The organism is Amycolatopsis sp. NPDC004747 (assembly GCF_053601335.1).
Genome location: NZ_JBSGBQ010000039.1, coordinates 1 through 91,923, shown reverse-complemented (window position 1 = coordinate 91,923; position 91,923 = coordinate 1). Strand labels below are relative to the sequence as shown.

At 72.2% G+C, this 91,923-nt stretch carries 75 protein-coding genes, 2 pseudogenes and 1 riboswitch; of the genes and pseudogenes, 42 read left to right on the top strand and 35 right to left on the bottom strand.

The window, feature by feature from the left end:
• Nucleotides 1-94: 94 nt before the first annotated feature.
• Nucleotides 95-1,306, bottom strand: a complete 1,212-nt coding sequence (locus ACWEGE_RS40440) for a glycosyltransferase (protein ID WP_449665778.1) — start codon at nt 1,304-1,306, stop codon at nt 95-97.
• A 38-nt stretch (nt 1,307-1,344) separates the two neighbouring features.
• On the opposite strand from ACWEGE_RS40440, the gene ACWEGE_RS40435 reads away from it, so the two are divergent.
• On the top strand, nt 1,345-1,965 hold the full coding sequence (locus tag ACWEGE_RS40435; protein WP_449665777.1) for a TetR/AcrR family transcriptional regulator: 621 nt from the start codon (nt 1,345-1,347) through the stop codon (nt 1,963-1,965).
• 26 nt (nt 1,966-1,991) lie between these two features.
• Here ACWEGE_RS40435 and ACWEGE_RS40430 read toward each other — a convergent pair whose 3' ends face one another.
• The gene (locus tag ACWEGE_RS40430) at nt 1,992-3,659 is read right to left on the bottom strand and encodes an EAL domain-containing protein (protein WP_449665776.1); all 1,668 of its coding nucleotides are present in this window, start codon (nt 3,657-3,659) and stop codon (nt 1,992-1,994) included.
• Between the two features lie 128 nt (nt 3,660-3,787).
• On the opposite strand from ACWEGE_RS40430, the gene ACWEGE_RS40425 reads away from it, so the two are divergent.
• Nucleotides 3,788-4,135, top strand: coding sequence for an ArsR/SmtB family transcription factor (locus ACWEGE_RS40425; protein WP_449665775.1), 348 nt, complete (start codon nt 3,788-3,790; stop codon nt 4,133-4,135).
• Nucleotides 4,132-4,767 carry an SRPBCC family protein gene (locus ACWEGE_RS40420; protein WP_449665774.1) on the top strand — a complete coding sequence of 212 codons (636 nt, stop codon included), beginning with the start codon at nt 4,132-4,134 and terminating at the stop codon, nt 4,765-4,767. Before ACWEGE_RS40425 ends, ACWEGE_RS40420 begins: the two co-directional genes overlap by 4 nt.
• A gap of 217 nt (nt 4,768-4,984) precedes the next feature.
• Here the strand turns inward: ACWEGE_RS40420 and ACWEGE_RS40415 are convergent, their stop codons facing one another.
• Nucleotides 4,985-5,362, bottom strand: coding sequence for a PASTA domain-containing protein (locus tag ACWEGE_RS40415; protein ID WP_449665773.1), 378 nt, complete (start codon nt 5,360-5,362; stop codon nt 4,985-4,987).
• A gap of 63 nt (nt 5,363-5,425) precedes the next feature.
• On the opposite strand from ACWEGE_RS40415, the gene ACWEGE_RS40410 reads away from it, so the two are divergent.
• The 5 genes from ACWEGE_RS40410 to ACWEGE_RS40390 all read left to right on the top strand — a co-directional run bounded on the left by ACWEGE_RS40410 (nt 5,426) and on the right by ACWEGE_RS40390 (nt 13,104).
• Nucleotides 5,426-6,997 carry a deoxyguanosinetriphosphate triphosphohydrolase family protein gene (locus ACWEGE_RS40410; protein WP_449665772.1) on the top strand — a complete coding sequence of 524 codons (1,572 nt, stop codon included), beginning with the start codon at nt 5,426-5,428 and terminating at the stop codon, nt 6,995-6,997.
• Between the two features lie 341 nt (nt 6,998-7,338).
• Complete coding sequence (locus ACWEGE_RS40405) at nt 7,339-10,227, top strand: S8 family serine peptidase (RefSeq protein ID WP_449665771.1); 2,889 nt, start codon at nt 7,339-7,341, stop codon at nt 10,225-10,227.
• A 59-nt stretch (nt 10,228-10,286) separates the two neighbouring features.
• The gene (locus tag ACWEGE_RS40400; protein ID WP_449665770.1) at nt 10,287-10,934 is read left to right on the top strand and encodes an acVLRF1 family peptidyl-tRNA hydrolase; all 648 of its coding nucleotides are present in this window, start codon (nt 10,287-10,289) and stop codon (nt 10,932-10,934) included.
• 154 nt (nt 10,935-11,088) lie between these two features.
• Nucleotides 11,089-12,717, top strand: a complete 1,629-nt coding sequence (locus tag ACWEGE_RS40395) for an ABC-F family ATP-binding cassette domain-containing protein (protein WP_449665769.1) — start codon at nt 11,089-11,091, stop codon at nt 12,715-12,717.
• A gap of 177 nt (nt 12,718-12,894) precedes the next feature.
• Nucleotides 12,895-13,104 (top strand): helix-turn-helix domain-containing protein, encoded by a 210-nt coding sequence (locus ACWEGE_RS40390; RefSeq protein ID WP_003071237.1) that lies wholly within the window; start codon nt 12,895-12,897, stop codon nt 13,102-13,104.
• Here ACWEGE_RS40390 and ACWEGE_RS40385 read toward each other — a convergent pair.
• Together ACWEGE_RS40385 and ACWEGE_RS40380 are read right to left on the bottom strand one after the other, a co-directional pair.
• Nucleotides 13,091-14,446 (bottom strand): glycosyltransferase 87 family protein, encoded by a 1,356-nt coding sequence (locus tag ACWEGE_RS40385; protein WP_449665768.1) that lies wholly within the window; start codon nt 14,444-14,446, stop codon nt 13,091-13,093. The genes ACWEGE_RS40390 and ACWEGE_RS40385 overlap by 14 nt on opposite strands.
• A gap of 32 nt (nt 14,447-14,478) precedes the next feature.
• On the bottom strand, nt 14,479-15,333 hold the full coding sequence (locus ACWEGE_RS40380) for an LLM class flavin-dependent oxidoreductase (protein WP_449665767.1): 855 nt from the start codon (nt 15,331-15,333) through the stop codon (nt 14,479-14,481).
• Nucleotides 15,334-15,405: 72 nt separating this feature from the next.
• On the opposite strand from ACWEGE_RS40380, the gene ACWEGE_RS40375 reads away from it, so the two are divergent.
• Nucleotides 15,406-15,837: a MarR family winged helix-turn-helix transcriptional regulator gene (locus tag ACWEGE_RS40375; protein ID WP_449665766.1), complete on the top strand. Its 432-nt coding sequence runs from the start codon at nt 15,406-15,408 to the stop codon at nt 15,835-15,837.
• 98 nt (nt 15,838-15,935) lie between these two features.
• Nucleotides 15,936-17,807 carry an ABC transporter ATP-binding protein gene (locus ACWEGE_RS40370; protein WP_449665765.1) on the top strand — a complete coding sequence of 624 codons (1,872 nt, stop codon included), beginning with the start codon at nt 15,936-15,938 and terminating at the stop codon, nt 17,805-17,807.
• 144 nt (nt 17,808-17,951) lie between these two features.
• On the opposite strand, the gene ACWEGE_RS40365 is transcribed toward ACWEGE_RS40370, so the two are convergent.
• Together ACWEGE_RS40365 and ACWEGE_RS40360 are read right to left on the bottom strand one after the other, a co-directional pair.
• On the bottom strand, nt 17,952-19,112 hold the full coding sequence (locus ACWEGE_RS40365) for a serine hydrolase domain-containing protein (RefSeq protein ID WP_449665764.1): 1,161 nt from the start codon (nt 19,110-19,112) through the stop codon (nt 17,952-17,954).
• 108 nt (nt 19,113-19,220) lie between these two features.
• The gene (locus tag ACWEGE_RS40360; protein WP_449665763.1) at nt 19,221-19,949 is read right to left on the bottom strand and encodes an SIS domain-containing protein; all 729 of its coding nucleotides are present in this window, start codon (nt 19,947-19,949) and stop codon (nt 19,221-19,223) included.
• Nucleotides 19,950-20,066: 117 nt separating this feature from the next.
• On the opposite strand from ACWEGE_RS40360, the gene ACWEGE_RS40355 reads away from it, so the two are divergent.
• The 4 genes from ACWEGE_RS40355 (at nt 20,067) to ACWEGE_RS40340 (ending at nt 23,960) form a co-directional block, all read left to right on the top strand.
• Nucleotides 20,067-20,759, top strand: a complete 693-nt coding sequence (locus ACWEGE_RS40355) for an alpha/beta hydrolase (RefSeq protein WP_449665762.1) — start codon at nt 20,067-20,069, stop codon at nt 20,757-20,759.
• Nucleotides 20,760-20,853: 94 nt separating this feature from the next.
• A complete protein-coding gene (locus tag ACWEGE_RS40350) occupies nt 20,854-22,098 on the top strand; it encodes a class I SAM-dependent methyltransferase (protein ID WP_449665761.1) in 1,245 nt (414 codons plus the stop codon).
• A gap of 90 nt (nt 22,099-22,188) precedes the next feature.
• Nucleotides 22,189-23,391 (top strand): LCP family protein, encoded by a 1,203-nt coding sequence (locus tag ACWEGE_RS40345; protein ID WP_449665760.1) that lies wholly within the window; start codon nt 22,189-22,191, stop codon nt 23,389-23,391.
• 38 nt (nt 23,392-23,429) lie between these two features.
• The gene (locus ACWEGE_RS40340) at nt 23,430-23,960 is read left to right on the top strand and encodes a GNAT family N-acetyltransferase (RefSeq protein WP_449665759.1); all 531 of its coding nucleotides are present in this window, start codon (nt 23,430-23,432) and stop codon (nt 23,958-23,960) included.
• On the opposite strand, the gene ACWEGE_RS40335 is transcribed toward ACWEGE_RS40340, so the two are convergent.
• From ACWEGE_RS40335 to ACWEGE_RS40320, 4 genes are all read right to left on the bottom strand, one after another.
• Nucleotides 23,957-24,418 (bottom strand): peroxiredoxin, encoded by a 462-nt coding sequence (locus ACWEGE_RS40335; RefSeq protein ID WP_449665758.1) that lies wholly within the window; start codon nt 24,416-24,418, stop codon nt 23,957-23,959. The two genes, ACWEGE_RS40340 and ACWEGE_RS40335, sit on opposite strands and share 4 nt — an antisense overlap.
• A 188-nt stretch (nt 24,419-24,606) precedes the next feature.
• Entirely contained in the window at nt 24,607-26,424 is a 1,818-nt protein-coding gene (locus ACWEGE_RS40330) for a putative bifunctional diguanylate cyclase/phosphodiesterase (protein ID WP_449665782.1), read from the bottom strand.
• Between the two features lie 237 nt (nt 26,425-26,661).
• On the bottom strand, nt 26,662-28,128 hold the full coding sequence (locus ACWEGE_RS40325) for a cytochrome P450 (protein ID WP_449665781.1): 1,467 nt from the start codon (nt 28,126-28,128) through the stop codon (nt 26,662-26,664).
• A gap of 17 nt (nt 28,129-28,145) precedes the next feature.
• Nucleotides 28,146-29,114, bottom strand: a complete 969-nt coding sequence (locus tag ACWEGE_RS40320) for an AraC family transcriptional regulator (RefSeq protein ID WP_449665757.1) — start codon at nt 29,112-29,114, stop codon at nt 28,146-28,148.
• Between the two features lie 82 nt (nt 29,115-29,196).
• On the opposite strand from ACWEGE_RS40320, the gene ACWEGE_RS40315 reads away from it, so the two are divergent.
• Nucleotides 29,197-29,601, top strand: a complete 405-nt coding sequence (locus tag ACWEGE_RS40315; RefSeq protein WP_449665756.1) for a pyridoxamine 5'-phosphate oxidase family protein — start codon at nt 29,197-29,199, stop codon at nt 29,599-29,601.
• Between the two features lie 15 nt (nt 29,602-29,616).
• Here the strand turns inward: ACWEGE_RS40315 and ACWEGE_RS40310 are convergent, their stop codons facing one another.
• The 6 genes from ACWEGE_RS40310 to ACWEGE_RS40285 form a co-directional block, all read right to left on the bottom strand.
• Nucleotides 29,617-30,111 carry a hypothetical protein gene (locus ACWEGE_RS40310; protein ID WP_449665755.1) on the bottom strand — a complete coding sequence of 165 codons (495 nt, stop codon included), beginning with the start codon at nt 30,109-30,111 and terminating at the stop codon, nt 29,617-29,619.
• 8 nt (nt 30,112-30,119) lie between these two features.
• Nucleotides 30,120-33,650 (bottom strand): hypothetical protein, encoded by a 3,531-nt coding sequence (locus tag ACWEGE_RS40305; protein ID WP_449665754.1) that lies wholly within the window; start codon nt 33,648-33,650, stop codon nt 30,120-30,122.
• Nucleotides 33,651-33,860: 210 nt separating this feature from the next.
• Nucleotides 33,861-34,934, bottom strand: coding sequence for a ribonucleotide-diphosphate reductase subunit beta (locus ACWEGE_RS40300; protein ID WP_191316514.1), 1,074 nt, complete (start codon nt 34,932-34,934; stop codon nt 33,861-33,863).
• 16 nt (nt 34,935-34,950) lie between these two features.
• Nucleotides 34,951-37,854: a ribonucleoside-diphosphate reductase subunit alpha gene (locus ACWEGE_RS40295; RefSeq protein WP_449665753.1), complete on the bottom strand. Its 2,904-nt coding sequence runs from the start codon at nt 37,852-37,854 to the stop codon at nt 34,951-34,953.
• A gap of 226 nt (nt 37,855-38,080) precedes the next feature.
• Entirely contained in the window at nt 38,081-38,665 is a 585-nt protein-coding gene (locus ACWEGE_RS40290; protein WP_449665752.1) for an acetoacetate decarboxylase family protein, read from the bottom strand.
• Nucleotides 38,662-39,501 (bottom strand): enoyl-CoA hydratase-related protein, encoded by an 840-nt coding sequence (locus tag ACWEGE_RS40285; RefSeq protein WP_449665751.1) that lies wholly within the window; start codon nt 39,499-39,501, stop codon nt 38,662-38,664. The genes ACWEGE_RS40290 and ACWEGE_RS40285 overlap by 4 nt, the downstream gene beginning before the upstream one ends.
• A 138-nt stretch (nt 39,502-39,639) precedes the next feature.
• Here ACWEGE_RS40285 and ACWEGE_RS40280 point away from each other — a divergent pair, with 138 nt between their 5' ends.
• The 11 genes from ACWEGE_RS40280 (at nt 39,640) to ACWEGE_RS40230 (ending at nt 52,699) form a co-directional block, all read left to right on the top strand.
• Nucleotides 39,640-40,464 carry a TIGR03084 family metal-binding protein gene (locus ACWEGE_RS40280; RefSeq protein WP_449665750.1) on the top strand — a complete coding sequence of 275 codons (825 nt, stop codon included), beginning with the start codon at nt 39,640-39,642 and terminating at the stop codon, nt 40,462-40,464.
• Nucleotides 40,461-42,155, top strand: coding sequence for an acyclic terpene utilization AtuA family protein (locus tag ACWEGE_RS40275; protein WP_449665749.1), 1,695 nt, complete (start codon nt 40,461-40,463; stop codon nt 42,153-42,155). Before ACWEGE_RS40280 ends, ACWEGE_RS40275 begins: the two co-directional genes overlap by 4 nt.
• Entirely contained in the window at nt 42,152-43,300 is a 1,149-nt protein-coding gene (locus ACWEGE_RS40270) for an acyl-CoA dehydrogenase family protein (RefSeq protein ID WP_449665748.1), read from the top strand. Before ACWEGE_RS40275 ends, ACWEGE_RS40270 begins: the two co-directional genes overlap by 4 nt.
• Nucleotides 43,297-44,895, top strand: a complete 1,599-nt coding sequence (locus ACWEGE_RS40265) for an acyl-CoA carboxylase subunit beta (RefSeq protein ID WP_449665747.1) — start codon at nt 43,297-43,299, stop codon at nt 44,893-44,895. The genes ACWEGE_RS40270 and ACWEGE_RS40265 overlap by 4 nt, the downstream gene beginning before the upstream one ends.
• 7 nt (nt 44,896-44,902) lie before the next feature.
• On the top strand, nt 44,903-46,879 hold the full coding sequence (locus ACWEGE_RS40260) for an acetyl/propionyl/methylcrotonyl-CoA carboxylase subunit alpha (RefSeq protein WP_449665746.1): 1,977 nt from the start codon (nt 44,903-44,905) through the stop codon (nt 46,877-46,879).
• Nucleotides 46,876-48,042, top strand: coding sequence for an acyl-CoA dehydrogenase family protein (locus ACWEGE_RS40255; RefSeq protein ID WP_449665745.1), 1,167 nt, complete (start codon nt 46,876-46,878; stop codon nt 48,040-48,042). The genes ACWEGE_RS40260 and ACWEGE_RS40255 overlap by 4 nt, the downstream gene beginning before the upstream one ends.
• 10 nt (nt 48,043-48,052) lie before the next feature.
• Nucleotides 48,053-48,886 carry an SDR family oxidoreductase gene (locus ACWEGE_RS40250; RefSeq protein ID WP_449665744.1) on the top strand — a complete coding sequence of 278 codons (834 nt, stop codon included), beginning with the start codon at nt 48,053-48,055 and terminating at the stop codon, nt 48,884-48,886.
• Entirely contained in the window at nt 48,883-49,479 is a 597-nt protein-coding gene (locus ACWEGE_RS40245) for a TetR/AcrR family transcriptional regulator (RefSeq protein WP_449665743.1), read from the top strand. Before ACWEGE_RS40250 ends, ACWEGE_RS40245 begins: the two co-directional genes overlap by 4 nt.
• 451 nt (nt 49,480-49,930) lie before the next feature.
• Nucleotides 49,931-50,188 carry a hypothetical protein gene (locus ACWEGE_RS40240; RefSeq protein WP_449665742.1) on the top strand — a complete coding sequence of 86 codons (258 nt, stop codon included), beginning with the start codon at nt 49,931-49,933 and terminating at the stop codon, nt 50,186-50,188.
• 75 nt (nt 50,189-50,263) lie between these two features.
• Entirely contained in the window at nt 50,264-52,045 is a 1,782-nt protein-coding gene (gene murJ / locus ACWEGE_RS40235; protein WP_449665741.1) for a murein biosynthesis integral membrane protein MurJ, read from the top strand.
• Between the two features lie 156 nt (nt 52,046-52,201).
• Complete coding sequence (locus tag ACWEGE_RS40230; RefSeq protein WP_449665740.1) at nt 52,202-52,699, top strand: hypothetical protein; 498 nt, start codon at nt 52,202-52,204, stop codon at nt 52,697-52,699.
• Nucleotides 52,700-52,772: 73 nt separating this feature from the next.
• On the opposite strand, the gene ACWEGE_RS40225 is transcribed toward ACWEGE_RS40230, so the two are convergent.
• Nucleotides 52,773-53,732 carry a chitinase gene (locus ACWEGE_RS40225; protein ID WP_449665739.1) on the bottom strand — a complete coding sequence of 320 codons (960 nt, stop codon included), beginning with the start codon at nt 53,730-53,732 and terminating at the stop codon, nt 52,773-52,775.
• 206 nt (nt 53,733-53,938) lie between these two features.
• Between ACWEGE_RS40225 and ACWEGE_RS40220 the strand changes: the two genes are divergently transcribed.
• A complete protein-coding gene (locus tag ACWEGE_RS40220) occupies nt 53,939-55,225 on the top strand; it encodes a diguanylate cyclase (protein ID WP_449665738.1) in 1,287 nt (428 codons plus the stop codon).
• 12 nt (nt 55,226-55,237) lie between these two features.
• Here ACWEGE_RS40220 and ACWEGE_RS40215 read toward each other — a convergent pair whose 3' ends face one another.
• Together ACWEGE_RS40215 and ACWEGE_RS40210 are read right to left on the bottom strand one after the other, a co-directional pair.
• Nucleotides 55,238-56,200 carry an isopenicillin N synthase family dioxygenase gene (locus ACWEGE_RS40215; protein WP_449665737.1) on the bottom strand — a complete coding sequence of 321 codons (963 nt, stop codon included), beginning with the start codon at nt 56,198-56,200 and terminating at the stop codon, nt 55,238-55,240.
• A 46-nt stretch (nt 56,201-56,246) separates the two neighbouring features.
• Nucleotides 56,247-56,705, bottom strand: coding sequence for a nucleoside deaminase (locus ACWEGE_RS40210; protein ID WP_086851771.1), 459 nt, complete (start codon nt 56,703-56,705; stop codon nt 56,247-56,249).
• 111 nt (nt 56,706-56,816) lie between these two features.
• Here ACWEGE_RS40210 and ACWEGE_RS40205 point away from each other — a divergent pair, with 111 nt between their 5' ends.
• Nucleotides 56,817-57,773, top strand: coding sequence for a helix-turn-helix transcriptional regulator (locus ACWEGE_RS40205; RefSeq protein ID WP_449665736.1), 957 nt, complete (start codon nt 56,817-56,819; stop codon nt 57,771-57,773).
• Here the strand turns inward: ACWEGE_RS40205 and ACWEGE_RS40200 are convergent.
• From ACWEGE_RS40200 to ACWEGE_RS40185, 4 genes are all read right to left on the bottom strand, one after another.
• On the bottom strand, nt 57,770-58,867 hold the full coding sequence (locus tag ACWEGE_RS40200; RefSeq protein ID WP_449665780.1) for a winged helix DNA-binding domain-containing protein: 1,098 nt from the start codon (nt 58,865-58,867) through the stop codon (nt 57,770-57,772). The genes ACWEGE_RS40205 and ACWEGE_RS40200 overlap by 4 nt on opposite strands.
• A 40-nt stretch (nt 58,868-58,907) precedes the next feature.
• Nucleotides 58,908-59,522 (bottom strand): TetR/AcrR family transcriptional regulator, encoded by a 615-nt coding sequence (locus ACWEGE_RS40195; protein WP_449665735.1) that lies wholly within the window; start codon nt 59,520-59,522, stop codon nt 58,908-58,910.
• 109 nt (nt 59,523-59,631) lie between these two features.
• A complete protein-coding gene (locus tag ACWEGE_RS40190; protein ID WP_449665734.1) occupies nt 59,632-63,348 on the bottom strand; it encodes an NACHT domain-containing protein in 3,717 nt (1,238 codons plus the stop codon).
• Nucleotides 63,349-63,463: 115 nt separating this feature from the next.
• Nucleotides 63,464-64,945: a non-reducing end alpha-L-arabinofuranosidase family hydrolase gene (locus ACWEGE_RS40185; RefSeq protein ID WP_449665733.1), complete on the bottom strand. Its 1,482-nt coding sequence runs from the start codon at nt 64,943-64,945 to the stop codon at nt 63,464-63,466.
• Nucleotides 64,946-65,346: 401 nt separating this feature from the next.
• Between ACWEGE_RS40185 and ACWEGE_RS40180 the strand changes: the two genes are divergently transcribed.
• Together ACWEGE_RS40180 and ACWEGE_RS40175 are read left to right on the top strand one after the other, a co-directional pair.
• Nucleotides 65,347-66,822 carry an RICIN domain-containing protein gene (locus ACWEGE_RS40180; RefSeq protein ID WP_449665732.1) on the top strand — a complete coding sequence of 492 codons (1,476 nt, stop codon included), beginning with the start codon at nt 65,347-65,349 and terminating at the stop codon, nt 66,820-66,822.
• A 238-nt stretch (nt 66,823-67,060) separates the two neighbouring features.
• A complete protein-coding gene (locus ACWEGE_RS40175; protein WP_449665731.1) occupies nt 67,061-67,630 on the top strand; it encodes a dihydrofolate reductase family protein in 570 nt (189 codons plus the stop codon).
• Between the two features lie 200 nt (nt 67,631-67,830).
• On the opposite strand, the gene ACWEGE_RS40170 is transcribed toward ACWEGE_RS40175, so the two are convergent.
• Complete coding sequence (locus ACWEGE_RS40170) at nt 67,831-68,181, bottom strand: VOC family protein (RefSeq protein ID WP_449665730.1); 351 nt, start codon at nt 68,179-68,181, stop codon at nt 67,831-67,833.
• A 29-nt stretch (nt 68,182-68,210) separates the two neighbouring features.
• On the opposite strand from ACWEGE_RS40170, the pseudogene ACWEGE_RS40165 reads away from it, so the two are divergent.
• Nucleotides 68,211-68,487 (top strand): annotated as a pseudogene (locus tag ACWEGE_RS40165) (hypothetical protein); the annotation flags it as partial.
• Between the two features lie 71 nt (nt 68,488-68,558).
• Here ACWEGE_RS40165 and ACWEGE_RS40160 read toward each other — a convergent pair.
• The gene (locus ACWEGE_RS40160; RefSeq protein ID WP_449665729.1) at nt 68,559-71,618 is read right to left on the bottom strand and encodes an NACHT domain-containing protein; all 3,060 of its coding nucleotides are present in this window, start codon (nt 71,616-71,618) and stop codon (nt 68,559-68,561) included.
• Nucleotides 71,619-71,874: 256 nt separating this feature from the next.
• On the opposite strand from ACWEGE_RS40160, the gene ACWEGE_RS40155 reads away from it, so the two are divergent.
• Entirely contained in the window at nt 71,875-73,095 is a 1,221-nt protein-coding gene (locus ACWEGE_RS40155; RefSeq protein ID WP_449665779.1) for an Ig-like domain-containing protein, read from the top strand.
• A gap of 54 nt (nt 73,096-73,149) precedes the next feature.
• On the opposite strand, the gene ACWEGE_RS40150 is transcribed toward ACWEGE_RS40155, so the two are convergent.
• Nucleotides 73,150-73,653: a hypothetical protein gene (locus ACWEGE_RS40150; RefSeq protein WP_449665728.1), complete on the bottom strand. Its 504-nt coding sequence runs from the start codon at nt 73,651-73,653 to the stop codon at nt 73,150-73,152.
• Between the two features lie 50 nt (nt 73,654-73,703).
• Here ACWEGE_RS40150 and ACWEGE_RS40145 point away from each other — a divergent pair, with 50 nt between their 5' ends.
• The gene (locus ACWEGE_RS40145; RefSeq protein WP_449665727.1) at nt 73,704-74,519 is read left to right on the top strand and encodes a hypothetical protein; all 816 of its coding nucleotides are present in this window, start codon (nt 73,704-73,706) and stop codon (nt 74,517-74,519) included.
• Here the strand turns inward: ACWEGE_RS40145 and ACWEGE_RS40140 are convergent.
• Nucleotides 74,516-74,935 (bottom strand): DUF6069 family protein, encoded by a 420-nt coding sequence (locus tag ACWEGE_RS40140; protein ID WP_449665726.1) that lies wholly within the window; start codon nt 74,933-74,935, stop codon nt 74,516-74,518. The genes ACWEGE_RS40145 and ACWEGE_RS40140 overlap by 4 nt on opposite strands.
• Nucleotides 74,936-74,998: 63 nt before the next feature.
• On the opposite strand from ACWEGE_RS40140, the gene ACWEGE_RS40135 reads away from it, so the two are divergent.
• Complete coding sequence (locus ACWEGE_RS40135; RefSeq protein ID WP_449665725.1) at nt 74,999-75,487, top strand: MarR family winged helix-turn-helix transcriptional regulator; 489 nt, start codon at nt 74,999-75,001, stop codon at nt 75,485-75,487.
• Between the two features lie 89 nt (nt 75,488-75,576).
• A complete protein-coding gene (locus tag ACWEGE_RS40130) occupies nt 75,577-75,813 on the top strand; it encodes a hypothetical protein (protein ID WP_449665724.1) in 237 nt (78 codons plus the stop codon).
• 3 nt (nt 75,814-75,816) lie between these two features.
• Here ACWEGE_RS40130 and ACWEGE_RS40125 read toward each other — a convergent pair whose 3' ends face one another.
• The 5 genes from ACWEGE_RS40125 to ACWEGE_RS40105 all read right to left on the bottom strand — a co-directional run bounded on the left by ACWEGE_RS40125 (nt 75,817) and on the right by ACWEGE_RS40105 (nt 81,643).
• Nucleotides 75,817-77,904 carry an iron ABC transporter permease gene (locus tag ACWEGE_RS40125; protein WP_449665723.1) on the bottom strand — a complete coding sequence of 696 codons (2,088 nt, stop codon included), beginning with the start codon at nt 77,902-77,904 and terminating at the stop codon, nt 75,817-75,819.
• 1 nt (nt 77,905) lies between these two features.
• Nucleotides 77,906-78,886, bottom strand: coding sequence for an ABC transporter substrate-binding protein (locus ACWEGE_RS40120; protein ID WP_449665722.1), 981 nt, complete (start codon nt 78,884-78,886; stop codon nt 77,906-77,908).
• A 21-nt stretch (nt 78,887-78,907) separates the two neighbouring features.
• On the bottom strand, nt 78,908-79,726 hold the full coding sequence (locus ACWEGE_RS40115) for an ABC transporter ATP-binding protein (protein WP_449665721.1): 819 nt from the start codon (nt 79,724-79,726) through the stop codon (nt 78,908-78,910).
• An 86-nt stretch (nt 79,727-79,812) separates the two neighbouring features.
• Nucleotides 79,813-81,006, bottom strand: a complete 1,194-nt coding sequence (locus ACWEGE_RS40110) for a hypothetical protein (RefSeq protein ID WP_449665720.1) — start codon at nt 81,004-81,006, stop codon at nt 79,813-79,815.
• 118 nt (nt 81,007-81,124) lie between these two features.
• Nucleotides 81,125-81,643: a MauE/DoxX family redox-associated membrane protein gene (locus ACWEGE_RS40105; RefSeq protein WP_449665719.1), complete on the bottom strand. Its 519-nt coding sequence runs from the start codon at nt 81,641-81,643 to the stop codon at nt 81,125-81,127.
• A 148-nt stretch (nt 81,644-81,791) separates the two neighbouring features.
• Between ACWEGE_RS40105 and ACWEGE_RS40100 the strand changes: the two genes are divergently transcribed.
• Genes ACWEGE_RS40100 through ACWEGE_RS40080 form a run of 5 tightly spaced genes read left to right on the top strand, consistent with a single transcriptional unit; the run spans nt 81,792 to nt 84,271 of the window.
• Nucleotides 81,792-82,475 carry a hypothetical protein gene (locus ACWEGE_RS40100; RefSeq protein ID WP_449665718.1) on the top strand — a complete coding sequence of 228 codons (684 nt, stop codon included), beginning with the start codon at nt 81,792-81,794 and terminating at the stop codon, nt 82,473-82,475.
• Nucleotides 82,472-82,987, top strand: coding sequence for a hypothetical protein (locus tag ACWEGE_RS40095; protein WP_449665717.1), 516 nt, complete (start codon nt 82,472-82,474; stop codon nt 82,985-82,987). Before ACWEGE_RS40100 ends, ACWEGE_RS40095 begins: the two co-directional genes overlap by 4 nt.
• The gene (locus ACWEGE_RS40090) at nt 82,953-83,519 is read left to right on the top strand and encodes a hypothetical protein (RefSeq protein ID WP_449665716.1); all 567 of its coding nucleotides are present in this window, start codon (nt 82,953-82,955) and stop codon (nt 83,517-83,519) included. Before ACWEGE_RS40095 ends, ACWEGE_RS40090 begins: the two co-directional genes overlap by 35 nt.
• On the top strand, nt 83,516-83,689 hold the full coding sequence (locus ACWEGE_RS40085; RefSeq protein WP_449665715.1) for a hypothetical protein: 174 nt from the start codon (nt 83,516-83,518) through the stop codon (nt 83,687-83,689). Before ACWEGE_RS40090 ends, ACWEGE_RS40085 begins: the two co-directional genes overlap by 4 nt.
• Nucleotides 83,690-83,707: 18 nt before the next feature.
• Nucleotides 83,708-84,271, top strand: coding sequence for a hypothetical protein (locus ACWEGE_RS40080; RefSeq protein ID WP_449665714.1), 564 nt, complete (start codon nt 83,708-83,710; stop codon nt 84,269-84,271).
• Here ACWEGE_RS40080 and ACWEGE_RS40075 read toward each other — a convergent pair.
• Both ACWEGE_RS40075 and ACWEGE_RS40070 read right to left on the bottom strand, forming a co-directional pair.
• Nucleotides 84,246-87,566: a S8 family serine peptidase gene (locus ACWEGE_RS40075; protein ID WP_449665713.1), complete on the bottom strand. Its 3,321-nt coding sequence runs from the start codon at nt 87,564-87,566 to the stop codon at nt 84,246-84,248. The two genes, ACWEGE_RS40080 and ACWEGE_RS40075, sit on opposite strands and share 26 nt — an antisense overlap.
• Before the next feature lie 193 nt (nt 87,567-87,759).
• Complete coding sequence (locus ACWEGE_RS40070; protein ID WP_449665712.1) at nt 87,760-88,653, bottom strand: LacI family DNA-binding transcriptional regulator; 894 nt, start codon at nt 88,651-88,653, stop codon at nt 87,760-87,762.
• 121 nt (nt 88,654-88,774) lie between these two features.
• A riboswitch (cobalamin riboswitch) is annotated at nt 88,775-88,996 on the top strand.
• A gap of 97 nt (nt 88,997-89,093) precedes the next feature.
• Between ACWEGE_RS40070 and metE the strand changes: the two genes are divergently transcribed.
• Nucleotides 89,094-91,343 carry a 5-methyltetrahydropteroyltriglutamate--homocysteine S-methyltransferase gene (metE, locus tag ACWEGE_RS40065; protein ID WP_449665711.1) on the top strand — a complete coding sequence of 750 codons (2,250 nt, stop codon included), beginning with the start codon at nt 89,094-89,096 and terminating at the stop codon, nt 91,341-91,343.
• Between the two features lie 44 nt (nt 91,344-91,387).
• Nucleotides 91,388-91,564 (top strand): annotated as a pseudogene (locus ACWEGE_RS40060) (hotdog domain-containing protein); the annotation flags it as partial.
• Nucleotides 91,565-91,923: the final 359 nt, after the last annotated feature.

Sequence of the window (91,923 nt, the reverse complement as noted above, 5' to 3'; positions counted from 1 at the left end):
CCCTTCCTTCGCCTCCCGCCCCCTCTGCCTTCGTGGGGCCCTTGGGGGCCCGGGGGTCGTGAGTGGTAAGGCGGGTTAGAACCCGCCTTACCACTCACGACAAGCCGCGGGAGGGCTCGGTGATGAGCTTGACCACCTCGTCCATCGTCGGCCCCGCGGCCATTTCCGCGGCCAGTTCGCGCGCGCGTTCGCGGTAACGCGGGTCGTCCAGTACCGCGCGGACGGACCGCCGCAGTGTCCGCGGTGAGGCCGACGCGCGGGCGCGGCCGATGCCGGCGCCCGACCAGGTGACCCGGGCCGCGACCTCGCGCTTGTCCTCGCTGGCCCCGACCACGACCAGCGGTACGCCGTGGCGGAGGGCGTGGTTGACCCCGCCGTACCCGCCGTTGCTCACCATGGCGGCGCAGCGGGGGAGCAGCTCGTCGTAGGGGAGGAAGTCGGCGACCCGCACGTTGTCCGGCAGCGGACCCGGCCGCAGCGGCGTGCCGCACGTCGTCGCGACGAGCAGGACGTCCTCGTCCGCGAGCGCGTCGATGGTGGGCTCGACGAGCCGGCCGAGGTCGTCGTTCGCCACCGTCCCCTGGGTCACGTGCACCACCGGCCGGGAGCCGTTCAGGTCGGCCCACCACGGCGGCAGCGGGTGTTCGCTCGCCGCGCTGACCGTCGTCGGCCCGATGAAGTGCAGGGGCACGCCCGGCCGCGGGTACTCGAAGCCGGGGCAGGTCATCTGGAGCACGCCGTCGCCGTGCAGGGGCCAGTCGGTGAAGAGCATGCCGGGGTCGCCGCCCAGCAGGTCGCGCGCCGTTCGCTGCGCCGGCCCGGTCACCCAGGGCACGAGCGCTTCGAACAGCGCGCCGCGGACCGGGTGGCCGGGTGCGGCGGTCGGGACCGGCGGCAGGAACGGCAGGAACCCCAGCGTCAGCAGGCGTGGGCGGGCCGCCCGCCGGACCAGCGCCAGCCCGGCCATCATCAGCGGATCGCACAGCACGACGTCGGCTTCCTGCGCGTCGATGACGCTCAGCTGGTGGGGCATCGCGCGGACGAAGTGGGTGAGCTCGAACCGGGCGAGCTTGAGCCCGCCCAGCCCGGCGCGGCCGGGGATCGAGCCGTTCAGGTCCGTCTCGTCGAAGTCGGCCTCCGGGGGCAGGACGGCGACGCCGGCTCCCAGCTCCTCGAACGCCTCCCGGTACCGCGCCCCGGTGACGACGGCGACTTCGTGCCCGGCGGCGACCAGTGCCTCCACGACCGGCTTGGTCGGCCCGACGTGACCGCGCGCGGGCTGCACGCAGACGAGTACCCGGGTCATGGCTCCCCCTTTGAGCGATACGCTGTACCATCCAATTGATGACGATACCCGAAGGCGCGCGGCGCCGGTACGAGTCGCCGGTGCGCGAGGCCCGCGCCCGGCGCACCCGGGCCCACGTGGTGGCGACGGCCGGAAAGCTCTTCGCCGAACGGGGTTACGCGGGCACGAGCATGCGGCAGATCGCGGCGGAGGCGGGGGTGAGCCTGGAGACGGTGACGCAGACGGGCCGCAAGCCGCAGCTGCTGCTGGCCGCGTTCCGCGCCGGCTTCGCGGGCGACCCGGACGCGGTGGACCTGGACGCGCTGGCGGGCCCGGCCGGCCCGGCGGACCTGCCCGCGGTGGTGGCCAGGGTGGCCGCGGGGGTGCGCGGGTCGCTGCCGATCTGGCGCGCGTTCACCACGGCGGCCGCGGCGGACGCGGAGGTGGCGGCGGTCCGCGCGGAACTGGCGGTGGTGCGCCGGGCGGAGATCGCGGAACGCCTGGTGGCGGCGGAGCTTGCGCCGGGCGGTTCGGTGGGTCGCCTGGCCGACGCGATCGGCCTGATCACCTCGCACGAGGCGTACGACCACTTGACGACGGTGTGCGGCTGGCCGCACGAGGACTACGTGGCCTGGGCGGCCGCGGCGATCCAGGCTCAGCTCACGCTCGACTGGCAGTGAGAGCGGTGCCCGGGCTTGTGACCGACCTAGCCCGCGGCCGCCTGTAAACCGCGGGTGCCGATGCCCCGCAACACTTCCACCCGGTCCGAACCCGGGCGGCTCAGCACCCAGCTCGATCCCGGCACCGCCTTCGCCCGCTTCTTCAACGGCGCCAGCAACCGCGAAACCTCCTGGTACGAACCGATCGCCCCGCTCGCGCAGACCAGCGTCGCCAGCGAGACCGTCACCGGCAGGCCCTCCGCCGTCCACGCCCGGTCCAGCAGCGCTCCCGCCACCGTGGCGATTTCGTCGACGTCGCACACCACCAGGAAGTCGTCGCCGCCCACGTGGCTCACCCGCATCCGCCGCAGGCCGCCGGCCAGCTCCGTCAGCGCCGCGCCCAGCTCGCGGATCAGGTTGTCGCCCGCCGCGAAGCCGGCCGTGTCGTTGATCGCCTTGAAGGCATCGATGTCCAGCCAGGCCGCCACGAACGGCTCGCCGATCGTGATCCGGCGGGTGACGTCGCGGGCGATCGTGTCGCTGCCCGGCAACCGCGTCAGCGGGTTCAGCGCCGCGGCCGCCTCGACCTTCGCCTCGGCCACCCCGCGGACCACCTCGGTCACCAGCACCACGCCGAGGCAGCGGCCGAGCTCGTCGACCACGACCACGTCGTCGCCCGTGCGGCCCCAGTCGGCGTCGGTGACCAGCTCGAGGAACTCCATCGCGCCCGCGCGGGCCTCGATCGTGTGCGGGGTGTCCGCGAGCCGGGCCGCCGGGCGCTTCGCGTGCAGCGCGTGCCCGTACGGGCCGGTGACCGCCACCAGGAACCGGGTCCGGTCGACCGACCAGCGCGGCCGGTTCAGCTCATCCACCCCGACCACGCCGCCCGGCGCGTCCGCGGCCGCGAGCACTTCGCGGACCTCGTCGCAGGTCGCCGTCTCCGGCAAGGTCGTCGCCGGGCGGAGGAAGTCGCCGACGCACGGTGCCGGCGCCCCGCCCGACGGACGGCCGCGGGTCAGCAGGGCCGGCGCGGGACCGGCGGCGGTCGGCGGCGCGAGGAGGTGGCCCTGCGCGATCCGGACGCCCAGGCCGCGGACGGCGTCCAGCTGCGCGCCGGTCTCCACGCCGGTCGCGACGAGCCGGGTGCCGGTGCGGTTCGTGTAGTGCAGCAGCGCCTCGACCACGGCGGCCGCGGCCGGGTCGTCCGGCAGCCCGCGCAGCACGGTCCGGTCGAGCTTCACCAGGTCGATCGGCGCCTCGACGAGCAGGCCCAGCGGCAGGTCGCCGCGGCCGAGGCCGTCGAGGGCGATCCGGAAGCCGAGCTCGGTCAGCTCCCGCATCCCGGCGAGCGCCCGGCCGGCGGGCAGCGGGGCGAACGGCGGGCCGATCTCGAGGACGACGTCGCGGGTGCGCCGGCCCGCGTCGCCGAGCTCTTCGAGGAGGTCGTCGTACATTGCCTGGGGTGCGGCCAGGGTGCGGGCGGAGAGGTTGAGGTGGAGGGGGAGCGACGTCGGGTGTTCGGCGTCCTGCCGGACGGCGGCGACCGCGAGCCCGAGGTCGGCCTCGGCGAGCCTGCCGTCCCGGCGGGCCTGCGCGAGCAGCTCGGGGACGGTTCCGCGGCCGGGCTTGGCCAGCGCCTCGTGCGCCACGACACCCCCCGTGTGGAGGCTGTACAGCGGCTGGAAGGCGAAGCGGACCGCGCGTGGCGACTTCACGGCCCCGATCGTCGCGGGTCGCGCGGCCAAGCGGAACCGATGTCGACTGATGTTCACCGTCGGTTACCCCCATCGGCGCAACTGTTTCAGTGTTGACTTATATAAGTTGGTGCTTGTAGCTTGGCCGGGTGCACGCGTTCGACGTCCTCGGCGACCCGGTCCGCCGCCGGATCCTCGAGCTGCTGGCCGACGGCGAACGGGCCGCCGGTGCGGTGACCGAGGTGATCCGGGCCGAGTTCGGCATCTCGCAGCCGGCCGTTTCCCAGCACCTGAAGGTGTTGCGCGAAAACGGCTTCGCCGTCGTCCGCCAGGACGGCACGAGGCGGCTGTACGCGGTCGGGCCCGCCCCGCTGCGTGACATCGACGACTGGCTCGACCGGTTCCGCCGGTACTGGACGCCGCCGCTGGACGCGCTGGCCACCGAAATCGCCCGCGGCAAGCGCGAGCGCCGCCTCGACCAAGGAGAAGGTTCGTGATCGACGTCAGCCACCAGATCAGCGCCGTCCGCCGGACGCTCGGCGACCGGGTGATCGAGGGGAAGGAGGCCCGTGTCCTGACGATCAGCCAGGTCTACGACACCGACGTCGACGACCTGTGGGACGCGGTCACGAACCCCGAGCGCATCCCGCGCTGGTTCCTGCCGGTCAGCGGCGAGCTGGAGGTCGGCGGGAAGTACCAGCTGGAGGGCAACGCGGGCGGCACGGTCGAGCGCTGCGAGCCGCCGAAGAGCTTCGCCGCGACGTGGGAGTTCGGCGGCAACGTCAGCTGGATCGAAGTGCGGCTGACGCCCGAGGGCGAGGGCACCCGGTTCGAGCTGGAGCACGTCGCCCACGTCGACGACCGCTGGGACGAGTTCGGCCCGGGCGCGGTGGGCATCGGCTGGGACGGGGCGCTGGTCGGCCTGGTCCTGCACCTGGCCGCACCGGGCACGGCCGTCGACCCGGAGGCGGCGATGGCCTGGATGATGTCACCGGAGGGGATCCGGTTCATGACGGCGTCGAACGAGGCGTGGTACGAGGCCGACGTGGCGGCGGGCGCGGACCCGGCCAAGGCCCGCGCGGCCGCCGACCGCACGCTGAAGGCGTACACGACCCCGCCGGAGGCCTGACCCCCGCCGTGTCGTCCCCCCAATCACGCGTGATGCCCCTTCAATCACGCGAGATGCCCCCTCAATCACGCGAGATGCCTCGCTGATCACCGGCGTGGCCCCTCGCCGCACGGTCTGCGGCGGAAGAAGCGGCGTGCGCCGCGGGGCATCATCCGTGATTGAAGGGGCATCACGCGTGATCAGAGAGGCATCACTCGTGATTGGAGGGGCGACACGGTCAGCGGTCGGTGTACTTGACCGCGGTCAGGGTGATCACCGTGTCCGGAGCGACTTCCGTGCCGGCCGGCGGGTCCTGGGCCGTCTGGCGCCAGTTGCGGTCGATCACCAGGGCGCGGCCCTGGCCGGTGCCGTCGACCTCGCGCAGGTTGTAGAGCCCGGCGCGCTGCATCGCGTTCTGGGCGTCCTGGTGGTTCATGCCGGAGACGTCCGGGACCTTGATGAGCTTCACCGGGGCCGAAGTCCTGGTCGAGGTCCCGGGCGAAGTCGAGGTCGAAGTCGAGGTCGTGGTCGTGCTGCCGGGTGTGGCGGGCGGGGCGCCGCACCCGGCCAGTGCGAGGGCGAGCGCCGCCAGGGTGGTGACCATCCGTCGGGGCATACCTCCGGTATACCCACGCGCCTGCCCGCCGTTCAGGTGAACCTGGCGGATAAGGTCGGGCGCATGGATCAGGGCAGCGAGCACACCGACCCGCGGGCCGCGCGGCGCGATCCCGTGGCGAACGTCGGCGGGTTCACCGACCTGGCGACCAGCCCGTTCCGGATCGACCGCGACCGGATCGCCGCCTCGCCGTTCTTCGCGCGGCTCGGCGGCGTGACGCAGGTCGTCAGCGCCGGCGGGGCCGGGCTGCTGCACAACCGGCTGACCCACAGCCTCAAGGTCGCGCAGGTGGCCCGCGCGATCGCCGAGCGGATCACCGGCGGCCCGGACGCCGGCCTGGCCGAGAAGCTCGGCGGCTGCGACCCCGACGTCGCCGAGGCCGCCGCGCTCGCCCACGACCTCGGGCACCCGCCGTTCGGGCACCTCGGGGAGCAGACGCTCGACCGGATCGCCCGCCACCGCTTCGGCCTCGCCGACGGCTTCGAGGGCAACGCGCAGACGTTCCGGATCATCACCACCACCGACGTCCGCGGGCCGTCGGCGATCGGGCTGGACCTGACCGCCGCCGTGCGGGCCGCCGTCCTGAAGTACCCGTGGCTGCGGCTGCACCACCCCTCGCCGCACCCGTCGGAACTGGCCGTGCCGCCGCGTGGGGCGGCCGAGCCGGGCGACCTGCCGGGCACCGGCGCGGCGAAGTTCTCCGCCTACGCCACCGAACTCGACGACTTCGAGCAGGCGCGCGCGGCCTTCGCCGGCCGCGTCGAAGGCTGGCAGCAGACGGTCGAAGCGTCCGTGATGGACACCGCCGACGACATCGCCTACGCCATCCACGACCTGCAGGACTTCCACCGCATCGGGGTCCTGCAGCACGCGCCGGTCGCCGCCGAGCTGGGGCAGTGGCTGGACCACGCGGGGGAGCTGGCGTCGCTGGACGACGAGACGCTGAACGCGGACCTGCGCCGCCCGGGCCGGTCGCTGGAACGCCTCCGCCGCCGCATGCACGCCAAGGACGCGTGGATCGTCGACGACGACGCCTTCGCCGCGGCGGTCGCGCGGGTGCGCGCGGAGCTGGTCGACGGCCTGCTGGCCGGCGAGTTCGACGGCTCGATCGAGGCGGAGCAGGCCACGGCGGCGTTCTCCGCGAACTGGACGGCCCGCCTCGTGGACGGCGTGTTCCTGCTGGCCTCGCCGTCCACGCGCACCGGGCACGTCTCGCTGCGGGCCGCCCAGTGGCACGAGGTCCAGGTGCTCAAGTTCGTGCACCGCCGGTTCGTCCTGCTGCGGCCGGACCTCGCGCTGCACCAGCGCGGCCAGGCGGGGGTGGTGTCGAGCCTGGTCGACGCGCTCGACGCGTGGCTGCTCGACCGCGACGAGGTGTCCCGCCTGCCCCGCCGGCTGCACGACCTGGTCGAGCTGGCCCGCGCGGAGTACGCCGGGCTGGCCCGCACGGCACCGGAACTGCTGGTGGGAGCGACGGGCGAGCCGGTGACGGGGCCGGACGCGGTGCGCGGCCTCGCGCGCGGCCGGGCGGTGGTCGACTTCGTGGCGTCCCTGACGGACAAGCAGGCGGTGACCTTGTTGGACGCGCTGTCCGGGCGGGCGGCGCAGCCGTGGTCGGACTCGTTCGTGCTTTGAGCACCCCGTAACGAACTTTCCCGCTGGGGCCGCCGGTTGCACGCCCGGCGGCGAGTTGCTTGTGGACATCCCACTCCGTGGCCGGGGTGGCGGGCGGGCAATTGTCCGGTGGGTGTCCGGTGACCGGTTCGCCGCTGCGCTGAACGGCCTACATCATCCGGCCTGTTCGGGAAATTATCCGTCCTTTGTCACTCGAACGGCTGATGTTTACGGAGAACTCGCGGTACTTAGCTGGATCCAGCCGGTGATCACCGGCGTCGGTCAGCGTGAGTCGGGGCACGCGCCTGGAGAATCGGAGGGCGCGCATGCGTCGTACCCGTTCCACGAGATCGAGATCCACCGTGTTCACCGCCGGAGCCGCAGCGCTGCTCGCCGCGCTCGGCCTGGTTTCCCCGCCCGTTGCGGGGGCCGCACCCGCGTCCGCACCGGACGCGTTCAGTGAAACCGCTCAGCAGCAGATCGCCGCCCTGCAGGCGGTCAAGGCGGGCCGCACCGCCGCCGAGTCCAAAGTAGACAGCAAGCTGCTCGTCGCCGCGAAGGGCGTGGGGAAGCAGCTGAACGCACTGCAGTCTGGGGCCACCGTCTCCGCGGCCGGGACCGTCCTGGTCGACATCCGCGCGAGCAAGGTCTCGCCGGACCTCCTCGCCGGGCTCACCAAGGCCGGGGCCGGCATCCGCGCGGTGTCCGACCGCTACGGCAGCGTGCGCGCCGAAGTGCCGCTCGGCAAGGTCGCCGAGATCGCCGGGCGCGACGACGTCAAGCGCGTCGAACAGGCCGACGAGGCGATGACCGCCCGGGAACTGGCCACGCCGGCGACGACGCCGGGCAAGTCCGAGACCAAGACCGAAACCAAGCAGCAGAAGGCCGATCGCATCGCCGGTGAGCTGCAGAAGGCCATGGCCGCCAAGACCCAGCGAAGCGCCGTCGATGCCGCGCCGCTGGTCAGCGAAGGCGACCGGGCGCACAACGCCGACCTCGCCCGCCAGCAGTTCGGCGTCACCGGCGTCGGCGTCAAGGCGTGCGCGCTGTCCGACGGCGTCGACTCCCTGGCCGCTTCGCAGGCCAAGGGCGAACTCCCGCCGGACGTCGACGTCATCGCCGGCCAGGAGGGCGACGGCGACGAGGGCACCGCGATGCTCGAGATCATCCACGACCTCGCGCCCCGCGCCGCGCTCGGCTTCGCCTCGGCGTTCAACTCCGACGCCAGCTTCGCGGACAACATCCGCAAGCTGCGCTTCGAGAAGCACTGCGACGTCATCGTCGACGACGTCATCTACTTCAAGGAATCGCCGTTCCAGGACTGGATCATCGCCCAGGCCGTGAACGACGTGACCGCCGACGGCGCGCTGTACTTCTCCTCCGCGGGCAACGAAGGCAACGTCGCCAGCGGGACCGCCGGGCACTGGGAAGGCGACTTCGTCGACTCCGGCAAGTCGGTCGGCAAGTTCGCCGGCACCGCGCACAACTTCGCCGGCGCGGCGGGCAACCAGATCTACGAGCCGATCTCGAACGCGTCCTCGGCCGGCGTGCCGGTGACGCTGCACTGGTCGGACCCGCTCGGCGCGTCCGCGAACGACTACGACCTCTACCTGCTCAACTCCGCGGGCGCGGTCGTCAGCTTCAGCCAGGACGTCCAGACCGGCACCCAGGACCCGTACGAGCGCGTCACGACGCCGGCCTTCGGCGGGACCGGGCTGCGCCTGGCCATCGTGAAGTTCTCGGGCCAGAACCGCTACCTGTCGCTTTCGGCGCTGCGCGGCCGGTTCTCCGACTCGGCCGACGGGCTCAAGGCCTACAACACCCCGGGCGTGACGGTCGGCCACTCGGCCGCGCGGAACGCCTTCAGCGTCGCGGCCGCCCCGGCGGCCAAGGCGTTCGGCCGGGCCCTCGAACCGGGCGACCCGGCCAACCCGGCGGGCCCGTACCCGGGCGCGTTCAGCGGCGCCACCAAGGCCGAGCGGTTCACCTCCGACGGTCCGCGCCGCGTGTTCTACGAGGCGAACGGCACGCCGATCACCCCGGGCAACGTGTCTTCGACCGGCGGCGAGGTCCGGAACAAGCCGGAGATCACCGCGGCCGACGGCGTGCAGACCAGCGTGTCCGGGTTCAACCCGTTCTTCGGCACCTCGGCCGCCGCCCCGCACGCGGCCGCCATCGCCGCGCTCGTGCTGTCCGGCAACCCCGGCCTGCCGCCCGCGGAGGTGCGCGAAGCGCTGATCAACACCGCGATCGACATCGAAACCCCGGGCCGGGACAACTTCACCGGCGCCGGCGTCATCCTCGCGGACAAGGTGCTGGCCTACACCGGCGCCAGCCCGCAGCCGCTCGCGGTGGCCAAGCAGCCGACGGTCACCCCGGCCGACGGCGGCTCGGCGCTCGACCCGGGCGACACCGCCAAGGTGACGCTGCCGGTGACCAACGACGGTGACGGCACCGCGGTGTCCACCAGCGTCGTGCTCACCAGCCCGACGCCGGGTGTCACGGTGGCGCCGCGGTCGAAGTCCTACGGCACCATCAGCCCGGGACAGACCGGCGTCAACGACTTCACCATCACCGTCCCGGCGAGCCAGCAGCTCGGCGCGCCGGTGGTGCTGAACGCCCGCGTCAGCTTCGCGGGGGCGCACTCGCCGACGACGACGTCGTTCTCGCTGCCGGTCGGCACCCCGTCGCCGGTGGCGCAGGACTTCGCCTACACCGGCGCGCCGGTGGACATCCCGGACAACAGCCCGGTCGGCGCGTCGGTGACCATCCCGGTCACCGGGGTCGGCCGCGCGTCCAAGGTGTCCTTCTCCGTGGACGGCACCACGTGCAGCACCGACCCGACCTCGACGGCGGTGGGGCTCAACCACTCCTACGTCGGTGACCTGGTCGGCACGCTGACCGCGCCCTCGGGCGCGAAGGCCACGGTGTTCCAGCGCAACGGCGGTTCGGGCAAGAACCTGTGCAAGGTCGTCTTCGCCGACAACGCGGCCACCGCGTTCAGCACGGTGACTTCGGCCAACGCGCCGTTCACCGGCAGCTGGCGGCCGACGCAGGCCCTGACCGGCAACCTCGCCGGCGCGGTCGTCGACGGCACGTGGACGTTCGCGGTGGTCGACGCGGCCGGCGGCGACGCCGGGTCGATCCGCTCGGTCGCCCTGCACATCAACGGGTTCGTGCAGCCCACGGCGGCCGGAGCGCCGTCGAACGTCCGGGGCGTGACCAACAACGGCCCGGTGCACCCGCTGTAACCGGACACGATCGATACGGGGCCGTCGCGGCGATCGCGGCGGCCCCGTACCGTTTCCCCGTGAAGCCGAAGGAAGCCGCGGGCGGCGGCCGCACCGTCGAGGTGCCGCCCGAGCGGCTGGCGGGGTTCTTCGCCCGGTTCGCCGAGCGGCACGGCGGCATCACCGCCACCGGCGCGGCACCGGACCGGGTGAGCGTGACCGCGGCCGACGGCACCACCGCGACCGCCGCCGTCCCGTTCGGGCCGCTCACCGAGCCGTCCGTCGACGCGCTCGTCGCCCACGCGCTCCGGCCGCGGCGCATCGCCCTGGTGGTCGTGCGGCGCGGCGGGCACAGCGTCGGCATCGCGCGGGGCGGCCGGATCGAAGTCTCGCGCACCGACCGGCACCTCGTGCAGGGCCGCTCGGCGGCCGGTGGCTGGTCGCAGCAGCGCTTCGCCCGGCGTCGCGCGGGGCAGGCCCGGCACGCGCTCCAGGACGCGGCGAAGGACGTCTTCGAAGTGCTGGTCCCGCGGCTGTCCGAAGTGGACGCCGTCGTGCTCGGCGGCGATCGGCGGGCCCTCGACGAGCTGCGCGCCGACCGGCGGCTGGCGCCGCTGTTCGAGCGCGCCGAGCCGCGGGTGCTGGACGTCGGCGAACCGAGCCGGGCCGTGCTCGAGGAGGCCGCCGTCCGCGCGCTGTCCGTGCAGGTCACGCTGCGCGACGGGTGAGACCGCACACGTTGCGGAAAATCCGGTGGACCCCGACCCGTACACTGGGTTCCGTGGATATCCAGCTGGAGTGACGCCGCGGCCCGAGCGGGCCGCCTGCTGCTGTCCTTCGAAGCGCTGTCCTCCGTACGCCCCCTTTCCACGGGAGTTCCCCTTGATCACGGCCACCGGCCTTGAGCTGCGCGCTGGTTCGCGCATCCTGCTCAACGGCGTCACCCTCCGCATCCAGCCCGGCGACCGCATCGGTCTCGTCGGCCGCAACGGCGCGGGCAAGACCACCTCGCTGAAGGTCCTCGCCGGCGAAGGCGAGCCGCACGCGGGCGACGTCCGCCGCACCGGCGAGCTCGGCTACCTGCCGCAGGACCCGCGCGAGGGCGACCTGTCGGTCACGGCGAAGGACCGCGTGCTCTCCGCGCGTGGTCTGGACAAGCTGATGCGCGACATGGAAAAGGCGCAGGCCTCCATGGCCGAGCTCGTCGACGAAGCCGCGCGCGACAAGGCCATCAACCGCTACGCCCGGCTCGAAGAGCGCTTCGCCTCCCTCGGCGGGTACGCCGCGGAGAGCGAAGCCGCGCGGATCTGCTCCAACCTGGGCCTCGCGGACCGCGTCCTGGCGCAGACGTTGCAGACGCTCTCCGGTGGCCAGCGCCGCCGCGTCGAGCTGGCGCGGATCCTGTTCGCCGCGGCCGAAGCCGGCGCCGGCGGCAAGTCCGAGACGATCCTGCTGCTCGACGAGCCGACCAACCACCTCGACGCCGACTCCATCAACTGGCTGCGCGGCTTCCTCAAGCAGCACGACGGCGGCCTGGTCGTGATCAGCCACGACGTCGAGCTGCTGGCCGACGTGGTCAACAAGGTCTGGTTCCTCGACGCCACCCGCGGCGAGCTGGACCTCTACAACATGGGCTGGCAGCGCTACCTCGACGCGCGCGCCACCGACGAGAAGCGCCGCCGCCGTGAGCGCGCCAACGCCGAGAAGAAGGCGTCGGCACTGCAGCAGCAGGCCGCGAAGCTCGGCGCGAAGGCCACGAAGGCCGTGGCGGCCAAGAACATGGCCCGCCGCGCCGAGCAGATGCTGTCTTCGCTCGAAGACACCCGCCAGGCCGACAAGGTCGCCCGGATCAAGTTCCCCGAGCCCGCGCCCTGCGGCCGCACCCCGCTCACCGCGGAGGGCCTCTCGAAGTCGTACGGCTCACTGGAAATCTTCACCGGCGTCGATCTCGCCATCGACCGCGGTTCGAAGGTTGTCGTACTCGGGCTGAACGGTGCGGGAAAGACGACTTTGCTCCGGCTGCTCGGCGGAATGGAAACCCAGGACACCGGATCCGTCGTTCCGGGTCACGGATTGCGTTTGGGCTATTACGCACAGGAACACGAAACTCTTGATCATGACGCGTCGGTGTGGGAAAACATCCGACATCTCGCTCCGGACACCGGCGCGCAGGAGTTGCGGAACCTGCTCGGCTCGTTCCTCTTCACCGGCGAACAACTCGACCAGCCGGCCGGCACGCTTTCCGGCGGCGAGAAGACCCGGCTCGCGCTGGCGGGCCTGGTCTCCAGTGCTGCCAACGTGTTGCTGCTCGACGAGCCGACGAACAACCTCGATCCGGCCAGCCGGGCCCAGGTCCTGGACGCCTTGCGCAGCTTCGCCGGTGCCGTCGTCCTGGTGACGCACGACCCGGGCGCGGTCGAGGCGCTCGAGCCCGAGCGGGTCATCCTGCTGCCCGACGGAACCGAGGACCACTGGTCGGCGGACTACCTCGAACTTGTCCAGCTTGCGTGAGGGTGCGTCCATTCGGGTGCAAGATCACTCGCCGTAGAGCACTGGAATGGCCCAATGTGATCGCAATTTCGGCTGTTTCGCGTCTGTCGTCTGGCATTCCGGCGCTCAGTGTTCGATCATTGCCCCGGCAGGGGCCGATATGTGGCCCAGAACACTCTCGGCGGGAAGGCGATCGACGTGGCTGATCTCAAGAAAGGCGCGCGGATCACCGGCAACACGCGCGACAAGCTGGCCGCTGACCTGAAGAAGAAATACGAGAAGGGCTCGAGCATCCGGGCCCTGGCGGAGTCGACGGGGCGGTCCTACGGCTTCGTGCACCGGGTGCTGTCGGAGTCCGGGGTCCAGCTGCGGGGGCGCGGCGGGGCCACCAGGGTCAAGAAGAAGTAGAAGTCGCGGACTGCTGCGCGGGGGGCGCAGCGGGAACTTCGGCCACGCGGAACGCCAGGTGGGCCCCGAGCAGGACCAGCGGGTACACCAGGTAGCCGTACCGGGTGGCCGGGGTGAGCAGGATCAACGCGCCGAGTCCGACGGCGATGCGCAGCAGTGCGCCGGAGCCGTTCGCGGGGGGCCGGCGCACCAGCCACACGACCATCGCCACGGCCGCGGCGCCGACGAGCACGAAGGCCGCCACCTGACCGAACGGGCCGGTCTCGGCGATCAGGTGGCCCGGCAACGGGCTGGCCGCGGGCGAGCGCACGGCGCCCATGCCGAGCGGGAACCGGAAGACGTGCTCGACGAACGCCGCCGGATCCACCAGGTACACCGGCAGGTGCAGGGCGGCCGTCGTCGCCACCAGCGCCGCCGCGAACCGGCCCAGTGCCGCCCAGTCGAGCCCGTTCCCCCGGCGTACCAGCACGAGGACGGCGAGCACCGCGGCGGCGGGCGCGACGATGAGCTTCGCGCTGACGACCAGCGCCAGCACCAGGCCCGACCAGGCGACCCGCCCGGTGGCCGCGAGCGCGCAGCTGAGCACCAGCAGGGCCACGATGGCCAGGTCCGGGCCGGCCACGGCCCAGGTGAGCGCGGTGAGCGGGCAGGCCAGCGCGAGCTGCGCGGCGCCGACCGGCACCCGGGGCCACTTCAGCAGCTTCAGCGTGCCGAGCACGCACGCGCAGGCGGCCAGCGCGAACATCCAGCGGGCGTCGGTGAGCGCGTCGGTCAGCGGCGTGCCGCCGAACAGCGCCCGCGGCAGGCCGAAGACCGCCATCACCGGGCCGTAGGGCGTGTAATCGTTTACCACGGGCGCCCGGCCGAGTGCGGTGACGTTGACGTACGGGGTTCCGTGGTGCAGCAGCAGATCCGCGGACCGCTCGATCACCCAGACCTCGGGCTGGGCGGCCCAGGAGAACGGCGTGATCAGCCAGTCCACGCCGGTCAGGCGGCGGATCACGAGAAGCGCCAACGGGAGGATCATCGCCAACAGCGCGACCGCGGCGACGCCGCACCAGCGTGAGCCGGCTACGCCACGCGGCGTACGGCCGCCGCGTGCGGACCACAGCAGGTATGCGCTGTGCGCCGCAGCGAAGCCGTACGCGACCGTCGCGAAGTTGCCCCAGACGCGGTAACCGTAGAACTCCGACACCAGCGCGGTCGGCAGCGCGAAAGCCAGGCAGGCCAGGTAAAACCCCAGGTCCCAGCGCAGGGGCGCGGTCTCTTCGGGGCGCGACGGTGCCGTGAAGAGCCGGGCCGCGCGACGCCGTGCGGGCGCCTGGCCCACCTCCGTTTCCACGTCGCCAGGCTACCGAGGACCCGCGGCCCGGCTCAGCCGACGTCCCGCAGGCGGGACAGCAGCTTCGCGGCCGCTTCGGACGCCGCGACGGCGTCTTCGCGCCCGGCGGGCATCAGCACCAGCTCGGTGAAGCCGGCGTCGACGTAGCTCTGCGTGAGACGCAGGGCGCTTTCCGCATCGGACGGCAGTCGGAACTGCACGGCCCGTCTCACGGTCGCCGGATCGCGGCCCACTGCCGCGCAATGGGCGTCGAGAATGCGCGAAAGCCGTTGCAGCTCGGGAATTGCGGTGCCTGGCAAGGCCGCGTTCAGCCAGACGTCGGCGTGTTCGGCCACCACCCGCAGACCGCGCTTTTCGCCGCTGCTGCCCAGCCACAGCGGGGGTTTCGGCCGTTGCACCGGCTTCGGGTCGCTGATCGCGCCGGTGAGCGTGTAATGGCGGCCGCGGTAGCCGGTTTCCGGCCGGGTCCACAGCAGACGGAGGATTTCGCAGGTCTCGGCCAGCCGTTCGACGCGTTCGACCGGTGCCGGCGTCGGGGTGCCCATCATCGCGTCGGTCAGCGCGTCGCCGCCGGCACCGAGGCCGACGTCGAGCCGGCCGCCGGAAAGGTGGTCGACGGTGGCGGCGATCTTGGCGAACGTGCCGGGGTGCCGGTTGGTGTTGCCCGAGACCAGGCAGCCGATCCGCGTTCGCTTCGTCGCTTCCGCCATCGCGGCCAGCAGGCTCCAGCCGTCGAAGACGTCGCCGGTGCGGTCGGGGCCCATCGGGGCGAGGTGGTCGAACACCCAGCAGCCGTCGAAGCCGGCGTCGTCGGCGATCGCCCAGATCCGGCGGAGGGTGGCGATGCCGATGTGCTGCTGGGGCGGTTTGAGGCCGATCGTGGTCATGCGGTGCTCCTGATAGTCAGTCAGTCAAATCATCAGTCAAACTGACGATCAGCGTAGGTGTAGAGTCTGCTCATGTCCAGCGCGCCCCTCGCCGTCACCCAGCGGCTCGGCTACCTGCTCAAACACGCCCAGCTGCGGCTCGCCGAGCTGGCCGAGCCGCTGTATGCCCCCCTCGGCATCACCGGGCGGCAGCTCGCGCTGCTCACGCTCTTCGGGGACGGGCCGGCGCAGTCGCAGCAGGACGGCGCCGCCCGGCTCGGCGTCGACCGGACGACGATGGTCGCGCTCGTCGACGAGCTGGAGGGCAAGGGCCTGGTCCGGCGCGAGGTCGCGCCGGGGGACCGGCGCAAGCGCCTCGTGCTGCTGACGCCCGAGGGGGAGCGCGTCCGCGAGGCGGGGACCGAAGTCACGCGGCAGGCCGAGGCGCTGCTGCTGGAGCCGCTCTCCGCCGAGGACGCCGAGCGGCTGCGCGCCGCCCTGCACCGGGTTGTTCGCGTCGAGTGAACGGGCTGGGGAAGCAAACGGACGACGCGGGCGTTGTCCAGGTCATATCCGGCGAAAACCTCAGCTTTGGTAGAGGTTTCTGATCCTGGGGGTTTCCCGTGGACAACATGTGGGGGCTGTGGAGCTCGGCGATGCGCGCCGGCGACGCCCCGAAGGCGCTCACCCGCGGCACGCTGAAACGCGTCGCCCGCTTCGCCCGGCCCCACTGGCGGCGGCTGCTGGCCTTCCTCGTGCTCACCGTGGTCTCGGCGGTGCTGGCCGTGACGACACCCGTGCTGGCCGGCAAGGTGGTCGACGCGATCGTCGGCGGCCGCGACGTCACGCTCGTGGTCTGGCTCGCCGTGGTGATCGCCGCGCTGGCGATCGCGGACGCCGGGTTCGGCCTGATCGAGCGGTGGCAGTCCGCGCGCATCGGCGAGGGCATCATCTTCGACCTGCGGCGCGCGGTCTTCGAGCACGTGCAGCGCATGCCGATCGCGTTCTTCACGCGCACCCGCACCGGCGCGCTGGTTTCGCGGCTCAACAACGACGTCATCGGCGCGCAGCGGACGTTCACCGCGACGCTGTCCGGGCTGGTCACCAACGTCATCCAGCTGGCGCTGTCGCTGGCCGTCATGCTGACGCTGTCGTGGCAGGTCACCCTGATCGCGCTGGTGCTGCTGCCGATCTTCGTCGTCCCCGCGCGCCGGCTCGGCCGCCGGATGGCCGGGCTGCAGCGGGAAGCCGCGAACCTCAACGCCGGGATGACCACGCAGATGACCGAGCGGTTCTCCGCGCCGGGCGCGACGCTGGTGAAGCTGTTCGGCCGTCCGGTGCAGGAGGCGGACGACTTCGCGCTGCGGGCCGGGCGCGTGCGCGACATCGGCGTCCGGACCGCGATGCTGACCCGCTGGTTCATGACCAGCCTGACCCTCGTTTCGGCGCTGGCGCAGGCGCTCGTCTATGGCCTCGGCGGGTACCTGGCGCTGACCGGGAAGCTCGCGCCGGGCACGGTCGTCGCGCTGGCACTGCTGCTGACCCGGCTCTACGCGCCGCTGACCGCGCTGGCGAACGTCCGCGTCGACGTCATGACGGCGCTGGTGTCCTTCGAGCGGGTCTTCGAGGTGCTGGACCTCAAGCCGATGATCGAGGAGAAGCCGTCCGCGCGAGCGCTGTCTTCGTCAGGCGGGGTTTCGGTCGAGTTCTCGGACGTCCGCTTCGGGTACCCGGCGGCCGACCGGTACTCGCTGGCTTCGCTGGAGGACGTCACGACCTTGGACCACCGCGGCGGCGAAGAGGTGCTGCACGGGATCTCGTTCCGCGCCGAGCCGGGGCAGATGGTCGCGCTGGTCGGGTCGTCCGGGGCGGGGAAGTCGACGATCGCGTCGCTGCTGCCGCGGCTCTACGACGTCGACTCCGGTGCGGTGCGGCTGTCCGATGTGGACGTCCGGGAGCTGACTTTCGCTTCGCTGCGCGAAACTGTCGGGGTCGTGACGCAGGACGGGCACCTCTTCCACGACACCATCCGCGCCAACCTGGCGTACGCGCGCCCCGGCGTCACCGACGAGGAGATCTGGGAGGCCCTCGAGCGGGCGCGGCTGGGTGAGCTGGTGCATTCGCTGCCGGACGGCCTCGACACGACGGTGGGCGAGCGCGGCTACCGCCTCTCCGGCGGCGAGCGCCAGCGGCTGACGATCGCGCGTCTCCTGCTGGCCCAGCCCAAGGTCGTCATCCTCGACGAGGCGACCGCCCACCTGGACTCGGAGTCCGAGGCGGCGGTCGGCGAGGCCCTGACCCACGCCCTGGCGGGCCGCACCGCCCTGGTCATCGCCCACCGCCTCTCGACGGTCCGCGCGGCCGACCAGATCCTCGTCCTCGAACACGGCGAGATCGTCGAGCGCGGCACCCACGAGCAGCTCCTCGCCGCCGGCGGCCGCTACGCGACCCTCCACGCCACCCAGTTCGCCGACGAGGAACCCGCCATCGCCTGACCCAGCCGGACGACACGCGTACCTGGCCGGACGACACGCGTACCTGGATGGACGACACGACCGCGGCGCCGCCTCGCGCCGTGTCGTCCGCCTGGGTACGCGTGTCGTCCGTCGGTGTACGCGTGTCGTCCGGCTGGGTACGGGTCAGAGGTTGGGGAGGGATGCGTAGAGGGCGGTGACCAGGGCCATTTTGCGGGGGTCGTCGCGGATCAACGGGCCGAGCTGGTTGAGGGTGTAGCCGAAGGCGATGCCGTTTTCCGGGTCGGCTCCGCCGGTGGAGCCGCCGAGGCCGTCGTGGCCGAAGGCCGCGGGGTTGGGGCCGAAGCCGCGGGCGTCGCTGCCGAGGTAGAAGCCAAGGCCCCACTCGTTGGGGAGGCCGAGCACCGCGTCGATCTCCTTGCCCTGGCTCTCGCGCGCCCGGGCCAGGCCCGCGGGGGACAGGAGCGTGCCGTCGGCGATCGCCGCGTAGATCGTCGCGATCGCGCGGGCCGTGCCGTGGCCGTTCAGCGCCGGCATGACCGCGTGCCGCCAGGCCGGTTCGTTGGCGTCGTGGCCCTGCAGCCGCGGGTTCATCAGCGCGGCCTGGGCGACCGGGCCGGCCGCCGCGAAGGCCGTGGCCAGCGCGTTCGCCATCTCCTCGGTCATCACCGGGTCCACCAGGGTCGCGCAGCGGCCGAGGTCGGCGGAAGAGGCGAGGCCGATCGAGAAGTCCGCGCCCAGCGGCCCGGCGACCTGCTCGGCGAAGAACTCGCGGATGCCCTGCCCGGCGACCCGCCGCACGACCTCGCCGACGAGCCAGCCGTAGGCCAGCGCGTGGTAGCCGCCCGCGGACCCGGGCTCGGTCAGCGGTTCCTGCGCCGCGTAGAGCGACGTCATCAGGTCCCAGTCGTACAGCTCCTCGACCGCCACCGGCCGGTCCAGGGCGATCCCCGGCACGCCGGAGCGGTGCGAAAGCAGCCACCGCACCGGGATCCCGGACTTCCCGGCCGCGGCGAACTCCGGCCAGTACTTCGCGACCGGCGCGTCGACGTCGAGCTCGCCCGCGTCGGCCAGCCGGTGCGCGCACAGCGCGGTCATGCCCTTGGTCGTCGACCAGACGTTGGCCAGGGTGTCCGCCTGCCACGGCCGCGCGCGGTCGGGGCCGGCCCAGCCGCCCCACAGGTCCACCACCACTTCGCCGTGGCGGACGGCGGTGAACGCGGCCCCCAGTTCACCGCGGGAGCGGAAGTTCTCTTCGAAGGCCTCGCGCACCGGTTCGAAGCCGGGAGCGCATTCGCCGTGCACCGTCACCGTGGCACTGTCCATCGGACCTCCTCCGGGTGCGACCGATCCACACCGACCAGTCGGTATGTCGACGCTAGAACCGCCGGGCACGCGGCGTCAAGACGTGCCCGGCCGGTGCTATTTCACCAACTAGCGCAGGCGGGGGACGATTTCCCCGTACTTCGCCAGCAACCCGGCGTTCGCCTCGTCGCCACCCTCCACATTGGAGCTCCGCCACAGCGGGACGTCGAGGCCCTCGGCCGTTCCGCGGTCGTAGACCTCGGCCAGCACCAGGTTCCACAGGAAGGCGTTGACCACAGTGGACAGTGGTGCGGTGCGCGGCGCGTCCGGCGGGTAGCTCGCGTCACCCGGGATGACCAGCGTGTCCAGCACGACCGTGCCCTGCTCGACCAGCGTGCTCGACGACCGCCGCGGCGCCGCCGCCACGCACGCCCGCGACGTCACCGCGATCACCGCCGCCCCCCGCTTGCGCGCCTCGATGCACAGCTCGACGGGGTAGGGGTTGACGCCGGACGTCGAGAACACCACCAGCACGTCGTCCGGGCCCGGCGCGCGCTCGGCCAGCACCTCCGCGGCCAGCCCGCTGCGCCGCTCGGTCTGCGTGCTCGACACCGCGCCGTGCAGCGGGAGCAGGTCCGGGTGGTAGAGCGGGTGGACGCACGCGAGCCCGCCGGCCCGGTAGAACGTCTCGGCGACCGCGGCCAGCGAGTGCCCGGCGCCCGCGGTATAGACCAGTGCGTCCGCCCGGATCACCCCCAGCACCAGGTCCGCCGCGGCGCGCACCGCTTCGGCGTTGGCCCGCTCGACGTCCGCCAGCTGCTCGGCGACGCTGCCTGCGATGTCCGTGGCGCTCACCACACCCACCCTTCCGTCGGGGATCGGGCGCCGAATCTACCGTGCGGACCACTTCGCGCGGTGGAATAGCCGGGTGGGGGACCGAGGTTGACCCGGATGCGGGGGAACAGGAGGACGCGGGTGGTCGAGGTGGATCCGGCGGTGTCCGTGTGGCGGGCACGCGGGACGACCCGGGCGGTCGTACTGGTGCTGCACGGCGGCGCGGAGCGGGGCACGGGCCGCGTGCCGCCCTGGAAGCTGGCCTACGTCAGGATGGTCCCGATCGCGCGCGCCGTGCACCGGGCCGGTCGCAAGAGCGGCGTCGAGGTAAGGCTGGTGCGCAACCGCCGCTACGGCTGGAACGCGCCCGCCGAAGACCCGGTCGAGGACGCCCGCTGGGCCCTCGCGCGCATCCACGCCGACCACCCCGGCCTGCCGGTCGTGCTGGTCGGTCACTCGATGGGGGCACGGGTCGCGCTGCGCGTGGCCGACGACCCGGCCGTGCGCGGGGTCTGCGCGCTGGCGCCGTGGACGCCGCGGGGCGAGCCGGTCGGGGCCGTCGCGGGGCGGTCGGTGCTGATCGCGCACGGCACCCGCGACCGGATGACGAGCCCGGCGGAGTCCCACGCCTTCGCCGAACGGGCCACGGGCGTCGCCGCGCGCGTCGCCCGCTTCGAACTGGCCAACGAGGGCCACGCGATGCTGCGCCGCGCCCGGGTCTGGACCCGGCTGACCGTGGCCTTCACCCTGGACCTGCTCGCCGGCGACGACGGCGGGACGCTGCGCGGTGCCTGGGCGGCGCCGGGGCCGCAGCGGCTGCGGATACCGGCGTGAAAACGCCCCGAACAGGGCATTCGGCGAAGCGCGCCGCGGGGGTGCGGCGATTAGGATCGATCACCGGCGAACCTGGCCGGCCGGAGGGAGCACCGTGACCACTTCGAGCGCTGACCGGGCGTCGGCCCGGGACGAGACCCGGTGGCCGGGCCTGGCCACCCCACCGCACTCCGCGTTGCGCGCGCGGATCGCCGCCGCGTTGTTCCGCCGCGCCGTCCGCCCGCTCGACGTCCGGGTGACCTTCCCCGACGGCACCGTGCTCGGCGCCGGCGGCCCGGAAGCACCCGAGATGCGGATCCTGCGGCCCGAGGCGTTCTTCCACCGCCTCGGCGTCGACGCCAAGATCGGCTTCGGCGAGTCCTACATGGCCGGCGACTGGACCGCCTCCGACCTGGCCGAGGTGCTCACGCCGTTCGCCGAGCGGATGGCCACGCTCGTCCCGCCGGCGCTGCAGAAGTTCCGCCGGCTCGCCGAGCGGACGCAGCCGCCGTCCGAGGAGAACACCCTCGAGGGCGCGCGCGCCAACATCCACCGGCACTACGACCTGTCCAACGACCTGTTCGGCGCCTTCCTCGACGAATCGATGACGTACTCGTCGGCGCTGTTCGGGCTCGACGACGACCTCACCGCCGCGCAGCACCGCAAGATCGACAGCGTGCTCGACTACGCCGGGGTCCGCGAAGGCAGCGAAGTCCTCGAAATCGGCACCGGATGGGGTGAACTCGCCATCCGCGCCGCGGCCCGCGGCGCGCACGTGACGTCGCTGACCATTTCCGAGGAGCAGCGCGCGCTGGCCACCGAACGCATCGCGGCGGCCGGGTTCTCCGACCGCGTCGAAGTGAAGCTGTGCGACTACCGGGAGTCGAGCGGCAAGTACGACGCCGTGGTCAGCGTCGAGATGATCGAGGCCGTCGGCGCGTCCTACTGGCCGGAGTTCTACGGGGTGATCGGCGAGCGGCTGCGCCCGGGCGGCCGCTTCGGCCTGCAGGCCATCACCATGGATCACGACCGGATGATGGCGGCGTCGCGGGCCTACGGCTGGATCCACAAGTACATCTTCCCGGGCGGGCTGATCCCGTCGGTGCGCTCGATCGAGGAGGGCGTCAAGGCGAACACCCGGCTCAAGCTGGCCGGGATGCGCGAGTTCGGCCAGGACTACGCGCGCACGCTACGGTGGTGGCGCGAACGGTTCCTGCACCGCTGGGCCGACATCGCCGGGTTCGGGTTCGACGACGTCTTCCGCCGGATGTGGGAGTTCTACCTGGCCTACTCCGAGGCCGGGTTCCGGTCCGGGTACCTCAAGGTCCACCAGTTCGGCTACGAGGCAACCGACCGGTAACCGCAACCCGGCCCCGGTGCCGGGCGTCCTCCTTCCGAGGACGTGCGGTGTACTGGCCGCCGACAGGTTTGTCCGGATCGGGATTGGGTGATGGTGATGACGTACCGTGGCGACGACGGCGGGCGCCGGGTGCCGCCGCCCCGGCCGCCTGCCGGCCGCTCCCGGGACCGCCAGCGCGCGCAGATGATGCCGCTGCCCGGGCGGGGCCGCAGCCCGTACGACGAGCGCACCCGCCCGATGGGCACCCGCGAGCCCGAGTACGCCCCGCCGCCGCGGCAGGACCCGCCCCGCGGCGCCGCCGCGGACGACTACCCGCCGTCCCGGCCGCCGCGACGGCGCCGCTGGAGCATCGGCAAGGTCCTGGGTGCCCTGGTGCTGGTGTTCGTCGTGTTCCTCGCCGGCATCTGGGTGTACCTCGAGTTCTCGATCAAGCGGGTCGACGCGCTCGCCGACTACTCCGGCCGCCCGGTGGCCGCGTCCGGCACCAACTGGCTGATCGTCGGCTCGGACAGCCGCGAAGGCCTGACCGCGGACGACGAAGAGCGGCTCGCCACCGGCGACGTCGCCGCGGCGGGCGGCGGGCAGCGCACCGACACGATCATGATCGCGCACCTGCCGGACAACAGCACCAAGCCGACGTTGCTGTCGCTGCCGCGCGACTCGCAGGTGTCGATCCCCGGCCACGGCAAGAACAAGATCAACGCGGCGTTCTCCCTCGGCGGCCCGAAGCTGCTCGCGCAGACCGTCGAAGGCGCGACCGGGCTGCACATCGACCACTACGCGGAGATCGGCTTCGGCGGGTTCGCCAAGATCGTCGACGCGATCGGCGGGGTCGACATGTGCATCGACAAGGACATGGACGACACCATGACCGGGATCAACATCAAGGCGGGCTGCCAGTCGCTGGACGGCCGCTCGGCGCTCGGCTTCGTCCGGATGCGCCACAGTTCGGCCACCCCGCGCTCGGACCTCGACCGGGTGGCCAACCAGCGCAAGTTCATCGGTGCGCTGGTCAGCCAGATCGCCAGCCCCGGCACGCTGCTGAACCCGTTCGACTTCTTCCCGCTGCTGTCTTCGGCGCCGGACGCGCTGACCATGGACTCGGGCGACCACGTGCACAACCTCGCCGGCCTGGCGATCGCGATGCGGGGGATTTCTTCGCAGGGCGTGGTGACCGGGACGGTGCCGGTGACCAGCGGCTCGGCGGAGAACTGGGACAAGGCCAAGTCGAAGCAGCTGTTCGACGCGCTGAGGAACGACACCGAGGTCTCCGACAGCGTCATCGTGAATTAGTTCGCGCCGGGAGGTCCCGGCCGGGCACCATGAGCCGCATGGAAACCCCGGCCGAGACCTACCGCGAGGACGGCTTCACCCTGGCCCGCTGGCAGTTCACCGACGAGCCGGAACTCGTCGAGACGGTCAACGGGTCACTCGAACACCTCGGCTCGTGGATGATCTGGGCGAGCGGCGGCTACACCGCCGAGGACGGCGCGGAATTCCTGCGCACCACGCGGGAGAACTGGGCCGGCGGCGAAACGCACGACTTCGCGATCCGCGTCGACGGCTCGATCGCCGGGGCCGTCGGCGTCATGGCGCGCGAGGGCGGCGTCGAGATCGGCTACTGGCTCGCTCGCGGGTTCGTCGGCCGCGGCCTGATCACCCGGGCGGTCCGGTTGCTGACCGGGGAGGCGTTCCGCCTCGGCGCCGGGTACGTCGAGATCAAGCACGACGAGCGGAACGTCCGAAGTGGAGCGGTGCCCGCGCGCCTTGGCTTCACGCGGGTGCGCACGGAACCGGCGGAGAAGCCGCTGGCGCCGTCGTGCACGGGCACCAACCACGTCTGGCTGCTCACCCGTCCCTAGGACACCTTGTTGCGCTCCCGCAGCACCTTGAGCGCCTCGTCGGCGTGCACGGTGAAGTTCAGCTCGCTCTTGATCTTCGCGATGACCTTCCGGTCTTCGCCGATCACGAAGGTGGCCCGCTTGGTGTGCAGCGGCAACAGTTTCCGCCACACGCCGAACTGCTTCGCGACTTCACCCTCCACATCGGACAGCAGCGGGTAGTCGAAGCCGTTGGCCGCCGAGAAGGCGCGCTGCTTGGTGATGGCGTCCGGGCTGATCCCGACCCGGTGCGCCCCGACGGCGGCGAACTCGGCGGCCAGGTCGCGGAAGTGGCAGCTCTCCGCGGTGCAGCCGCCCGTCATCGCGGCCGGGTAGAAGAAGAGGACCACGGGCCCGGTGGCCAGGAAGTCCGAGAGCGTGCGCTCCTGGCCCTGGTCGTCGGGCAGCGTGAAGTCGGGGGCGAGGTCTCCGGCGTCCATGGACGTCCTTTCTCGTCGGCGGCAGCACCCATCCTGCCGGGTATTCGGAGCCGACGGGGAACCGGCTTGGTCCTCCCGCTGTTGTCCGGTCGCCAGCGCCCCAAGGCGGCCTTCGGTGCGTGAGACGCAACGAAGGCGGCCTTGGGTGCGTGAGAAGCAACCAAGGCCACATTGGGGCGCTTGGGGCCTCAGGTGCGGGGGTGGCGGTTGATCAGCTCGTCGACCTCGTCGCCGGTGGCCGAATCCGCCACGAACGGCCCCCGGGCCGCGACCACCCCGAGCTGGCGCAACCGGGTTGCCTGCTCGTGCGTGCGGACGCCCTCCGCGCCCACCTTCAGGTGCAGCTCACGTGCCCGGGTGATCAGCTGCGTCAGGTGCCGCAGGTCGGACTCCGCCGGCTCGTCGGTGTCCAGCGCGTCGACCACCGGCCCGGACAGGATCACGTGCCGCACCGGGAGGCGGTGCTGCGGGATCAGCTCCAGGTCCGCCGAGCCCGAGATCGTCAGCACCAGCTGCGCGCCCAGGTCGGCCAGCACCGCCAGGGAGTCCAGGACCTCACCGCGCGGGTCGAGCATCGATTCGCGGTCGGTGCACAGGCGCAACGCCCGCGCCGGGAGCTCGTGCTTGTCCAGCTGCTCCTTCACCAGCAGCACCAGGTCCGGGTCGATCGCCAGGCGGGCCGGGAGGCGGACGCAGACGTCCGGGGCCGCGTCGCCCAGGTGCGCGCGCCACCGGGCCGTCGCGGCCAGCGATTCGGCGAGCAGCCAGCGGCCCAGCGGCACCGTCATGCCCGTCGTCTGGGCCAGCGGGTAGAACTCCTCGGAGCCGAGCTCGCCCTTCTCCGGGTGGTTCCAGCGCAGCCCGGCGTTGACGGCGGCCAGCTCGTCCGGCCGCGCGAGCTTCACCGTCGGCTGGTAGACCAGCGAGAACTCGCCGTTCTCCAGCGCGCCGGCGATCACCGCGCCCAGCTGGTAGCGGCCGCGGTCGCGGGCGTCCAGCTCCGGGTCGAACAGCATCCACTGCGCCTTGCCGGCCTCCTTGGCCCGGTGCAGCGCGATTTCCGCCGCCCGCAGCAGTTCCGCCGCGCCGCCCTCGACGGCCGCGCGCACGACGATGCCCGCGCTCGCGCTGACGCCGATGCCGTGCCCGCCCAGGTAGATCGGCTCGTTGAGGTCTTCCAGGGCGCGCTCGACCAGCCCGACGACCTCGGTCGCGGCCAGCTCGCCCCGCAGCAGCACCGCGAAGCCGTCGCCGGAGAGCCGGGCGACGAACCCGTCGTGGTGGCCGGTGAACACCGCCGACAGCTTGTTCGCGACCCCGCGCAGCACCTGGTCGCCGACCCCGGCGCCGAGGCCGTCGTTGATCACCTTGAAGCCGTCGACGTCGAGGTAGATCAGCGCGATGTCGTCGCGGGCGCCGGCACCGAGCGCGGCCTCCAGCTTGGTGGTGAACGACGACGCGTTGGGCAGCCCGGTCAGCGGGTCGTGCACGTTCTGGTGCAGCAGCCGCTCCTGCAGCAGGTGCAGCTCGTTCGCGTCCGACACCATCAGCACCGGGTAGATCGAGCCGGGCCGGTCGCCGGGCAGCCGGGCGAGCGTGACGTCGGTCCAGAGCTGCCCGTCTTCGGTGTGGTCGAGCAGCATCCGCTCCTGGTAGCGGTCGCGCCCCGCGCGCACCTGCGCCAGGCCCGCCTCGAGCCGCGAGACGTCGTGGTCGGTCGAGCCGAGCGCGCTGATGTGCCTGCCCCGCAACCGGTCCGGCGAGCAGCCGAGCAGCTGGCCGAGCGCGAGGTTCGCCTCCACGATGTCGCCGTCGGGGTCGGCCAGCGCGATCCCCATCGGCGAGGCGGCGTACAGCGCGGTGAACCGCAGCAGGGCGCCGTCGTGCTGCGAACCGGCATGGTCGACCGCGTCGTGCGCGACCTCCAGCAGGAGCGCTTCGAGCTCCTCCGGGGGAAGCGTTACTCCTTTGGTGTCGGCCAACGTCGCCGCCCACCGGCGCGCCACGTCCAGTAGCCCTGACGCGGCACCGGGTTCAGGCACACTCCACCTCTTCACGCACAGGTATGGCCAGGTCGGACACGGTGTCGGGGATCATGAAGCCACACCAGGCAGCCTGCGCCCACGATCGATGCCACGCCATCATGTGCGTGACGGGGTGTCTACCGGCTGAACGAGTGAACGAATCTCCACAAACGGTAACTTTTCGTTACCTAGTGTATGCGGTGGTGGACAGGTGCCGGGTCACCGGGGGGTCAGCTGGACCGGCAGGCCGTCCGCGGGCACCGGCAGCGAGACGTAGTCCCAGCGCGCGGTGTAACTCTCCGGAACGGACCAGCGGTACGCCCGCAGCAGTTCGTGCATCAGCAACTTCACCTCGAGCCCGCCGAAGTGCAGCCCGATGCACTTGTGCGCGCCGCCGCCGAACGGCATCCACGCCATCCGGTGCGACTTGTCCTCGCGCCGCGGCTCGGCGAAGCGCTCCGGGTCGAACGCGAAGGGGTTCGTCCAGCACTCCGGCGCGAAGTGGTTGACGGTGGGCGAGACGCCGACCAGGGTCCCCGCCGGGATGTAGTGGCCGAGCACCTCGGTGTCCTTGACGGTCTGGCGGGTCAGCGACGGCACCGGCGCGACCAGCCGCAGCGCCTCCTTCATGACCAGGTCGAGGGTTTCGAGCTTTTCGACGGCGTCGATGTCGAGGAGGCCGTCGCCGAGGGCCAGGGACTCGGCGCGGGCGCGGTCCTGCCACTCCGGGTACTTGGCCAGGTAGTAGGCCATGGCGCTGCTGGTGATGGTCGTCGTGTCGTGCGCGGCCATCATCAGGAAGATCATGTGGTTGACGATGTCGGTGTCGGAGAACCGGTCGCCGTCCTCGGTGGTGGCCTGGCAGAGCGCGGCGAACAGGTCGTCGCCGCCCGAACGCCGTTTGGCGGGCAGGGTTTCGCCGAAGTAGCGCTCGAGGACCTTCCGCCCGTGCAGCCCGGCCGACCAGCGCCCGCCCGGCACCGGGAAGCGCACGAAGGCGGTGCCGGCCCGCACGCAGCTGACGAACGCCCGGTTGATCCGGGCGGCGTCGTCGCCGCTGCGCATGCCCATGAACACGCGGGTCGCGACGTCGAGGGTCAGCTGTTTGAGCGCCCCGTACAACCGCGTCCGCTTGCCCGGGGCCGAGGCCCAGTTCGCGACGCCTTCGCGCAGCGCCGGCCCCATTTCGCCGACGTAGCCGGCCAGCCGCGGGCGGGTGAAGGCCTCCTGCATGATCCGGCGGTGCAGGTGGTGCTCGCCGAAGTCCATCAGCATCAGGCCGCGCTCGAAGAACTTCTCGATGAAGAACTTCCAGCCCTCCTGCGAGAACGCCTTGTCCTTGTTGACCAGTGCGATCTGCGTGGCTTCCGGCCCGGACAGCGCGACGATCCGGCGGCCGAACCCGCCGGTCCACGACACCGGGCCGTAGAGCTCGTGACGGCGGAGGCCGAAGGCCGGGCCGAACCGCATCATCTCGAGCATGTGCCCGACCAACGGTGGCCCTTCGTCGCCCAGCACCGGCTTGAGGCCGCTGCCCGCGGGCGGTGCCGCGAGTTCCTCGACGGGCCAGCGCGAGGCCAGCCAGCGTTCGTCGACCTTGTGCGGGAGGGGGAGCGCGGTCAGCGCCGGAACGCGTTCGCGCAGGGCTTCGGCGGCTCGGCTCACGGTGCCCGGCAAAGAGACCAGCTCCCCATCGAGATCGGCTACCCCTCCACGATGCACCCTTGTTGACGGTCTGACAACACCTCGCCGCCCGTCCTTTCGGGTGGTCTGCGCCGGAACTCGCTGGGCGTGACGCCCCGGATCCGCTTGAACGCCGCGCTGAAGCCGAACGCGTCGGCGTACCCGACGCTGCGGGCGACCTCCGAGACGGTGGCGGTGGCCCGCTCCACCAGCAGGTCGGCGGCGAGCGCCATCCGGCGGCGGGTGAGGTAGGTCAGCGGCGGCTCGCCGACGAGCCCGGCGAACCGCTTGGCCAGTGTCGAGCGGGAAACCCCGGCGCGGCCGGCCAGTGCGCCGACCGTCCACGGCGCCGCGGGGTCGTCGTGCAGCAGCCGTAACGCGCGGCCGACCACCGGGTCCCGCTGGGCGGACCACCACGCCGGCGGCTCGCCGCCGGGCCGGTCGAACCACTCGCGCAGCGTGCAGACGAGCATCCAGTCGAGCAGCCGGTCGAGCACGACCTGCTGCCCGGGCGTGTCGGTGGCGACCTCGGCGGCGAGGTGGTCCAGGACCGCGTCCCCGGTGCCGCCACCGGCGACGCGCAGCACGACGGGCAGGGCGTCCAGCAGCGGACGGCTGACCTCGCCGCCGGCCGGGTAGGCCCCGACGATCAGCGTGGTGGGGCCGTCGCCGTCGTCGCGCCAGCCGCGCCGGTGCCGCGTCCCGCCCAGCTCGGGGGCGGCGCAGTACTCGCCGCACGCGACGGGCTCCGCGGTGGTGCCGATTTCGTCGACGAAGGTGAAGGTCCCGGGCCCGCGCACGACGACGGTGTCGTAGGCCTTCAGCGGCTCGGGTTCGCCCCGCTCCGGGACGATCCAGCCGCCGCCGGAGAGCACGGTGCACAGCGTCAGCGGAGCGCCGTCGACGAAGTGCAGGGAAAACGGCGGCGTCAGTGCCGAGCTGCCGAACAGCGAGCCGTGGGCCCGCACGCCGCGGAAGAGGTCGTCCACCGTCCCGAGGTTAGACGGATGGACAGGGATTCCGGCGTTTCACCCATGGGATCGTCCGCGCTCGGCCGGTTCAATCGAAGACATGACCACCTTGACTCCCGACGACCTCGAGTTCCTCCGCCGTCCCCTGCACGGGTTCCTGACCGTGGCGGGCGGCCGGCCCCGCCCCGTGTGGTTCGAGGCGGCCGCCGACGGCACGATCCAGCTGTTCTCGGAACCGGACGCGCCGAAGGTGCGCCGCGTCCGCCGCGACCCGCGCGCGTCGATCGTGGTCGCGGCCCCGGTGGGGGAGCGCGAGCGCTGGGTGTCGGTCGAGGGCCGGATTTCGGTGGAACCCGGCGGGGCGCACGAGCTGGCGCAGCGGCTGGCGGCCCGCTACTGGGACCTCCGCGACCCGGCCCGGGCGGCCGACGCGAAGGCGATCCTGGACACCGACCAGGTCCGGCTCGTCCTGCACCCGGAAACCGTGCAGCGGTACGCCTTCTGAGGTGCCGCCGTCCGCTCAGCGGGCCAGGGCCGCCGCCGTTTCGGCTTCGAGCGCTTCCAGGGCGCTCAGCGCTTCGGATCCCGCCGGGTCGTCGCCGGTGAGGCCGCGGAAGAACGCCAGCGCGCGGCGGCCGCAGTCGTGCAACGCCGGGAGCAGCTCGGCCGCCGGGGCGACCCATTCCGCCGCGTTCGCACCGTTCGCGCTCAGCACCGCGCTTCCGTGCAGCCGGACGTCTTCACCGGCCGGTTCGAGGTAGTACTCGCCGGGATACCGGTTGATGTAGGCGCCGAACGGCTCGCCCGCGGCGAGCTGCGCCGGGGCCTGGAAGCACAGGCTCGCCACCAGCGGGAGGAGCTCGTCTTCGACGAGGACACCCGGCGAGCCGGTGCCCGCCAGTAGGACGCGCCCGTACCAGTAGTCCTGCCCGCCGGGCAGGTCCGGGCCGGGCCCCGGCTCGGTGTCGAAGACGTCCGGCGCGGTCCGGACGCTGAACTGCGCGGTCACTGGCATGATCAACCCTATCCCACGATCTTCGCGATGGCGTCGAGCAGCGCCTTGGACAGGTGCTCGACGCCGGGGCTGCCCGGCAGCGGGAAGAACTGCCCGATGCCGGGGCTGGTGTTCGGCAGCTGGGTGCCGAACTGGACCCGGATCCCGCTCGGCAGGGTGAACCGGACCGGGCCCTTGATGGTGCCGGGCGTGACCACCGAGTTCGGCTGGCCGCCGTTCAGCACCCGCAGCGGGGTCGCCCGGCCGAGCCCGGTCGGCCCCTGGGTGATCGAGTCGATCACCCCGCCCGGGTTGTCGAGCAGGTTGACCGCGCTCTGCAGTTCGGCCTGGACGTCCGCCGCGGTGTGCCCGCTGGGCCAGAAGCTCTGGCCGCCCGCGCCGGTCTTGGCGAAGTCGTAGTGCGCGATGGTGTGCTCGTCGAGGAAGTGCACCATGTTCGAGCCGGGGTAGGACCCCATCGCCGGCCCGGGCGTGGTGGGCGCCGGCGTGCGGGCGTGGAACAGCTTGGTCAGGGTGCCGAGCCGCTGGAACTCGGTCGCGTTGCCGGCTGCCTGGCCCACCAGGTCCGCGACCTCCGAAGCCGTCCTGCCGCGGGCGACCGCGAGGTCCATCAGCTCCGCGAGCAGCGCGGCGCTCGGCTTCCCGCCGGCGTTGGCCAGCAGGGTGCGGAGCAGGCCGCCGTCGTTGGCCAGCGCGGTGAGCATCTTGTCCAGCTGCGCGATGTCGTCGGTCGCCTTGATCAGCTCGTCCAGCAGCGGCGCGTCGTTGTGCAGGCGGGTGAGCAGCCCGGTCAGCTCGGCCGGGTTCGCGGTGCCGGCCAGCAGCCTGCCGAGCATCGGCGCGTCACCGCCGGCCCCGGTGACGATGCCGAGGAGCCGGTTGACCTCGGCGACCGAGCCCGCCTTGCCGACCATGGCCCGGATCAGCGCGGCGTCGCCACCGGCCGCGGTGACGCCGCGGACCAGCTGCGCGACCTCGGCCCAGCTCGCGGTGCCGAGCAGGTCGTCCAGCAACGCGGCGTCCCGGCCGAGCGCGATCACCACGGCGCGCAGCTCCGCCACGTTCGGCGCGAGCCGCAGCAGGCGGATCAGCCGCGGTGTCTCGCCGACCAGCGTGCGCAGCTCGAGGAATTCGGTGATGTTCGCCGTCCGGCGGACGATCAGCATGATCTCCTCGATCGTGCCGATCTCCGCGACGATCGCGCGCACCGCGACGAGGTCGCCGCGCGCCCAGATCAGCAGCATCACGAACCGGGTGCCGCCGCCCGCCGACTCGACCAGGGCGCGCAGCCACCGGGCCTCGCCGAGGAACTTCAGCACCCGGCCGGGGATGAGGATCGACAGGATGTCGAACACCGAGCGGCCGACCAGCTTCCCCCGCTCGTAGTCGGACAGGTCGTCGCGCACCCACGCCTGGTAGATCCGCCAGGCGGCCATGGCGACCAGGACGATCACGCCGACGACGGCGAGCACGACCAGGATCACCTTGATCACCCCGGCCGCCGCGGCGAGGAACGCGGCCACCGCGGCGATCGCCTCGAGCAGCAGCGCGATCCCGCCGATCGCCAGGATGACCAGGGCCGCCACCACGATCACCGCGACGACGACCAGCGCGATCCACGCGAGGACCTTGACGAAGTCACCCAGTTCCTGCAGGAAGCCGACCAGGACGCCGCCGAGGAAGTGGGCCGCCCGGCTGAGCCAGCTCTCGTCCTGGATCTCGTGGGCCCGCTTGTCGATCTGCGCCCCGAGGCCGGTGACCGCCTTTTCCTGCGCCGCCAAGGTGTCGTCGACCTTCTTCGCGGCCTGGGCGCGGCCTTCGTCGAGCTGCCTGCCCCAGCCCGCGTCGGCGTCGGTGACGGCCTTGCCGAGCTCGCGGTCGGTGTCGGCGACCGCGGCGGCGATCCCGTCCGTCGCGTCCTTGGCGGCCTTGCCGATGGTGTCGTTGGTCTGGCCCATGGTGTCCGCGGCCCGGGTTTCGAAGTCGGCCGCCGCCTGCTCGACGGGCTGGGCGACCTGGGCGGTGCCGGCGGAGATCCGGCCCGCGGTGTCCGTCGCCCCGGTGCCGAACGCCTGCCCGGCCTGGGAAACCTGCGCCTGCTGCGCGCTGTCGAACTCGCCGAGGCCGGCCGCCAGCTGGGTGTCGGCCTCGGCGACGACCTGCGCGGCCGCGCTCGCCGGTGCGCCCCGCAGCGCGCCGGCCACCTGCGTGGAGAAGGTGTCCATCGTGGCGTTCGCCTCGGCGGTCTGCGCGTCGATCTGGCCGGCCGCGTTCTCCCCCTGCGTCCGCATCCCGGTCGCGCCGGCCTCGCCGAGCTGCCGCAGCGCCGGCCCGAGTTCGGCGCGTTGGCGGGTGAGGGCCTCGGTCAGCCGGTCGGCCGACCGGCGCAGGCCGTCGATGGCGTCGTCGGCGGACTTGCCGATCCCGTCGGTCGCGGTGCGCCGCTCCGCCTCGATCTTCTTGTGCCCGGCCCGGCGGGCCTCCTCGAACTTCTCGGCGTTGTCCCGGCCCTCGCGGAGGAACTTCTCGGCGAGGTCGTTGCCGTCCTTGCGGACCGCACCGGCGACCTCACGCCCGGCTTCCTCGATCTTCGCGGCCGTTTCCCCGGCCATCTCGCGGGCTTCGGCCGCGATCCGGGGTCCCCGTTCGGCCGGCTGGTACTGCTGGGCCTTCTGCTCGCCGACGGCGCGGGCCCGGCCCGCGCGCGTCCCGCATTCCCGGATCGCGCGGGCGGCCTCGTCCTCGCCGAACTTCCGGGCCGCCTGCGCGCGGGTGCCCGCGGCCTTGAGCAAGGCCGCCTTGTGCCGGTCGACCGCGGCGTCCAGGGCGGTGTTCTTCTCGCGGGCGGCGTCGCCCACCTCGGCGAGCTTGGTCCGGCGCTGGGCGTTGATCCCGTCCCGGGCACTGGCGAACCCGGTGCGGACGCGATCCAGCGCGGCGTCCAGGGTGCCCAGCACCGAGTCCTGCTCCGTCCGGGCCGCGGCCCGGATCACCTGGCCTGCCGCCGCCGCGGCCGTGCGGACCTGCGCCTGCCGGGCGGCCGCCGCGTCGCCGACGGCGATCCGCCGGGCGGCGACCCGGCCGTCGAGCTCGCCGTTCCCGGTGGCGGCCTGCGGTGCCGCACCCGTCTCCGGTGCCGGGACCGGCCCCGGCGGCTCGGTCGTGGTGACGGCGGCCTGCGGGGCGGTTGGCGCGGCGGGACCCGGGGGAGGGGCGGCCGGTGGCGGAGGGGCGGCCGGGGCCGCGGTGGCCACCCCGCCCTGGCCGGGTGCCGGTGCCGGCGCCGGTTCTTCCTGCCGCTGCACGCTGACGTGCTCCCCGCCGCCGGGCGCGACGGGCCGGAGCAGCTTGGCCACGGCGCTCTGGCCGGCCGCGCTCTGCAGGGCGAGGATCGCGCGAGGACTGCTGGGCACGCGGGGACGTCCGGACCGGTCGGGACCGGTCACCGGCACCGGACCCGCCGGATCGGCGGTCCGGGCCCGGGCGGGCCCGGAGCCGGCCGGTTCGCCGGTCTCCGCTTCGGCTTGGTCCCGGCGCACCGGTCCATCGTGCCCCGCCGCCGGCCGGGTAGAAGGGACCGAACGGGCAGCCATCCGGGCAAAGGTGCCGGGCCGGACGGAGGAAGCGAGGCCCTGGCGCCGGGTCGCCGTCGTCCCGGTGCGCCGGACGGCGGCAGCGGGCTCAGGGGCGACACGGGTTCGGCCACGCCCCGGGCGAACCCAGGGCGTGGCCGAACCGGTGGGCGGGACTCAGTCCCAGTCGAGCGCGCCGCCCGACTGGTACTCGATCACGCGGGTCTCGAAGAAGTTCTTCTCCTTCTTCAGGTCCATCGCCTCGGACATCCACGGGAACGGGTTCTCGGTCTCGCCGAAGATCGGCTGGAGGCCGATCTGCTGCGCGCGGCGGTCGGTGATGAAGTGCATGTACTGCTCGCACAGCTGCGCCGACAGCCCGAGCATGCCGCGCGGCATCGTGTCACGCGCGTACGCGACCTCGAGCTCGCACGCCTCCTGCAGCATCCCGCGCACCTCGGCCTGGAACTCTTCGGTCCACAGGTGCGGGTTTTCGATCTTGATCTGGTTGATGCAGTCGATGCCGAAGTTCAGGTGGATCGACTCGTCGCGCAGGATGTACTGGTACTGCTCGGCGATGCCGACCATCTTGTTCCGGCGGCCCAGCGACAGGATCTGCGCGAAGCCGGTGTAGAACCACATGCCCTCGAAGATCACGTAGAACGCGACGAGGTCACGCAGGAACGCCTGGTCGGCCTCCGGCGTGCCGGTCTCGAAGTCCGGGTTCTCCAGGTTCTGCGTGTACTTCAGCGCCCACGCGTCCTTGTCCGAAATGGACGGGACCTCGCGGTACATGTTGAACAGCTCGCCCTCGACCAGGCCGAGGCTTTCGCAGATGTACTGGAAGGTGTGCGTGTGCACGGCCTCCTCGAACGCCTGGCGCAGCAGGTACTGGCGGCACTCGGGGTTGGTGATCTGCCGGTACACCGCGAGCACGATGTTGTTGGCCACCAGCGACTCCGCGGTCGCGAAGAAGCCGAGGTTGCGCTTGAGCATCTGCCGCTCGTCCTCGGTGAGGCCGTCCGGGGACTTCCACAGCGCGATGTCGGCCTGCATGGCGACCTCGGTCGGCATCCAGTGGTTGTTGCAGCCGGCCAGGTACTTCTCCCACGCCCACTTGTACTTCATGGGCAGCAGCTGGTTGACGTCGGCGCGCGCGTTGATCATGCGCTTGTCGTCGACGTTGATCCGGGCGGCGCCGACCTCGATCTCCCCGAGGCCGGTCGCGTCCGTCGTCTCCACGTTGGTCATTTCTGCAGGGATTCCTTTACTGGCAGGCTTCGCAGTCGGGGTCGTCGATGCGGCAGGCGGCGCCTTCGGTGGCCACGAAGTCGACGTCCGGCTCGGGCTTGGGCGACGGCGCGGGAACAGGCGTCGGCACGGGCGCCGGAGCCGGGGCGGCCGCGGCCGGGGCCGGGGCCGGGGTGGCCGAGACGGCGTTCAGCTTGCCGTCGGTGCCGCGCAGGGTGCTCTTCTCCACGTGCGTCGCGGACTGCGCGCGCAGGTAGTACGTGGTCTTGAGGCCCTTGTGCCACGCGTAGCGGTACAGCTGGTCGAGCTTGCGGCCGCTCGGCGCCGCGATGTACAGGTTCAGCGACTGCGCCTGGTCGATCCACTTCTGGCGCCGCGAACCCGCGTCCACCAGCCACTTCGACTCGATCTCGAACGCCGTCGCGTACAGCGCCTTCAGGTCGTCCGGCACGCGGTCGATCTGGCCGAGGCTGCCGTCGAAGTACTTGAGGTCGCTGACCATGACCTCGTCCCACAGCCCGCGCGCCTTGAGCGAGCGGACCAGGTGCGGGTTCACCACGGTGAAGTCGCCGGACATGTTCGACTTGACGTACAGGTTCTGGAACAGCGGCTCGATCGACTGGCCGACGCCGCAGATGTTGGAGATCGTCGCGGTCGGCGCGATCGCCATGACGTTGGAGTTGCGCATGCCGACGGTCTTGACGCGCTCGCGCAGCGGCGCCCAGTCCAAGGTGGTCGAAAGGTCGACGTCGAGGTTGTCACCCTGGCGGGCGTCGATGAGCAGCTGCATCGAGTCGATCGGCAGGATGCCCTTGCTCCACAGCGAGCCCTCGAACGACTGGTACTGGCCGCGCTCCTCGGCGAGGTCGGTCGACGCCGAGATCGCGTAGTAGGAGATGTGCTCCATGCTCGTGTCGGCGAACTGCACGGCGGCTTCCGACGACAGCGGCAGGCCCAGCTCGAACAGCGCGTCCTGGAAGCCCATCAGCCCCAGCCCGACCGGGCGGTGGCGCAGGTTGGAGCGGCGCGCCTCCGGGATCGTGTAGAAGTTGATGTCGATCACGTTGTCCAGCATGCGGACGGCGGTGCGCACGGTCTTCTCGAGGCGCTTCGTGTCCAGGCCCTCGGGCGTGACGTGCTTGAGCAGGTTCACCGAGCCGAGGTTGCAGACCGCGACCTCTTCGCTGTTGGTGTTCAGCGTGATCTCGGTGCACAGGTTGGACGAGTGCACGACGCCGACGTGCTGCTGCGGCGAGCGCAGGTTGCACGGGTCCTTGAAGGTGATCCACGGGTGGCCGGTCTCGAACAGCATGGTCAGCATCCGGCGCCACAGGTCGACCGCGCGGACGCGCCGGAACACCTTGATCTCGCCGCGGTCGGCGGCGGCCTCGTACTCGCGGTAGCGCTGCGAGAACTCGTTGCCGTAGAGGTCGTGCAGGTCCGGCGTCTCGTTCGGCGAGAACAGCGTCCACTGCGCGTCGGCCTCGACCCGGCGGAGGAATTCGTCCGGCACCCAGTTCGCGGTGTTCATGTCGTGGGTGCGGCGGCGGTCGTCACCGGTGTTCTTGCGCAGGTCGAGGAACTCCTCGATGTCCACGTGCCACGTCTCGAGGTACGCGCACGCCGCGCCCTTGCGCTTGCCGCCCTGGTTGACCGCGACGGCGGTGTCGTTGGCGATCTTGAGGAACGGCACGACACCCTGCGACTGGCCGTTGGTGCCCTTGATGTGCGCGCCGAGGCCGCGGACCGGGGTCCAGTCGTTGCCGAGGCCGCCGGAGTACTTCGCCAGCAGCGCGTTGTTCTTGTACGCCTGGAAGATGGAGTCCAGGTCGTCGTCCACCGTGGTCAGGAAGCAGGACGACAGCTGCGGGCGCGTGGTGCCCGAGTTGAACAGCGTCGGCGTGGACGCCATGAAGTGGAAGCTCGACAGCAGTTCGTAGAACTCGATGGCGCGGGCTTCGCGGTCGTCCTCGCGGATGGCCAGACCCATGGCGACGCGCATGAAGAACGCCTGCGGCAGCTCGAAGCGGGTGCCGTCGTGGTGCTGGAAGTACCGGTCGTACAGCGTCTGCAGGCCGAGGAACCCGAAGTCGAGGTCGCGCTCGGGGCGGATCGCGGCGGTGATCTTGTCCAGGTCGAAGCGCTGCAGCTCGCCGTCGACCAGCTCCAGCTCGATCGCGCGGCGCAGGTAGGCGCGGAAGTACGCGGGGTACTCGGTCGCCATCTCGTCCTGGCTGGCCTGACGCGGCTTCTGCGCGAGGTAGCTCAGCGCCTCGCCGCGCAGCTTGTCCAGCAGCAGCCGGGCGGAGACGTAGGAGTAGTTCGGCTCCTGCTCGACCAGCACGCGGGCGGCCATGATCTGGGCCAGGGCGAGCTCGTCGGCGCTGATGCCGTCGTAGAGGTTGCGCTTGGTCTCGGCCAGCACCGGTTCGGCGGTGACGTCGTCCAGGCCGCTGACGGCCTCGCCCACGACGTGGGAAACGCGGGCCCAGTCGAGCGGGCGCAGGACGCCGTCGGTGCCCTTGACGTTCAGCGCGACCTCGGTCGCGGCCGGCTTGGCGGCCTCGCGGGCCTTCGCGCGCTCCTCGCGGTAGAGGACGTAGGCGCGGGCGACCTTGTGGTGCTCGCCGCGCATCAGGGCGAGCTCGACGATGTCCTGGATCTGCTCGATGTGCAGGGCGGTCTCGGGACCGGTGTGGCGCAGCAGGGTGGTCTCGACCTGCTGGGTCAGCTCGGCCACGACGTGGTGCACGCGGGAGGACGCGGCGGCGTCGCCGCCCTCGACCGCGAGGAACGCCTTGGTCAGCGCGACCGAGATCTTGCCGGCGTCGAACGGCGACACGCTGCCGTCCCGCCGGATGACCCGGATCGCGGTGGGTGTGTCGGCGGCCGAGGGCCGCTGACCGGTATCGACTGACATGCGTGTCTCCAAGTTTTCGGGCGCGTTCGATCGCCACACGACCTCACGAGGCCGTGCGCTGCGGTTTCTTGAAAGCTGCCCGGCGACCCTCCGCAGCGGTCTCCCCGTCGCTGGGGGCTGCCGGTGTTGAGAGACTACATGTAGGGGTCAGGTCCCGCGCGGGACCCAAGGGATGGCGTGTCGGGGGCTCACCCTGCCGGGTTACGTGATCACCCAGAGGTGCTGCTCAAGCCCCGAACCGCAGCTCGCCTGCGGGCAGGGCGAGGCTCAGGAACGGCCGCCGGCCGGCCAGGTAGCCGAGCGGGCCGCGGGCGTTGACCGTCCAGTCGGCCGCCGCGAGCCCGGGCCGGATCTTCGCCCGGACCGGGGTGCGCACGGGGGTGCCGTCGCGGTCCTGGAGGACGTCGAACCGGCTGGGGAGGGCGAGCGGCGAGCCCGGCCTCGGCGTGAAGGCCGCGGTGGCGATCCAGTCGTCGCCGGTGGCCGCGGTGTAGGTGCGGTCGGTGAACTGGAGGGCGGCGAGGTCCTTCGGGATGGCCCAGAGTTCGCGGCCGCCCTTCAGCGACACTTCGGAGTCGACCCAGATCTGCGTGATCGTGCAGGTGGTCCGCCGCCCGCGCACCGGGACGGCGGCGAGCAGCTCGTGGTAGCTGAGCTGCCCGGGCTCGCGGTAGGCGATCCAGGCGGTGAAGACGCAGGTGTACCCGGCGACGGACAGCGCGCCCGGGTGCACGTCGCGCGCGGGGACCCGCCAGATCGACAGGTGGGCGTCGGCGACCAGGTTCCAGGGCTGCGGCGGGTACGAGGTCATTTCTCCAGCCAGGGCAGGTAGTCGGGCAGGTCCTTCTCGACGCGCATGCCGAACGACGGCGGCCGTTTCTGCAGGAACGACAGGACGCCCTCGACGGCGTCCGGGTTCGCGCCGAGGCCGCCGATCAGCTTCGAATCGAGTTCGTGCACCGGGAACGGCGAGTCCGCGCTCGCCATCCGGTAGAGCAGCTGGCGGGTGACGGCGACCGACACCGGGGCGGTCTTCTCGACGATCTCCCGCGCGAGTTCCTGCGCTTCGTCTACCACGGTCCCGGTGGGGAAAACCCGGTGCACCAAGCCCTTCTCGAGGGCCTCGGCCGCGTCGAACACGCGGCCGCTGATCATCCAGTCGAGCGCGGTACCCATGCCGACGAGCCGGGGGAGGAACCACGCCGACGCGCCTTCGGGGTAGATGCCGCGGCGGGTGAACACGAAGCCGAACCGGGAGTCCTCCGACGCGAGCCGGTAGTCGCACGAGAGCGTGATGGTGAGCCCGCCGCCGACAGCGGCCCCGTGCAGGGCGGCGATCACGGGCTTGTTCATGGTGAAGATCCGCTTCGAGCACCGGCCGGCGGGCTCCTGCCACGCGGCGTCCGGGCCGGTCGACGGGTCGAAGTCGAACCCGCCCTGTGACAGGTCCGCCCCGACGCAGAAGTCCTTGCCCGCGCCGGTCAGCACGACCACCCGGACGTCCTCGTCGCGATCGGCGCGGTCCATGGCGGCCTGGAGCTCGTCGGCCATCCGGATCGTGTAGCCGTTGCGCGCCTCGGGCCGGTCGAGGGTCACCGTGGCAACCCGGTCCGCGACGGCGTAGGTGATCTCGGCGTAGTCGGCCATGCGTCGAAGCTAGGGCAGGCGAGCACTACTGGCAAGATGTCAATAGTGGGACCCCAGCGTCGCCGGCGAAACAATCAGGCGTGCTTGATTTTTCCCGGCCCCGGTGCCACGCTGGCCCAGGACGCAAGGAGGCGGGCGATGGCGGACCTCGGCGTGATCCTCGGGGATCTCGACGCGGAGACACGGACGATCGACGACGCGGTGGCGGGACTGCCCGCGGCCGACTGGGCGCGCGCGACCCCCGCCGAAGGGTGGACCATCGCGCACCAGATCGCGCACCTGGCCTGGACCGACCGGAAGGCCCTGATCGCCGCGGCGCACCCGGAGAACTGGCAGGCCGAGGTCGAAGAGCTCCTCAAGACCGGCGAGACGTACGTCGACGACGGCGCGGAGGCGGGCGCGCAGCGGCCACCGCGGGAAATCCTCGAAGACTGGCGCGAAGGCCGCGCACTGCTGGCCGAAGCCCTCGCCGCCGTCCCGGACGGGCAGAAGCTGCCCTGGTACGGGCCGCCGATGAGCGCCGCCTCGATGGCGACCGCGCGGATGATGGAAACCTGGGCCCACGGGCAGGACGTCTTCGACGCGCTCGGCCTGACCCGCGAGCCGACCGCGCGGCTGTGGCACATCGCCCGCTTCGGCACCCGGACCCGCGACTTCGCCTACAAGCTCCACTCGCTCGCGCCGCCGGTCGAGGAGTTCCGCGTCGAGCTCACCGCGCCGGACGGCTCGACCTGGGTGTTCGGGCCCGAGGACGCCGAGCAGAAGCTGACCGGCAGCGCGCTGGACTTCTGCCTCGCCGTCACCCAGCGGCGGCACCTCGCGGACACCGATCTGGTCGCCAACGGCGCCGACGTCGAGGAATGGCTCGGCATCGCGCAGGCCTTCGCCGGCCCGCCGGGGAGCGGCCGGAAGCCGGGGCAGTTCGGCCCGGCGACGCACACGTCCCCGCGGAGCCGGCCGTGACCCAGCCGTACCGGATCGGCAACGCCTCGGGCTTCTACGGCGACCGCTTCTCCGCCGTCCGCGAGATGCTCACCGGCGGCCCCCTCGACGTCCTCACCGGCGACTACCTCGCCGAGCTGACCATGCTCATCCTCGGCCGCGACCGGATGAAGGACGCCACCCGCGGCTACGCCAAGACCTTCCTCCGCCAGCTGGAGGAGAACCTCGGGCTGGCGCGGGAAAAGGGTGTCAAGATCGTCGCCAACGCCGGTGGGCTCAACCCCGCCGGGCTCGCGGACGCGCTGCGGGAGCTGGCGGACCGGCTGGGTCTCGACGTCAAGATCGCGCACGTCGAAGGCGACGACCTGGTGGCCCGCGCCGACGAGCTGGACCTCGGGAAACCGCTGACCGCCAACGCCTACCTCGGTGCCTGGGGCATCGCCGAATGCCTGAACGCGGGCGCCGACGTCGTCGTCACCGGCCGGGTCACCGACGCCTCCGTCGTCGTCGGCCCGGCCGCCGCGCACCACGGCTGGGCCCGCGACGACTTCGACGCCCTGGCCGGCGCGGTCGCCGCCGGGCACGTCATCGAGTGCGGTGCCCAGGCCACCGGCGGCAACTACGCCTTCTTCACCGAGCACAGCCTCGGGATGCCCGGCTTCCCGATCGCCGAGATCGAGGCCGACGGCTCCAGCGTCATCACCAAGCACCCGGGCACCGGCGGCGTGGTGAACGTCGGCACCGTCACGGCCCAGCTGCTCTACGAGATCACCGGCCCCCGCTATGCCGGCCCGGACGTCACCACCCGGTTCGACACGCTGTCCCTGAGCCAGGACGGGCCCGACCGCGTCCGCATCGCCGGTGTGCGCGGGGAAGCGCCGCCGCCGACGCTGAAGGTCGCGCTGAACACCCTCGGCGGGTTCCGCAACGAGACCACGTTCGTCCTCACCGGACTCGACATCGAGGCGAAAGCCGCGCTGGTCCGGGAACAGCTCGAAGCGTCCATGAAGGACCGGCCACCCGCCGACGTCCGGTGGACCCTCGCCCGCACCGACCACGCCGACGCCGACACCGAGCAGACCGCGAGCGCGCTGCTGCACGTCGCCGTCAAGGACGCCGACCCGAAGGTCGCCGGGCGGGCGTTCACCGGTGCGGCCGTCGAACTCGCGCTGGCCAGCTACCCCGGGTTCCACGTCACCGCACCGCCGTCGGACGCCTCGCCGTACGGCGTCTACACCGCGGCCTACGTGGACGCGAAGAAGGTGCCGCACGTCGCCGTGCTGCCGGACGGCATGCGTGTCGACATAGCGCCTTCAGCGTCCACCCTGGACTTGTCCGATGTGGATGAACCGGCGCTGCCCGAGCCGCTCGACCACGGGCCGGTGCGGCGGGTGCCGCTGGGCACGATCGCCGGGGCCCGCAGCGGCGACAAGGGCGGCAACGCCAACGTCGGCGTGTGGGTGCGCTCCGAAGGAGCCTGGCGGTGGCTGGTGCACCGGCTGACCGTCGCCGAGTTCCGGCGCCTGCTGCCCGAGACCGCGGACCTGCCGGTGACCCGCTACCTGCTGCCCAACCTGCGGGCGATGAACTTCGTCGTCGAAGGCATCCTCGGCGAGGGAGTCGCGTCGCAAGTGCGGTTCGACCCGCAGGCCAAGGCCCTCGGCGAGTGGCTGCGGTCGCGCGAGATCGACGTCCCGGAGGCCCTGCGGTGACCGACCCCTTCCGGACGCCCGAACGCGCCGAGCTGCGCAAGACCGTCCGCCGGTTCGTCGAGCAGGAGGTCCTGCCGCACCTCGACGACTGGGAGCGGGCCGGCGAGCTGCCGCGCGAGCTGCACCGGAAGGCCGGGGACCTCGGCCTGCTCGGGGTGGCCTTCCCCGAGGAGATCGGCGGCGGCGACGGCAACTACCTCGACGCGCTGGTCGTCGCCGAGGAACTGCACTACGCGGGCGGCTCCGGCGGCCTGTTCGCGTCGCTGTTCACCTGCGGCATCGCCGTCCCGCACATCGCCGAAGCGGGCGACCCGGTGCAGATCGAACGCTGGGTGCGGCCCACCCTAGAAGGCGCCAAGATCGGTTCGCTGGCGGTCACCGAGCCGGACGGCGGGTCCGACGTCGCCGGGATCCGGACCACCGCGGTCCGCGAGGGCGACGAGTACGTCGTCAACGGCGCGAAGACGTTCATCACCTCCGGCTGCCGCGCCGACTTCGTGACGACGGTGGTGCGCACCGGCGGCGACGGCGCCCACGGGCTCTCCCTGATCGTCGTCGAACGCGGCACGCCGGGCTTCACGGTGAGCCGCAAGCTCGAGAAGATGGGCTGGCTCTGCTCCGACACCGCCGAGCTGTCCTACGTGGACGTCCGGGTGCCGGTGGAGAACCTGGTCGGTGCCGAGAACAGCGGGTTCGCGCAGGTGGCCACCCAGTTCGTCACCGAACGGCTGTCGCTGGCCGTGCAGGCGTACGCGCACGCCCAGCGGGCCCTGGACCTGACGCTGGACTGGTGCCGGCTGCGCGAGACGTTCGGCCGTCCGCTCATCTCGCGGCAGGTCGTCCAGCACAAGCTCACCGAAATGGCGCGGAAGGTCGACGTCGCCCGCACCTACACCCGGCAGGCCGCGATCCGGCACGTCTCGGGCGAGGAGGTCATCGCCGAAGCCTGTTTCGCCAAGAACACCGCCGTCGAGGCCGCCGAGTGGGTGGTCAACGAGGCCGTCCAGCTGCACGGCGGGCTCGGCTACATGCGCGAGTCCGAAGTGGAGCGGCACTACCGCGACGTCCGGATCCTCGGCATCGGCGGCGGCACCACCGAGATCCTCACCGGCCTGGCCGCGAAGCGATTGGGATACACCTCGTGACTGCTTTGAGGTCCACAGTGGACACGCGGGCCGCCGAGTTCGGCGCGAACCGCGAGGCGATGCTGGAGAAGCTCGCCGAGATCGACGCCGAGCACGCCAAGGCGGTGGCCGGCGGCGGCGAGAAGTACGTCGAGCGGCACCGCAAGCGCGGCAAGCTCCTGGCGCGCGAACGGATCGAGCTGCTGCTCGACGAGGACTCGCCGTTCCTGGAGCTGTCGCCGCTGGCCGCGTGGGGCACCGACTACCGCGTCGGGGCCAGCCTGGTGACCGGGATCGGCGTGGTCGAAGGCGTCGAATGCCTGATCTCGGCCAGCGACCCGACGGTCAAGGGCGGCGCGAGCAACCCCTGGACGACCAAGAAGAGCTTCCGGGCCGCGGACATCGCCGCGCAGAACCGGCTGCCGTCGATCAACCTCGTCGAGTCCGGTGGCGCGGACCTGCCGACGCAGAAGGAGATCTTCATCCCCGGCGGCCGGATCTTCCGGGACCTCACGCGGGCCTCGGCCGCGGGCTGCCCGACGATCGCGCTGGTCTTCGGCAACTCCACCGCCGGTGGCGCGTACCTGCCGGGCATGTCGGACTACGTCGTGATGGTCAAGGAACGCGCCAAGGTGTTCCTCGGGGGGCCGCCACTGGTCAAGATGGCCACCGGCGAGGAGTCCGACGACGAGTCGCTCGGCGGCGCCGAGATGCACGCCCGTACCTCGGGTCTGGCCGACTACCTGGCCGTCGACGAGGCCGACGCGATCCGCCTCGGCCGGAACATCGTCAAGCGGCTGAACTGGACCAAGCAGGGGCCGTCGCCGAAGCCGGACTACGCCGAGCCGTTGTACGACGCCGAGGACCTGCTCGGGATCGTGCCGACCGACCTCAAGGTCCCCTTCGACCCGCGCGAGGTGATCGCCCGCGTCGTCGACGGCTCCGACTTCGACGAGTTCAAGCCGCTGTACGGGTCTTCGCTGGTCACGGGCTGGGCGAGCATCCACGGCTACCCGGTCGGCGTGCTCGCCAACGCCCAGGGCGTGCTGTTCGGCGAGGAGTCGCAGAAGGCCGCGCAGTTCATCCAGCTGGCCAACCAGATCCACACCCCGCTGGTGTTCCTGCACAACACGACCGGCTACATGGTCGGCAAGGAGTACGAGCAGAGCGGGATTATCAAGCACGGCGCGATGATGATCAACGCGGTGTCGAACTCGAAGGTGCCGCACCTGTCCGTCCTCATGGGAGCGTCCTACGGCGCCGGCCACTACGGCATGTGCGGCCGCGCCTACGACCCCCGGTTCCTGTTCGCGTGGCCGAGCGCGAAGTCCGCGGTGATGGGCCCGGCCCAGCTGGCCGGCGTGCTGTCCATCGTGGCCCGCGCGGCCGCCGAAAGCCGCGGCCAGGAGTACAACGAGGAGCACGACAAGGCCATGCGCGCGATGGTGGAAGGCCAGATCGAGGCCGAGTCGATGCCGATGTTCCTCTCCGGCATGCTCTACGACGACGGCATCATCGACCCGCGCGACACCCGCACCGTGCTCGGCCTGAGCCTGTCCGCGATCCACAATGGACCAGTGAAGGGCGCCGAGGGCTTCGGCGTCTTCCGGATGTGAGCGAGCGATGATCCAGAACCTGCTGGTCGCCAACCGCGGCGAGATCACCCGCCGCGTCTTCCGCACCTGCCGCGACGCCGGGATCGGCACGGTCGCGGTGTTCTCCGACGCCGATGCCGCCGCGCCGCACGCCCTCGAAGCCGACGCGGCCGTCCGGCTGCCCGGCAACGCACCGGCCGAGACGTACCTGCGGGCCGAACTGCTGGTCAAGGCGGCGGCCGAGACCGGCGCCGACGCCGTCCACCCGGGGTACGGTTTCCTGTCCGAAAACGCCGCCTTCGCGCGAGCCGTCCTCGACGCGGGGCTCACCTGGGTCGGCCCGCCGCCGGAGGCCATCGAGACCATGGGCTCCAAAGTGGAGTCCAAACGGCTGATGGCCGCCGCGGGCGTCCCGGTGCTGTCCGAACTGGACCCGGCCTCGGTGACCGAAGCCGACCTGCCGTTGCTGGTCAAGGCCTCCGCCGGTGGTGGTGGCCGCGGCATGCGCGTGGTCCGCTCGCTCGACGAGCTGGCCGAGGCGGTCGAAGGCGCGAGTGCCGAGGCCGGGTCGGCGTTCGGCGACCCGACCGTGTTCTGCGAGCGGTACCTGGAGACCGGGCGCCACATCGAGGTTCAGGTCCTGGCCGACACCCACGGCACGGTGTGGGCGGTGGGGGAGCGGGAGTGCTCCATCCAGCGCCGCCACCAGAAGGTCGTCGAGGAGGCGCCGTCGCCGTTCGTCGACGCGGGCATGCGCGAGGAGCTGTTCGAAGCCGCGCGCAAGGCGGCCAAGGCGATCGACTACGTCGGCGCGGGTACGGTCGAGTTCCTCGCCGGGCCGGACGGCCGGTTCTACTTCCTGGAGATGAACACCCGGCTGCAGGTCGAGCACCCGGTCACCGAGAACGTCACCGGCTTGGACCTGGTCGCGCTGCAGCTGCGGATCGCCGAGGGCGAGCGCCTGCCCGCCGATCCGCCCCCGACCGTCGGCCACTCCATCGAGGTCCGGCTCTACGCCGAAGACCCGGCGGCCGGGTGGCAGCCGCAGAGCGGCACGCTCCACGCGTTCGAGGTGCCCGAGGTGGACCGGTCGTTCACGCACGGGCCCGGGCTGCGGCTCGACTCCGGCTTCGAGAGCGGCTCGGTGGTGGGCGTCCACTACGACCCGATGCTCGCCAAGGTGATCACCTGGGCGCCGACCCGCGCCGAAGCGGCCCGGCGGCTCGCGAAGGCCCTGGCCGCGACGAAGATCCACGGCGTCGTCACCAACCGCGACCTGCTGGTGAACATCCTGCGCCACGACGCCTTCCTGGCGGGGGAGACCGACACGGCGTTCTTCGACCGCCACGGCCTCGACACCCTCGCCGCGCCGCTGGCCACGCCCGGCACCGAGCGGCTGTCCGCGCTCGCCGCCGCGTTGGCGGACGCGGCGGGCAACCGGGCGCGAGCCACCACGCAGGGCAGGCTGCCCAGCGGCTGGCGCAACGTCCGCTCGGCCGGGCAGCGCAAGGTCTTCACGGTGGCCGGCCGCGAGTACGAGGTGGTCTACTCGCTGACCCGCGACGGCTTGGAAGCCGAAGGCTTCGAAGCCGACCTCGTCACGGCCGAGCCGGGGCGGGTCGTGCTCGAGGTGAACGGGGTGCGGCGCGCCTTCGACGTCGCCCGCCACGACGACGTGTCCTATGTGGACTCCACGCTCGGTTCGGTGGCGCTCAAGGCCGAGCCGCGGTTCGCCGACCCGGACGCCGCCCTCGCGGCGGGATCGCTGGTCGCGCCGATGCCGGGCACGGTCGTCCGGCTCGCCGTGCGGGCCGGCGACCCGGTCAAGGCGGGCGACCCGTTGCTGTGGCTCGAGGCGATGAAGATGGAACACCGGATCGCCGCGCCCGCCGACGGCGTGGTCGCGGAGCTGCCGGTGACGGTCGGACAGCAGGTCGAAGTGGGCACGATCCTCGCCGTCGTCGGAGACGCGCAATCGGACACCGTGGTGGGAGACAACGCATGAACGCCATGAACTTCATCGAGCCGGAGGAGCGGATCGCGCTTCGCAAGGCCGTCGCCGACCTCGGCGCCAAGTACGGGCACGAGTACTACGCCCGCAAGGCCCGTGCCGACGAGAAGACGCACGAACTGTGGGACGAGGCCGGGCGCCTCGGCTACCTGGGCGTCAACATCCCCGAGGAGTACGGCGGCGGGGGCGCGGGCATCGCCGACCTCGCCGCGGTGCTCGAAGAGCTCGCCGCCGCGGGCTCGCCGTTGCTGCTCATGGTCGTCTCACCGGCGATCTGCGGCACGGTGATCTCCCGCTTCGGCACCGAAGAGCAGAAGAAGCAGTGGCTGCCCGGCATCGCCGACGGCACCAAGCGGATGGTCTTCGCGATCACCGAGCCGGACGCCGGGTCGAACTCGCACCGGATCACCACGACCGCGCGGCGGGACGCCGGCGGCTGGGTCCTCAGTGGACGCAAGGTCTACATCTCCGGGGTCGACGAGGCCGACGCGGTGCTCGTCGTCGGCCGCACCGAGGATGCGAAGACCGGCAAGCTCAAGCCCGCGCTGTTCATCCTGCCGACCGGCACCCCCGGCTTCGAGTACACGAAGATCCCGATGGACATCGTCGCGCCGGAGAACCAGTTCTCGCTGTTCCTCGACGACGTCCACCTGCCCGCCGAAGCGCTGGTCGGCGAGGAGGACGCGGCGATCGCGCAGCTGTTCGCGGGCCTCAACCCGGAACGCATCATGGGCGCGTCGTTCTCCCTGGGCATCGCCCGGTACGCACTGGCCAAGGCCGTCGGCTACGCCAACGAGCGGCAGGTCTGGGGTGCCCCGATCGGCACCCACCAGGGCCTCGCGCACCCGCTGGCCGAGATCAAGATCGAGCTGGAGCTCGCGAAGCTGATGACGCAGAAGGCGGCGTCGCTCTACGACTCCGGCGACGACTTCGGCGCGGGGGAGTCGGCGAACATGGCGAAGTACGCGGCCGCGGAGGTCGCCATCCGCGCGACCGACCAGGCCGTCCAGACCCACGGCGGCAACGGCCTGGCCACCGAATACGGCCTCGGCACGCTGGTCACGGCGGTGCGGCTCGGCCGGATCGCGCCGGTGAGCCGCGAGATGGTGCTCAACTTCGTCGGCCAGCACAGCCTCGGCCTCCCGAAGTCCTACTAGGAGGGTCGCTTTGTCCACATTGGCGGGAAAGACGATCCTGATGTCCGGCGGCAGCCGTGGCATCGGCGAGGCGATCGCCTTGCGTGCGGCGGCCGACGGCGCGAACATCGCCCTCCTGGCCAAGACGGCCGAGCCGCACCCGAAGCTGCCGGGCACGATCCACACGGCGGCGGAGGCGATCGAGCAGGCGGGCGGTCACGCACTGCCGATCGTCGGCGACGTCCGCGACGACGACGGCGTGGCGGCCGCGGTGGCGAAGACCGTCGAGCGGTTCGGCGGCATCGACATCGTGGTGAACAACGCGAGCGCGATCGACCTGACGCCGACCGAGCAGGTCAGCATGAAGCGCTACGACCTGATGCAGGACATCAACGCGCGCGGCACGTTCCTGCTGTCCAAACTGGCCATCCCGCACCTGCGCCGGTCGATGAACCCGCACATCCTGACGCTGTCACCGCCGATCAGCCTCGACGAGAAGTGGTTCACCGCAGGCCACCTCGCCTACAGCATCGCCAAGTACTCGATGAGCCTGGTGACCGTGGGTCTGGCGGCCGAGCTCAAGAAGGACGGCATCGCGGCCAACTCCCTGTGGCCGCGCACGACGATCGACACCGCGGCGATCCGCAACGTCGTCGGCGCGGAGCTGGCTTCCCGCAGCCGGACACCGGAGATCATGGCCGACGCCGCCCACGCGATCCTCACCAAGCCGAGCCGCGAGGTGACCGGGAACTTCTTCCTGGACGACGAGGTGCTGCGTGCCGCCGGCGTGACGGACTTCGCCAAGTACCGCGTCGGCGGCGCCGAGGAGGACCTCCAGCTCGACTTCTGGGTGGAGCCGGCTTGACCGGCATCCGCGAACCCCAGCAGGAACGCAGCCGCACGACGCGGCGGCGCCTGGTCGAGGCCGCCCTCGACAGTTTCGGCGAGCGCGGCTGGCACGGCGTGACGGTGGCCGGGATCGCCGAACGCGCGGGCGTCTCCCGCGGCGCGGCCCAGCACCACTTCCCGGCCCGGGAGGACCTCGTGGTGGCGGCGGTCGACCTGCTCGGCGAGGCCCAGATCGACGAGCTCCGGGCCCAGGCGGCCGGCCTGCCGACCGGGGCATCCCGCATCGAGCGCGTCGTGGAGATGGTGCTGAACCTGTACACGGGCCCCCTGTTCCGCGCGGCACTGCAACTGTGGTCGGTGGCGGCGACCGACGAGGCACTGCGGGACGTGTTGGTGCCCTTGGAGGCCCGGGTAGGCCGCGAGGCCCACCGGGTAACGGTGGAACTCCTGGGAGTGGACGAGTCGAAGCCGGGGGTACGAGAGCTGGTCCAGGCCACGCTGGACCTGGCCCGCGGCCTGGGCTTGGCCAACCTCCTGACGGACGACACCCGCCGAAGGCGCCAGATCGTCCGAGAGTGGGCCCACACACTCGAGCTGCGCCTGAGCTGACCAACCAGACAAAGGAGCGGCGAGGTCATCCCGTCGCCTGAGGCCACGAAATCACTTTGAGCCAGGCCCGCAACCCACCACCCAGGGCGAGCCAACAGCCCAAGCTTGCGGGCCTGGCTCAAAGTGATAGGCCTCAATCAGGCGACGGGATGACCTCACCGCGGCCCACCCGCAAACCGCGAGCCGGCAACGCACCCGAGGTCATCCCAGAGCCTGCCCGTCCGGCGAGGACAACCTTGTGAACCCCGGCAGACCAGCCAGTCTCCTTCCACCAACTCCGGCAGACTCGCCAGTCTCCTTCCGGGCAGGCGACCACCTCCCGCCAGGCGACCACCGCGGAAGAAACCCAACGGAACCCGACCCGCACCCCAAACGTCATAGTGCCGTAAGTAACACAATCGGCCCAACGGGCGAATAACCCGTTGTAGCGACGAACGAGGAAGGCAGACCGGTGTCCGGTTCAGGAGTCGAGCTCACCCACCGCGCCATGGCGATGCTGAAGGCGGTGGCCGCGGGTCGTGCGCAGATGTCGTGCAGCTGCGAGCCCGACCTCTTCATCGACGGATTCGCCTGCTGCGATCAGATCACCGCGCACGCCCTCGCCCACGGTGGCTACCTGCGGCCCGCGGTCGACGGCGGCACCGGGCGCGTGCCCGCCGAGCTGACCGAGGCCGGGCGGGCCGCGCTGGCGATCACCGTCGCCGCCTGAGTGTCACGGAGCGTCCTGCTCTCGAACAGGTGTTCGGTCTCCCGTCCGTGCGCCTGACCTGGCAGGCTTGTCCCCATGGCGGAGCACCCACCACCGGTGGACGACGAGGCGACGGTCTTCCTCCCGAGCGAGCTGCGGGGCCCGCACTGGCCGACCCGTGACCCGGACGTCTCCCGGCGCGCCTACGACGAGTTCGCCGGCCAGATCGTCGCGCGGCCGCCCGCGTCGCCGGTCAGCGCCGGCCGCGGGGAGGGTGCCGGCTCGTCGCTGGCCCGTTCCAGCGGGCGGATGGCGGTCGCCTCGGCGGTCAGCCGGGTCACCGGGTTCGTCGCGAAGCTGCTGCTCGCCGCCGTGGTCGGGGCCGGGGTCGTCAACGACTCCTTCACCGTCGCCAACACGCTGCCCAACATCGTCTTCGAGCTGCTCTTCGGCGGTGTCCTGGCCAGCGTCGTGGTGCCGCTGCTGGTCCGCTCGCACGACGATCCCGACGGCGGCCGCGCCTACACGCAGCGGCTGATCACGATGGCGCTCGTGCTGCTCGTCGTCGGCACGGCCGTCGCGGTGGCGATCGCCCCGCTGTTCACCGCGCTCTACGTCGACAAATCGTCCCCGACCGCGAACCCGGGATTGACCACCGCGCTGGCGTACCTGCTGCTCCCGCAGATCCTCTTCTACGGCCTGTTCGCCCTGCTCTCGGCCATCCTCAACGCGCAGAACGTGTTCGGCCCGCCGGCCTGGGCGCCGGTGCTGAACAACGTCGTCGTCACCGGCACGCTCGTCGTGTTCGCCGTCGTGCCGGGGGAGCTGACCCTCGACCCGGTGCGGATGAGCGACCCCAAGCTGCTCGTGCTCGGCCTCGGCACCACGCTCGGCATCGTCGCGCAGGCGGTGGTGCTCATCCCGGCGTTGCTGCGCACCGGGTTCCGGTTCCGCTGGCGCTGGGGCTTCGACCCGCGGATCAAGGAGTTCGGCGGGCTCGCCGCGTGGATCCTCGGCTACGTCGTGGTCAGCCACGTCGGGTTCGTCATCACCACCCGGGTGCTGACCGGCGGCAACAGCGGCGGCGTCACCGCCTACAGCTACGCGTCCCTGCTCTTCCAGCTGCCGTACGGCATCCTCGGTGTTTCCCTGCTGACCGCGCTGATGCCGCGGATGAGCCGCGCCGCCGCGGACGGCGACACGGTTTCGCTCGTCGGCGACCTTTCGCTCGCCTCCCGCATGTCCACCGTGCTGTTCGTGCCCATCTCGGCGGTGCTGGCGGTGGTCGGCACGCCGATCGGCATCGCGATCTTCACCTGGGGCCGCGGGACCCTCGACGACGCCGAGCGGCTCGGCCAGACCCTGGCCGTTTCCGCGGTCGGGCTGCTGCCCTTCGCGCTGGTCATGCTGCAGCTGCGGGTGTTCTACGCGATGAAGGACGCCCGCACGCCGACGCTGATCATGCTCGTGATGACCGCGGTGAAGATCCCGCTCCTGCTGCTGTGCCGCGGGCTGCTCGACGGCGAGCACGTCGTCTACGGCGTCATGCTCGTCAACGGCGCCGGGTTCGTGGTCGGGGCCGTCCTGGGCCAGGTGTGGCTGTGGGTGCGGCTCGGCCACCTGCGCAGCAAGCGGTCGCTGCGGGTCGGCCTGATCACCCTCTCGGTGAGCGCGCTGGGCGTGGCGGCGGCGGTGCTCGCCGGGCACGCGGTGCCGGCGTCGCTCGGGGTGATCCCCGGGGCGTGGGTGAAGCTGCCGGTCCAGGGGCTGCTCGGGATGGCCGTGCCGTTCGGGTTGCTGGCGGTGCTGAAGCTCCCGGAGTTCACCCCGGTGACCCGTCGCGTGGCCGGTCTGCGGCGGCGGTTGGCGGCTCGTTGACGGCTACGGCCGGGAGCGCGATCCGGATGTCTCGAAACGGTAACGACACCGCTGCGATCAGCGCGTTTACAACTGCCGCAACGGTTTTCTACTATCCACCCGGATCAGGCCGCCGCGGGTGAGCGCGGCGGCGGGGGTTTCGGGTGGAGGTCGTGCATGACGCGCAGCGCGCGCAGGCGACGGGACCGGGTCACGGTCGACGAACTGCTCAGGCAGACCGGGGCGCGCCCGCGCAAGCCGGGGTCGCGGGCCGCCGAACTGGCGGCGCGCCGGGGCGTCGAGCCCGAACCCGGACCCCGCGGGGTGGCGCGGATGGCGCTGGCGTCGGCGGTCATCGTGGTGCTGGGCGGCTTGGTGGTCGTGCTGGGGACGAGGCCGGACTCCGTTCCCGGCGACCGGCAGTTCCCGCAGCTGCAGCCGGCCACCGCCGTCCCGTTGCCGACCGCGCCGGCCGTCCCGACCGAGACGACCACGCCGTCCCCGGTGGTGATGCACGCGCGCCGGACGCCGACGCCGACCCCGACGGTGACTATCGACCTGCCGCCGCCGCCGTCGTCCACGACGACGAGCGCGCCGCCGCCGAGCTGGAACCCCGGGTGGAACCAGTGCTACCCGTACTACTGCGGGCCCTACACCGGCGGGCCGCAGCGCTGACCCGCGAAGGCCCCCTCACCGACCCCGATGCCGGTGAGAGGGCCCCCGACAGCCCCACTACGGGTTCGAGGGGTCAGCCGGTGTAGCCGGCGACGATCTTGGTGAAGGCGTACTTGTCCTGCGAGATCCCGCTGCACTCGCCGCCGCCGCTGCAGTCGCGGTTGGTGGCCCAGAACGTGAAGCGGGCCAGGTGGTGGCTCGTCGCGTAGCTGCGGATGGAATTGAAGTTCGCGACCGTGACCGTCTCGCCCGCGTTGTCGGTCTTGCCGTTCATCGAGGAGAGCCCGCTGTGCCGGTAGGCGGTGTCGTCGGTCCAGCCGAACGTGGTCTTGAGCTGGTTCTTCAGCCCGTCGACCGCGGACTTCGTCATGGCGGCCATGTCACCGCCGCTGGAGAAGTCGAACGGCATGACCGACCAGACGTCGACCGGGGCGCCGATCGCCTTGGCCTGGTTGATCAGGCGCTTGCCCCACGAGTCGGGGCCGGTCGTGGTGGTGCCGATGGTGATGACGACCTTCAGGCTGGGGTTCTTCTGCTTGGTCAGCTTGACCGCGTTGAGGATGCGGTCCTGCACCGTGTTGTTCTGGAACTCGTCGGTGTTTTCGATGTCAAGGTCGATCGCCTTGAGGCCGTAGGCGTCGATCACCTTCTGGTAGGCACCCGCCAGCGCGGAGGCCGACGTGCACTTGGAGCCCAGTTTCGTGCCGGACCAGCCGCCGAAGGACGGGATCACGTCCCCGCCCGCGTTGCGGATGTTCTGGATCATGGTCTTGTCGGAGCCGGTCAGCGACCGGCTGCCGTCCCACTTGGGGTTGCAGGTCCCGTCGGACAGGACGAAGGCGAGGGTAAACGCTTTCACGCCGGTCGCGGACATCGCCGCGCTCGGGCTGGTCTGGCCGCCCCACTGGTACAGGTACGGGGAGGCGAGCACCGGGTCGACCGCGGCCATGGCCTGCGGGGCGAGCCCGACCGTCGTCGCCAGCGCGGCCGAAGCCGCGGCCGCGAGCGTGAGGAGACGGCGCACTGATTTCATGGGGGTCCTCCGAGCGAGCAGGGTGGAGCACCTCCGGTTTGAGGCGGCGGGATCAACCCGGGAGGAGTGCTGTGTGCCACCACACAGTGGACTAGACCAATGTTGCGTGTCAACCCTCCGTCGGTCGGAAAATGACCCACGCCGCCGGTGTCGAATTCCCCTGAAGGCGGATCGACACCGGCCCGTATTCCGGCTACTTTGCCGAAATGGTGGGGGATTCCACGGTCGCCGCCGGCGGGGAACGCCGCCCGGGCCGGGTGCTGCCCGCCCTCCTCCTGCGGCGCTGGTCCCTGCGGCAGTGGGCGCTGTGGCGGCTGCCGCGCCGCGGGCAGGTCTGGTACCTCGTCGGGGTCGACGCCCTCGCCCTCGCCGCGGTCGTGCTCGCCGCGCTCCGCTTCCCGCCGCTCGCCGCGATGCTGACGCCGTTCGCGCTGCTCGCGGCCGGGATGCTCGCGTCGGCGGAGCTCGCGCGGCCCGTCGAGCGCCACCGCGAGGACACCCTCCTCGGCCCCGGTGTCGACACGCCGTGGGTCTTCGCCGGGGTGCTCGTGCTCCGGCCCGCTCTCGCCGTCGCACTGGTCGTGCTCTCCGCGCTGCACCAGTGGTTCCGGGTCCGCAGAAGACCCGTTCACCGGCAGGTGTTCGGCGCCGCGGCGACGGCGCTGGCCGGCCTCGTCGCGGGCGCCTTCCTCACCGCGACCGGCGTCCGGCCGCTCGGCGAGGTCCTCGGCACCCGGACCGTCCTCCTGCTCACCGCCGCCGGGCTGGTGTTCCTCGCGGTGAACGCCGCGCTCGTGACCGGCGCCGACGGGCCGCGCCGCCCCCGTGAGGCCGCGCCGGCGTATGCCTTCGACGCCGCGATGACCGCCTTCGGCCTCCCCCTCGCGTGGGCCGCGGTCGCCGCGCCGCTGCTCGTCCCGGTGCTGGCCGGCGCCACGGTCGTGCTGCACCGCGGCGGTCTGGCCGCCGGCCGCCGCGACCACGTCACCCTCGATCCCGGCACCGGCGTGCTGACCGCCGCGTCCTGGCGCGCCGCGGCCGAGGCCCGGCTCGACCGCCTCGCCGGCCACGGTCACGGCGCCGCCGTCCTGCTGCTCGACCTCGACCACTTCCGCCTGCTCAACGACCGCTACGGCGTCCGCATCGGCGACGCCGTCCTGCGCGCGGTCGCCGGCACCCTGCGCGACGAGGTCCGCGCCGCCGATCTCGTGGGCCGCTCGGGCGGCGAGGAGTTCGCGGTGCTGCTGCCCGGCACCGGCCCCTTCGACGCGATGGCGATCGCCGAGCGCATCCGCCTGCGGATCGCCTCGACGCTGGTGGCGCTCAAGGCCTCGGGCGACGGTCCCCAGTTCGTCGGGGTGACGGTGTCGATCGGCGTGGCGGGCTGTGCGGACGGCCTGCTGGGCAAGGCGCTGCCGGCCGCGGAACAGGCGCTGCTGCGGGCGAAGGCGGCGGGCCGCAACCGGACGGTCTGCGCCGAACCGGAGCCGTGACCGGGACGGGTGTCAGCTCATCGTGATCGCGTCCAGCTTCTCCTTCAGGTACTGCGACGCGATCACCTCGGGGTAGGTCCGGGTGCCCAGCGGCGGCGCCAGCGACGTGATCCGGGCGTCGTGGTCGGTCTCGTAGAAGAAGATCAACGACACGAGGTCCTCGTCCGGCGCCGTCGCGGCCGGCGGGAGGACGCGGTGGCGCGTCGAGCGCCAGCGGTCACCCGTCCAGCGGGCCATCAGGTCGCCGATGTTCACCGTGAACGCCTCCGGGTGGAACGGCGCGTCCTCCCACTCGCCGTCGGCCGTGCAGACCTGCAGGCCGCCGACGCCGGCCTGGCGGTCGAGCACCGTGACCGTGCCGAAGTCGGTGTGCGGGCCGATCCGGTACTGGTCCGGCGCCGGGGTGCCGACGCGGGTCATCGGCGGGTACCAGTTGATGTTGAACGTGTACGTGGGGTGCCCGGTGTGGCGGGTGAAGTGGCTCTGGGCGAGGCCGAGCGCCGCGGCGAAGATCTCCAGCAGGTGGTCGGCCAGCGCCCGCATCCGGCGCATGTACTCGGTGGCGACCTCGCCCAGCCCGGGCACCTCGTGCGGCCAGACGTTCGGCTGGAACCAGAACCCGTCCACCTCGGCGACGCCGGTCCGGGTGTCCGCGCCCGCCGAGTAGGACTCCTTGAGGTCCGGCGGGGTCTCGGTGCCCTCGGCGTAGCCGTTGGCCTCGACCCCCGGCGGCAGCCAGCCGCGGCCACCGACCGTGACGGCGTAGCGCTGCTTGACGTCCTCGGGCAGCGCGAAGAACTCCCGCGCCAGCTCGCGCGTCCGGTGCCGCAGGTCGTCCGGGACACCGTGCCCGGTCACCAGCAGGAACCCGGACTCCCGCAGCGCCTGGTCGATCCGGCCCGCCACTTCGGCCCGGCCCTCGGACGTGCCCGCGAACCACGGCGAAAGGTCCACGAGCGGAACGGATGACGGCATCCCGGCTCCTGTAAGCGCTGGCTTGCTGGTCTTCGTGCACACTGTCCTATTCGGACTTTTCGACCCCGATGTCCTCGAACCACAGGTCCGGACGCGCGGCGATGAACTCCGTCATCAGCGCGGTGCAGCCGGGATCGTCGAGCAGGGTGATCTCCACCCCGAGCCCGGCGAGCCAGTCGTGACCGCCGTGGAACGTCTCGGCCTCACCGATGACGACGTGCCCGATACCGAACTGACGGACGAGCCCGGAGCAGTACCAGCACGGCGAGAGCGTGGTCACCATGATCGTGTCGCGGTAGTGCGGGCGGCGGCCGGCGTTGCGGAACGCCGCGGTCTCGGCGTGCATCGACGGGTCGCCGTCCTGCACGCGCCGGTTGTGCCCGCGGCCCAGTAGCGTGCCCGCGGAGTCGAACAGCGCCGCCCCGATCGGCACGCCCCCTTCGGCCTTGCCCAGCTCGGCTTCTTCGCGGGCGACGGCGAGCAGGGTGTGCGGATCGATCGGCATGCGTCACTCTTTCCGCCCGGGGCGGTGCCTGGCAAGTGTTTGGCGGCGGGAGTGCACCTTCCGGCGGATCACGGACAGGAACTGTCCGCGATGTCTGGCACACTTCGGGCCATGTACGGCACTTCGGAACGGCTGCTCAAGCTGCTCTCGCTGCTGCAGGCGCGCCGGGACTGGCCGGGTGCCGACCTCGCGGCCCGCCTGGAGGTCGACGTCCGCACGATCCGCCGCGACGTCGAACGGCTGCGGTCCCTCGGCTACCCGGTGCACGCGACGCCGGGGGTGGCGGGCGGCTACCGGCTGGGCGCGGGCGCGGCGCTGCCCCCGCTGCTGCTGGACGACGACGAAGCCGTCGCGGTCGCGGTCGGCCTCCGCACGGCGGCGAGCGGCACGGTCAGCGGCATCGAGGAGACGTCGGTGCGGGCGCTGGCGAAGCTGGAACAGGTGCTGCCCGCCCGGCTGCGGCCGCGGGTCGGTGCGCTGCAGGCGGCGACGGTGTCGCTGCCCGGAGCCGGCCCGACGGTGGACGCCGCGGTGCTGACCGTGATCGCGGCGGCCTGCCGCGACCACGAGCGCCTGCGCTTCGGCTACGGCGACCGGTCCGGTGCCGTGACGCAGCGGTCGGTGGAGCCGCTGCGGCTGGTCCACACGGGACGGCGCTGGTACCTGGTCGCCTTCGACCTCGACCGCGCGGACTGGCGCACCTTCCGGGTGGACCGGGTCGCTCGCGTGCCGTCGCCCGGCTTCCGCTTCCCGCCGCGCGAGCCCCCGGCGCCGGACCTGGCGGAATACGTCTCCCGCCAGATTTCGACGGAGGTGTACCCGCACCGGCTGGTCGTGCGGGTGGCCGCGCCCGCGGCGGCGCTGACCCGGCGCATCCCGCCGACGACGGCGGTGGTGGAGGAGATCGACGAGCGGAGCTGCCGGCTGCGGACCGGGGCGGCCAACCTGGACGCGGTGCCCTACCACCTGGCGCAGCTCGGGTACGACTTCGTGGTCGAGGAGGCGCCGCCGGGGCTGGTGGACCGGCTGCGCGAGGTGGCGGAACGGTTCGCCAGGGCGGTGGGTTAGCTCGGGTTCGGTTCCAGCCGCACCCGGTCGCTTTCGCCGTCGCTCAAGAACCCGGCCAGGCGGCCCGCCTCGGCCGCGACCTCCTCGCGTTCCGCGCTCGTCAACGGCCGCAGCGGCCGGACGACGACGGCGCCGGCCTCCGTCGTCCACGTTGCCGAGACGCGGCCGTCGGCCAGCACCACCCGCTCACCCGCCACCGACAGCCCGCGGTGGGCGTCGTCGATGATGCGGGTGCGATCGTCGTAGCCGAGGATGGCGTTGTCGAACGCCGGCAGGAACCGGACCGGGGCCGGGGTGTCCGGGTCGGGACGCGGGGCGCCGGGCAGGTCGAGCAGCTCGCGGCCCCGCTCGTCGCGGAAGGCCACCAGCTCCTCGCGCACCGCCTTCACCGCGGCCGGCAGCCCGGCCAGCCCGGACCACGCGCGCAGGTCCGCCGTCGCCGCCGGGCCGAACGCCGCCAGGTAGCGCCGGACCAGGGTCCGCCCGACGCCGTCGCCGGGGTCGAGCGGATCGGCGTCGCGGCCGAGCCACCCGGCCAGCGGGAGGTTCCGCACGCCCGCCTTGGTGCGCCACAGCCCGCGCGGCGGCAGCTGCACCGACGGGATCAGCGCGGCGATCAGCAGCTCCCCGAGCGGCCGCGGGCCCGGCGCGGGCCACCGGTCGGCGACCGCCCGCGCGAGCTCGCCCATCGAGCGGGGCTCGCCGTCGGCCAGCACGGCCCGGCCCGCCGCGGCCAGTTCGGCGAAGTCGACGCCCGCCAGTTCGCGGCGGTAGACGCCGACCACCCGCTGCCGCAGCATGGTGTCGAACCGGCTCCGCCAGGCGAGGACGTCGTCTGAAGCGAGCAGGTGGACCGTGCGGCGCATGAGGTGGGTCCGGACCACCTGCCGTCCGGTCAGCAGGGCGTCCAGTGCGGCCGGCTCGAACCCGCGCAACCGCGACCACAGCCCGGTGAACGGTTCCTGCGGCTCCTGCGCCTGCAGGCCGCCGAGGTGGGTGACGGCGTCGAGCACGGGCAGGCCGGCGCGCTCGAGCAGCAGCTGCCGGGCGAGGGTGGCGCGGTTGAGGGCCCGCGCGTCGAGGACGGTGTGCACGAGGGTCACCGTGGCAGAGAAAGCGGTCGGTAAGTGGCCGCTACCCGGCGGACACGCCGAGCATGCGGAGCACGAGCCCGCCGTACTCCTTGCCGAGCGCGGCCGGCGTCTGGCGGGCGCGCTCGCTGTACCAGCGGGCGACGTCGACCCCGAGCGAAAGCACGGCCCGGGCGGCGACGTGCGGATCGGACACCGTGAACACGCCGGCTTCGGCGCCCGCGGCGATGACCTCGCGGACGATCCGCTCGATCCGGCGCCGCAGCGCGGCGACCACCTCGAACTCCTGCTCGGGCAGCGCCTGCAGTTCGTACTGGACGACCCGCGCGACGGTGTGGCGCCGCGCGTGCCAGGCCACGAAGTCCTCGACGATCAACCGGATCCGTTCGACCGGGTCCGACTCCTTGGCGACGACGTTCTCGACCAGCGCGAGCGTCTGTTCGTGGCCGTACCGGCTGATGGCGAACAGCAGCGCGGCCTTCGAGGGGAAGTGCACGTAGAGCGCGGCGGGCGACATCCCCGCGGCGCCGGCGATGTCCCGCGTGGTGGTGGCGTGGTAGCCGCGCTGGGCGAAGGCCTCGACGCCGGCCAGCATGAGCCGCCGGGCGGTCTCCGGTTGCACGTCCGGCCAGAGTTCGGCCGACAGCGACACCGTCATCCGGTGCTCCTCCCCGCTCGCCCACGCGGCCACGACGGCCGGCCCGGTCGTGCCCATTGTAAGCGGTCGCTTATCCGGCCGCCGTATCCTGCCGCGGTCTCCACGTCCGTCACCGCAGGCCGCTTGCCTGCTCAACCGGCCGCCGGACGGACCGGCGCACCAGGACCGCGGCGGTCGCGGCGGTGGCCGCGCCCAGGACACCGGTGAGCACGACGGTCCAGGTGTGGATCAGGCGGGTCGCGGTGGTGTCGAGCATGCGCAGCCCGATCGTCACGCACACCACGACGGCCAGGCCGGTGACGACGGCGACCGGAGGGCAGTCGCGGCGTCCCACCGAGCCCGCGAGCGCCAGGGCCATGACGAGCACCGCCGCGGCCAGCAGCGCCCACCCCGGGGCCCACCCGCCCAGGAACGGCAGGACTTCCGGGACGATGCTCGGGTCCAGCACCCGCATGAGCGTCGTGGAAACCCGCCACCCTTCGCCGAGATCCACGGCGACGACGGCGACGAGACCGGCGAAGACGACGACACCGCCCGCGGCCTGACCGGCGGCGATCGCCCGCCCGCGGCCCAGCAGCGCCACCGCGACGGCCGGAACGCCGACGACGAGCAGCGGCACCGCGAGGACGACCAGGTGGCGGCCCGGAGCGGCGTCCGCGTCGAGGGCGCCCAGCCGGCCCGCCCAGCGGGCGACGAGATCCGTGCTCACGGCAAGCGCCAGGTAGGCCGCGGCCGCGACGACGACCGGGTGCCGGTGCCGGGTCACCAGGGCGACGGCTCCGGCGAGCGCGCCGAGGGCGCCGAGCACGGCCGTTCCGGTGCCGGTCCCGGCCGGCGGTGGCGGCGGGACGAGCAGCGCGCTGCCGAGCAAGCAGGTCACGGCGAGCAGCCGTCCGTGGGGTCCCGGCAGCAGGACGCCGCCGACGCCGGTCAGCCCGACGCCGGTGCCGATCAGCGCAACGGCCTGCGGCCAGGGCAGGTCCAGGACGAACACCGTCCCGGTGGCCGCCGCCATGGTGCCGATCCCGGCCACCGTCAGCAGCGTCGCCGCGCGGACCCGGCGGATCCACCGGCCGGCGGGCAGGACGAGCAGCGCCAGGACGGCGACCGCGGCGGGGACGAACGGGGACCACCGGGCCGGTCCGGGCCAGGGGAAGTCGCCGCCGCTCAGCAGCAGCGAAAGCATCGACGGCCCGGCGAACAACGTCACGCCGGCCACGGCGGCGACGGTGTCGTGCCGGGCCAGCGCCAGGAAGACGAACGCCACGGCCAGGACCGGCGTCGCGATGGCGACCGGGCCCAGCCACGCGTCCGGAACCTCGGCGAGGCCGTCGCCGGCCGCGAGCGCGGAGCTCGTGCCCAGCACCCGGGCGGCCAGCTGGACGACGACGGCCGGCAGTCCACTGTGGAACGTGGCCAGCGCCGTGCTGCCGAGCAGCCGCGCCGTGCCCGACCACCAGCCGGCGACGAGGCCGGCCACGGTGCAGCAGCCGAGGGCGATCGCCGGGATGACGGGGTCGACCTCGTACTGCGCGCCGAGCAGGACGATCAGCAGCGGCACGGACACCCCGCGCGCCGCCCGCCACCGCCACGTCATCAGCACCGGCAGCCCGACCAGGACGACGAGCTCCACCACGGTCGCCGCGTGGATCCGAGGGCGCTCGAAGGTGATGTCCTGCCTGGTGAAGATGTTGAGCAGGAGCGGGGGCAGCAGCAGGGCCGTCGGCAGCAGCAGGGCTTCGGCCATGGCGGCGGGCACCAGGTCGCCGACCACGTGCAGGTGGTCCTGCGCCTTGGCCCGCCACGCGGTGAACGCGGGACGGCCGAAGGCCCAGACCAGGACCGCGACCACGAACAGCTCGGTCAGCAGGACCAGGGACCGTTCCGGCTCGAGCAGGAAGCAGACGCCCGCGGTCGCGGTGGTCACGACCAGCAACGCGCGGCCGAGCGGCACGTCCACGAACGCCGTCGCGCGGTCCAGCGCCGCCCACCGCGCCGTCCGGCGCAGCGTGCGCCGGTGCCGGTCCGCGCGGTGCCGCGCGACGAGGAACTCCTGGATCTGGGCGTGCCGGAACTCGTAGACGGCGCCGGTCTGGCGCAGCACGCCGCGGCGGTAGGCGTCGTCGAGGAAAGCGACCACCGCCCAGGGCAGCCTGCCGGTCAGCGGCAGCCATAGCCGGGCGAGCACCAGCCAGCGCCCCCACGGGGTGAGCGCGAGCCCGAGTGCGACCGGCAGCACGGCGCCGGCGAGCGCGCCCGGCAGGAAGGGATCGTCCGAAATCAGCACATCCAGCGCGCCCGCCAGCGGCGCGTACACCAGCACGGCCACCGCGACGCCGGCGAGCGTCGCCCGCCGGTGGTTCGCCAGCGCGGTGCGCGGGGTGGCCCTGGTGTCCATCGGCAGCTGCCGCACCAGGTCGAACCGGCTCATGAGCAGCCCGATCAGCGAGGTGAAGACGAAGACCGTCACGTCGCGGCTGAGGAGACCGAACACCGCGCCGAACGCGATCGCCAGCAGAGCGCGGCTGGTGCCGTCCGCCACCGTCGCCCCGAGGTGCCACCAGCCGAGGTACCGCCGCCCGGAGGCGTCGAGGGAGGCGGCCAGGTGGCCCAGGTAGCGCTGCGCGCGCCGGTGGCGCCAGCGCGGCTTGCCGGACGGCTTCGTGGCTCCCCGGCCGTACAGCTGCCGGGTGTAGACGGCGGGCAGGAACGCGGCGAAGAGGTGACGGCGGACGTCGTCGACGCGGGGGAAGGCCGCCGGGTCGAGCAGTTCCGCCGGATCACGGTCGCGGTCGTCGCTGTAGACGATCCGCGCGAGCGCCACCATGAGCGGCGACCTCAGTGCTTCGGCCACCGGGGCCGCGGCGGGATCGGCGCGCAGCCCGGCCAGCACCGGGGCCCAGCCGGTGCGGGAGCCGGCCGCGACGGCGGTGGTCCGGGGCAGGTAGCCCTCGAGGTCGGTCACGGTCAGCTCGTCGAGCACGATCCCGGCGGCCCAGCTGACCGGCCGCGGCGCGGCCGCCACGGCTTCGAAGTACTCGTCGGGCCGAGTGGTGAGCACCATCGGCGTGGTGGTGTCGTTGAGTTCGCGCAGTGCGGTGGCACGCAGCGCCGCGTCGATCTCGTCGAAGCCGTCGAGGACCGGCAGGATCCGGTCCGCCCGCACGAGTTCCGCCGCCTGCCGGGCGAGCCGGGGGTGGTTCTGCGCGAGCTGCTCGGCCAGCCACGTCCGCAACGGCCGCGTGCGGGGGTCCCACTGGCCGAGCGCGAACATCACCGGCACCCGGTCTTCTTCGCGGTGCCGTCGTTCGAGCAGGTCGAGCACCAGGCGCATCGCGAGGATCGTCTTGCCCGAGCCGGCAGGGCCGAAGACCACGAGCCGGCCCGAGGGGATCCCGGCGTGGAAGGCGGCCACCTGGTCGATGCGTCCGGTCAGCGTCAGCGCGGGTGCCGGGTCGCCGGGCAGCGTGCGGGTGACGTTGTCCGGGTGGTCCACCATCGCCGCCGGGGCCGGCCGCCAGGTGACGAGCAACGGGAACGGGTCGTGCACCCGGCGCTGGACCTCTTCGGCCCGCCACTGCTCGCGGACCGCCTCCGCGAGCACCGCGGCGGCGGTCGCGGAGCCGCCGCCGTCGCCCCGGTCGGCCCGGCGGCGGTCCCGGGTCTCGACCACCAGGACCAGGACGGCGAGCACGGCGACGCCGCCCCAGATCCAGCCGCGCAGCCACGGCGGGACCGGGAGCAGTCCCGCCGCGACGTTGCCCAGGAGACCGAGCAGGATGCCGGGAACGGCGAACAGGGTCGTGCTGGTCGGTTGTCGTCGCACCCACTCCTCCTGGACGCCGGTTCACCCCGGAGGTCGCCGTGCCGCGGGCGTTGTTACACCGGAACCGACGGCTGGCGGGACGGGCTCGGCCGGATGCCGAGCCCGTCCCGTGGCGCTACCGCTGCAGCGTCAGCACACCCGGCTTGTAGGGCAGGAGGCCGTAGTCGGTGCCGTCGGAGGCGGGATCGCGGCCCTGGTAGAGGAACTGCAGGTTGCAGGGGTCGATGGTCTTGGTCTGGTCGGGGTTGGTGCGGACGAGGTCGCCGTGGCTGATGTCGTTGGTCCAGGTGGCGCCGCTGTTGGCCTTGCCGGCGAAGGGGTTGCTTTCGGTGGCGGCCTGCGGGGTCCACGTGCCGCTCAGGCTGGTGGCGGTGAACGAGCGGAAGAAGCGGCGCTCGTTCGTCCCCCGCGCCTCGACGATCATCAGGTACTGGTTCTGGTCCTTGACCTTGTAGACCTCGGGCGCTTCGAACAGGTTGACCGCGGTGTCGCTCATGATCTTCGTGTAGCTCGCGCCGAAGCTGCCCGGGAAGTTCCCGATGGGCATGGTGGCGCGGTAGATGCCGCCGTTGTCGTCGGCGAAGAACAGGTACATGTTCGTGCCGTCGCCGATCAGGGTCTGGTCGATCGGGGCCCCGCTGGGGAGGGTGCCGGTGAACAGCGTCTGCTGCGCGGACCAGCTGCCGGGGTTGGTGGGGTCGCTCGAGGTGCGGTAGGAGAACGTGTCGGGCCAGCCCCACTGGTAGGCGAGCACCCAGATGTTCTTCGGTGCGAAGTAGAACAGCGTCGGCGCGACGGCGCCGAAGGACATCGTGCTCTGGCTCGCGGAAGCCATTTCGGACCAGTTCGTGAAGGGGCTGAAGCTCGTGGACTTCCAGGCCGACCCGGTGTCGTGCGTCGTGGCGTAGACGACGTGCTTGCCGTTGGAGACGACGTTCGTGAAGTCCTTGAGCGACACCCAGCCGGCCTTCGGGTTGGCCAGCGGGCCGGTCGAGCTCCAGCGGTAGGTCGAGGGCAGCGTGCAGGCGCTGGTGGCACCGCCGTCGACCTGGACGAGCTGCCACTGCTGGTCGTTGCCGCCCGCGGTGCTCTGCTGGACGATGCCGGCGCCGTCGGCGGTCGAGGCGCCTTGGACGTCGAGGGATTTGCCGCTGTTGCGGTTGACCAGCCGGACGTAGCCGCCGCCGGTGTCGGTGAGGCTGAACTGCTGGTTGGCGCCGCCGTTGTCGGTCCACTGCACCACGGCGGCGCCGTCGGCGGTGGAGGCGCCCTGGACGTCGGCGAGCTTGCCGGAGTGCCGCGCGCGCAGCTTGTAGTAGCCGCCGCCGGCGTCGGCGAACTGGAACTGCTGGTTGGTGGCGTTGCTGCGGCTCCACTGGATGAGCCCGGCGCCGTCGGTGGTGGCGGCGCCGCTGACGTCGAGAGCCTTGCCGCTGTTGCGGTTGACCAGGACGTACCAGGCGGTGGTGTCCACCGTGGCGGCCGAGGCCGAAGTGGGGGCCGCGGTGAGCAACCCGGCCGCGACCGCCACCACTGCCGCGGCGGCCGGGACGGGCCGAGACCGCCACCTCGCCGAACGCGCGAATCCAACCGGCATGGGATCGTTCCCTTCTTCGTTGAGGGGGACCATCGAGAGATCGTTGTTAGCGCTAACACTTCGGCGCCGGGCGAGCCACGGGGGAGTGGCGGAGCAGGAGGGGGCAGTTGGTCGACCGGCGGTGCGTCCGAACGCACCAGAGGACTGTGAACGATGTCGTCGCCGGCGTCAAGACGTTGACAAGCCGGTCTCGCGGGACTTCTCGTGTTGCCTCCGAATTGGTCGAACCGATTCGATCGGCTGCGTGGGTGGCAATGTAAGTTTCGGTCCCGGCACCACAACATCATTGACCTGTCCTCGACGGGATTCCTACTATTCCGAGGCGCCCTTTTAGCGAACCGGTTCGACGGTCCGGGTGGGCCGCCGGCCGCGGGCGGAACCCACGCGGAAAGGAACCCAGGATGTCCAGCTCACCGCACCCGGTCCCGCGGGAACGGGCGAACCGGCCGCTCGCTCTGCTCGTCGTCGTGCTCGCCGTCGTGGCGGGCATCCTGGTGCCCGCGGCCCGGGCGCACGCGGCGGTGAACACCTTCACCCTCGGCGCCACGCGCTACGACACCGCCGGCCGCGCACTGCAGCTGCACGGCCTGGGCATCGTCCAGGTCGGCACCACGTGGTACGGGTTCGGCGAGGACAAGACCGGCCAGACCACGGCCAACACCGCCTTCCAGGACATCCCCTGCTACACGTCGGCCGATCTGGCGAACTGGACCCACCAGGGGATCGCGCTGGCCAAACAGGCCGGCGGTGACCTCGGGCCGAACCGCATCGTGGAGCGGCCCAAGGTCCTCTACAACGCCACGACGCGGATGTACGTGATGTACCTGCACATCGACAACACGAGCTACTCCGAGCAGCGGGTGGGGGTGGCGACCAGCCCCACGCCCTGCGGTCCGTACAGCTACCGGGGGAGCTTCCAGCCGCTGGGCAACCAGAGCCGGGACATCGGCCTGTACCAGGACACCGACGGGTCGGCGTACCTGATGAGCGAGAACGCCGGCCGCAGCCTGCGCATCTACCGGCTGTCCGCGGACTACCTGTCGGTGGCGAGCGCGGTGGCCACGTTGCCGAACTACGAGTCCCCGGCCGTGATCAAGGTCGGCGGGACGTACTACCTGCTGGCGTCCCACCTGACCGGCTGGGCCACCAACGACAACGTGTACGCGACCGCGTCGTCGCTCGCCGGGCCGTGGTCGGCGTTCCGGAACTTCGCGGCGCCGGGCACCAACACCTACAACAGCCAGACGGCGAACATCATCACGGTCCAGGGCGCCTCGGCGACCACGTACCTCTACGCCGGCGACCGCTGGACGGGCAACGCCATGGGCAACTCGCCGCTGATCTGGCTCCCGCTCACGATCCGCGGCACGACGGTCAACCTTGGCCAGTACCCGAGCTGGAACCTGGACGCCGAGGCGGGGACGTGGTCGGCGAATTCGGGGCTGCCCAGCGCGACCACGCACGTGCTGAAGAACGCCAACAGCTCGATGGTGATGGACGCTTCGGGCGCCTCGACCACCGCCGGCGGCAAGATCATCCAATGGCCCGCGCACGGCGGCGCCAACCAGCAGTGGCGGTTGACGAAGCTCGCCGACAACGTCTTCACGGTGGCCAACGTCAACAGCGGGCTGTGCCTCGACGTCCCGGACCAGTCGGGGGCGAGCGGGGTCCAGCTGCAGCAGTGGACCTGCACCGGCGGCGCCGGCCAGCAGTGGACCGCGGACCTGGTGGGCAGCCTCACCGGCAGCCAGTACTTCCTCCAGAACGTCAACAGCGGCCTCGCGATCGGCGTGGCCGGCTCCTCGACGGCGAGCGGTGCGCAGGTCAGCCAGCTCACCGGGAGCAGCGCCTCGAGCCAGGTGTGGACGATCTCCTGACCCGTTCGAACAGGAGTTCGAAGATGGGGTAGAGTGGGTGCCGGGTGGTGGTGCGGCCGCAGGGGAAGTGCGGTCCGCACCACCACCTCGCAGCGGTCGGCGTTGCCGGCCCCGGCGCGTGCGAGAGCCGATGGCGGCTGAAGACAAAGCCGGGCCGGGCGTCGAATTCGGGGTTCCGCGATCGACGCACGGGTGAAAGCGCTCAGCGCGTCAATCGCCACGGAAAGAGGTACCCCGGATGAGGACCCCGCTGCGGCTCTACATGTCCATCTCGGTCGACGGCTACATCGCCGGCCCGGACGACCGCCCGGGCCAGGAGCTCGGCCGTGACGGAGGGCGGCTGTTCGACTGGCTCGACGACCGGATGTCCGAAGGCGTCAACGGCCAGGTGTACGCCGAGGCCTCGGCGACCGGCGCGGTGATTTCCGGCCGCCGCACGTTCGAGCTGGCCAAGCGCTGGGCCGGCGACCACCACGACGGCGTCCCGATCCACGTGCTCACCCACGACATCGACCCGGCCGACGAACCGCCCGGCAGCGCGAAGTTCTACACGGACGTCGACGCCTGCGCGATCGAGGCGCGGGAGGCGGCGGGGGACCGAGCCGTGCTGGTCCACGGCGCGGGGGCGGCCCAGGCCCTGCTGGCGGCAGGCCAGCTCGACGAACTCGAACTGCACCTGGTCCCGGTGCTGCTGGGCGGTGGCCGGAGGCTGTTCGAGCCGACCGGGCTCGGTCACGTGGAGCTGGAACCCCTCCGGCGGCTCGACGGCCGCGGCGTGACCCACCTGCGGTATCGGGTGGTCCGCTGAGAAGTGCGTCTGGGCGAGTGCGACGGGAGCCGGCGTCCTGACTTTGGCTCAAGATCGCTGATCTTGGGTCGGGTGCTGGCTGTTGAGCTGCGGTTTCGTCGTGTGAACGGCGAAAATCTGCGCACTGAGCGGCCGGTTCCAGGGGTCTGCCTCCGGCAGGTCAAGGAATGGATCTCCGGGTCGGCCGGCGCGCCGGTTCCCTACTCGGTAAGCGGCTGGCTAAAGATCAACAAGTGCCCATCGGGTGTCCGTACGTTGAAGTCGCGCATCCCGTAGGGCCGGTCGGCCAGTGGCTCGACGATGTCGGCGCCGCGGGCGCGCAGCTCGTCGTGGCAGGAATCGACGTCGTCGACGACAACCGTCACCCTGGCCGGGCCGACGCTGCTTTCGGCGTACAGGTGGAACTCGGCGGTGTCGCGGATCACGGCCGCGTAGCTAGGTGGGGTCTCCCAGGTGAAGATGGTGTCGAATCCGAGCACGTCCGTGAAGTACGACCGCGCTGCCTGCACATCTCGGCACGGCAGCACGGGAATCGCCACCCGCATGACCATTCCGTCACCTTACCCGACTTTGGCTCGCGTTCGCGAAAGAGTCCTGGCGGCGGAAGTCGGCCGCGGCGTGCGCCCGCACCGCTGATCTGGGGCCGGCGTCACCGGTTCTCCACGATGTGTCCACCTTGTACTTCGAGACCGATGCCGGGGACGGGTTCCTCGGCGCGCGGATACCCGACGTGCCGTACGTGGTCCAGGCGGTGGCGCCACGAGCACCCGGCTGAGCAGATCCCCGACGGGCACGTCTTCACCCAGCCCTGGCCTGCCTGCCCCAAGGACCAGGTCGCCTTTGAGCCAAGTCAGGTGAGAAGTGCGTCTGGGCGAGTGCGACGGGAGCCGGCGTGTCCGGAAGTGCGGCACGTACGCGACCCTGGAGGTCAGATGTTGCCCAGTGCTGACGCTTCTCTCGCTGCCCACTTCATGAGCCAGGCGTTCCACGCCAGCCCGACGTTGGCCGTGCGTGCGAATTCGAGAACGCACGCCGCGAGGTCGTCGCGGGTCAGTTTCAGCTGGCCGGTGGTTTTGTTGCGTTGGGCATGACCGAGGAAGGCGTCGGCGAACAACGGCAGGCGAGCTCCGATCAGTTGCCATACCGAGGACAACTCGACCGGGCGCCAGATGTCACGTTCGAACGCGGCCAGCAGAATGGCGACGAACAGCAGGTAAAAGCCGTTCGAGGAGGCCGGCGCACCGGGAGGCGGTGGAAAGTGTTCGCGGACGATCGTCGTGTCGAAGGGTGGCTGGAGCTCGGTGAGCACTTCACCGGACTGCCCTTCGTCGAGTTCGTCGGAGGCCAGGAGTTCCGCGAGCACGGTTTTGTCGTCGAACATCGGCTTGCTCGCCGGCGCCGGCGGCGGATCGGCCTCGTGTTCGCCGGCCGGAACGAGCGTCCCGCCGGGCCGGCTGATCTCGGCCAGCCCGGCCACCACCGACCACGACAGGGGTACGACCGCTTCCGGAGCGTCCGCGAGGTGGGCGAGCATCTCGTACAATTCCGGATCGTGCTCGCCCGCGCCGAAGTACCTGCGCAGCCGATGCACCAGCGGGCCGGGTTTTTCGTCGTCGTGTATCGATGCCGCAACCGACACCAGAGCTCGGGGCCCGAGGGTCGCCACGTATCGGTCGACGCCGACAAGCCGGCGGCGGCACAGGCCGGCGAGCACTTCCGGATGGCTGTTCCCCAGCCGGCTCGGTATGCCGGCTATCGATGAGCGAAGGGTTTCCGGGGCTCCTTCTCCTGACTTGAACAGTTCTGCGGGAACCAGTCCGTTGCTGACCTGGAGCAGCAGTTCGTCGACCACCGCTGCGCCGATGGCGGCGTCGGAGGCCGGGTCGTCGCCGAGTATCCGGACGCAGGTTCGCCGTGCGATCGGGATGATCTCGTGCGGGATGTTCAGCAGGAGGAGGAGCAACTGCGGTTCGAGGCTGCGTCCGTAGCCGGCGATCCCGGTGGTGAAGAGCCGTTCGAGCACTCGTGGGGTCGGCCGCATGAACCGCAGGCAGCGCAGCGCGAATTCGAGGTGGACGCGCCTCGAGTTGTCCAGGGCCAGCAGCTCCAGGCAGTCGTCGATGCCGTTCGCGCGACGGGTGTCGAACTGCTGGATGGCGATCTGGGGAACCACTTCGCTGGAGTCGAACTGGATCATCGGCCGGATCATGCCTATCAAGTCCCGGGCACTGTCGCAGTGCCGGACGATGAAGCACGCGGAGAAGTACTCCAGGAATGTTCGGTGCGTGAAGCCGAAGAGCCTTTCCCCTCGTTCCGATACTCCGGTCTGGACCAGGAGCCAGGCCCGGCCCGCGCAGAAGTCGAGGAAGTCCTGCGCTTGTTTGGACGCCGATTCGGCGTCGTCGACCACGTTGCGCTGGAAGTAGTCCTTGATGTTCTGCTTCAGCCGGCCTTCGGTGAGCCCGCTCGCCTTGCCCGCGTTGTTGAGAAAATTGTAGGCCAGCTCTTGGATGAGGTACCGGGTCTGGGTGTTCGCCTTGAACGATATGGGGACGCGCCGGACTCTGTCCCAGCGCTCGAACAGCAGTTCGGCGCACTCCTCGTAAACCTGCGGCCGGTTCTCCGGGATGTACCCCTCGTATTCATAGATCATGCACAGCAGCGAGAGCATCAACGGGTTGGTGCGCAGATCGCCGACGTGGGTGCTGTCTTCGAGGAAGTTGCGGGCTCGCTGCTCCGCGGAGAACGCTCGTGGGTCGGCGATGATCGCGAACCACCGCTCGACGTAGCGTTGCAGTTGCGCATCGGTGAAGTCCGGCAGGAAGTAGACGGGGAACGAAGTCGGGTCCAGGCGGGCGCGCGAATATCCTTCTTCCCTCGCGGTGACCACGACGGTGACCAGTGGGTATCGCCGGCTGAACATCTCGATGGCCGTGACGGTGGAGCGCCGCAGGTTGATGTCGGTGATCTCGTCCAGCCCGTCGAAAACGACGACGGCGAGTCCCAGCCGCAGCACGTCTCGGAGCGCGTCGACGCTCAATTCCGATTGGGTGACGACCCGCAGGCTCTCCGCGAGGATGCCGAGGTAGGAGTCGCTCGGCGACGGGTGGTCCTTGAGCTCCACGATCATGGGCGCGGACAGGGTTTCGCTCTGCTCGCCCGCGATGCGGTAGATCAGGTGACGGATGAAGGTGCTCTTGCCCGCGCCCGGGTGGCCGACGACGACGAACCGCCGGTCGGTCAGCTTGTCTTCGGCGATGGGCGTGTTGTCGATTTTCTGTTCGCCCGTGCGGAGTTCCGGCCACGGCGTCAAGAACCGGGGCACGTAGATCTGCTCGATCGGTACCTGGTGGTCTTCCCGCGAGTGGGGCATCACGAGCTTGGCGTAGCGGGCGCGCATCGCGTGCCGTACCGCCTGGATGGCGGCCCGCGCCGCGGCGAGCCGCCGGCGCTGCGGGGAAAGCGCCCACCGTTCGGTGATCGCCGAGGAGAGCGCCGACGGGGTGGAAGCGTCCTGGCGGAGGCTGGTCGCGTACACCAGGTCGTCGGCGCCGAACGCATTCTCGTCGCGGAGCTGTTGGACGTGGAGCCGGACGCAGTCGCACAGATCTGCCCACAGCGCGGCGGCGATGCGGCCGGACTGCTCATCCGGCAGCTCCAGCTTCTCGGCGAGCTCCGTGGAGAAGATCTGCGCGAGTCGCTCGCGTTCTTCCTCCGTTCCGTCGGTGTCGTCGGTGATCTCGAGATAGGCGAAGATCTCGAGCAGGCCGATGCACAGGCGTCCGGTGAGGTACGCCGAAATCCTGTCTTCCTGTGCTTTGGCGAGTTTCACCTGTTTCCAGTTCGAAGACTTCCGAACCGGCGAAGGCGCCGGGCGCAGCTTTTGGGCCGCGGCCTTCCAGGCAGGAGCCGAAGAACGGACGACGATGCCGCCCACTGCCTTCGCTGCCGACTGCGCGACGAGGGTGGCGAGCGCGAGCGACGACATGGCAAAGATGCTACCGAACGAGCGTTGCGGGCGACTTCGAATCGACCTTGGAGAAGTCTTTTCAAGGTCATCCGGGTGCCCGGGGAAGAAGGGTGTCTTCCCCGGCCTCGGAGTGTGCGCCTGTGACCAGGGCACTACACAGCGTCCACCGTCGAACCGGCCCAGCTCGAGGTGGCGCCGAGTTGCGCCCACTCTCCGTGAGAGACCGGATCGTTACACAACTTCGGGCCGGGTGGGACGTCTGATGATCGTGAGAATGATCCGCATCGCCGGGGTCGGGCTGGTGGCCCTGCTGCTGGCTGCATGTAGTGGACAGTCCGAGACCGTGGGGGCCGCGCAGCCGGCCGGGCTGGCCGGAGCCGGACCGACCGGGACGGCGACCGTACCCGGGGTGCCGGCCGCGAAGGTGGTCTTCGGCCCCGAAGGCGGCGATCAGCTGAGCCCGAAGGATCCGATCGTCATCAAGGCGTCCGGGGGCACGTTGCAGGCGGTCGCGGTGACGAACCCGCAGACCGGCAACGGCGTCAAGGGCGAGCTCTCGCCGGACAAGACGACCTGGACCAGCAGTGACCGCCTCCGGTACGGGGCCACCTACCAGGCCGTCGTCACCGCGGCGAACCCGGCGGGCGCGACGAGCGAGCAGCGCGGGGAGGTGCGCACCCTCAAGCCGGCCGCGGTCGCCAGCCCGGCGCTGTTCCAGGCGGCGTCGGGCGATTTCGGGGTCGGCCTGATCATCGGCCTGAAGTTCGACCACGACATCTCCGACAAGGCCACGGTGGAGAAGTCCCTCAAGGTGACGTCCTCGCCCGCCCAGGAGGGCGGCTGGTACTGGGTCGGCAAGCGCGAGGTGCACTACCGGCCCAAGGACTACTGGAAGGCCGGCTCGACCGTGAAGCTCGAGACCACGACCTTCGGCACGCCGATCGGAGGCGGCGCGTACGGCGGCACGGACGTCTCGGCGACCTACAAGATCCACGACTCCTGGATCGCCAAGGCGGACGGCAAGACCCACCAGATCAAGGCCTACCACAACGGCCAGCTGGTGAAGACCGCGCCGACCAGCATGGGCAAGACCGCCGACACCCCGCCGCGCGGTCCGACGCCGACCTTCAACGGCACGCACACCGTGCTGGGCAAGGAAGCCAGCAAGATCATGGACTCCTGTACCTACGGCGTGTGCGAGGGCGACCCCGGTTACTACAAGGCCCCGGAGAACTGGAACGTCCGGATTTCGAACGACGGCGAGTACCTGCACGAGAACCTGAAGACGGTCGGCGTGCAGGGCAGCGACAACGTCTCCAACGGCTGCCTCAACATGAACACCGAGAACGCCAAGTGGTTCTTCGACAACTTCAACGTCGGTGACGTCGTCGAGGTCACCAACTCGGGCGGCCCGCAGCTGGCGATCAACAACGGCCACGGCGACTGGGCCATCAGCTGGAGCGCCTGGCAGGCCGGCAGCGCGCTGCACGGCTGAGTTCCCCCCTGACGTGACGAAGGAGGCCACCGGTTCCGGAGGCCTCCTTCGCCGTCACAGGGGGTCGAACTCGTCGCCGTCTTCGTTGAGCAGCACGGAGCGGCGTTCGGTCAGGCACGCGCTGAGCGACGCCAGCAACGCCTCGGGGGAGACCGGGCCGAGGTCCAGCTCGGCGATGACCTCCGCGCGGATCCGGTCGATCTCGGGTTCGTCTTCCTTCAGCTCGGCGTAGGACGATTCGAAGGAGGCCCGCATCGCTTCGAGGTCGGGCGCGTCCGCCACGACGTCCTGCCAGGTCGGCACCCCGACCACCAGGCGGACGGCGGACTCGACATCGGCGGCGATGATCCCGGCGGTGCCTTCGGAACCGGCGTAGAGCACGGGCCCGCCGTCGCAGACGAAGAACGTGCCGCCCGAGGCGTCGCCGGCGATCGCCTGCAGATCGCCGCCCGAGGCCGGGCGCACCGGTTCGACGGGATCGAGGCGGGTGATGTCGAAATCGAACACGCCGGCCAGCACCTTGGCGACGTGGGGGTTGTCCCGGATGCGATCGAGCATGCCGGCACGATAGCTGGTGACCGGCCCGCGGGTGCGGTACAACGAAAAGCGTGGCCGAGCGCGTCCGGCGTCCTGACCCGCACGTTTCCGTCGAGCGTGACGTGCTGGTGCGGTACCTCGACGCGTGGACGGCGACCGTGCTGCGGTCGCCGCGGGGTGGCACCTACGTCGAGTGCGGCGACTTCGCCGCCGATGCCTTCCGGGTGTTCGGCGAGTTCGCCGACCGGCTCGGCGAGCACCACCTCGAAGCCGTTCTCGTCGGCCGCGCGGTGCCGGAGGGGGTTCCGGAGGGCCTGGCCGTCCGGACCGCCGGCGACCTGCGGGAGGTCCGGGTGGCCGGGCCGATGCTGGCGCACCTTTCCGGTGACTGGCCGGCCGCGCTGGTGCGGGGCAAGGCGCACGAGGTGCTGCTGTCGGACGTCGCCGGCGCGGACCACCGTGAGCGGCTGGCGGCCGCGGGGCTCGGCTGCGCGGTCGTCGTGGAGCTCGTCGCCGACGACGGAACCGGGCGGACACTCGTGTTCGCGACCGCCGACAGCCGGCACCTCGGCACCTTCAAGACCGAACTCTGGGCGGTGGACGAGTTCGCGGGCATCCGCTTCCGCGACCCGCGTGACGCCGAGGGCGCGCTGGTCGACATCTCGCTCACCCCACAGCTGCTGCCGCTGCGGCGGGCGCTGGTTGCGGAACTGGCCCGGCGGGGCCCCGCCACCCTCGCCGAGCTGCAGTACTTCACGCTGCTGGAAACCATCTACCGCGCCGAGGACGCCGTCGGCGCGCTGACGGCCGCGGTGGCGGCCGGGCAGGTCGCGCGGGAGCCGGCGAAGGGCCGGTTGACCTCTCGGACCGTTCTTTCGGCGAGCTAGTCGGTCGGCACCGGCCGGGCGCCCTCGACCGCCGGGTTCAGGGTCGGGCGGAGTGCGGTGACGACCGCCGTCGCGACAACCAGGTGCATGAGCATCAGGCCGAAGACGTTGGCGGCCGTGGCGCCCGCGGTGAACAGCAGCAGGTCCGGGACCCAGGTCAGGACCAGCACCGCCGGGACGACCACCCGCAGCGCTTGCGGTGCCCTGCGCGCGATCACGAACCAGCCGGCGGTGCCCAGCAGCAGCCCGGCCGCGGTGGCGGGCAGGTAGGACGCCGGGGACAGGCCCATGCCGATCCCGCCGTCGTCGAGGGCCAGCGCGCCGAGGGCGATGGCGGTGTTCGCCGCGGCGGCCGCAAGCAGGGCGAAGCCGAGGCGGAGGACGGTGGTCGCGGTCGGTTTGGCGGTGGTGAGCATCGCTCCTCCTTGGGTTTAACACGCAACTCAAACGTAGATTGGGTTGCGTGTTAAAGTCAAGGCGTGCGTGGCGAGGAACTGTTCCCCTGGCTCGGTGAAGACGAGCAGCGAGCGTGGATCAACCTGGTGAAGGTCCTGCTCACGCTGCCGGGCGCGCTGGAAAGCCAGCTGCTGCGGGACGCGGACCTGACGCTGCTGGGCTACATGATCCTGGCGCGGCTCTCGAGGGTGCCGGGGGAAAGCCTGCGGATGAGCGAGATCGCGGAGATGGCCAACGGGTCGCTCCCGCGGATTTCGCACGCCGTCGCGCGCCTGGAGGACCGGGGCTGGGTGAAGCGCGAGGTGTGCACCGGCCAGGGCCGCCGGTTCACGACCGCGACGTTGACCGCGGCCGGCCGCGCGCACCTGGTGGCCTCGGCACCCGCGCACGTCGCGACGGTCCGCAGGCTGGTGCTGGATCCGCTGGGCGACGACTTCGTGGGGGTCGGCGACGCCGTGCAGCGGATCGTCGAAACCCTCGGGCTGCCCACGGAGGTCCTCAAGCCCCGGTAGGCGTTGGCGGGTATGGAGTTCTCGGGCCGGCCGGGCCACACTGGTCTGCGGTTCCGGAGAAGCTCCGCCCGCCCGAGGAGGGGTCAGGGATGCCCACCGCCATCGAATACGCAGTCGCCGGGCACTGGCACGAGCAGAACGGGTGCGGTGGTGGTCCGCCCGCCCAGAGCTTCCCCGGTGGTGCGGCCGGTCTGGCCGCCCCGGCGCACCCGGACGTCGTGCCGGCGCCCGCCGAGGGGTTGCTGGTCACCGGCCTGCCCGTGGTGCTGCTCGTGGCGGCCGTGGTCCGGCGACGGCGACGCGGTGGGAAGACCACGGCCGAATAGGGCTCAGCGGCCCGCCTTCGTGCGGTGCCGGTACAGGAGCCACCCGAAGTAGGGCGCGCCGACGATCGCGGTCATCAGTCCGGCCGGGAGCTGGCCGGGGGCGATGAGGGTGCGGCCGGCGGTGTCGGCCGCGCCGACCCCGATTGCGCCCAGCAGCGCCGCGGCGGGCAGCAGGCGGGAGTGCCTGCTGCCCACGATCGCGCGCGCCGCGTGCGGGGCGACCAGGCCGACGAACGTCAGCACCCCGATCCCCGCGACCGCCGCGCCGGTCAGCAGGACGGCGCACGACAGCAGCAGCAACCGCGTCCGGGCCACGGGTACGCCCAGCACCCGCGGCGTTTCGTCGTCCAGCGCCAGCAGGTCGAGCTCGCGCCGCAGGCGGACGAGCACCGGCGCCACCAGCAGCAGGGCCAGCGCCATCGGCACGAGGTGGGCGAAGGTCCGGCCGTAGGTCGAGCCACCCAGCCAGGTGAGCGCCTTGGTCTCGTTCCACGGGTCGGACAGCGTGATCAGCAGCGTCACCAGCGCCTGCGCCGCCGCGTGCACGCCGAAGCCGATCAGCACCAGGCGTTCGCCGGCGAACCCGCCCCGGGCGGCCACGGCGAAGACCACGGCCATCGAGCACGCGGCGCCCAGGCCCGCGAAGCCCGTCACCGTCCAGAACCCGACCCCGGACACGGCCGTGATCACCGCGACCGCGCCGAGGCCCGCCCCGCCGACGACCCCGATCATCCCCGGCTCGGCCAGGGGATTGCGGGCCACGGCCTGGGTGAGCGCGCCGCCCAGCGCCAGCGCCGCGCCCGCCAGCAGCGCGGCCACCACGCGCGGGACACGGGTGTCCAGCACGCCGGTGACGATCGGGCCCGCCCGGCCGCTCACCCAGTTGACGACGTCGCCCAGCAGCAGTTTCGCGTCACCGAGCAGGACCGCCCCCACGGCGACGCCGGTCACCGCGAGCACCAGCCCGGCGAGAACCACCCGGTACCGCACCGCGCTCACGCCGCCGCGCGCGCCGGCGGCGGGTGGTTCGGCGGTCCCGGCGGTGGTCCGGGCCGTCCGGGCCAGCACCACGAGGAAGAGCGCGCCGAGGATCGTCGTCACGACTCCGGTCGGCACCTCCAGAGCACGCTGCGGGCCGGCGAGCGCGCGGAGCAGCACGTCGGCGCCCAGCAGGAGAACCGCGCCGAGCGCCGCGGAGCACGGGAGCAGCGCCGCGTGCCGGTGCAGGCCGGGCACCACGGACGCGAGCAGCCGGGCCACGGCCGGCGCGGCGAGGCCGACGAACCCGATCGGGCCGGCCAAGGTCACCGCCGTCGCGGCCAGCAGCACCGCCAGCGCGATCGCTCCACAGCGGACGCGTCCGATGTGGACACCCAGGGTCCTGGCGTGGTCGTCGCCGACGTGGATCAGGTCCAGCCGCCGGGACATGGCCAGCAGCGCGGCCAGCGCCACCCCGGCGACGGGCCCGAGCGTCCGGACGCCGCCGAGCCCGTTCTGCTCCAGCGCTCCCTCGCCCCAGGCGAAGAGACCGCGGGTTTCCTGGGCGTACAACAGCAACAGGACCTGGGTCACCGAGATCAGGGCCAGCGCGATCGCGGTGCCCGCCAGCACCAGCCGCACGATCCCGGTGCCCCCGGTGCCGGCCAGCGCGAGCACGAGCGCGGCCGCCGCCAGCCCGCCCGCGAAGGCGATGCCGGCCGCGCCGAGCAGGGGCAGCGAGACGCCGAACGCGGCGACGGCCACCACCGCCAGCTGCGCGCCGGCGTTGACGGCCAGGGTGTCCGGCGACGCCAAGGTGTTGCGGGACACCGATTGCAGCACCGCACCGGCGACGCCGAGCGCGCTCCCGACGAGCAGCGCCGCGAGCAGGCGCGGCAACCGCGACTCGAGCACCACCGCGGCCGGGTCGCCGGTCGCGCCGCCGACGGCCGGTCGCAGCACGTCGAGCACGTCCAGGTTCGCGGTGCCCTGCGTCAGGTGCACGGCCGAAAACAGCAGGATCACTGCGGCGAGCCCGCTCCCGAGCAGCACGAGCCGCCCGCGTCGCCGGACGGCGACCGCGGGCGGCCGGGGCCCGGTCAGGGTGAGCACGCTACTTCTTCAGCGCGTCGACGGCCGCGTCGACGAACTGCGCCATCGACTTCGGCCCGCCGAACATCCAGAGCGAGTCCGGGAAGCGGTGCACCTTGCCGCTCTTGACGAACGGGAGGTTCGTCCAGATCGCGTTGCCGGCCAGCTCCTGCCGGTACGGGTCACCTTCGGCGTTGTTGGCGATGTACCAGAACCGCACGTCGGGCAGCTGGGTCAGGCCTTCGACGTCGGCCTTGGCCAGGCCGTAGACCGCGTCGCCGTCCATCGGCCACGCGGTCTCGAGGCCGAGGCGGGCGAACACCGCGGACACGAGTGCGCCCCTGGTGTAGGGCCGGATGCCGACCGAGCCGGAGGTGACGTAGGCGTCGGAGAACGCGACCTTCTGCCCCAGCGCGCCCGACTGTTCCACCGCGGCCCGGCCGGCGGCCAGCTTCTGCTCGAACTCGGCTTTCAGCTGCGCTGCCTCGGTCTCGGTGCCGGTGGCCTTGGCGATGGTGTCCAGGTTGGCGTACATCCCGGCGACCGGGTCCTTGGCGTTGCCGCCGTTGAGGACGACGACCGGGACCTTCGCCTCGATCTGCTCCAGCGCTCCTTCGGTCACGCTGTCGGTGACGACCACGAGGTCCGGCCCGAGCGAGCCGAGCGTGTCGAGGCTCGGCTCGCCGCGGGTACCGATGTCCTTCGGGGTGCCGTCGAGCTTCTCGGCACTGACCCACTGGCCGTAGCCCTTGATGTCGGACACGCCGACCGGCATGACGCCGAGCGACACGAGGTGCTCGACGGCGTTCCACTCGGTCGCCGCGACCCGCTTGGCCGGGCCGGGCAGCTTCACCTCCTTGCCGCGCGCGTCGACGACGGTGATCGGGCCGGCGCCGCTTCCGGTGGCGGCGGCGTTGCTCGTGGGCGCCTCGGTGGTACCGCAGCCGGCCACGAAGAACGTGGCGGCCGCGGACAGGCCGAGGAGGGTCCGGGTGAACCGCATGTTTCTCCTGTTTTCGATGGGTCAGGCGGACGCGGCGTCGTTGAAGCGGCCGACCGCCCGGGTGTGGATCCGGCCGTCGGCCGGGTCGGTCACGACGTCCACGCGGATGCCGTAGGCGCGGCTGAGGTTGCCCGGCGTCAGCACTTCGGCGGGGGAGCCCTCGGCGGTGACCCGGCCGGCTTCGAGCAGCAGCACCCGGTCGGCGACCGCGGCGGCCTGGTCGAGGTCGTGCAGCACCACCCCGACGCCGACGCCGTGGGAGTCGGCGAGGTCGCGGACGACGTCGAGGACCTCGACCTGGTAGCGCAGGTCGAGGAAGGTCGTGGGCTCGTCGAGCAGCAGCAGCGCGGTGTCCTGGGCCAGGCAGGCGGCGAGCCACACCCGCTGCGCCTGCCCGCCGGAGAGGGCCTGCACGGGCCGGTCGGCCAGGGCGGACAGGCCGGTCAGCTCCATCGCGCGCGCGACGGCTGCGGCCCCGTCCGGGTCGCGGCCGCCCCAGCGCGACCGGTGCGGGTGCCGTCCGAACTCGACCAGCTCCCGGACGCACACGCCACCCGGCGCGGTCCGGTGCTGCGACAGCAGGGTGATCCGCTTGGCGATGTCCTTTCCGGACAGTGCGCGCAGGTCGGCGCCGTCGGCGAAGGTGACGGCGCCGGCGACCGGCGGGTGCAGCCGGGCGAGCGCCCGCAGCAGCGTCGACTTCCCGCTGCCGTTCGGGCCGATCAGCGCGGTGACAGTCCCCGCGTGCAGGGAGACGGACGCCGCCCGCACGACGACGTCGGTGCCGTAGGCGACGTCGAGCTCGTGGGCGTGGACGCCGGGGTGGGGGACCAGGGACACACGAGGACAATAAGGTCAGGCTTACCTAACCTACAAGGTGGCGGACGGCACAATCCGGACATCGTCCCGGCTCCTCGCCGGGTCGGCTACCGGACCGGCTTCGGCTCGGGCTCGCCGAGGAGGCGGCCGAGGTAGAGGTCCCTGGCCACCAGGCTCACCGCCAGGTGGTCGGCGAGCGGGTCGAAGAAGGCGCTGCGGTACTTGGCGTCGGTCACCGTCGACGCGGCGAAGTACAGGCCCGAGAACGCGGCGATGAACAGGGAGACCTGCAGCAGTTCCTGGGGGATCGGCAGCTGGATGCCGAACAGCGTGCCGCTCGCGGGGTCGCGGCCGATCCACGCCTTGATCACCGCGTGCTGCACCGCGACGATGCCGAAGACGACGAAGAAGACGAACACGAGCGTGGCGAGCACGAAGGTCTGCAGCACCTGGGTCAGCATCAGGACGAGGACCATGTTCGCCCGTTCCAGCTTCGTGAGCGGGAGCCGTTCGGCGGCGACGTCGTCCTCGAGGAAGGTCGCCAGCGGGGTTTCGCGCAGCTTGTCGAGGCCGACCGGGGCGGTGCGCGACTGGGTCAGCCGGGTGACCTCGTCCTTGAGCATGGCGAGCAGGAAGACCACGGCGACCACGGCGAAGAGCCCGACGACCAGCCACATCCGCTGCCGCGGCAGGGCGGCGCCGACCTGCCAGATCTCGGTGGTGAAGAACCCGAAGACGGTGAACAGCAGCAGCAGGGGCAGCGCCCGGCTGGTCAGCTCGCCGAGCAGCCGTGTCTGGCGGTACGCGGCCCGCAGCGCCCAGCCGACGATCGAGCCGACCCCGACGAAGGCGGCCGCGAACAGCCCGGCCAGGATCGCGAGCTGGGTGAGGAAGCCGAGCGGCATCGAGCCGCCTTCGGCCAGCCGGCCGACGACGGGGACGACGATCGCGAAGCCGGCCGCCAGGACCGCCGCGGTCCCGGTCCCGCCGCGGTCGACCAGCTTGCGCCGCACCCAGCGCGCGGTGAGCCAGGAGCCGAGGGCCGGGAAGACGACCAGGCTCAGCAGCAAGCTGGTGTAGCCGAGCGCGAAGAGGTCGCTCTCCATGAGCCGGTCGAAGTCCGCGTCGGTCTCACCGTCCACGGCGGACAGCAGGGCGGTGAGCACCTGCCAGGCGGCGATGAAGACGACGGCCGGGGCGATCCGGACCAGCAGGTGCGCCGGCCGTCCCCGCACGACGGCGGGCAGGCCCCGGCGCCGGAACCACTGTTCGACGGCCTCGACACCGCGTTCGTCCGCCATTTTCGCCTCCCGATCGGCGCGGCCGCCGCCGGGATGCTAGCGCGGCGCCGGGGAGCCGGGGCACGGGGTGGTGGCGCAGTGGGGAAAACAGGGTGGGGGCGGGCCGAACCCGAAACGATCATCGAAAAGCGCGGCCGGGTTTTCGGCCGCCCGCTGCCCACCACGCCGGAATCAGGTGGTTCGCCATCGCGAGGACCACGCCCGCGGCCAGGCACACCCACCGGTCCGACGCCGGCGCGGGTACGCCGGCGACCGCGCACCCGGCACTGCCCGCGGCGAGCGCAACGGCTCGGCACACCACCACCCACGACACCGCCTCCCCGCCGAAACACCCGCACGGCACACCCGGCCGGCGCGTCCGCAGCACCGCCGCATAACCGGCGAAAGCGCAATACAGCACGGCTTGCGCCGCGGCGGGAACAACCGTTGCCGCCGGGGCGGCCGGCAGTGTGGCGAGCATGGCCGCGCCGACGGCGATTTCGGCGCCCGCGACCGGCGCGGCCACGAACGGCGGCAGCAGCCGGTGGACGCGCAGCACCGCGCGGTGCTCCCGGTGGCGTACCGCGTGCGCGGTGCCGGCCGCGGTCAGGAGAACCGCCCCGAACGCCGTTGTTACCGCGGTCCAGAAGGCGAGCATGACAACACCTTATTCGCGGGCCCGGCATTGCCGACAGAAATGCCGTCCCCCGTTCGGAGCAATTCGAGAAACGTTGGAAAACGAATATGGCCAGTGCGGAATCCGTCGGCTACTCTGCATCGGGCGGATTCCGGGAATCGGAGGTCTCATGGGGGCGCAACGGCTGCGATTGGTGGCGCCGAGCGGGGGCCGGGTGACCGTGAGCCTGCCTGCCACGGCTCCGGTTTCGCACGTCGTGGCCGGCGTCCGGTTCGTCGGCGGCTCGTACGGCACCGGGTTCCAGATCGGCTCGCGCGGCTACCACGACTTCGCGTGCACGCACGTCGCTCCGGCGGACACCCGGGAACGGCTGGTCGTGCACGGCCGGGAGGTGGTCGTCGCCGAGGCCCGCGACGGGCAGTCGTCCGTGGCCACGCTGCTCGGCGCCTACCACGAGCTGATGACGGTGTACGCCGGGCCGGCGCCCCGCCGCGACCGCGTGCTGGCCCTGTTCGGCTCGCTGCGCATCGAAGACCACGTCGACGGCATGACCGTCGTCCCGCGCGCCGAGACGCTGCTGGACCCGGCGAACGAACACCTCGTGGTCGTGGTGAAGGACCACGGTTCGCTCTCGATCCCCGCGCCGCGCCAAGCCGCGGCCTTGCTCCCCCGGCACGCGGGCGCGCGCACGAAACACGGCGAAGTCTGGAAGTCCGGGTACGCCAGGAGGTCCTTCGTCCTCGGCTGCCCGGCGGGCGTGGCCGAGGTGCACCTCGCGGACACGGCGGCGAAGACCGAGCGGGACAGGCTCGACTGGCTCGACGGCATCGACGTCGCCTGGGACCGCCGATGACCCCGTCGACCGCGCTCACCCTCCTCACGTGGGCGGCGATCATCCTGCTGTTCTTCGGGCTCGCGGCCGTGCTGCGCGAAGTCCGGTTGCTGCGCGGGATGGTCGCCAAGAGCACGGACGGGTTCGCGGCCGCGCCGCCCGACCTGGTGCTGGGCCCGCGGTTCGCGGGGCGGATCGTGGCGGCGGTCGACTCGGGCTGCCCGCTGTGCCTGACCGTGGTCGAGCGGCTGGCCGGGCTCGGCGCGGAAGCGACCTTGCTGACCCACGAACCACCGGAGACGTGGGCCGGGCTCGCGCACGGCCTGCCGGTGGTCAGCGACGGCGAAGCGTGGCGTTCGGTCTCCCACCTCTCGCCGCCGGTGCTGATGCTGCTCGACGGCTCCGGCCGCGTCCGGCGGGTGCTGCTGCCGGTCCGGGCGTCCGAAGTGGACACGACACTGGCCGGCTGGGCCGGTCCGCAGCCAGGAGGTGGAGCCGGTGACGCTGGAGTTGGCGCGCATTCCCGACCTTGACCGCCCGGGCCCGGGTGCCGCGGGCACCCGCGCGGGCCGGAAGCTGAAGGTCCGCGGCACGCGCCGGACGTTCCTGCGCGCGGTGGCGCTCGGCGCGCTGACGATCGGCGCGACCGCACTGGACTGGTCCGGCCTGTCCCGCGTCCGGAAGGCGGACGCCGAGTCCAGCCCGTACGGCATGCCGGGCTACGACCGCAACGACTGCCGGGACGCCTACCCCTCGGGCTACGCCGAACTGACCGACACCAGCGGCGCCTACGTCAACACCTACGCCGCCTGCTTCGGCGGGTTCTGGCGGGGGAGCACCTACTGCGACGCGGGCTGGCACAAGTACGGCACGTGGACCGAGGACGGCATCCAGGTCGACCACCAGCCGGTGGCCAACACGTGCGGCCAGTTCGCGGGCCGGAACGCCTGGCGGTGGACGACGCCGGACCAGAAAGTTTACCGCTGCTCCGACGGCTTCTCCACGTTCTGGGGCGGCGGGTACACCGGCCAGACGTACCTGACGATCTGCCGCGCCGCCCTGTGATCCACGCGGTTCCCCGGCGCCGGTGGCACCCGCTGACGATCGCCGCCGCGCTGGTGCTCGCCGCGGCTGCGGTGACGGTCGCACTCCGGTTTGCGCCGGGACGGCTGCTGCCCGGTGCGTGGCTCGTCCTGTGCGCGGCGGCCGGGTTCGCCACCAGCGGCTCCAGTTGAAGCCGGAACTCGGCCTTCGTGCTGAGCTCGCCGGTCTGGCGAGGCACTCCGACACTGGCGTTCTGCGCCGGGCTCGTCTGCGGCGGCGCACTGAGCGCGCTCGTCCTGCTCGTGGTGGGTTCCCTGCTGCGCGCGCCCCTGCCGGCGGCCGCGTCCTGGGCCGTGGTGGCCGCGGTGCTGGGCGCGGTGCTGCTGCGGGAAACGGGCGTGTGGTCGTTCCGGCTGCCGGAGAACCGGCGGCTGGTCCCGGACACGGTGTTCCGGCTGGGCCGGCACCTCGGCCCGCTCCAGTTCGGCTTGGAGATGGGCACGGGTGCCCGCACCTACCTGCCCAGCGGCCTGCCGTACGTCGCCGCGGTCGCCGTGGCCCTCACGGCTTCGCTGCCCGCGGCGCTGGGCGCGGGCGCGGGGTTCGGGCTGGGCCGCGCGTTGATGACGACGGCGAACCTGCGCTACGACGGCGAAAGCGGCTGGGACGGCGAATGGCGGGCCCACGGCCGGGCCTTGCGCGCCCTGACCGGGGCCGCCTTCGTCGTCCCGCTCGCCGCCATCGCCGTCACGGTGCTGTCTGGTACGCCCTGAGCACGGTCTGGCTCACCGAGTTGCCTTCGGTGTCCCGTGCGGTGATCCGCAACGACACGAACCCGTTGCCCGCCGGGTTGCGCACCACCGCGAGACCGCCGTTGCCGATGCGGACCGTGGGCGCGGGTGTCCACTTCGCACCGTCGTCGGCCGACGTCTCGACGCGCAGGTCCGCCAGGCGGAACTCGCCCGCGCCGGGCTGCCGCTGCGCGGTCAGCGCGAGCACGAACGGCTTCCCGGCCGGGGCCCGGCTCTGCTCGTCGACCGCGCCCTCGGCCCGGACCACCAGCAGCGGCAACGGTTTCGCCGGAGCCGCGCGGCCGGGTTCGCGGAACGTCCACGCCACGTCCGCCGCGGTCCCCACCACCGACCACGGCACGCTGCGGGTGGCCACCGACCGCAGCGTGTAGGTGCCCGCGTCGTCCGGGATCGGCAGCGCCCCGGTGGCCGGGTTCGGCGCCGTGGCGAGCGCAACGCCGTCGCGCGAGAGCGTTGCGGTGCCGGTGAGGCCCGCGGGTGGCGCGGTGTACTGCTCCGGGTCGCTCCCCGACATCAGCGGAATCGCGTACCCCAGCTGGTTTTCCGCGCGCAGCACTCCCCAGCCGTCCTGGGGCGCGCCGAAAGCGGGTCCGATCGGGGCGCGGTTCCAGCCGGCGCGCTGCGGCCCCGGCCGGTACGTCCGGTACGAGTAGCCGGTTTCCGCGTCGGTCAGCGGGTCCGGGTACACCGCCACCACGTGCTGCCAGCTCACCCCGGTCGAGTAGTACTCGGTGCGCCGGCTCGGCAAGACCGGCGCGGAGAGCTGGTAGGTCGCGCTGTCCGCGCCCGGGAAGCCGAAGGTGGCGTCGTCGGCGCGCAGGCTCTCCGCCGGTTTTCCCTGGGTGTGGTAACGCACGTCGACCACCGCGAGGTCGCGGTCGCGCACCCGGAAGACGGGGTCCGCCGGCACGCGGCCGCGTTCGAGGAGCGCCAGCCGGTAGACGTAGTCGCCGTCCGGCCGGGCGGCCAGGGTCGCCCGGAAGTACAGCGCGTAGGTGTGGTCGGTGATCGCCCGGTCCGAGCCCACCGCGTACAGCTCGGTGCCCGGCTGGGTGATCCAGGCGAGCGTGTTCGTGCGGGTGCCGCCCGGGTTCCCGGACACCAGGCCCAGTTCGCCGTCCTGCAGCCGCGCGTCCGCGCGATCGACCACCGCGCGCAGCGGTTTGCCCGCGCGGGCGTCCAACGTGAACGAAACGTCGCCGGTCACCGCCTGGCCGGGCCGGGACAGCAACGTCACGGCGGCGGGCCGGGTCTGCCCGGAAGGATCACCGGACACGTCGAAGGCGTTGAGGTCGTAGCGCCCCTTGGGCACTCGCACCACGGCCGTGCCGTCGGCGCGGAACGGCCGGACGCCGAACGCGGCTCCGGTCGCGGTGTCCACGAGCGTCGCGACGCCCGCGGTGAACCGCCCGTCGCGGCCGATCAGCCGCACGGACACGTCGTAGCTTTCGGCCTCCAGGAAGGCGCCGAGCGCGGTCTGCACGGCGATCCCGGGTGCGGTCGCCGTCAGCCGGCCGCCGTGCGGCCCGGCGGCGGCCGAGCCGGCCCGGAGGGTGACGCCGACGTCGGCGTCACCGTGCGCGGGCACCACGACGGACGGCGCCGATGGCGTGAACAGCGGCGCCGGGTCCGTGGCCAGCGACAGCGTGACGGGCGCGTCCCCGTCGTTGTGGTAGGTCACGGTCTTCGTGACGGGCCGGGTGCGGGGCCAGGCGACGAAACCGTAGCCGAGGCTGCCGGTCGTGGCGGTGACCCGCTGGGTGACCGCGCGGGCGACGTCGACGCGGCCGGCCCCCTGCTCGACGACGTCGGCGGTGGGTTTCGCGGTGCTCGTCAACGTGGTCTTGAGCCGGCCGGCGAGCCAGTCCGGGTGCTCCTGGAGCAGCAGCGCCGCCGAACCCGCGACGTGCGGGGCCGCCATCGACGTCCCGGAGAGCCGGGCGTAGTTCTCGTCGACCGGCGCGGTGTCGCCGTCGCGCGTGCCCGAGGCGCGGGCCGAAACGATGCCTTCGCCCGGCGCCGCGATGTCGGGCTTGACCGCGTGGTCGCCGCGTCGCAGGCCCCGGTTGGAGAACGCGCTCGTGGTGTCCTGGGCCGACACGCTGCCGACCGCCAGCGCGGCATCCGCCGCGGCGGGCGCGACGACCGGTTCCGGTTCGGGCAGGTCGAGCGAGCGGTCGTTGCCCGCCGACGCCACGAAGAGGGTGCCGTAGCGGGCGGTCAGCGCGTTCACCGCCTGGGACACCGGATCCGTGCCGTCGGTCGCGTCCCCGCCGAGGCTCAGGTTGACCACCCGCACCTTCGGCGCGATCCACTCCATGCCCGCGATCACCGCGGACTCCGGGCAGCCGTACGACACGCAGACCTTGCCGCTGACCAAGCGGGCGTCCGGTGCGACCCCGCGGTAGCGGCCGCCGGAGGCGGCGCCGGTCCCGGCGATGATGCCGGCGACGTGCGTGCCGTGCCCCAGGTCGTCGCTCGCGTCCGGCCGGGTGCCGGTGAAGTCCCGGGCCTCGACGACCTTGCCGGCCAGGTCCGGGTGGTCGGCCCGCACCCCGGAGTCGAGCAGGCCGACCGTGACGCCGCGGCCGGTGTAGCCCGCCCGCCACGCGGCCGGGCCGCCGATCTGGGGCACGCTGACGTCGAGGGCCGGCGTGGCCAGGCCGTCGAGCCAGACCTTGCCCACTCCGGGCCGCAGCGCGGACCCGGCGGTGAGCCAGGTCCAGAACTCCGTTCCGCGGCGCCGGTCCTGGCGCAGGGCCGTGCCGCGCACGCTCGGCAGGTCCCGGACGGCCGTCGTGGCGGGCGGCGTGGCGGACGGTGTGGCTGCCGCGGTACCGGCGGAATAGGTGACGATCAGCGGGGTGCTCCCCGCGGAGTCGGCGAGGTGCTGGCGCAGCAGCTCGGAAACGTCGAACAGCCGGGGATCGAGCCGGCCGTCCGCCACGAGCGCCAGCGCGTCCGACGGCACGACGGTGATGTCGCCGGGCGTTGCGGCGGTGTTCGTTTCGCGGAAGAAGCCGATCCGGTCGCGGCCAGGGCCCGGTTCGACCACGACGGTATTTTTCCCGTGGGAATTCGGCAGCACCCGCACCCGGTCGCCGGTGATCAGCGTGACGGTTTGCCCGGAATCGCGGGGTCCGGAATCGCGGGGTCCGGAATCGACGGGCGGGCCGGCCGGGTGCGCCGCCGCCGGAACGGGCAGGGACAGCCCCGCCACGACCGCGGCCACCATCGCCGTCAGTCTTCGATGCATGCCAGAACCCCTCCGCCTGAGCTCGGTTCCCCCGGATTTCGCCTCGGCAAATGCGCGCGGCAAAATAGCCGCGGCCACGTTAACACCCGCCCCGGTGACCCGGGCAATACGTCATTTCCGTGAACCAACCGCCGATAATTGATCACCGGAATACCGGCGGTGGCAAAATGCCGGGGAAGCCATTCGGCCCGGCTCAGTGCAGGCGCGGCGGCGCGGTGCTGGCGCCGGCGGCCAGCTCCGGGGCGAGGAGCCGGGTGCCGGGCGCGACGCCGTCGCCGAGCTGCCCGATGACCGTCTCGACGGCCAGCGCCCCGAGCTTCCGCGCCGGGATCGCCACGCAGGTCAGCTCCACCAGGCTGTGCGCGATCAGGCTTTCCGGGCAGACCGCGACGAGCGAGACGTCCTCGGGCACCCGCAGGCCGCGCTGCCGCAGGCCGGCCAGCACCGCGGGCAGCGCCGATTCGTTGTGCACGACGAGACCCGTGACGTCCGGATGGCGGGTGAAGAGCGCGTCGAGGCCGCGCAGCGTCCGCCAATGGGTGTCGCCCCAGGCCAGCGTCGTCGCGCGGAGGCCCCGGCGGGTGGCTTCCGCCGTGAAGCCCTGGGCGAGCCGGGTCGCGGCGCTGCTGCCGCGCCGGTACGCCGCGGGCGTCGGGCCGATCAGGGCGACGTGCTCGTGCCCGAGGCCGGCGAGGTGGCCGAAGCAGAGCGCGCCCGCCGCCGCGAAGTCGAGGTCGAGGCAGCCGAGCCCGCGCGGGGAGTCCGGCAGGCCGATCAGCAGCGCCGGCCGGCCCAGCCCGAGCAGCACCGGCACGCGCGCGTCGGCCGCTTCGACGTCCATCACCACGACACCGTCGGCGACGGCGGAAGACACCGCCCGGCGCAGCGCGGCGGGTCCCTCTTCGGCGGTGACCAGCAGCAGGGCGTGGTCCCGGGCGCCGGCCGCGGAGATCGCGGCGGCCACGAACTCCCGCACGACGACGTCGTGGGTGCCGGCACGCAGCGGGACGACCAGGGCCAGGACGTTCGTCCGGTGGCCGGTCGTGAGCCGACCCCCGGCGTGCCGGTGGTGATCGCGCTTGCGCATGGCCTTCTCGACTGCCCCCAGGAGACGGCTGTCCGTCACTCTTAGTCGAACCGCTTCGACAACAGTTGAACGTAGAGTACTCATCGGGGATGTGCAAGCGGCCCGGCGCCGGTCCACCCGCTAGGCTCGGCGTGCCACTGGTTCACCCGGGCGAGCAGACGCGCGCGGGTGAGGCAACAGGGAACCCGGTGCGAATCCGGGACTGCCCCGCAGCGGTGTGTGGGAACGAAAGCCGTCACCACGCGAGTGGTCAAGCACTGGGTACGCACCCGGGAAGCGACGGCCGGTAGACCTGAGCTCGGCGCCCACGAGTCCGAAGACCTGCCCGTGGTGCGCGCGCCGACGGCGTGCGCGAGTCCGGGCCTCGCGGGATGGGCACGACCGAACGCGGCTCTCACGCGTGCTCGGACTCGGGACTGCGAGCTCGCGAGGAGAGAGCTGTGACCGACATCGGCACGACGGTGCTGGGCTACCCCCGGATCGGCCCGGACCGGGAACTCAAACGCGCCCTGGAACGCTACTGGGCGCACGGGATCGACCGGGCCACCCTGCTGGAAACCGGCCGTGAACTGCGCGAACGAACCTGGCGCGAGCTGGCGGCGGCGGGGCTGGACTCCGTCCCGTCCAACACGTTTTCGCACTACGACCACGTGCTCGACACCGCGGAGCTGTTCGGCCCGCTGCCCGGACGGTTCACCGGCCTCGGGTTGCCGCCACTGGAGACCTGCTTCGCCGCCGCGCGCGGGGTCCAGGACGCCCCGGCGCTGGAGATGACGAAGTGGTTCGACACGAACTACCACCACCTCGTCCCGGAACTCGGCCCGGACACGACGTTCACCCTGGCCGGGACCAAGCCGCTCGACGAGTACCTGGAGGCGAAAGCGCTCGGCGTCGAGACCCGGCCGGTGCTGGTCGGGCCGGTGACGTTCCTGCTGCTGGCCAAGTCCCCGGTCGAGGGCTTCCGCCCGCTCGACCTGCTCGACGCGCTGCTGCCGCGGTACGCCGACCTGCTGCGGCGGCTGCACGCGGCGGGTGCCGAGTGGGTGCAGCTCGACGAGCCCGCGTTCGCCGCGGACCGCACCGAAACCGAGCTGAACGCCCTCATCCGCGCCTACCACCGGCTCGGCAAGGAAACCGCGCGGCCGAAGCTCCTGGTCGCCGGCGCCTACGGCCACCTCGGGCGCGGGCTCGGCGTGCTGGCTCGCGCACCGATCGAGGCGCTGGCCGTCGACCTGGTCACGGACGAGTCCTTTGTGGACGCGGTGGCGGCCGAGCCGGCGTTGCGGGACAAGGAGGTGCTGGCCGGGGTCGTCGACGGCCGCAACGTCTGGCGCACCGACCCGAACCGCGCGCTCGGCAAGGCCGCGACCCTGCTCGGGGTGGCGAAAACGGTCAGCGTGTCGACGTCGTGCTCGCTGCTGCACGTGCCCTACGACCTCGAGCGGGAGCGCGGGCTGCCGCCGCGGCTGAAGAGCCGGCTCGCCTTCGCCCGGCAGAAGGCCGACGAGGTCGTGCTGCTCGGCCGGGCGCTGCGCGGCGAGGACGTCGACCTTTCCCCGGCGCGCCGGGCGGTCGCGGACCACGTCGAGCCGGCCGACGAGCACGTCCGCGCCCGGCTGGCGGCGGTGCGCCCCGAGGACACCGTCCGCACGCCGTACGCCCGGCGCGAGCCGGTCCAGCGGGCCGCGCTCGGGCTGCCGCCCCTGCCGGCCACGACGATCGGGTCGTTCCCGCAGACCGCCGACGTCCGCAAGGCGCGCGCCGCGCACCAGGCGGGCACGCTCGACGACGCCGCCTACACGGCGGCGATGCACGCCGAGATCGAGCGGGTGGTGCGGCTGCAGGAGGACCTCGGGCTCGACGTGCTGGTGCACGGCGAACCCGAGCGCAACGACATGGTGCAGTACTTCGCCGAGCAGCTGGCCGGGTTCGCCGCGACCGAACACGGCTGGGTGCAGTCCTACGGCTCGCGCTGCGTGCGCCCGCCGATCCTCCACGGCGACGTCTCGCGCCCGGCCCCGATGACGGTGTCGTGGACCGGCCACGCCCAGAGCCTGACCGCCAAGCCGGTCAAGGGCATGCTGACCGGCCCGGTGACGCTCCTCGCGTGGTCGTTCGTCCGCGACGACCAGCCCCTGGCCGAGACGGCCCGGCAGGTCGCGCTCGCCGTCCGCGACGAGGTGCACGACCTCGAAGCGGCGGGCATCCGGATCATCCAGGTCGACGAGCCGGCGCTGCGCGAGCTGCTGCCGCTGCGCAGGTCCGGCCACGAGGGCTACCTGCGGTGGGCGGTGTCGGCGTTCCGGCTGGCGACCTCGGGCGTCGCCGACGCCACCCAGATCCACACCCACCTCTGCTATTCGGAGTTCGGCGACGTCCTGCCCGCGATCGACGCCATGGACGCCGACGTCACCAGCATCGAAGCGGCCCGGTCGAAGATGGAGGTGCTCACCGGACTGAGCGGGTTCGGCCGGGGCGTCGGACCGGGTGTGTACGACATCCACTCCCCGCGCGTGCCGGACGCCGGGGAGATCGGCGCGCTGGTGCGCAGGGCCCTCGGTGCGGTGCCCGCCGGCCGGCTGTGGGCCAACCCGGACTGCGGGTTGAAGACCCGCGGCTACCGTGAGGCCGAGCCGGCGCTCGAAAACCTGGTCGCGGCCGTGCGCGAGGTCCGGGCGGAGCTCGCGTGAGGGGCAAGCCGCCGTCGGCGTCGCGGCTGACGCTGTCGCAGATCATGGACGACCACGACACGAACCTCATGGGCACCGTGCACGGCGGGGTGCTGATGAAACTGGTCGACTCGCTCGCCGGGGTCGTCTCCGCCCGGCACTCGGAAGGCGCGTCGGTGACCGCGTCGGTCGACGAGATGGTGTTCCGCGAGCCGGTCCGGGTCGGGGACGTGCTGCACCTGCACGCCCAGGTCAACTGGGCGGGGTCGACGTCGATGGAGATCGGCGTGCGCGCCACCGCGGACCGCTGGGACCGGTCCGTGCCGCCGGTCCACGTGGCCTCGGCCTACCTGGTGCTGGTCGCGGTCGACGAACACGGCCGTCCGCGGCCGGTGCCGCCGGTGCTCCCGGAGACCGGCGAGGACCGCCGCCGCCAGGCCGAAGCCGGGATCCGCCGGACCCACCGGCTCGCCCGGCGAGCCGCGATCACCGCCTCCCGCACGGTCCCAGCTTGGCGATGGCTTCGACCTGCGGGTCCGCGTCCAACGCGCGCACGACCCCGGTCCCGATGTTGCCGGTCGCTCCGGTCACCACGATGCGC

Bases quoted from the DNA above. Each gene is read 5' to 3' on its own strand.
- ACWEGE_RS40295 (WP_449665753.1), bottom strand. From the start codon at position 37,854: ATGTCAGTCGATACCGGTCAGCGGCCCTCGGCCGCCGACACACCCACC.
- murJ (WP_449665741.1), top strand. From the start codon at position 50,264: ATGGCGGAGCACCCACCACCGGTGGACGACGAGGCGACGGTCTTCCTC.
- ACWEGE_RS40285 (WP_449665751.1), bottom strand. From the start codon at position 39,501: ATGGCCGACTACGCCGAGATCACCTACGCCGTCGCGGACCGGGTTGCC.
- ACWEGE_RS40185 (WP_449665733.1), bottom strand. From the start codon at position 64,945: ATGCCGGTTGGATTCGCGCGTTCGGCGAGGTGGCGGTCTCGGCCCGTC.
- ACWEGE_RS40415 (WP_449665773.1), bottom strand. From the start codon at position 5,362: ATGCCCCGACGGATGGTCACCACCCTGGCGGCGCTCGCCCTCGCACTG.
- ACWEGE_RS40110 (WP_449665720.1), bottom strand. From the start codon at position 81,006: ATGGCGGACGAACGCGGTGTCGAGGCCGTCGAACAGTGGTTCCGGCGC.
- ACWEGE_RS40345 (WP_449665760.1), top strand. From the start codon at position 22,189: ATGGTGATGACGTACCGTGGCGACGACGGCGGGCGCCGGGTGCCGCCG.
- ACWEGE_RS40280 (WP_449665750.1), top strand. From the start codon at position 39,640: ATGGCGGACCTCGGCGTGATCCTCGGGGATCTCGACGCGGAGACACGG.
- ACWEGE_RS40290 (WP_449665752.1), bottom strand. From the start codon at position 38,665: ATGACCTCGTACCCGCCGCAGCCCTGGAACCTGGTCGCCGACGCCCAC.
- ACWEGE_RS40180 (WP_449665732.1), top strand. From the start codon at position 65,347: ATGTCCAGCTCACCGCACCCGGTCCCGCGGGAACGGGCGAACCGGCCG.
- ACWEGE_RS40260 (WP_449665746.1), top strand. From the start codon at position 44,903: ATGATCCAGAACCTGCTGGTCGCCAACCGCGGCGAGATCACCCGCCGC.
- ACWEGE_RS40160 (WP_449665729.1), bottom strand. From the start codon at position 71,618: ATGTCGTCGCTCGCGCTCGCCACCCTCGTCGCGCAGTCGGCAGCGAAG.
- ACWEGE_RS40440 (WP_449665778.1), bottom strand. From the start codon at position 1,306: ATGACCCGGGTACTCGTCTGCGTGCAGCCCGCGCGCGGTCACGTCGGG.
- ACWEGE_RS40380 (WP_449665767.1), bottom strand. From the start codon at position 15,333: ATGACCACGATCGGCCTCAAACCGCCCCAGCAGCACATCGGCATCGCC.
- ACWEGE_RS40175 (WP_449665731.1), top strand. From the start codon at position 67,061: ATGAGGACCCCGCTGCGGCTCTACATGTCCATCTCGGTCGACGGCTAC.
- ACWEGE_RS40215 (WP_449665737.1), bottom strand. From the start codon at position 56,200: ATGCCGTCATCCGTTCCGCTCGTGGACCTTTCGCCGTGGTTCGCGGGC.
- ACWEGE_RS40410 (WP_449665772.1), top strand. From the start codon at position 5,426: ATGGATCAGGGCAGCGAGCACACCGACCCGCGGGCCGCGCGGCGCGAT.
- ACWEGE_RS40095 (WP_449665717.1), top strand. From the start codon at position 82,472: ATGACCCCGTCGACCGCGCTCACCCTCCTCACGTGGGCGGCGATCATC.
- ACWEGE_RS40210 (WP_086851771.1), bottom strand. From the start codon at position 56,705: ATGCCGATCGATCCGCACACCCTGCTCGCCGTCGCCCGCGAAGAAGCC.
- ACWEGE_RS40340 (WP_449665759.1), top strand. From the start codon at position 23,430: ATGGAAACCCCGGCCGAGACCTACCGCGAGGACGGCTTCACCCTGGCC.
- ACWEGE_RS40105 (WP_449665719.1), bottom strand. From the start codon at position 81,643: ATGCTCGCCTTCTGGACCGCGGTAACAACGGCGTTCGGGGCGGTTCTC.
- ACWEGE_RS40255 (WP_449665745.1), top strand. From the start codon at position 46,876: ATGAACGCCATGAACTTCATCGAGCCGGAGGAGCGGATCGCGCTTCGC.
- ACWEGE_RS40315 (WP_449665756.1), top strand. From the start codon at position 29,197: ATGACCACCTTGACTCCCGACGACCTCGAGTTCCTCCGCCGTCCCCTG.
- ACWEGE_RS40300 (WP_191316514.1), bottom strand. From the start codon at position 34,934: ATGACCAACGTGGAGACGACGGACGCGACCGGCCTCGGGGAGATCGAG.
- ACWEGE_RS40150 (WP_449665728.1), bottom strand. From the start codon at position 73,653: ATGCTCGATCGCATCCGGGACAACCCCCACGTCGCCAAGGTGCTGGCC.
- ACWEGE_RS40070 (WP_449665712.1), bottom strand. From the start codon at position 88,653: ATGCGCAAGCGCGATCACCACCGGCACGCCGGGGGTCGGCTCACGACC.
- ACWEGE_RS40195 (WP_449665735.1), bottom strand. From the start codon at position 59,522: ATGACGGTGTCGCTGTCGGCCGAACTCTGGCCGGACGTGCAACCGGAG.
- ACWEGE_RS40335 (WP_449665758.1), bottom strand. From the start codon at position 24,418: ATGGACGCCGGAGACCTCGCCCCCGACTTCACGCTGCCCGACGACCAG.
- ACWEGE_RS40155 (WP_449665779.1), top strand. From the start codon at position 71,875: ATGATCCGCATCGCCGGGGTCGGGCTGGTGGCCCTGCTGCTGGCTGCA.
- ACWEGE_RS40375 (WP_449665766.1), top strand. From the start codon at position 15,406: ATGTCCAGCGCGCCCCTCGCCGTCACCCAGCGGCTCGGCTACCTGCTC.
- ACWEGE_RS40170 (WP_449665730.1), bottom strand. From the start codon at position 68,181: ATGGTCATGCGGGTGGCGATTCCCGTGCTGCCGTGCCGAGATGTGCAG.
- ACWEGE_RS40130 (WP_449665724.1), top strand. From the start codon at position 75,577: ATGCCCACCGCCATCGAATACGCAGTCGCCGGGCACTGGCACGAGCAG.
- ACWEGE_RS40435 (WP_449665777.1), top strand. From the start codon at position 1,345: ATGACGATACCCGAAGGCGCGCGGCGCCGGTACGAGTCGCCGGTGCGC.
- ACWEGE_RS40100 (WP_449665718.1), top strand. From the start codon at position 81,792: ATGGGGGCGCAACGGCTGCGATTGGTGGCGCCGAGCGGGGGCCGGGTG.
- ACWEGE_RS40365 (WP_449665764.1), bottom strand. From the start codon at position 19,112: ATGGACAGTGCCACGGTGACGGTGCACGGCGAATGCGCTCCCGGCTTC.
- ACWEGE_RS40140 (WP_449665726.1), bottom strand. From the start codon at position 74,935: ATGCTCACCACCGCCAAACCGACCGCGACCACCGTCCTCCGCCTCGGC.
- ACWEGE_RS40310 (WP_449665755.1), bottom strand. From the start codon at position 30,111: ATGCCAGTGACCGCGCAGTTCAGCGTCCGGACCGCGCCGGACGTCTTC.
- ACWEGE_RS40120 (WP_449665722.1), bottom strand. From the start codon at position 78,886: ATGCGGTTCACCCGGACCCTCCTCGGCCTGTCCGCGGCCGCCACGTTC.
- ACWEGE_RS40075 (WP_449665713.1), bottom strand. From the start codon at position 87,566: ATGCATCGAAGACTGACGGCGATGGTGGCCGCGGTCGTGGCGGGGCTG.
- ACWEGE_RS40230 (WP_449665740.1), top strand. From the start codon at position 52,202: ATGACGCGCAGCGCGCGCAGGCGACGGGACCGGGTCACGGTCGACGAA.
- ACWEGE_RS40225 (WP_449665739.1), bottom strand. From the start codon at position 53,732: ATGAAATCAGTGCGCCGTCTCCTCACGCTCGCGGCCGCGGCTTCGGCC.
- ACWEGE_RS40205 (WP_449665736.1), top strand. From the start codon at position 56,817: ATGTACGGCACTTCGGAACGGCTGCTCAAGCTGCTCTCGCTGCTGCAG.
- ACWEGE_RS40220 (WP_449665738.1), top strand. From the start codon at position 53,939: ATGGTGGGGGATTCCACGGTCGCCGCCGGCGGGGAACGCCGCCCGGGC.